Here is an 87,527-nt window from a genome sequence, read left to right as displayed (position 1 = left end):
AAAAATCGGTGTCAACAAACATGGCACACTATTGAGTTCTCAAACAACAGACCGCTAACGATTCCGAGCAAATTACGAAGTAAAGAATTCGTATTCTTTTTGCTTTTCTCTCGCTGCTACATATCTAATTTATTAGTCCGTTTGATCGTTGTCAAATCGACTTTATCGCTTTGATTTCGACCATTCGGCCTCCCCCCGCTTCCATTTCCATGTTTCAGGGCGTGCAAATGACGTCCGGAATACCTGGATATTTGAAAGGGGTTTGGTCGCTTTCCCGGGAAACTTTCGCTTCCTTTGTCCGCTGCAGGAGCGGCGGCGACAAGAGAAAACATTACACGTGCTGACCGGTGGCTGCAAATCGGCAGGTCCCTGCACGCCTTCCGCCCTCGATCACCCCCGGATCCCCGGAATTCCGGGCTTCCTTGGTGGCCGGCCCGGCAGCCGGCCCCTCTCCGGACGCGAAAAAGGCCGGTCGGCCCCGACGTGATTCACGTCTCGGGGCCGACCGGCCTCTGGTCCTTCTGGAATGGCGGCGCGTCCAGGACGCGCCGCTGCCCTGGTCTCTAGGAACCGACTTCGACTATTGCCAGGTTCTTCTTGCCACGGCGCACCAGGACATAGCGGCCATGCAACAGGGTCGATGGGTCGATGACCGCGTCGACATCTGAGAACTTGACGTTGTTGACGTAGGCACCTCCCTCGCCCACGGTCCGACGAGCCGCCGACTTGGATTCGGAGAGTCCGGTCGCCACCAGCAGCTCGACGATTCCCAAGGAATCCGGTGCCACCTTCGCACTGGGCAGTTCCGCAGTGGCTGCCACCAGGAGCTCCTCGTCCAACTCGGCGAGCGCCCCTTGGCCGAACATTGCCGCCGAGGCTGCGATGACCTTTTCGGTGACATCCACCCCGTGGACCAACGACGTGACGTCGTAGGCCAACTGGCGTTGCCCCGCCCGGGCGAAGGGGCGGTCCGCCACCTCTTGTCCGATGGCTTCGATTTCTTCGCGCGTGCGGAAGGTGAAGATCTTGAACCGATCAACCACATCGACGTCCGCGGTGTTGAGCCAAAACTGGTAAAAGGCATATGGGCTGCACATCTCGGCATCGAGCCAGATGGCGTTGCCTTCACTTTTGCCGAACTTGCTTCCGTCGGAGTTGGTGATCAGCGGGGTTCCGAAGGCATGGACCGTGGTGCCTTCGACCTTGCGGATCAGTTCCGTGCCGCTGGTCAGGTTGCCCCACTGGTCGGAACCGCCGGTCTGCAGACGGCAGCCGTAGTCGCGGTAGAGCTCCAGGTAGTCCATGCCCTGCAGGATCTGGTAGCTGAATTCCGTGTAGCTGATTCCCTCGTCACTGTTCAGGCGTGACGCAACAGTGTCCTTCTTGACCATCGTCCCCACCCGGAAGTGTTTACCCACCTCACGTAGGAAGTCGATGGCGCTGAGGGGGCCCGTCCAGTCCAGGTTGTTCACGATCTGCATCGCGTTCGTTCCCTCGGTGGACAGGAACCAGCTGACCTGGCGTTGCAGACGGCCAACCCATTCGTTGACGGTCTCCTTGGTGTTCAGAACCCGTTCGGCGCTCTGCCGGGGATCACCGATCAGGCCGGTGGAACCGCCCACCAGGCCCAGCGGGTGGTGACCCGCCAGCTGGAGACGGCGCATGTTCAACAGCTGGACCAGGTTCCCCAGGTGCAATGAGGGCGCCGTGGGATCGAATCCGCAGTAATACGTGATCGGCTCCCCCGCGAGCATTTGCTCCAGACCGGATTCCTCCGTGGAAACGTGGACCAGGCCACGCCACTTCAGCTCCTGCCAGATGTTGGGGAAGGACGGATCATTCTGCTGTCCCGCAATGGCGGGATTCAATTCACTTACTGACACGAGGTCAAATCTAGCAGCTACACCGCGGGGATCAGGCGTCCGGCTCCATTCCCGCCGGAATGTTGCCACTGGCGATGACCAGCAGACGTTGGGTGGCCCGGGTCATCGCGACATACAAGTCACCGACGGTTCCTTCGGCCTCCTCGACGATTTCCTGCGGCTCCAGCACCACCACGACGTCGAATTCCAGGCCCTTGGCCAGCTTGGCCGTGGTCACCACGATGTCCTGGTCCAGGGCGCCCGACCCGCCCCCGACGCGACGCCCGTATTCGCCTGCGACCGCGGTGCGTACCTGATCGAGTCGTTGTGCGGGGGCAATGACTGCAACCAGTCCCCCGTCGGCGATCCCGATCTCCCGCGGCAAAGCCCTCAGCATCGCTCCCAGGACCTCCCCGGGCTCGACCCGGTTGATCACCGGGGGCCAGTCCCCTTCGCGCACCGCCTTGGGCGTCGAGACCTGCAGGCCCGCTTCCTGGGCCATCCGGGCGGCAGCTTCGGCGATCTGGACCGGCGTGCGGTAGTTCACCGTCAGCTCCTCCAACTCGAAACGACGACCGACGAATGGTTTCATGGCCGCGGCCCAGCTGCCCACGCTCGCGGCCGAACTGGCCTGGGCGATATCGCCGACGACGGTGAAGGACTTCAAGGGGCAACGACGCACCAGCAAGCGCCACTGCATGGGAGAGAGCTCCTGGGCCTCGTCGATCACGACATGTCCGTAGGCCCAGTTGCGGTCGGTGGCCGCGCGTTCGGCAGCCGTCAGCCGGGGTCCGGTCTCCTCGTTCAGGTCGGCCAGCTGTTCGGCGCTGACGGACCCGTCGATGCCGATCTCCTCCAGTGAGGCGCTGACGTTCTTCAACGCCTGTTCGGCATTGGCCAGATCGCGTTTGCGGTTGGCTTCCGCCAGGGCTTGTTCACGCCCGACCGTCGCGTCGAAGGCACCGAGGAGTTCGGCGGCCTCGTCGAGCAGGGGGACATCCGCCTCGGTCCATGGCTCGTCCCGGCCACGTTGCAGGGTACGGCGTTCGGCGTAGCTCAGCTCGGGAGCCACCGCTTCGAGGACCTCTGGCTTGGCATACAGATCCGAGATCAACTGTTCGGGACCCATCGGCAGCCAGCACAGGTTCAAGGTGATGCGCACATCCCGGGAGGCCCGGACGTCTTCGATCAGATAGGAACGGTCGGCCGCATTGCCCGCACCGGAGGATTCCTCGAGCTTCTCCTTCAACTGGTCGGCCAGCTCGCGCAGCATGACCTTCACGAAGGTCGCGCGGGCCTCGTTATACGGTTTGCCCGTCGCCCGTGCCTTGTCGCCGGCCCGTTTGACCTGTCGTGGGGTGACCGTCAACGGGGTGCCTTCCACCATGACCCTGCGTGGCCCCGCGGGAACCCTCTGGCGATGCTCCACGGCCCGGGCCACCACCTCGGCCATTCCCAGCCCACCCTTGATCCGGGCGGCTTCGCGTCCGGGCTCGGGAATGGCATTGATCCCCGGCAGGAGCTGGCCCACGGAGGACGTCACGACTCCGGTCTCGCCCAGGGAGGGCAGGACGCGTTCGATATAGCGCATGAAGGCCGTGGAGGGGCCGACCAGCAGGACGCCGGCGGTCTTCAGTCGTTCCCGGTGTTCATAGAGCAGATAGGCCGCCCGGTGGAGCGCCACCGCGGTCTTTCCGGTCCCGGGACCGCCCTGGACGACCAGTACGCCGGCCAGCGGGGCACGGATGATCCGGTCCTGCTCCGCCTGGATGGTGCTGACGATATCCGTCATGTGTCCGGTGCGTCGGCTGGTCAGGGCAGCAAGCAGCGCCCCCTCCCCCTGGTGCGAGACCCCTTCGTTGAGGAGTTCCGGATCCAGCACGTCGTCTTCGAGGGCGACCACGTTGCGGCCCTTCAGGATCAGATGGCGCCGGCGGCGGACCCCCTGGCGTTCGAAGGCGGTGGCCTGGTAGAAGGCCCCGGCCTCCGGGGCACGCCAATCAACCATCAACCGGGTCTGGTCCTCATCGGTCATGCCGATGCGCCCGATGTAGTGGCTGGTGGCTTCTCCATCGTCCCCGGCGGTTTCGAGGTCCAGTCGGCCGAAGACCAACCGGTCCTCCACGGCATTCAGCTGGGCCAGCCGGTCCTCGTAGAGGTTCGCGAAGGAGTCGCGTTCGGAGATGTTCTGCAGGGAACCGACCGCTCCATCGCGGCGGACCCGGGCCAGTTGCGCGGTCTTCTCCTCACGCAGGGCATCGAGGCGACGGTACAGGCGCTCGACATATGCCCGCTCGCGCTCCAGTTCAGGTGCGGGCGAGGGTGACTGCGGCATGTACTTTCCTCCTGGTGCGAAATGGCGGACGGATCAGTCTACCGGTTTGGTGCCCGGCGGGCTCACAACCTCCGTCACACCAGTTGCAGGGCCTTCACCGGGTAATCCTGCAGTCGTTCCCGGCCACGGAGCTCCGCGAGCTCGAGGACGACCCCGATGCCGACGATCTCCGCCTGGGCCCGGCTCAACAGGGCGGCGGCGGAGGTGATGGTCCCTCCGGTGGCCAGGACATCATCCAACAGCAGGACCCGGGTTCCGGGCTTGATGTCGTCACGGTGCAACTCGAGCGTGGCCGTGCCGTATTCAAGGGTGTACTGCTCCGCGTGGACCGGCCGGGGCAGCTTGCCCTTCTTGCGGATGGTCACCATCCCGGTGCCGCTGGCGTAGGCCGCAGCCGCGGCCAGGACGAAGCCCCGTGCCTCGACTCCGGCGACGACGTCGAACGTCCCGGCGAAGGGGGCGATGATCTCATCGATCATCCGGCGCAATCCGTCGGCGTCGGCGAATGCGGGGGTCAGGTCCTTGAAGGAGACCCCCGGTTGCGGATAGTCGGGAACGATCGCACAGAGGCGATCCAGGAGCTCGGGCATGGTTTCGGTCATGGATTGCACGCATCCACTCTAGTCCCCATGTCCCGGGGTTCCTGCCGGTTTCCTCCCGTGACGGGGCTTGGCGGCACGATAGGCCGAGACGGTCGGCTCCTCCTCGAGCCAGAACCGCCAGTGGTAGGCATTGCTGCCCCCGGGTCCTGCCACCCCGACCCGGGGGCCGGAGCGCACCCCCGGGGGTGCGGTGGCGGGGAGCCGGGACAGGGTCGCGGCCAGCGCGGTCTCCTTCGCCGCCCGCTGCGGAGCGTCCGTCACGTCCACCCCGGTGATCAGTTCCAGTCCGTTGCAGCTCAGGTCCAGGCCCACGGCCTGGGCGAGTTTGGCGGGCCCGTTGGCCAGATCCCGTTCACGCCGTGGATTGCGTCGTCGCGCCCTGGCCGTGTCGGCACCCCCGATGATCTCCCCTCCCCGCAGCAGGACCGCTGAGGCCCTTCCTTCGGTTCCGCACACGACGTTCGCGCAATGGTGCATCCCATAGGTGAAGTAGCAGTACAGGGTTCCGGGGGGCCCGAAGAGCGAGTCGTTGCGTGCCGTGCGTCCCCGGTAGGCGTGGGACCCGGGGTCCTCCGCACCCTCGTAGGCTTCGACCTCGGTGATCCGCACCCCCACCTGATGGCCCTCGCGTTCGACCGTCAGGACGCATCCCAGCAGCAACGGCGCGACCTCGATCGCCGTCCGGGTGAGTTGGGGATCCGTCCCGCTCATTGCGCGACGGCCGGTCCCGAGGGCCAGGGCAGCAGCTCGGGCAGGTCCGCGCCGTCGGCCGCGGCGGTCGCCCTGACGGGGCCGGAGGGGTCGCGTCCGGCAAGCCAGCCGGCCAGATCGAATTCCATGCCGGTGACCACGTACCCGGTGGGGCCCGCGCCGAGGGTCACCGGCTGGCCCCCGGTGGGTTGCAGGACCAGCCGGTAGTCGGAGGGGACCCGCGGGGCCAGGAAGTCGAAGAGGTGGGCCGAGAATTCCGCGGGCCAGTCGGCCAGCGAAACGGTGGTGCCCAGGTCGGTGGCGTGGATGAGCACTTCCCGCCAGGCGGCCTCCACGCAATCGCCCACGGTTCCTTCACCCCGGAAGCTCGTGGTCCTGCCCCAGCCGTCGGCCGGGATGTCCGTGATCGATTCGTCCAGCAGGTCCAGTCCCTGCAGTGTGCGGGCAACCAGGGCGGATGGCTGTTGCAGGGCCCCGAGTTCGATCCGTTCGTTGCGGCCTTCCTGGCCGCCGTCGTAGAACTCGATGCGTTCACCCCGGGCGGCATGGGCCAGCTGCCGCGCCAGGGCGCGGGCGACCCCGTCGAGGTGGGCCAGCACATGGGCTTTGCTCCACCCTGGCAGGCTCGATGGTGCGGCGAATTCCCCGGGTGGTAGCGCCTCGATCGCGGCCCGGGCGCGGGCGGCGGCATCCTGGACGGCATCGGCCAGTGACGCGGTGGAAAGCTGTGTCATGGCAGCAGCCTACCGCCGTCGTCCGCGCTGGACGACGGCGGTGGGCCCTGCCGGTGCTGCGCTTCAGGCCGCGAAGTCGCGCAGGTCCCCCAGCTGCTCCTTCAGTGCGGCCAGCTGGGCGGCGACGGCGGCGGGGGCCGTGCCTCCCTGCGAGGAACGTGAGGCCAGCGACCCGGCGGTGCTGAGGACCTCGCGGACCGCGGGGGTCAGTTCCGGTGAGATCGCGGCGAATTCCTCGTCGGTCAGATCCCACAGTTCCACCCCCCGTGCTTCCGCCACCCGGACGGCCGAGCCGGAGAGCTCGTGGGCATCCCGGAAGGGAACCCCCTGGCGGACCAGCCATTCGGCGATATCGGTGGCCAGCGCGAAGCCCTGGGGGGCCAGGTCGGCCATCCGTTCGGTGTTGAAATCGAGCGTGGCGATCATTCCCGATACCGCGGGAAGCAGCAGTTCCAGGGTGTCGGTGGCATCGAACACCGGTTCCTTGTCCTCCTGGAGATCCCGGTTGTAGGCCAGCGGAAGCCCCTTGAGCGTGGCCAGCAACCCGGTCAGGTCGCCGATGAGTCGTCCCGCTTTGCCGCGGGCCAGTTCGGCGACGTCGGGGTTCTTCTTCTGCGGCATGATCGAGGAGCCCGTGGAGTAGGAATCATGCAAGGTGACGAAGGAGAATTCCTTGGTCGCCCAGAGGATGACCTCCTCGGAGATCCGGGACAGGTCCACCCCGATCATCGCGGCGACCCAAGAATACTCGGCGAAGACATCCCGGCCTGCCGTTCCGTCGATGGAGTTCCAGCTGGCCGAATCGAAGCCCAGTTCCGCGGCGACGGCGTTCGGATCCAGTCCCAGTGATGAGCCGGCCAGTGCCCCGGAACCGTACGGGGACACCGCGGCCCGGCGGTCCCAGTCGGCCAGACGCTGGAGATCACGTAGCAGTGCCCAGGCGTGGGCCAGCAGGTGGTGGCCCAGCAGCACGGGTTGGGCGTGCTGCAGATGGGTGCGCCCGGGCATCGCGGCCCCGGGGTGGGCCTCGGCCTGCTCGATCAGCGCCTCGATGGTCGCCAGCACGCCCCGGGCGATGACCCGGGCATGGTCGCGCAGGAACATCCGCCCCAGCGTGGCGATCTGGTCGTTGCGTGAGCGTCCGGCGCGCAGCTTGCCGCCCAGCGTCGGTCCGGCCCGTTCGATCAGCCCGCGTTCGAGCGAACCATGGACGTCCTCATCCGATTCCGCGGCGACGTAGCTGCCGTCGGTGACATCTGATTCCAGCTGGTCCAGGGTCTCGATCATGCCCTGCAGTTCGTTCTCGTCCAGCAGCCCCGCGGTGTGCAGGACCCGGGCATGGGCCCGGGATCCGGCGATGTCGTAGCGGGCCAGCCGCCAGTCGAAATCCGTGGATTTGCTCAGTGCGGCCAGGGCGTCCGCGGGGCCGCCGGAGAACCGGCCGCCCCACAGGGCTCCTTCGTTGGTGCCATGTGCCTGGGTCATGCCTACTTGCCCTCGGCCACGCGCTCGTCGCGCTCCGTGGCAACCTTGGCCGAGAGTCCGAAGATGTCGATGAAGCCGCGGGCGCTGGACTGGTCGAAGGTGTCCCCGGTGTCGTAGGTGGCCAGATCGAAGCGGTACAGCCCGGTCTCCGAGCGGCGTCCCTCCACGACGGCACGGCCACCATGCATGACCATGCGGATGTCTCCGTTGACGTGGCGCTGGGTGTCGGCCACGAAGGTGTCCAGCGAACGCTTCAGCGGGGAGAACCACTGGCCGTCGTAGACCAATTCGCTCCAGCGTTGGGAGACCGTCGCCTTGAAGCGTGCCTGCTCGCGTTCGAGCGTGATGTTCTCCAGGTGCTTATGTGCTTCCATCAGCGCCATCGGGCCCGGGGCCTCGTAGATCTCTCGGGATTTGATGCCCACCAGGCGGTCCTCGACGATGTCGATGCGGCCGATCCCCTGGGCGCCGGCGCGGCGGTTCATCTGCTCGATGGCCTCCAGCGGGGTCACGGCCACCCCGTCGATGGCCACCGGGATGCCCTGGCGGAAGGAGATGGTCACCTCGTCGGGTGCCGGGGGGAACTCGGGGGAATCGGTGTAGCTGTACACGTCCTTGGTCGGGGCGTTCCAGATGTCCTCGAGGAAGCCGGTTTCTACCGCGCGGCCCCAGACGTTCTGGTCGATCGAGAACGGGTTGTTCTTGGTCGTTTCGATGGGCAGGTCGTTCTTCTCCGCGTATTCGATCGCCTTGTCGCGGGTCAGCGCCAGGTCACGGACCGGGGCGATGCACTTCAGTTCGGGGCCGATGGTCTGGATGCCGACCTCGAAGCGGACCTGGTCGTTGCCCTTGCCGGTGCAGCCATGGGCCACGGTGGTGGCCCCGAACTGCTTGGCGGCGGTGACCAGGTGCTTGACGATCACCGGGCGGGAGATCGCGGAAATCAGCGGGTAGTGGTCCTGGTAGAGGGCCCCGGTCTGCAGCGTGGGCATGCAGTATTCGTTGGCGAACTCGTCGCGGGCGTCGGCCACGTAGGCCTCGACCGCGCCGCAGCCCAGGGCGCGTTCACGCACCGTTTCCAGGGATTCGCCGCCTTGGCCCACGTCGACCGCGACGGCGATGACCTCGGCACCGGTGGCTTCAGCGATCCAACCGATGGCCACGGACGTATCCAGGCCGCCGGAGTAGGCCAGGACAATGCGTTCCTTCACGGGGTTTCTCCTCTGGGAATGGGGTTCGACACGTGGTCCGCGCCGATCAAGATCTGTTCTTATTCACAAGTCTACATAATTATGCACGCGATGCAATGCAGCCCCCACCGGCTGGCGGTAGGCTGGTGGGCATGACAGAGCCCGCCAACCAGCCAGTGCCAGAACTCAGCGACGAAGAACTTGCCTTCCTTCATTCCACCTTCGACCTTGCCCGTCAAGGGGAAGCGGCGAAGCTGTTGGCCCTCATCGGGGAGGGCCTGCCCGTTGACTTGACGAACCCCAAGGGCGACACCCTGCTGATCCTTGCCGCCTACAACGGGCATAACGACCTGGTGCGCGGCCTGGTCGAACTCGGCGCCACCGTGGACCGGCTCAACGACAAGGGCCAATCGGCGTTGACCTGCGCGGTGTTCCGACAGAATGCCGACCTCACCCGCTTCCTGCTGGAGTCCGGCGCTGACCCGAAACTGGGCCCCCAGAACGCCTGGGCCGTGACCGAGATGTTCGAACTGCCCGCCATGCGCGAAGTGCTCGAGAAGCATTCGCCCTCGGGCGGGTCAGACCAGCGCTGAGGCAGCACTTCTCCTACGATGGATGACGGCGCGGCGAACCGCGCCTACCCGCATCCATTCGCACCGGAGGAAATACCTGTTGTTGAAATCCCGTAGGAACCCTGCCCTCATCGTCCCTGCCGCAGCCATCCTGCTGCTGGGGCTGTCCAGTTGCGGGAGTTCGGTCCCCGACGCGTCGGAGATCTTCCCGAAGACCACCGAGGCCGTGAAGAACGCCGAGAGCGTCGCCATCAACGGTGACGTCGTCCAGGACGGCAAGGACCTGTCCATCGACATCTCCGGCACCCGTGACGGATCCAACTCCTTGGCCAAGGCCACCCAGGACCAGGGCAAAGTGACCATCCTGACCGTCGACGAGACCGCCTACCTCAAGGCCAATAAGGACTTCTGGAACGAGAACGCCGGCGAGGGTGCCGGAGAAATGCTCTCCAGCCTGGCCGGGGACAAGTGGATTTCCGTCGCCGACCCCGAGGAGTTCAATGAGTTCTCGGTCGGGTCCATGCTCGATTCACTGCTCGAGGAAGGCCCGGAGGACAGCGACCTGGAGGAGTACACGGATAAGTCGGTCGAGGAAGTCGACGGCCAGGAGGCGTATAAGTACGCCAACGGGGACAAGGCCTTCTGGGTTGCCTCGGAAGGGGAGCCCTACCTGCTGAAGGTCGAGGGCTTCTCGGATGAGAAGGATTCCGACGACGGCGGAGCCGTGACGTTCAGCGATTGGAACGACGTCGACGAGCATGAGGCCCCGTCCAAGGACGAGACCATGAGCATCCCGGGGCTCTAGGACGTCGGAGCCTCCCCGCCCACCCCGGGCCGGTCAGCACATGACCGGCCCGGGGTGGGCGTTACTGCGTGTTGGCCAGCTCCAGGAAACGGGCGGCGATCTCCTCGCCGCCCTGGGGGTCGCGCGTTATCAACATGACGGTGTCGTCCCCCGCGATCGTGCCCAGCACATCGGGCATGATCGAATGGTCGATCGACAAGGCCAGGAAGTTCGCCGCCCCCGGAGGGGTGCGCAGGATGACGATGTTCGCCGAGGCCTCGGCGGTGACGATCAACTCGGCGGAGAGCTTCGCCAGCCGCGCATCGAGGACTTCCTGGGTGACACCGGTCTGCGGCGACCGGTCCCCTCCTTCGGAGCGCAAGGCGTAGACGAGCCCGCCTTCCACCCCGCGGACCCTGATCGCCCCCAGTTCCACCAGGTCACGGGACAAGGTGGCCTGGGTGACCTGGACGCCGTCGGCCGCCAGCAGCGCCGCCAGTTCGGCCTGGGACCTGACCGACCCCGCCCCGAGGATGGCCTTGATCCGCGCTTGACGGGCAATTTTCGTGGTGGGCTGGACCCCCGGCTGCAGGCTCATCGTCGCGCCCCCTCCTCGAGGCTCGGGGCTGCTGCCAGCCCCGAGGAGGCCATCAGCCAGGCCATCAGGGCCTTCTGCGCATGCAACCGGTTTTCCGCCTCGTCCCACACCACCGATTGGTCGCCGTCGATGACCTCGGCCGCGATCTCGTATTCGCGGTAGGCCGGCAGGCAGTGCAGCACGATCGCCTCGGGTGCCGCCAACGCCATCGCGGCCTCGTCGACCCGGTAGCGGCCGAAGAGCTTCACGCGTTCGGCCTTCTCGTCTTCCTGCCCCATGGAGACCCAGGTGTCGGTGGCCACGACGTCGACACCGGAGAGCGCCTCGGACGGGTCGCTGGTGATCGTCACCGTCCCCCCGGTTTCGGCTCCACGGTCCCGGGCCGCGGCGACCACCGCCTCGTCGGGCAGATGGCCTGCGGGCCCGGCGATGCGTACGTGCATCCCCGCGGTCACCCCGGCCAGCAGATAGGAGTTGGCCATGTTGTTCGCCGCATCACCGAGGTAGGCCATGGAGAGTCCCGCTAGCTTTCCCTTATGCTCGCGGACGGTCAGCAGATCGGCCAGCAGCTGGCAGGGGTGGTATTCGTCGGAGAGCGAGTTGATCACCGGCACCCGGCTATGGGTTGCCATCTCCTCCAGCCCCGCTTGGGCGTAGGTGCGCCAGACGATCGTGGAGACCATGCGCCCGAGCACCCGCGCCGAGTCGGCGATCGATTCCTTATGGCCCAATTGGGATTCACCGGGGTTGATGATCAGCGGCTGGCCACCGAGTTCGGCAACCCCTGCGGCAAAGGAGACCCTGGTCCGGGTGGAGGTCTTGTCGAAGAAGACGGCAACGGTTTGCGGTCCGGCATAGGGGTGGTATCCGTACCGGTCGGCCTTCATGGCCGCGGCCAGGTCCAGGACCTCGGTCTGTTCGGCCTGGGTGAGGTCGGTATCGACCAGGAAATGACGAATGGTTGCGGTGCTCACTTAGTTCTCCTGTGCGATGGCGGTGGCGTAGAGCCCGGGCAGGGCGTCGACGAAGCCCCTGAGCTGTTCCATGGTGATGATCAACGGCGGGGCCAGCCGCAGCGTGGCCGGGCCGGTGGAGTTGATGATGAACCCCGCCTCGAGTCCTGCCCGCACGACGGCGGGAGCCACCTCGGTGGCCAGATCGAAGCCCACCAGCAGACCGTGGGCTCGCACCGCGGTGACGCAGTCCAGCTCCTGCAGGGCCTCGGCCAGGGCGGCCGAGGTGTCGCGGACGTGGGCCAGCACGTCCTGGCCTTCCAGGACGTGCAAGGTCGCCAGCGCGGACGCCGTGGCTGCGGGGTTCCCGCCGAAGGTGGTGCCGTGTTGGCCCGGACCCAACAAGGAGGAAACGGGCTCGCCGAAGGTGATCAGCGCCCCGATCGGGAATCCGCCGCCCAGCCCCTTGGCCAGGGTGATCGCGTCGGGGATGATCTCCTCCGAGGCGAACCAGGCCCCGGTCCGCCCGATGCCGGTCTGGACCTCGTCGATGATGAGCAGGGCCCCGGCCTCCTCGGTGATCCTCCTGGCCGCCTGCAGGTAGCCCTCGGGGTATCCGCGGACTCCGGCCTCGCCCTGGACGGGTTCGATGAAGACCGCGGCCACGGTCTCATCCACGGCGGCCCGCAGAGCCGCCGCGTCTCCGGCCGGCACCCATTCCACCCCGCCGGGCAACGGTTCGAAGGGCTCGCGGTAAGCCTGCTTCCAGGTCAGTGCCAGCGCGCCCATGGAGCGGCCGTGGAAGGCGTTCTCCAGGGCGATGATCCGCGTCCTGGCGGTTCCGCTGCCCGCCCCGTCGTTACGCCGGGCCAGTTTGAAGGCCGCCTCGTTGGCCTCGGTCCCCGAGTTGGCGAAGAAGACCTTCGACCCGTGGGGGGCCCGGGCGAGGGAGAGTAGTTTTTCCGCCAGGGCGATCTGGGTGGGACTGGTGAAGAAGTTCGACACGTGTCCCAGGGTGGCCAGCTGGCTGGAGACCACCGAGGTGAGGAACGGGTGGGCATGGCCCAGGGCGTTGACGGCGATGCCCCCGAGCAGATCGAGGTATTCACGCCCGTCGGCATCCCAGACCACGCAACCGGATCCGCGCACCAGGACCCGCTGGGGTGTCCCGAACACCCCCATCAGCGAGGCGTTGTAGCGGTCGGTCAGTTCGGTGGAGGCCAGCCCCTGCAGGGCCTCCAGTTCACCGGTCTGCCCCAGCGGGGAGGCCGTGTGGCGCCCGGAGGTCCGCTTCGGGCTGGATTTCTGGGGGTTCTGGCTCACGGTTCCTCCTCGGGAACGACCTGGGTGCCGACGCCTGCCGAGGTGAAGACCTCCAACAGCATCGAATGGGGTTGGCGTCCATCAACGATATGGGCGCGTTCGACGCCGTCATCGACCGCCTTCAGGCAGGCCTCCATCTTGGGGATCATGCCCGATTCCAGACGCGGCATCATCCGGCGCAATTCCGCCACGGTCAGCGAGGAGACCAATGAGGACCGGTCGGGCCAGTCCGAGTAGAGGCCCTCCACGTCGGTGAGGATGACCAGCTTGGAGGCTCCCAGGGCCGAGGCCACTGCGGCGGCGGCGGTATCGGCGTTGACGTTGAGGACCTGCCCGGTGGGTTCGCCGTCGTCGTCGACCTCGGGGGCGATGGTGGAGATCACCGGGATGCGGCCGGCGCCGAGCAGGTCGACCAGGGCGCGCGGTTCGACCCCGGTCACCTCCCCGACCAGCCCCAGGTCCACCGATTCCCCGTCGATGACGGTCCCGGTCCGGACGGCCTGCAGCAGGCCGCCGTCCTCCCCGGAGAGTCCGACGGCGTAGGGGCCGTGGGAGTTGACCAGCCCGACCAGTTCGCGGCCGACCTGCCCGGTCAGCACCATGCGCACCACGTCCATGGCCTCGGGGGTGGTCACCCGCAGTCCGCCGCGGAATTCGGAGTCGATGCCCAGTCGTTCGAGCATCGAGCTGATCTGCGGCCCGCCCCCGTGGACGACGACGGGGTGGATGCCGGCATGGTGCAGGAAGACGATGTCTTCGGCGAAGGCCCGGCGCAGCTCGTCGTTGACCATGGCGTTCCCGCCGTATTTGATGACCATCGTGCTGCCGGCGAAGTGCTGGATCCAGGGCAGTGCCTCGATCAACGCCTCGGCCTTGCGGTGGGCTGTGTCCCAGGCGTCGCCGGTCAGTGTGCCCTCGGGGCCGTTCGGGGTGTCGGTGTTCATGCGCGGCGATCCTAGCTGGAGTAGGCGGAGTTCTCGTGGACGTAGTCGTGGGTGAGGTCGTTGGTCCAGATCGTCGCCTCGGCCTCGCCGGCATGCAGATCGATCTCCACCAGCACCTTCCGGCCGGTCAGGTCCACGAGCGAACGGTCTTCGCCGATGCCTCCGGCGCGGCAGACCTGGACGCCGTTGATGGCGACGTCGAGCTCGTCGGGGTCGAAGGCGGCGGCGGTGGTTCCCACGGCGGAGAGCACCCGGCCCCAGTTGGGGTCCTGGCCGAAGATCGCGGTCTTGAACAGGTTGGAGCGCGCCACGGAACGGGAGACCTCTTCGGCGTCGTCCTCGCTGGCGGCGTTGAAGGACCGGATGCTGATTTCGTGGGCGGCGCCCTCGGCGTCGGCGATGAGCTGATGGGCCAGGTCGGTGCACACCCCGGTGAGCCCGTCGGTGAATTCGGCGAGATCGGGCCGGATTCCCGAGGCCCCGGAGGCCAGCAGCAGGACCGTGTCGTTGGTGGACATGCAGCCATCGGAATCCGCCCGGTCGAAACTGACCCGGGTGGCGGCGCGCAGGGCGGCATCGAGTTCGGGGGCCTCGAGCGCGGCATCGGTGGTGATGACCACCAGCATCGTGGCCAGCCCCGGGGCCAGCATGCCGGCCCCCTTGGCCATGCCGCCGATGGCGTATCCGGCGCAGGAGAAACCCGCCTGTTTGGGGACCGAGTCGGTGGTCATGATCGCGGTGGCGGCATCGGCCCCGCCGTCGGGCCCGGATCCTGCCTCCAGGGCCGCGCAGGCGGTGCCGATGCCTGCGGTGATCTTGTCCATCGGTAGTTGTTCGCCGATCAGCCCCGTGGAGCAGACCAGCAGGTCCCCGGCGTCGACGCCGAGCGCGGCGGCGGTGGCCTCGGCGGTGGCCCGGGTGTTGGCGTGGCCTTCGGCGCCGGTGCAGGCATTGGCTCCCCCGGAGTTCAGGATCACCGCCTCGGCCCGGCCGTCGGCGATCACCTTCCGGGACCAGTGGATGGGGGCCGCCGCCACCCGGTTGGTGGTGAAGACCGCTGCGGCGTTCTTGGCCGGCCCGTCATTGACCACCAGGGCCAGGTCGGGGGTGCCCGAGGCCTTCAGGCCGGCGGTGATGCCGACGGCACGGAATCCCGCGGCGGCGGTGACCCCCTGCGGGGTGTGGTGCTCAGGGGCGTGGTTCACGGGGCTATCCCTTCCATTTCGAGTCCCCGGGTTTCGGGCAGACCCAGGGAGAGGTTCATCGATTGCACGGCCCCACCGGCGGTCCCCTTGGTGAGGTTGTCGATGGCGCAGACCACGATGACGCGGCCCGCATGGTCGTCGAAGGCCAGCTGCAGCTGGGCGTGGTTGGAGGCCTGCACGGCCTTGGTCGTGGGCCACTGGCCTTCGGGCAGCAGGTGCACGAAGGGTTCATCCGCGTAGGCGGTGGCCCAGGCGGCCCGCAGGGCGGCGGCTTCGACGCCGGGTTTGACCCGTGCGGTGGCCGTGGCCAGGATGCCGCGGGCCATCGGAGCCAGGGTCGGGGTGAAGGAGACGGTGACCGGTTCGCCGGCCGCGGCGCTGAACCCCTGTTCCATTTCCGGGGTGTGCCGGTGCATCCCGCCCACCCCGTAGGGGCTCATGCCGCCGATGACCTCGGAGCCCAGCAGGTGGGGCTTCATCGATTTGCCGGCCCCCGAGGTGCCCGAGGCCGAGATGATGACGACGTCGTCCGTCTCCAGCAGACCCGCGGTGAAACCGGGGACCAGGGCCAGTTGGGCCGAGGTCGGGTAGCACCCGGGGACGGCGATGCGGGTGGCCCCGCGCAGCTTCTCGCGGTGCCCGGGCATTTCGGGCAATCCGTAGGGCCAGTGTCCTGCGTGCTCCCCGCCGTAGTACTTCTCCCAGGCCTGGGGCGAGGAGAGCCGGTGGTCCGCCCCGGCGTCGATGACCACGGTGTCTTCGGGCAGCTCGGCGGCCAGGGCGGCGCTGGCCCCGTGCGGCAGGGCCAGGAAGACGACGTCGTGCCCGGCGAGGTTCTCCGCGGTCGTGTCCACCAGGATGCGGTCGGCGAGCGCATGCAGGTGCGGTTGCAGGCTGCCCAGTCGCTGCCCGGCATTGCTATGGGCGGTGATGGCCCCGATCGTGACGTCGGGGTGCTGCGCCAGCAGGCGCAGGACCTCTCCGCCGGCATATCCACTGGCCCCGGAAACGGCTACCGAAATACTCATGGCCCCAGCCTACAACGCTCTTATGCACCATGGCTAATAATTATTCATACATCGGGGTCATCTTCGCCCTCCGCCAAGCACCCGGCGCCCGGACCACCTAGGCTGGGCAGACCATCACGAACGAAGGAGTCTTCCCATGCCCCACGCACTACGGATCCCCCAGGCAGGCGGCCCCGAGGTCTTCGAACTGGTGGACGTCGAACGCCCCGCCCCCGGACCCGGCCAGCTGTTGGTCCGTCTGGCCGCCGTGGGAGTGAACTTCATTGAAACCTACCAGCGTTCGGGGGTCTACCCGGTCCAGTACCCGTTCGTCCCCGGCACCGAGGGCTCCGGCACCGTGGAGGCCGTCGGCGAGGGGGTCACCGACCATGCCGTCGGGGACCGGGTCGCCACCTCCGAGGGGACCGGAAGCTACGCCGAGTACATGCTGGTGGACGCCGAGAAGGCCTTCCCGGTCCCCGAGGGGGTCTCCGACGAGGTGGCCGGGGCACTCCCGCTGCAGGGCTTCACCGCCCACTACCTGATCAACAACAGCTTCAAGGTCGGCCCCGGGGACACCGTGCTGACCTATGCCGGCGCCGGCGGGGTCGGCCAACTGCTGATCCAGCTGCTCAAGCTGCGCGGAGCCACGGTCATCACCACCACGTCGACGGAGGAAAAGGCCGAATTGGCCCGGGCCGCCGGAGCCGACCACGTGCTCTCCTACGCCGAGGTCCCCGACCGCGTGCGGGAGCTCACCGACGGCCGCGGCGTCGACGTGGTCTACGACGGCATCGGCAAGGACACCTTCGAGGGTTCGCTGGCCTCCCTGCGCATCCGCGGCACCCTGGTGCTCTTCGGCGGCGCCTCCGGACAGGTCCCTCCCTTTGACCTGCAGCGGCTGAACTCCCACGGTTCGTTGACCGTCACCCGGCCCAAGCTCTCCGATTTCCTCCTGGACGGCCCCGAGCGCCGGTGGCGGGCCCAGGAGATGTTCTCCCTGGTGGCCGAGGGGACGCTGAAGGTGGCCATCGGCGCCCGGTTCCCGCTGGAGCAGGCCGGGCAGGCCCATACGGCCTTGGCCTCACGGGCCACGACCGGCAAGGTGATCCTGCTGCCGGATTCCAGCAACGCCAACGCCTGATCCACATGCGCAGGAGGAACATGACACGGCACGACGACGAGGCACCGGGCCCCCAGCGGTGGCGCCCGGTGGTGGCGGCCCTGGCCAATGCCGAGCAGCGCCTGCTGCTGGCCGAGGTCATCATCGCCGAGGCCGCCCGGGAGGGAACCGTGGTTTCGGATGCCCGGCGGAGCAAGGGCCTGGACCGGCTGGCCGGCTCCGGGGTGCTGGCCGGAACGGACGGCGATTGGAGGGTCGACGCCGCCGGACTGCGCAGCCTGCTCTCGACGCCGACGCCGACGCGTTCCGGGGCCACCGGGGACGAGGTCCTGGACCGTTTCGTGGACGACGGGCGCATCCACACCTATCCGGCCAAACCCGGACCACGCCGCCGGCTGCTGGGCTGGGCCGCACTCCGGGCACTGGCCCCCGAGGAGGTCCTCACCGAGGGTGAGCTGAACCGCCGGTTGGAGGCGTTGACCTCCGATGTGGTCACGCTGCGCCGCTACCTGGTGGACGCGGGTCTGCTCACCCGTTCCCTCGATGGATCGGCCTACCGGCGGGCCGCCGGGGAGCAGACCGGGCAGGAGCCGTCCGGGCAGGATTCTCTCAGCAGGGGCTGACACCCCCGGAGGCCGTCCCCCCCGGACGACGGCGGGGCCGGAACCCCTGCTGGGAGGTTCCGGCCCCGTCGTCATGCTGCGGGCTGGTTCAGCGCTGGACGGCACCGAACTTCTCGGCGGCCGCGGCCACGGCCGCCGCCCTCGAGGCCGAGGCCTCGTCGGCGGTCAACGTCCGGTCCTCGGCGCGGAAGCGCAAACCGAAGGCCAACGATTTCTTGCCTTCCTCGATCCCCGGGCCCTGGTATGCGTCGAACAGGGCGACGTCCTCCAGGAGTTCCCCCGCTCCCAGGCGCAGGGTTTCCAACACGTCCCCGGCGACCACGTCGCGATCCACGACCAGGGCCACGTCCTGCGTGGACAAGGGGTAGGTCGAGATGGCCCGGGCGACGACCAGGTCCGCGGCCGCCGCGAACAGCGTGTCGGCATCGAGTTCCATCGCCACCGTGCGGGCCGGTCGATCGGAGGAGTCGAGCAACCGGGGATGCAGTTCCCCGGCGATGCCGACGTATTCGCCGGTGCGCAACGACAGCCGGGCCGTACGCCCCGGGTGGAACGCCTGATGCATCCCCTGGGACACCACCAGTTCGACCCCCAGGATGTCTGCCACCAGTCGGGCCACATCCAGGGCCGAGGCCCAGTCGTGGGCCCGTGGCTCCACCCCGACGCCGGGGGCCGCATCGTTGCCGAACAACACGGCGCCGATATGCTGCGGCTGTTCGGGCAGACCGGCATCCAGTGCGTCCAGGACGTCGTCGGCGGGGCGTTCACCCAGCGGCGGGATCGTCGCGGTGCCCAGCGTTTCACCGGGCAGGTAGACCAACCCGGCCTCGTAGAGGGCCAGATCGCGGAAGCCCCTGGAGTGGTTCCGACGCGCGGTCTCCAGCAGTCCGGGCAGGATGCTGGTGCGCAGGAACCCGAACTCGGTGGAGATCGGGTTGGCCAGCTTCACCGCCGCGACCTCGGTGCCGGCCGTTGCCGCGCCGAAGGTCTGGTTCTGCGCCAGGGACACGAACGGATAGCTCAGCACCTCGGTCAGTCCGGCGTCGGCGAGGCCCTGGAGCACCCGGCGGCGTTGCTGCTGGGTCCGGGTCAGGCCGCGCCCGGGGGGAGCCACCGGAAGGGTCGAGGGGATCTCCTCGTAGCCGACCAGCCGGGCGATCTCCTCCACGAGGTCCTCGCGGATGCGCAGATCGGGCCGCCAGGACGGTGCGGTGACCCGCAGCCCCGCGGTGGTCTGCTCCACGGTTGCACCCAGATCCCTCAGCGTTCCGGTGACCTGTTCGGGGGTGTAGTCGACGCCGATCAGCTTCGAGGCGAAGTCCTCGGGCAGATCGATGATGCGTGGTTCGGGCCGGGCGCCCTCGTCGGTCGCGGTGTCCTCGGCGGTTCCGCCGGCCAGTTCAACCAGGAGTTCGACGGCGCGTTGGGCGGCTTCGTCGGCCACTTCCCAGTCGACCCCGCGCTCGAAGCGTTTGGAGGCCTCGGAGGGTAGCCTGTGCCGGCGACGGGATCTGGCCACGGCCACCGGGCTGAAGTGGGCGGCTTCGATGAGCACGTTGGCCGTGGACGTCGAGACCTCGGTCTCGGTGCCTCCCATGACCCCGGCGATGCCGATGGCTCCCCGGTCGTCGGCGATCACCACGTCCTGGGGGTCCAGCTCCCGCTGCTTGTCGTCGAGCGTCCTCAGGCGCTCCCCCGCCGTGGCACGACGCACCACGATGTCCCCGCGCAGGACGTCGGCATCATAGAAGTGCAGCGGCTGGCCCAGTTCGAGCATCACGTAGTTGGAGATGTCCACGATCAGTGAAATCGTCCGCATTCCGGCCAGGGTCAGCCGCGAGGCCATCCAGGGAGGGGTCGGCCTCGAGGCGTCCACCCCGGTGACGGTCCGGGCCACGAACCGGTCGCAGCCGGGGGCCGCGTAGGCTCCTGCATCGTCGGCGATCCGTACCGGGTATCCGGGTCCGGTCGCGGCGGGGACGGTGACCCCCGCCGCCGGGTCGGTGAAGGTGGTGTGCGTGGCGTGGGCGTATTCGCGGGCGACGCCGCGGATCGAGAAGCAGTAGCTGCGGTCCGGGGTGACGTTGATTTCCGCCGCCTGGTCGTACAGGCCCAACAGCTCCATGGCATCGGAGCCGATCTCGGGGTCCAGCCCCAGGCGCGAGAGCACGATGATCCCGTCGTGGTCATCACCGATGCCCAGTTCGCGGGAGGAGGCGATCATCCCTGCCGAGACATGACCGTAGGTCTTGCGGGCACTGATGGCGAAGTCGCCGGGCAGCACGGCCCCGGGAAGGGTGACCACGACCTTGTCGCCTTCGACGAAGTTGTGCGCACCGCAGACGATGCCCTGCACGCCCGAGGGGTCGATCCCGTCGTGGGTGAGGTCCTGGGTGGCCCCTTCGGGCACCACGCGGACCTGGCACCAGTTGATGGTCTTGCCGTTCGTCTGGGGTTCCTTGACCAACGATTCGACCCGGCCCACGACGATGGGACCCGAGATGGAGTCGGTGGGACGGTGGACGTCCTCCTCCTCCAAGCCGACCCGCACGAGGTCGGCCATGACGTCTTCGGCCGTGGCGTCGGCCGGTACCTGCGCGTATTCGCGCAACCAGGAAAGGGGTATGCGCATGATTAGATCTCCATCCCGAAGTGTTCGCTGAAGCGGATGTCGCCCTCGATCATGTCGCGCATGTCCGGGACGTCGTTACGGAACATGAGCGTGCGTTCGATGCCCATGCCGAAGGCGAAGCCCGAGTATTCCTCGGGGTCGATGCCGGCGGCGCGCAACACATTGGGGTGCACCATCCCGCAGCCACCCCATTCGATCCAGGCCGGCCCTCCCTTGGCCCCGGGGTGGAAGATGTCCAGCTCGGCGGAGGGCTCGGTGAAGGGGAAGAAGTTCGGGCGCAGCCGGATCGCGGCATCGGGGCCGAACATCTGCCGGGCGAAGTGTTCCAAGGTGCCGCGCAGATCGGCCATGGTCAGGCCCTTGTCCACGGCCAGGCCCTCGAACTGGTGGAAGACCGGGGTATGGGTGGCGTCGAGCTCGTCGGTGCGGAACGTCTTGCCCGGGCACAGCACATAGACGGGCAGATCGCGCTCGAGCATCGAGCGGATCTGCACCGGCGAGGTGTGGGTACGCATCACCAGGTGGGACTCGGCGGGTTCGATGAAGAAGGTGTCCTGCATGTCGCGGGCCGGATGGTCCGGGGCAAAGTTCAGGGCGTCGAAGTTGAACCATTCCGATTCGACCTCGGGGCCCTCGGCGATCTCCCAGCCCATGCCCACGAAGATATCGCCGACCCGTTCCTGCAGGGTGGACAGCGGGTGCCGGGCCCCGGCACGACGGCGGTGCGCCGCCGCGGTGACGTCCACGGCCTCCTCGATGAGGATCCGTGCGGCGTCCTCCTCCTCCAGGACCGTGGTGCGTGCGGCCAGGGCCTTGTTGACGCGGCCACGGGCCCCGCCCATCAGCTTGCCGGCTGTCGCCTTCTCGGTCTTGTCCAGCCGGCCGATTTCGCGGTTGGCCAGGGCCAGCGGGGACTTCTCTCCGCTATGGGCCAGCCGGGCCTGCTTGAGCATTTCGAGATCGGTGGCCGCCTCGATGGCCGACAGGGCGGCGTCGACGGCAGCCTGGACTGCCGCCTCGTCGGTGGGATGCGGAACCGACGGTGCGGTTCCTCCGGGTCCACCGTTCGGTGGCGTGGCTTCAGACATGGCAGATGTACGGCCCTTTTCACGGTTGGGGTGGTCCTGTTTCCGGATCCCAGTCTAGTAGTTCGCCCCCGGGCTCCCGAACCCGCGCGCGGACATTGCGCCCGCCGCGGCGTCGTTCCATATGTCCCGCCTTGTGATCGCGTCCACTCCCCGGCCATAATGACCACCATGCATGTAGCCCGGCGCTTGACGCTGACGACCGTCCTGTCCACGCTCGCCCTGGGAAGCCTCTCCGCATGCTCATCCCCGGTGCCCGATCCCGATCCGGTCGCCCAATCCGTGGCCCAGGCCCTGGAGACCTTCGATTTCTCTTCCGTGCCGCTGAAGAATGCCGACCCTGCCACGGTTTCCGAGGACCTGGCCACCGCCTTCGACTCCATGAAGGACCTGAAGCACCGCACCACGGTGGACTCGGTCGAGCGGCCCGAGGACGAGGACGAGGACTCCCCCACGGCGACCGCCACCTTCACGACGGTCTGGGACGTGGATGACACCAAGACCGACTGGGAATACTCCACCAGCGCACAACTGGCCTACGACCAGGAGGCGGAGGCCTGGCAGGTCGACTACGACCAGGAGGAACTCACGGGGCTGGAACCGGGCCACCATGTGGCGTTGCGGACCAAGGCCTCCGAACGCGGGCAGATCCGCAGCACCGATAAGCAGGCACTGGTCAAGGACCGCCCGGTGGTCCACCTGGGCCTCGACAAGACGCGGCTGGAGGACGGCGAGGCAGGGGGCGCGGCGAAGAAGCTCGCGAAGCTCGCCGACGTGGACGTGTCCGACTACGTCGCCCGGGTCAAGGCCGCCGGGGACCAGGCGTTCGTCGAAGCCATCACGCTGCGCGACAACTCCAAGCGCGAGGTCACCGACGCCCAGGTCGAAGCCATCCCCGGCGGCCGGGCCATCACCGGCAGCGAGCCGTTGGCCCTGACCCGGACCTTCGCCCGACCGATCCTGGGCACCGTCGGGCAGGCCACCGCCGAAATCATCAAGGAATCCGAGGGCAAGACCAAGGCCGGGGACGTCGTGGGGCTCTCGGGGCTTCAAGCCCAATACGACGATCGGCTCTCCGGCACGGCGGGCCTGACCATCGCCAGTTACGATCCCTCCGGCCAACAGGTGGAAGAGCTCTTCGAGCGCGACCCGAAGAACGGCAAGGACCTGACCGTGACGCTGGACTCGGCCCAGCAGAAGCTGGCCGAGAAGCTACTCAAACAGGTCGACCCCACCTCGGCCCTGGTCGCCATCCGCCCCTCCGACGGCTCCGTTCTGGCCGCCGCCTCCGGCCCGGCGGAGCAGGGGATGAACACGGCGATGCTCGGCAAATATGCCCCCGGGTCCACCTTCAAGGTGGTCACCGCCCTGGCCATGCTCCGCGATGGGAAGACCCCGTCCAGCAAGGTCAAATGCCCGAAGACCACCACCATCAAGGGCAAGGAGTTCAAGAACTTCGACGCCTACCCCGCCGGCAAGCTCGGGACCATCCCGCTGTCGGAGGCCATCGCCCAGTCCTGCAACACCGTCTTCATCAACGGGGCTGCGGGCCTGAAGGCCAAGGACCTGACCACTGCCGGGGCCTCCCTGGGGCTCAACCCCTCCCCGTCGACCGGCGTCTCCTCGTTCCTGGGCTCCATCCCGGATGATTCGACGGGGACGACCCTGGCGGCCAATGGCATCGGCCAGGGTGTCGTGGAGACCTCCCCGTTGGGCATGGCCACCGTCGCCGCTTCCGTGGCCGCCGGCCAGACGGTCTCCCCGCATCTGGTGGAGTCCCCGAGCCCGGATGCCGCCAAGGATCCGGCGAAGAAACTGGAGTCGAAGGAGGCCGACGAGCTGCAGAAGATGATGGCCGGAACCGTCACCCATGGCACCCTGGTGGGCCTGCAGAAGGTCCCCGGGCCGAAGGTCTACGGCAAATCCGGCACGGCCGAGTACGACGCCGACGAGAATGCCCATGCCTGGGTCATCGCCGTCCAGGGTGATCTGGCCGTGGCGGCATTCGTCTCCGAAGGCATCGGTGGGGCCCAGACCGCTGGACCCCTCGTCGCTGATTTCCTCACCGGGGTGCAGAAGTCCGGTGGCGGCAACTGACCGGGCGCGTTGGCGCAGCGCGGCGAACTGGCTGAACCTGGCTACTCCGTGCGGGCTGCTGCTGGCCCGTGCCACGGGGTGCCGGGTGCGTTCGGGGCCTCGTGGCCTCTACCTCGCCCTCGGGTATCGGCTGGACCTGCCCGACGCCGCGGCCTTCACCGTGGGCAACGTCGTCCTCTGGCGGGAGGGCCTCGACGAGCCGGAGCGTTGTCCCGGACTCATCGTCCACGAGGAACGCCACGCCAGCCAATATGCCTGGTGCCTGGGACTGCCGTTCCTACCGCTCTACGCGGTGGCCGCCGGATATTCCTGGCTCCGCACCGGCGACCCCGCCTCCCGCAATGTCTTCGAACGGCAGGCCGGGCTGGCGGCTGGCGGCTACACGCAGCGCAGGAGCCGGCCGATCGGCGCCCTCCTGCCGCCGCTCAGGCGATGGTCCCGGCCCCGAGGCTGATATCCGCCGAGCCCTCCAGCGCCTCACGCACCACCAGGACCAGCGCCGTGGCCAGGGACTCGGGATCCACCCGGGCCACCGCCGGGAAGGGGACATGGACGAAGCCGCCACGGCGGGCCTGTCCCGAGGCCGCCAGCTCATGCATCAGCGTGTAGAAGATCTGGTTGCAGACGAAGGTGCCGGCACTCTGGGACACCTGGGCGGGGATCCCCTCCCGCTGCAACGCGGCCAGGGCCCGCTTGAGGGGCAGGGTCGTGAAATAGGCCGCAGGGGCCCCGGGAACGACGGGCACATCCACGGGTTGTTCCCCCGCGTTGTCGGGGATGCGGGCGTCGATCACGTTCAGGGCGACCCGTTCGAGCATGACGGCCCCGGCAGCGGCATTGAGCCCGGTGCAGACCACCAGTTCCGGACGGTGGTCCTGCAGGGCCCTGCGCAGGACTCCCGCGGCTTCGGAAAAGACACACGGAAGTTCGACGGCGGTGGCGGGGTGGCCGGATTCGGAGAGCAGTTCCGCGGCACGGCGTGAGGCGTCCCCCGACGGGTTCAGCGGATCCCCGCCAAAAGGTTCGAAACCGGTCAGCAGGATCATGGGCGCACGATGCCCTGACCGGATACCGTCCCGGGTAGGGCACCGTGTCGGGCCACGATCGCCTCGACGATCGGCAGATCCGCGGGAATCCACGGAACAACGTCCTTCAGGTCCCCATCGAGTTCCAGCCACCGCAGTTCGTCGTGGTCTTCCAGCGGTTCGGGGGTCCCGTCGGTGACGCAGGCGAGCCAGACGCGCATGGCCGCCGGTCCCGAGAGTTTCCAGCCCTGGTCGATCGGTCCCTCGATTTCGGCTCCGAGTTCCGCCTCGATGCCCAGTTCCTCGGCCAGTTCACGAAGCAGACCGGCCTGGCAGCCCTCCCCGGCTTCGACCTTGCCCCCGGGAAATTCCCAGAGCCCGGCCAAGGCGGGCGGACTGGTCCGGCGGGCCGCCAACAGCCGGGTCGGGGCCTGGAGCGAATCAACCAGTGCCGCGCCGACGATTTGTTTCAACGCATTCATTCAGCGACTCCTTCGTTGGTCCCGGGACCCCCGATGTCCTCGGTCGTCCGTTCGATGTCAGGTTCGAGGTAGATCAGTGTTGCGGTCGGCACCGAGGCGCGGATCCGCGCCTCGGTCGCATCGATGGCCCTGGCGATGTCTTCACCGGAACTGCCCTTGCGGATGCCGAACTTGGCGGCAACGAGGATCTCCTCAGGGCCCAGGTGCAGGGTCTTCAGGTGGATGATGTCGGTGCCGTCGGCGCGGATGGCCGCTTCGATCCCGGCGATGTCTTCACCGGTCGCCGACTCCCCCAGCAGCAGGGATTTGGTTTCCACGGCCAGGATGACCGCGATGCAGACCAGCAGCACCCCGATCATCGCGGTCCCGGCGGCGTCGAAGAGCCCATTGCCCGTCAGCAGGGTCAGCCCCACCCCCAGCAGGGCGAAGAACAGGCCCACCAGTGCCCCCAGGTCCTCCAACAGGATCACCGGTAGTTCGGGGGCCTTGGCCCGGCGAACGAACTTCACCCACCCAGTGGTCCCGCGGACCTGGTTGGATTCGCGGATGGCCGTCCTGAAGGAGAGTCCTTCGGCGATGATCGCCCCGACGAGCACGGCGACCGGGACCCACCACCAGGGTCCTTCGATGCCATGGGGATCCTTGAACTTCTGGAAGGCTTCATAGAGGGCGAACAGCCCGCCGACGCTGAACAGGATGATGGAGACGATGAAGGCGTAGATATACCGCTCACGTCCGAACCCGAAGGGGTGTGCGGGGTTGGCTTCACGGGTGGACCTCTTCCCGCCAATCAGCAGCAGGACCTGGTTGCCCGAGTCCGCGACCGAGTGGATCGCCTCGGCCAGCATCGATGAGGACTGGGTGAGCAGCCAGGCGACGAACTTGAAGACGGCAATCGCCAGATTGGCTGCCAGCGCCGCGACGACGGCCTTGTTCCCACCGGATGCTGCCATGGTTACCGCCTCTGTCGGGGCGCGATGCGCGCCATTGGATATCCTTGCGTCACGGTACTACGTCGAGGGGCTCCTCCCGCCACGCCCGGACCGTGCCCTCAGGCGGATGGACCGGATCTCCGGTGCGCCCGCGCCGAGGCGTAGAGGCAGACGGTGGCCGCCGTGCCCACGTTCAATGATTCCGCGACCCCGTAGAGCGGTACCGCAACCCGGTGGCCCGCGGTCGTCAGTTCCTCCTCGTCCAGTCCCTGGGCTTCGTTGCCGAAGAGCCACGCGGTGGGTGCCTCCAGCTGAGGTCCCGCAACACTCCCGCTGCTGCCAGGTCCACCCAGGCGGCGCATCGTGCTCTGGTCCTGCAGCACGTCGAGGTCGGTATCCCCGTACCCGTCGGCGGCCAGAAGCTGCACCTGCGCCTCCTGCGCCGCAGCGGCCAGGGACGTGAACGACACCCCGGAGACGATCGGCACCTGGAAGATGGATCCGACGGTGGAGCGCACGGCCTTGGGGTTGTAGATGTCGACGCTTCCCCCGGTGAGCACGACTGCATCGGCCCCCGCTGCCACGGCGGCGCGGAGGATCGTGCCGGCGTTGCCGGGGTCCTGGACCCGGCACAATACGGCGACAAGCCGCGTCCCGGCGTCGAACACCTCATCGAGGCTGGTCTCGGCGATGCGGCAGACGGCCATGATCCCTTGCGGGGACACGGTGTCGGCCATGGCGGCCAGCACCTCGGGGCTCGCGGTGCGCAGCCTGACCCTGGTCCGCGGCCGCGCCAGATCCGGGTGTCGCTGGAGGGCTTCAGCGGTGGCGAAGACCTCCTGGACGATCCCGCGTTCGCCCCCGGCCACCATGGTGTCGTGGCGTTGCAGTGCCTCACGGACCGCTTGGGGTCCCTCGGCCAGGAAAGCAGCCTTCTTGGCACGGCCGGGCCGGGTGGCCAACCGGGCCACGTCGCGGACGCGTTCGGCCCGTGGGTTGGTCATTTCGATCTCAGCGTGGTGTTCGGCGCTCATGGGAAGAACCTTATCGGTGTCGGGCGCCGCAGCGCACAGGTGGTCCGGCCACCACTAGTGGTTAACGGCCGAGGGGACGGAATCCGCTTGGAATTCCGTCCCCTCGCACCATGCGGGCCGTGGCCCGCGGCGCAGTGTCCTACTTGGAGAACTGCTGGCGGGACTCGCCACCTGCCGGCTCGAAACCGGCGGCCTTGGCGGCCTCGACGGAGTTGAACCAGAACTCCGGCTGCGTCTGGTCGTACCAGGTCGAATCCGGCACGTGGTACTTCATCGACTGGTTGCCCTTGATGACGTAGCCCGCGGGGGCTTCCTCGCCTTCAACGGCCTTGACCATGCCTTCACCCTCGGTGGCCTTGGCGGCCTTCGGGGCGGCGGCCTTGGGGGCGGCAGCCTTCTTGGCGGCCGGAGCAGCCGGTGCCTTCGTGGCGGGCTTCTCGGCGGCCGGGGCGTTGACGTCGGCCGGGAGGGCCTCCTTGGCGACCTTGACCAGTGCGCCGAACGCGTTGGCGTCGGACACGGCGAGATCGGCGAGCATCCGGCGATCAACCTCGACCTCAGCGGCCTTCAAGCCCTGGATCAGACGGTTGTAGGTCAGGCCGTTCGCGCGGGAAGCAGCGTTGATGCGCTGGATCCAGAGGCGACGGAAGTCACCCTTGCGCTTGCGGCGGTGGCCGTAGCTGTAGACGAACGAGTGGAGCAGCTGCTCCTTGGCCTTGCGGTACAGGCGCGAACGCTGACCGCGGTAGCCCTTGGCCCGTTCGAGAACGACCCGACGCTTCTTGTGGGCGTTGACTGCCCGCTTCACACGTGCCACGTGTGTACTCCTTAATATCTTGTCCTCGGGATGCCTGCCTATCGGCGACCTGTCCGGGGGAACTCCATGGATGGATGGGAACTCGTGGTTCCCGGTGCGTGTGCTTAGAGGCCCAGCATCCGCTTGATGGTCTTGGTGTCCGCCTTGGCAACGATCCGTTCGCCCTTGAGCTGGCGCTTCAGGCTGGAAGGCTTGTGCTCCAGGTAGTGACGACGATTGGCCTGCTGGCGCATGATCTTGCCGCTACCGGTGAGCTTGAAGCGCTTCTTGGCGCCACTGTGGGTCTTGAACTTCGGCATATCCGCCGTTCTCCTTACGTGCTCCCGTTGCCCTATCGGACCGGGGATCTTTGAGGCTTCCTGTATGGGAAACCGTGGGTCAAGTGCTGCCCCCGACAGGGGCTGGCCACACCGGGCTATTTACCCGGACGAGGTTTCGGAGCCGCGGTGGGCTTCGGAGCCGCGCTGGGCTTCGGTGCCGGTTTCGGCGCAGGCTTCGGGGCCGGCTTGGCGGCCGGCTTCGGAGCTGCTGCGGGCTTCGCTGCAGCGGCCGGCTTGGCTGCCGCTGCCGGCTTCGCCGCGGTCGACGGCTTGCTGGCCGCCGCTGGCTTGGTCGCTTCCGCAGGCTTGGCGGCTTCCGCAGGCTTGGTGGCCGGTTCGGCCTCGGGGGTCTGCGGGGCTGCGGCTGCCTTGGCTTCTGCTTCCTTGGCTGCTGCGGCGTCGACCTTGGCCTTTTCGGCGTTATCCGCCTCGACCTGGGCCAGACGCGCCTGGAACTCGTCCGGAAGGTTGTCACCCAAGGACTGGGTCATGGCCGGCTGCTCGTCCGAGGTATCGACGCGGTCTTCCTTGGTCGCCTTGGACTTGGCCTTGTCGTTTTCACGCTGTGCCTGACGGCGGGCTTCGGCCTTGGCCTCTGCCTTGTTCTTCAGCGGTCCGACGACCATGACCATGTTGCGGCCGTCCTGACGCGGGCTCGACTCGACGACGCCGACTTCGGCCACGTCTTCGGCGAACTTGTTCAGCAGGCGGATGCCCAGTTCGGGACGCTGCTGCTCACGACCACGGAACTGGATCATGGCCTTGACCTTGTCGCCAGCGCCGAGGAAGCGCAGGGCATGCCCGGTCTTCGTCTCGTAATCGTGCTTGTCGATCTTGAGGCGGAAGCGGACTTCCTTGAGGACCGTGTTGGTCTGGTTCTTGCGTGCCTCGCGTGCCTTCACCGCGGCTTCGTACTTGAATTTGCCGAAGTCCATCAGTTTGCACACGGGCGGCTTGGCCGTCGGCGCCACCTCGACCAGATCAAGGTCGGACTCCGCGGCCAGACGCAACGCGTCCTCGATGCGGACAATGCCCACCTGTTCGCCGTTGGGTCCAACCAGCCGCACCTCTGGGACGCGGATTCGATCGTTAATGCGTGGATCGCTGATGTGTCGCTCCTGCTTTTCGTAGTTCGAAGCCGCCAGCAACAAGAGAAGGCCTCCAGCTGCTGGGCAGATGGAGGCCTGGAAAATCGGTTCGGCTGCTCGCGCATGCCACGGAACCCGTGGTTCCGTCCCGAAGTGACCCGGCAACCTGAAGCGGTTACTGCGGGTGGGAGTAGGCCTCCACTTGCATACTCGTTTCGTTGTTCCCGACGGATCCTTCGCCCGGTGGGGCGGAATCCGCTGAGTCAGCAAAACCAGTCGGTCTGTGAAAAGCTTAGCAGCATGAGTACCCCTGAAACCAATCCGGACGCCACCTTCGGCGAGACCAACGAGGTTCGCGACATCGCTGAAGTAGCGGCCGTGGAAGTCATTACCACCGCAGCCGTGCACCTGATGAGCGCGGCAGCCGTGAAGTGCGGACTCGCCGAAGGCGAAGACGCGGAAGACCTGCAGGACCTGGATGAAGCCCGCAAGCTCATCACCGCACTGGCGGGTCTGATCACGGCAGCAGCACCCGAAGTCGGCTCCCAGCATGCCGGCCCGCTACGCGACGGCCTGCGCTCCTTGCAGCTGGCCTTCCGTGAGGCCTCCAACTACCCGGATGCCCCGGGACAGGGTCCCGGCGAGAAACTCACCGGGCCCGTGAACTAGGGCTTCGACCACCATTCCCCGGGAGGTCGCCACCCCGGTGGCGGCCTCCTTTTCGCTGCCCGGCCCGGGGGTCCCTGCCGCCGGGTGGCGTAGCCGTTCACGCGCGGGCCGGCGGTCCCTGGAGTCCGAGTTCCAACGAATCGACCCGGGCACCGAATTCCGGGTCGGCTCCCAGCGTGCGTTGCAGTCGCTCGACGGTGTCGGTGACGTCATCACGGGCCATCCCGGAACGCAGGGAGACCTCCACGCGCAGCTCCGGGCCCGGGCCTCCCCCGGCCATGACCGTCCCATCGGCGGTGCGCGAAGCAACGCCCCGGCCCGGGGCCGCGGTGATCCCGAGGATGGCGGGATCGGCGTCGGCCGCGGCCTGCAGCAGCGGCAGCAGGGTCTCGTCGGCGTAGCTGGGGGTCCACACCTGCTGTTGGGCCAGCGCCCACATCGCGGGCCGTCGCAGGACGAAGGTGGCCTCTGCCGCGGGGTCGATCACGAGGAGCTGGGCCTTTTCGGCCACGGCGGACAAGGCGGCCCGCGGAGCGTAGACGGCCACGGGGCGTGCTTGCCCGTGCCAGGCCTGCAACCGGTCGACACTGCTGAACACCGGCAGGGCGGGGCGGCCGTCAGGGGCGGTGATGGTCACCAGCGCCATATCGGCTTCCTTGTCTTCGGTGAATCCGTGGTCCCCGAGGCCCCCTTCGGCCAGGGTCGCGACCACGGGCACGAACACCCTGGCGTGGGCCAACGCCTCGTGGACCATATGTTCGGTACCGGAGCCGGCCTTCAGCGCGGTGATGGCTTCGAGGTAGCCGGGGTCGGCCGTGCCGTCGTCATCATCGAAGTGGTGCAGCGGGTTTCCCCCGCCCGACAGATCCCGTCCGGCCCAGGATTGGCCGGCGGAGTCGGTGGCTTCTCCGGCGCGGAGCAGGGCGGCCTCGATATGTCCTGGCAGGTGGCGGCCGATCGGCTGGTCCGTGGGAGCTTTCCCGCGGGGTGTTCTGGCGGCCGCGTTGGATGCGCCGTCGGTCATCGCTACCGCCGGCCGGCGACGTCGAGGGCCTGGGGCAGGGTGAACTGCCCGGAATACAGGGCCTTGCCCACGATTGCGCCCTCGACCCCGTCGGGCACCAAGGCACGTAGTTCGCGCAGGTCATCGAGGCTGGAGATCCCGCCGGAGGCGATCACGGGTCGACTGGTTCGGGTGCACATTTCACGCAGCAGGTCCACGTTCGGACCGCGCAGTGTTCCGTCCTTGGTCACATCGGTCACGACGTAGCGGGCGCATCCGGCGTCTTCGAGCCGGGCCAGCACGTCCCAGAGGTCTCCCCCTTCGCTGGTCCACCCGCGGCCGGCCAACGTGGTTCCCCGCACATCGAGTCCGACGGCGATCTTGTCTCCGTGCCGGGCGATGGCGCGGGCCGTCCAGTCGGGGGCTTCCAGGGCAGCGGTACCCAGGTTGACCCGGGCGGCGCCGAATTCCAGCGCCCGTTCCAAGGATTCGTCGTCCCGGATTCCGCCGGAGAGTTCGATCTTGATTCCCAGTTCACGGGAAATCCGGGCGACGGCCTGGGTGTTGTTCCCCCTCCCGAATGCGGCGTCCAGGTCCACCAGGTGCACCCACTCGGCGCCGTCTTGTTGCCAGGCCAGGGCCGCTTCAAGCGGGTCACCGTACCCGGTCTCGCTGCCGGCTTCGCCCTGGACGAGGCGGACGGCTTGCCCGTCGGCGATGTCCACCGCGGGCAGGAGTTCGAGGATGCTGTTGCTGGTCACGGGGATCTTCTCCGGTCTTCGTCGAATAGGTCGTGGGGGGTGGTACGCGGCGTCTTGCCGGGAGGGGAAGACTACTTCAGGGTCATGATGTAGGCGGAAAGCAGGGCCATCGCCGCCAGGACCCAGGTCGCGATGATCCAGGAGATATGGGCCTTTTGCTGACGCAGCGACAACGCACCACCGGCGAGGATGCCGCCGACCGCCATGAGGATGAGACTCCACATCAGGACAGGGTTCCCAACCAGTTGGATAGCAGTTTCGCCCCTGCTTCGCCTGACTTCTCCGGGTGGAACTGCACGGCCGACAACGGCCCGTTCTCCACGGCGGCGATGAAGGGGCCCCCGTGATCGGACCAGGTCACTGCCGGGGGGCTCATACGCGGTTGGGCCACCGGGAAATCCCAATGCTGGACCGCATAGGAGTGTACGAAGTAGAACCGCTCGTCCTCGAGACCGGCAAAGAGCCTGGACCCTTCGGCCGCCGTGACGGTGTTCCAGCCCATATGCGGGACCACCGGCGCCTTGAGCCGCTCGACGGTTCCGGGCCATTCCCCGAAACCGGCGGTCCGGATACCGTGTTCGACCCCCTCATCGAAGAAGACCTGGTGGCCGACGCAGATCCCCAGGACCGGACGGCCCCCGGCGATCCGGCGCCCGATCAACGGTCCTGCCCCGACCTCGCCGAGGGCCTTCATCACGCTGGCGAAGGCGCCGACTCCTGGAACGACGAGACCATCGGCCCCACGAATGTCATCCGGTTTGTTGCTCAGGGTGACTTCGGCTCCGACGTGTTCGAGCGCGCGGACCGCGGAACGGATGTTGCCCGATCCGTAATCCAGCACGGTGATCCGGGGCCCGGCCATCTACAGGGCACCCTTCGTGGAGGGGATCATCCCGGCGTTGCGGGGGTCTGGTTCCACGGCCTGGCGCAAGGCGCGGGCGAAGGCCTTGAACTGCGCTTCGACGATGTGGTGCGGGTCCCTGCCGGACACCAGTCGCATGTGCAGGCAGATCTGTGCGTGCAGCGTGATCGATTCGAAGACGTGGCGGGTGAGCGAGCCGGTGAAGTGCCCGCCGATCAAGTGGTATTCCTGACCTGCCGGCTCACCCCCGTGAACCAGATAGGGCCGTCCCGAGATGTCGACGACCGCGTGGGCCAGGGCCTCATCGAGCGGGACCGAAGCTTCGCCGAAGCGGCGGATCCCCGCCTTGTCGCCCAGGGCGGTGCGCAGGACCTCGCCGATGGTGATGGCCACGTCCTCCACCGTGTGGTGGGCGTCGATGTGGGTGTCGCCGGTCGCCTGGACCGTCAGGTCGATCAGCGAGTGCTTTGCCAGCGCCGTGAGCATGTGGTCGTAGAACGGGACGCTGGTGCTGATGTTCGCGACACCCGTGCCGTCCAGGTCGAGTTCGACGGTGACGGTGGACTCGCTGGTGGCACGCTCCATGCGGGCTCGGCGACCGCCGAGCAATTCTGCAGACATGGGTATTCCTTCGGTGTGGGTGGGGCGGGCGGCGACGGTGGCGGCCCGCAGGTTAAGTCTAGCTGTCGTGCCCGGTGCCGGTATCCGCGGCGGGGCTCAGGAGGCCCTCCAAGGCCTGGAGGAATGCGGTCGTCTCGGTCTCGGTTCCAGCGGTGACCCGCAGATGACCGGCGATGCCCACATCTCGGATGAGTACCCCGGCCTCGAGCAGACCCTGCCAGATGGCACGGGAATGCTCGAGCCCGCCGAAAAAGACGAAATTGGAGTCACTGACTGCCGGTTCCAACCCCAACCGGGTGAGTTCGCGGACGATCCTGTCGCGTTGGCCCTTGATGTCCTCGACCGTGGCCAGCAGCGCATCGACCTGTTTCAAGGCGGCATTGGCGGTGGCTTGGGTGACGGCCGAGAGGTGGTAAGGCAGACGGACCAGGCGCAGCGCATCGGCGATTTCCGGGGCCGCCGCGAGATAGCCCAGCCGGGCCCCGGCCAGCGCGAAGGCCTTGCTCATGGTCCGGGTGACGATCAGTCGTTCGCGGCCGGGCAGCAGTGTCAGCGCGGATCCGGTCCCGCTGAGTGCGAATTCGGCGTAGGCCTCATCGACGATGACGATCGCCTGGCTGGCACGCCCTGCCTCGTATACCGCTTCCACGACGTCCAGTCCCAGGGCGGTACCCGTCGGGTTGTTCGGCGAACAGAGGATCACGATATCCGGCGCCGCCTCCGTGACCTGGTCCGCTGCGGATCGCGCGCTGAGTCCGAAGTCACCGCTCCGCTCTCCGGCGAGGTAGGTGGTGTCGGTCCCGCTGGCCAGCAACGGGTACATCGAATACGTGGGCGGGAAGCTCATCACGGTGCGTCCCGGCCCTCCGAAGGCCTGGAGGATCTGCTGCAGGACCTCGTTGGATCCGTTGGCGGCCCACATGTTCGCCGCATCCAGCCCGTGTCCCAAATAGTCGGCGAGGCGTTCGCGGAGTTCGGTGAATTCACGATCCGGGTAACGGTTCAGGGACGCAGCGGCGGCACTGACCTCTTCGGAGATGGCCCGGCTTACTGCCTCGGGCAACGGATGGGTGTTCTCGTTGACGTTCAACAGGATGGGCACGTCCAGTTGCGGTGCGCCGTAGGGTTCGATGCCACGCAGGTTTTCACGCAGGGGCAATTTGGCCAGTCGTTCCAGCTGATCACTCACGACCCCATTCTATTGCCCGTGCCCCGCAGTCGGGAATCGGACCGGGTGACAGGGTCATAAAGCGGGCCTAATCGCCCGTGGGGACGAAGATCTCCTGGCCCGGGACGAGGACCGATCCGTTCAGGTCGTTCATTTCCGTGATTTCCGCCATGACGTCACGGCGGTCGCGCTGCGGGGCGAACTCCTCGGCCAGCGCCCAGACCGTGTCGCCCTCCATGACGGAGACGGTCGTGGCTTCCACCGCGGTCGTATCCGATGCGTCCGAGGCCATGACCGGGGCGGTGAAGATGCCAGCGAGGACGAGCAGGGCGGTGGCTGCCAGCATGACCGGCAGGCCAATAAGGATGAAGCGCCCCCGGCGCGTCAGCTCCAGCCGGCCCCGAGGGGTGGAGGCATGGGCCGGGGCGGTGGTCGGAACGGAGTCCGCCTTGAGGGACACCGGGGCTGCGAGTGCGATCTGCGCCATGGTCTGACCTTCCTGTTGTCCGCCGAAGCGGGTTCTCGTTGCGGGTGTCGAACCCGATCTTCGAACTCATATTCGAACTTCTATCTCATTTTTAGCATCTATGTACGAAGATTGTCGAGACACGTTCGAATAAATCTTTGAATGAAGTCCGTGACTGCCCTAGAGTGGAAGACATCGGCTGGATGGATGAGAGTCCACCAGTTGCATCCGACACATTGCGCACAGCCCCGGTACGCCGGCGATTTACCAGGACGGGATGGATCATGAGCTCAGCGGAGAATCCGGCGCCGAAGAAGGCACCGAAGGGGTTGACTGTCCGGCAGAGGCGGATCCTGGAAACCATCCAGGAGGCCGTGACCGCCAAGGGGTATCCGCCGTCCATGCGCGAAATCGGCGATACGGTCGGGCTGGCGAGCTTGTCCAGCGTCACCCACCAGCTCGCCCAGCTGGAGAAGCTCGGCTACATCCGGAGGGATCCACGCCGCCCCCGGGCCATGGAGATCCTGCGCCCGCTGGCCCCCGAGGTCACCGGGACCCCGGAGGCCTCGCAGCCGGCTCCCGCCCCGCGGGAACCGGAGCAGCTTCGGCCCCGGCTGACCGTGGTGGACTCGGATGATTCCGACGAGGTGGCCCGGGTTCCGCTGGTGGGCCGCATCGCCGCCGGTGGACCAATCCTGGCGGACCAGGCGGTCGAGGATGTCATGTCATTGCCACGCCAACTCGTCGGGCACGGTGAACTGTTCATGCTCAAGGTCAGCGGGGATTCGATGGTCGAGGCAGCCATCTGTGACGGGGACTGGGTCGTCGTCCGCCGTCAGCAACATGCGGAGAACGGCGATGTCGTCGCGGCGCTGCTCGATGACGAGGCCACGGTGAAGACCTTCAGGCAGCGCGACGGCCACACGTGGCTGCTGCCACAGAACCGCCAGTACGAGCCGATCCTGGGCGATCATGCCACCGTCATGGGCAAGGTCGTTTCGGTGATGCGTTCGATCTAGGCCGCGGTGTACTTCCAGGAGGGCCCGTCCGCGGACGGGCCCTCCTTTCATGTCTAGTCCTCGCTCGCCGCCAGACGCCTCAGCGACCCCAGCACGACGTCCTTGTCCGTGGTCGACCACATCGGGGGCAGCGACGCACGCAGGTAGTTTCCATAGCGTTCGGTGGCCAGCCGTGAATCCAAGACGGCCACCACGCCACGGTCCCCCGTGGAACGGATCAACCGGCCTGCCCCCTGGGCCAGACGGACTGCTGCATGGGAGGCGGAGACGGCCATGAAACCGTTGCCCCCATGTCGGGCAACGTCGCGGCTGCGTGCCGTGGACAGCGGGTCGTCGGGGCGTGGGAAAGGGATCCTGTCGATGACCACCACCCGGCATGACTGACCCGGCACGTCGACTCCCTGCCAGAGGGTCATGGTCCCGAACAGGCAGGTATCGCGTTCATCGGCGAACTGCCGGACCAACGTGGACATGCTCGACTCGCCCTGGCAGAGGATCTCCGGGTCCACCCGTGGCCGCAGCGCTTCGGCGGCCTCCTCGGCGGCCCGCCGGGAGGAGAACAATGCCAGTACTCCCCCGCCGGAGGCCCCGATCAGGTCGGCGAGCTCATCCAGGGCCTCGGTCGATACGTTTCGCGATGGTTTGGGCAGATGCCGCGCAACATAGAGCATCCCCTGCCGGGCATAGTCAAAGGGGCTACCGACATCGATGCCCGTCCACGCGGGAGCCCCCTCGCCGAGCAGCCCCAACGATCCGGCCACCGGTTCGAAGGCAGCACCTATGGCCAGGGTCGCGGAGGTCAGGACGACCGTGCGGCCGTCGAAGAGGCCCTCACGTAATTTGCCGGCCACCGACAGTGGAGCGACATTGATCGTCGCGGGGGCCGAGTCATCCGGGGCGCTGTAACCGGCCCCCGGGGTGAAGTTGCCTTGGCGGGATATCCAGACGACCTCGCGTTCATCGGCGGGTCCATCGAGGCGTTCGCACTGTTCCTGCAGATACATCAACTGCGAGCGGGCCATCTGGCGTCCGCCGTCAGCGGTTTCGCCATTCCCCGGTTTCGAGTCGGACAGGGCCGTACGCGCCGCTTCGCGCACGGCGGCGATGGCGGCGACCTGCTCTTCGTTCAGCCCCTTGGGCAGCAGCCCGGTCGGCACTCCCTCCAGGGAGTCGGACAGGGTCTTACCCGCCTGGTTGAGGGCTTCGACAGCGACGCCTTTGCAGTTTCTGCGGGTCGCGGTGGCCGCGGCGGCAACCAGCGCTGCCGAGATGGGGCGGGTCACCGAATTGGTGACCCGGTCCTGGAGTTCATGGGCCTCGTCGATGATCACCGTGTCAAATTCCGGCAGCACCGCCAATCCCTCGAACGCCGAGACGGCCAGCAAGGCGTGGTTGGTGATCACGATGTCGGCATCGCCGGCCTTCTTGCGGGCCAGTTCGCTGAAGCATTCCTCGGCCATCGGGCACCGCTGGGCACCGAGGCAGTCCATGGCACTGACGGAGACCTGCCGCCAGGCACGTTCGCTGACCCCCGGGACGAGATCGTCCCGGTCCCCCGATTCGGTTTCCTCGGCCCATTCGCGTACGCGAACGACTTCCTGGCCCAGTGCCGAAGTGGGCCCCGTGCCGGCGGTCAACGGGCGGGCCGCCCCGTCATCGCCCAACGCGAAGAGCGCCCCTTCATCCTCGTCGGGGTAGCCGCCTCCCAGCTTGTACTTGCAGACATAGTTCGATCGCCCCTTGGCCAGGGCGACATCCAGGTGCCGCGGCAGCTCGTCATCCAGGTTCTCCAGGAGCCGGGGAACGTCCCGACCGACGATCTGGGCCTGCAGGGCCAAGGTCGCGGTGGAGACGACCACCGGTTTATCTGCTTCGAGGGCGTGGGCGATCGCCGGAACCAGATAGGCCAGCGATTTACCCGTCCCGGTGCCGGCCTGCACCAGGAGGTGCTTTCCGCTTTCGAAGGCCTCCACGACCTGTTTGGTCATCTCATGCTGTCCGGGCCTGCTTTCCCCGCCCATGCGTTCGACCGCCTGATCCAGGAGGGCGACCACCTCTTGTACTTCAGCCATGTACGACGAACTGCTCCAATTCCGCGGCGAGTGCACCGCGTACCTTCACGGACAGACGGGTCCCTTCATCCAGGTGCTCGGTCTCCAGGATCTCCGCGTCGGAGCCGTGCAGCCGGTGGACCAGATCACCACGGTCATAGGGAATCAGCAATTCCATGGCCACATCCGGACGGGGGATGGCTTCGCTGATCGCCGCAAGCAGTCCGGGGATCCCCCCGCCGGTCCGGGCAGAGACCACCACATGGTTCGGTTCGCGTTGACGAATGCGTTCGACGACGAACGGATCGGCGATATCGGCCTTGTTCAACACGATGATCTCTGCAATGTCCTGCGCGTCGACCTCGGTGAGGACCTCCCGGACCGCATGGATCTGGCCTTCGGGGTCGGGGTGGGAGGCATCGACCACGTGCAGGATCAGATCGGCGTCGGCGATTTCCTCGAGGGTCGAGCGGAAGGCCTCCACCAGTTGGGTGGGCAACGACCTGACGAATCCCACGGTATCGGCAATGGTGTACCCTAAGCCATCTTCGGTTTCCGTGCGCCGGACCGTGGGATCCAGCGTGGCGAACAGTGCGTTCTCCACCAGCGCCCCGGCGTCGGTCAAGCGGTTCAGCAGCGAGGACTTTCCCGCGTTCGTGTACCCGGCAATGGCCACCGCCGGAACGGCATTGCGTTTCCGGTTCGAGCGTTTGGCATCACGTGCCGGTTTCATGCCCTTGATCTCGCGACGGAGTTTGGCCATGCGGTCACGGATCCGTCGACGGTCCAATTCGATCTTGGTCTCGCCGGGGCCGCGTGATCCGATGCCACCGCCCGCGGTCCCGACCCGGCCACCGGCTTGGCGTGACATGGATTCGCCCCAGCCACGGAGGCGGGGAAGAAGGTATTCAAGCTGGGCCAGTTCGACCTGGGCCTTGCCCTCACGGCTCTGCGCATGTTGGGCGAAGATGTCCAGGATCAGCGAGGTCCTGTCGATGACCTTCACCCGGACGATGTCCTCCAACGCCCTGCGCTGGGATGGAGCCAGTTCGGAATCGACGACCACGGTATCGGCCCCGGTGCTGGCCACGACATCGCGCAGCTCCTGGGCCTTGCCCGAGCCCAGGAACGTGGCTGGATCCGGTTTCAAGCGGCGCTGGACCATGCCATCCAGGACTTCCGATCCCGCTGTTTCGGCCAAGGCGGCCAGTTCCCGCAGGGAGTTTTCCGCTTCCTGGGACGTTCCTTCGGTCCAGATTCCGGCGAGTACCACCCGTTCCAGCCGAAGCTGCCGGTTTTCGACCTCGGTGACGTCTTCCAGCTCGGTGGACAATCCGGCGACGCGGCGCAGCGCATGGCGTTCGGACAGATCGCGCTGGTCGCCATCGCTTGATGAGTGTCCGTCACCCTTGCCGTCCAAGGCCAGGGCTTTGCCGCCCAGCGGCGCCTGGGCGCGCCTGTCGTCAGCACGCTGGGGCGTGGCACGGTCGGTGGCATCGTCCGTGGCCAGAATACGGTCGATGACGGATTGGATCTCGTCCTCCGGGAGGTTTCGATCGTCCGGGTTGGGCTCGTTATGAGTGGTCATGTTCCCCTTTGAAAGGATTCGTACACCAATTCTAGTCCGGGTCACCGACAGGTGGCTGGTTTCCTCCACAGGCCGAAACCCGAGAGTGCCCGAACCGTGAGTGATTGGGATAACTCTATCACTGAAACCGTCGGGCCGGGAAGACCGGGATTCGCTTTGGCGTCACCCTGACGGTTAATCTTCAACCCATGGGTTCGGACCACTACTTCAGCGCACAACCGTCGACGCCATTCACCCGCAGGAGCGTCCGCGTGATGCTCGGCGGCACGGAACACGCCGTCAACACCGCCGGAGGCATCTTCAGCCCGGATGGAATCGACAAGGGAACCGCGGTCCTGCTGTCCGGGGTGCCCGCCCCGGCGGCGGAAGGCCACCTGCTCGACATCGGCTGCGGCTGGGGTCCGATCGCCTTGAGCATGGCTCTGGCTTCCCCCTCCGCCACCGTCCATGCCGTGGACGTCAACCAGCGCAGCCTGGAACTCACCCGCGAAAACGCGCAGGCCCTGTCCCTGGACAACGTGGTGGCCACGGCCCCCGAAGCCGTCGATGACGACCTGAGGTTCCAGACCATCTGGTCCAATCCCCCGATCCGGGTGGGCAAGGAAATCCTGCATGGGATCCTGCTCCACTGGTTGCCCCGGCTGGCTGTCGGCGGAACTGCCTGGTTGGTCGTCCAGAAGAACCTGGGCTCGGATTCACTGCAACAGTGGCTGGTTCGGGAACTCCCCACCGGGTTCATCGTCGATCGATACTCCAGCGCCAAGACCTTCCGCATCCTGAGGGTGCGCAACACCACGGATGCCTCCGGCGTGGGCACGACTCCCTCGAAGGACTAGACCAGGGTCCCCTCGGCCACCAGTACCGCAGGTCCCTCCAGGACCACATGCTCGCGGCCCTCGGGAGCCGTCACGAACCGTACGGAGACGGTCCCGCCGGGAACGTGCACGTCCCAGCGGCGTGCCGAGGCCCCACCGGCCCAGTGTCGGGTCGCCACGACGGCGGCGCAGGCGCCGGTGCCACACGAAAGGGTCTCGCCCACACCGCGTTCATGGACGCGCATGCGGATGGTTCCGACACCGTCGTTGACCAGCGGATCCGACGGCAACACGAACTCCACATTCGTCCCGTGCTCGGGGACGGGGTCGACCACCGGCATCCGGTGCAGATCCAGCTGGTCCAGCTCGGTCGCCTCGGAGAGCGCGACGACCGTATGCGGGTTGCCCATGTCCACGCTCAGGCCCGGGCGCGGGACCTCCAACGAGGCGTCCACGATGCTGTCCAGGGCCCGTTCATGGGCCTGGTCGGGGAAGAGGAACTCCCACGGGCCCATGTCCACCGAGTACCCGGCGGCAGAGCGGGAGACCACCTTCACCCCGGCCCGGGTGCCGATCGTCAGGGAATCGCCGTCGGCCAGGGAAACCAGAGCACGGGAGACCAGGAAATGCACGAAGACGCGCACCCCATTCCCGCACATCTCGGAGACCGAGCCGTCGCCGTTGCGGTAATCCATGAACCATTCGGCCTCCGGGTGCCGGGCCAGCAACTCCCGCCCCTCGGCCAGGGTCTCTGAACGGATGGCACGGATCACTCCGTCGGCTCCGAGGCCGAGATGACGGTCGCAGAGGGAAGCCACCTGCGCGGGAAGGATGTCCTGTCTGTTGTCCGGGTCTGAGAACAGGATGAAGTCATTGCCCGTTCCATGGCCCTTGGTGAAGTCCAGGCCCGAGAGGGCCGACAGGGTTCCGCTGGGGTGATCGGATTCCGTAAAGCTCATGGTCCCAGCCTACGTGCCCGGGGATACTTCGAATTCCCGCACGGATGCTTCCAGCGCTGCCCACAGATCCGGGTCCGCGGCATCGAACCAGTGGACCCGGGGATCGGCTCTGAACCAGGTGATTTGGCGGCGGGCGAAGCGGCGGGTGGCCACGGTGGTTGATTCGATGGCCTGCTCGATCGTCGCGGTGCCTTCCAGCACCTGAAGGAACTGGGCGTAGCCGATGGCCCGGGAGGCGGTCCTGGTCTCGCGCAGACCGAGGGCCGCCAACGACTCCACTTCGTCCAGCAGCCCGGTTTCATGCATGGTGCGCACCCGGTGTGCCACCTTGGCGTGCAGCAGTTCGCGGTCGATGTCGAGTCCGAGTTGGAGGGTGGGTTGCCGGTAGTCGCGGCGCGGCATGTAGGAGCTGAAGGGCCGCCCGGTCAGCTCGTGGACCTCCAGGGCCCGGACCAGTCGGCGCTCGTCCAGATCCCGGGCCGATGACACCGGGTCCGCCACGGCCAGACGACGGCGCATCCCGGCCACACCGTCCTCGGCCGCTTCGGCTTCCAGCCGCCGTCGAATCGTCGGATCGGTGGGCGGGAACTCGAGTTCGTCGATGACGGCCCGGACGTAGAGTCCGGAGCCGCCGACCAGGATCGGCAGCCGGCCACGGTCCTGGATGCCGGCGATCGCTTCCCGGGCCTGCTGTTGGAACGTGGCCACGCTGGCTTCATCGTCGATGTCCATGATGTCCAGCAGGTGGTGCGGGACCCCACCCCGCTCGGCCGGGGCCAGTTTGGCCGTGCCGATGTCCATGCCGCGGTAGAACTGCAGGGCATCGGCGTTGACGATTTCCCCGTCGAGGCGCCGGGCGAGGGCGATGGCGGCGTCGGATTTGCCGGTGGCCGTTGGCCCGACGATCGCGATCAGTGGCCTCATGCCGGGCTAAGCGCGCGGGGGCAGGGCGGGCATGCCCAGCGAGACGCCCTGGCCCGCTGCCCCCTGGCCGGTGCCGCAGGAGTCGGCCTGCGAGCGGTCCCAGGCGTCCCCGGCGCGTGAACGACGCAGGTGGTATTGGGCCGTGGTCGGTGGATCGGCGATCAGGTGGAAGGCTGCGGCTTCAGTGATCGTGACGTTGACCAGGTCACCCGGACGGGGGGCTTCGGCGCCGTCGGGCACGGAGAAGTGGACCAGCCGCTGGTCGCGGGCACGGCCCGTCAGCCGGTGGGTCTGCTCGGCCTTGCGTCCCGGCTGTGCGGTGACCATGACTTCGACTTCACGGCCGAGTTGCCGGGCATTCTCTTCGGCGCAGATCCTGTCCTGGAGCGCGGTCAGCCGTTCGTAGCGTTCCTGGACGACTTCCTTGGGCAGCTGATCGGCCAGTTCGGCCGCCGGGGTCCCGGGGCGCTTGGAATATTGGAAGGTGAAGGCGCTGGCGAACCGGGATTGCTCGACGACATCCAGGGTCGCCTGGAAGTCCTCTTCGGTTTCCCCGGGGAAGCCAACGATGATGTCGGTGGTGATGGCCGCCTCGGGCATGCGCTGACGTACCCGGTCCAGGATCCCCAGGAACTTCTTGGAACGATAGGAGCGGCGCATGTCCTTGAGCACCCGGTCGGACCCGGACTGCAGGGGCATATGCAGTTGCGGCATCACATTATCGGTTTCGGCCATCGCCTCGATGACGTCGTCGGTGAAGGCCGCGGGGTGTGGGCTGGTGAATCTGACGCGTTCGAGTCCGGGGATCCGTCCGCAGGCCCGGAGCAGTTTGCCAAAGGCCAGCCGATCCCCGAATTCAACACCGTAGGAGTTCACGTTCTGGCCCAGCAGGGTGACCTCGATGGCCCCGTCGTCGACCAGGGCCTGGACTTCGGCCAGGATGTCACCGGGGCGGCGGTCCCGCTCCTTGCCACGCAGCGAGGGCACGATGCAGAAGGTACAGGTGTTGTTGCAGCCCACCGAGATCGAGACCCAGCCGGCGTAGACCGAATCGCGTTTGGTGGGAAGGGTCGAGGGGAAGACGTCGAGGGATTCGAGGATCTCCAGCTGGGCTTCGTTGTTGTGGCGGGCACGTTCGAGCAGCGTGGGCAGGGAACCGACGTTATGGGTTCCGAAGACGACGTCGACCCACGGGGCCCTGCGCTGGATCTTCTCGCGGTCCTTCTGTGCCAGGCACCCACCGACGGCGATCTGCATGCCTGGGTGCTGCTCCTTGACGTGCGCCAAACGCCCCAGGTTTCCGTAGAGCTTGTTATCGGCGTTCTCCCGGACGGCGCAGGTGTTGAACACGACGACGTCGGCTTCCGTGTCCGGATCGCGTCTGGGCACCATGCCGGCTTGCTCCAGCAGTCCTGCCAGTCTCTCGGAGTCGTGGACGTTCATCTGGCAGCCGTAGGTGCGCACCTCGTAGCTGCGTTGCGCTTCGTCGAGGGGCGGGGCTGTATCGGGGCTGGGCATGGTCGAACTCACTCCCCCAGAGTACCGAACGCATCATCGGTGAAGGAACCTGGGCGTTTTGGCAGGGCAGGGCTCAGTCGCGGTCGGCGGTCCAGATCTCGTTGACGACACGAAAGGCGGTCCCCGACCCGTACCCCTTGCGGCCGAGCATCGCCACCAGCCGCCGGACCCCCTTGTCGTGGTCCAGTCCCGCCGGCATCGACCTGACCTTCTTCTCCACGAGTTCGCGGGCCATCTCCAACTCATCGGCCCCGCTGAGCTGTTCCAGCGCCTCATCGGAGAGCTCGTCGGCAATGCCCTTCTCCCGCAGCTCGCGGCGCAAGGCGCTGCGAGACAGTCCCCGGCTGCGGGCACGGCTACGCACCCAGGCCTCGGCGAAGGCGGCATCGTCGATGAGTTGAAGTTCCTCGAATCGATCCAGGATGCCCTCGGCCGCGTCCCGCGGGATCCCCCGCTCCGAGAGCTTGTCGGCCAACTGCCGACGACTCTTGGGCGAGCCGGTGAGCTGTCGCAGGACGATCGCCCGTGCCGCCGCCTCGGGGTCCTTCTCCGGGTCAGGACCGGGAGACCGGTGTCCGCGCCCACCGCCTCGACCACCAGGCTCCTGCTCGGCCCGGTGGTCCTCCGCCGCGTCCAGCGGTGCGGTGTCTTCGCGGGGGAACAGGGTCTCCCGGTTCAGGTCACCGGCCTCCATGGCAGCGCTGTCTCCCTCCACCGACGCCCCCTCCCGGCCTGTACTTCGTTGCGTTCGAACGCCTAGGAGTCCTTGCCCACGGCGCGTAGCTGCGCATCGCCCGGCTCCTCCGGCGGCAGGGCGCCGATACCCAGCTTCTCCTTGATGCGACGCTCCAGTTCATCGGCTAGATCCGGGTTGTCCCGCAGGAACTTACGCGCATTTTCCTTGCCCTGGCCGAGCTGGTCACCGTCGTAGGTGAACCATGCCCCCGACTTCTTCACGAAGCCTTCTTCGACGCCCATGTCGATCAGGCCACCCTCACGGGAGATCCCGACGCCGTAGAGGATGTCGAATTCAGCTTGTTTGAAGGGCGGGGCCATCTTGTTCTTGACGATCTTGGCCCGGGTCCGGTTCCCGACCGGGTTGGTTCCCTCCTTGAGCGTCTCGATGCGACGGACGTCGATCCGCACGGAGGCGTAGAACTTCAGCGCCTTGCCACCGGTGGTGGTTTCGGGGCTGCCGAAGAAGACGCCGATCTTCTCGCGCAACTGGTTGATGAAGATCGCAGTGGTCTTCGTCTGGCTCAGCCGTCCGGCGATCTTACGTAGCGCCTGGCTCATCAGGCGGGCCTGCAAGCCGACGTGGCTATCGCCCATCTCGCCTTCGATTTCGGCGCGCGGCACCAGGGCGGCCACCGAGTCGATGACCACGACGTCCAGGGAGCCGGAACCAACGAGCATGTCCATGATCTCCAGCGCCTGCTCACCGGTGTCCGGCTGGGACACCAGCAGGGCGTCGGTGTCGACGCCGAGCTTCTTGGCGTACTCGGGATCCAGTGCGTGCTCGGCATCGATGAAGGCGGCAATGCCGCCGTTGGCCTGGGCGTTGGCGACTGCGTGCAGCGCCAACGTGGTCTTACCGGATGATTCCGGTCCGTAGATCTCCACGACACGGCCACGCGGCAGCCCGCCGATGCCCAGGGCGATGTCCATGGCGATCGAGCCGGTCGGGATGACTTCGATCCTGGCTCGGGTATCGTCCCCCAGACGCATCACCGAACCCTTGCCATATTGCTTGTCGATCTGTGCCAGCGCTGATTCGAGAGCCTTTTCGCGGTCCATTGCTGCGGCCATCATTCACCTCGGTTGTCTTGCGGCCCTACGGCCTGTTGTCGTCCTGTTTCACACGGTATGCGCCGCACCGGATAATTTGGTGCGGGCCGTCGTCCCTTGTGGAGAACCGCGGTCCGCCACCCGTGCCATGTCTCTGTGGACAGCTTACAGCTGTTCCGAACACATGTTCGAACGAGTGTTCGGCGTGTCATGGCCGATTACTGCTTCGGGGCGACATCGCGTCCGAGCCGCCGTGCGGGGGGAACGTCCTGTTTCTCACAGATGGCCCACCAGACGCGGCGGGGGTCGACGCCCGAGGACAGGGCCGCCTGGGCGCTGAGGCCGCCCAGTTCGGACAGGACCAGCTCGGAGGCCAGCACACGGGAGTAGCCCGCACCGAACTCGTCGTCCATCAGGCGCCAGAAATCACTGAGTCTCACGTTGTCCATTCTTCCACGGGTTGGTCCCTCCGACCCTAAGATGGTGCCATGAATGCACCCGATCCCGCAGATGAGGCAGTGGCCCAGCGCACCCGAGCCATCCATGACATGGAGGAGCAGCTCAGTTTCCTCTGGCGTCGGGCCCGGGCCAATGGCAATAAGGTCGCCAAGCAGGTCCACCCCGATATGGAGCCGGGAGCCTACGGCCTGTTGGCGGCGCTGCAACGTCGTGGGACCCTGAGGTTGACCGAGTTGGCTGCGGAGATCGGCGTCGGCAAACCCTCGGTGAGCCGCCAGGTCAAGATGCTCGAGGAGCTGGGGGTGCTGGCCAAGGTCGCCGATCCCTCGGATGGCCGGGCCCAGTCGATCACCCTGACCCCGGCCGGGGCACGGCAACTGGCTGCGGCGCAGACCTCCCGCCAGCATGTCTTCCAAGACCTGCTCGCCGACTGGCCCGACGAGGAGTTGTTGTCGTTGGCCGCCTTGCTGACCAAGCTGAACGGCTCCTATTTGAATGATCGGGGCTGAAGCACGTCGTTAACGGAAAGCAGGACAGCCGTGTGAACGGCTGCCCTGCTGTCATGGCGTGAGGGGATGTTCCCGGCGTTAGTGGGTCGGGGCCATGCCCTGGGCCAGGCCTTCGGTCCATTCCTCGGGAAGGACCGTGGCGAACTCGTTGGTGAGGTCCGACGGGACGGTGTCGGGGATGTCGACGCCCTCGGCCATCGCGACCCGGTCGCTGACCTCGCGAAGCATCAAGGACAACGGAACGTCCAATGCCCCGCAAATCGATGAGAGCAGTTCGGACGACGCTTCCTTCTGTCCACGCTCCACCTCGGAGAGGTAACCAAGGGAAACACGGGCATTATGCGAGACCTCGCGTAGGGTCCTGCCCTGACGCTGGCGGACATCCCTCAGGACGTCCCCGATCTCGTGGCGGAGTACTACCATTTTGGGCTCCTTATGCTCGCGATGGGCATCTTCTGTCAGTCCCACATCGCGCCAACGGACGACGCCGTTTACGGATACGGGTTGCTTGACCATGTGTATCGCCTTACTCCTTTTGATCCTGTGCCAGGTGTCCCTGGCCGATGGGTCCTGTCATGGACCCTGTAGTTTTTTCAACTAACGGGACCTCGATTTTGTTCCCCAGCCCCCAGCCTAGTCACAAAACTGCCCCCACAGCCAGTATTCCGCGCCGGTGGTGGAGGCTCATTCCGCCTCGATGAGTTCCAGCAGTCGTTCCAGTGCCCTCTCACAGGCCTGGGCGCGGATGGCTTGCCGTCCTCCGGTGAACCGGAATTCGACCGCGCCGCTACCGTGGGGCCCGGCATGGCCGATGAAGACCGTCCCGACTTCCTTGCCGTCGTGGGCATCCGGGCCGGCCACCCCGGTACTGGCAACGGCGACGTCGCTGGTGCAGATCCGGCGGGCCCCGACCGCCATCCGACGGGCCACTTCCGCATCGACGGACCCCCTGCTCTCCAGCAGGGACGCGTCGACGCCCAGCACCTCCTGCTTGACCTGGTTGTGGTAGCTGACCACTCCCCCGCGCAGCACGGCCGAGGCTCCGGGGACATCGGCCAACGCGGCGGAGATCCAACCTGCCGTCAGCGACTCGGCGGTCGCCACGGTGATCCCCCGCCGGGTCGCCTCGGAGATGATCCGTGCGGCCAGCGCCGGGGTGCCACCGCCGGTCACGGGGTCTCGGTCCCTTGGCCGGCCGGGGCCATCCGCGCGGCCTGGATGATGTAGTCGATCCCCGTGTAGACGGTGATCAGTGCGGCCAGCAGGATCACGATCAGGGCCACGATGGACAGCCAGGTGATCGCCGGGGTGAACGGCAGCAACAGCAGGAACAGGCCTGCCGTCTGGGTGACGGTCTTCAGCTTCCCGCCGCGCGAGGCGGCGATGACCCCGCGGCGCAGCACGGCGAAGCGCAGCAGCGTGATCCCGAGCTCGCGCACCAGGATGACGATGGTGATCCACCACCAGAGTTCGCCCAGCCACGACAGGGTCACCAGGGCGGCCCCCAGCAGGAGCTTATCGGCGATCGGGTCGGCAATCTTCCCGAAGTTGGTGATCAGCCCGCGGCTGCGGGCCAGGTCCCCGTCGAGTTTGTCCGTATACATGGCCACGACGAAGAGGCCGACGGCCACCCATCTCAAGGCCGCGTGCTGTTGGTCATCGGCCACCAGCGCCCAGACGAAGAAGGGGACCATGATGATCCGCAGGGTCGTCAGGACGTTGGCGATGTTCAGGGTCGGGACATGGCCGGGGGCCGGTCCTGCAGGTGTATCAGTCACCCTTTCAGGTTACCGTCCAGTGAGGTTCCAGGCGTCTTCCGAACCGGAGTCGCCGTCGTCTTCATCGTGGTAGTCGGTGCTTTGGGCCCGTGAGGCGAGGTCCTCGGCCACCAGATCGGCGCCCTGGTGGTTCGCGTTGGCGTTCTCGACGAGGGCGGCCTCGGCCGGGGCCACCTCCTCGGGAGCAGCCGGAGCGGTGTCCCCGCGCATGGCGGCGAGCACGGCCGGCAGGTCGTCGGGCTGGACCAGGACGTCTCGGGCCTTGGATCCCTCGGAGGCACCGACGACGCCGCGTGATTCCAACAGGTCCATCAGTCGTCCGGCCTTGGCGAAGCCGACCCGGAGTTTGCGTTGGAGCATCGAGGTGGAACCGAACTGGGTGGTGACCACCAGTTCGGTGGCCTGCAGCAGCACCTCGAGATCATCGCCGATGTCGTCGTCGATGTCCTTCTTGGGCGCCGCCTCCACCGCGACATCCTCGCGGTAGACGGCCGTGAGCTGGCCCTTGACGTGCTCCACGACCCGGTGGATCTCGGATTCGGTGACCCAGGAGCCCTGCACACGCATCGGCTTGGAGACCCCCATGGGCAGGAACAAGGCATCGCCCTGTCCCAGCAGCTTCTCGGCTCCCGGCTGGTCCAGCACCACGCGGGAATCGGTGACCGAGGAGGTGGCGAACGCCATGCGGGAGGGCACGTTGGCCTTGATCAACCCGGTGACCACATCCACGGAGGGGCGCTGGGTGGCCAGGACCAGGTGGATGCCTGCGGCCCGGGCGAGCTGGGTGATGCGCACGATCGAGTCCTCGACGTCACGCGGGGCGACCATCATCAGATCGGCCAGCTCATCGACGATCACCAGCAGGTACGGGTAGGGCTTCAGCACCCGCTTGGAGCCCTCGGGCGGAACCACCTTGCCGTTGCGCACCCCCTTGTTGAAGTCGTCGATGTGCTTATATCCGAAGTTCGCCAGGTCGTCGTAGCGGGTGTCCATCTCGCGCACGACCCATTGCAGGGCTTCTGCCGCCTTCTTCGGGCTCGTGATGATCGGGGTGATCAGGTGCGGAACGCCCTCGTAGGCGGTCAGTTCCACCCTCTTGGGGTCGACCATGACCATGCGCACATCGTCGGGGGTGGCCCGCATCAGGATCGAGGTGATCATCGAGTTCACGAAGGCGGACTTACCGGCACCAGTGGCACCGGCGACGAGCATATGCGGCATCTTGGCCAGGTTCGCGACCACGAACCCGCCTTCGACGTCCTTGCCGATGCCCATGACCATGGGGTGTTCGGTCTTGCGGGCCGCGTTCGAACGCAGCACGTCGCCGAGGGCAACCACTTCCTTGTCGGTGTTGGGGATCTCGATGCCGATGGCACTCTTGCCGGGGATCGGCGAGAGGATGCGCACGTCAGAGGAGGCCACCGCATAGGAGATGTTCTTGGACAAGGCGGTCACGCGTTCGACCTTGGTCCCCGGGGAGAGCTCGATCTCGTACCGGGTGACCGTAGGCCCACGGCTGAAACCGGTGACGTGGGCCTCGACCTTGAACTGGTCCAGGGTGTCGGTGAGTGCCTTCACGACGGCGTCGTTGGCCTCGGAACGTTCCTTCGCGGGAGGACCTGCCGGCAGGAACTCCGAGGAAGGCAGGGTGTAGGCGACGTCGCCGGAGAGCTGGAGCTGTTCGGTGCGCTGCGGGATCGGTGACAAGGGGGCCGGCTGGGCCACCGGGTTGGAGGCCACGGTGGCGGGGGCCGCCGCGCTCCCGGAGCCGGCCAGCATGCCGTTGATCGCGGTGGTATCCAGCGCCTCGGTGGCCGGTTCCCCATCCTGCCCCGCAGCGGGGGTGCCCAGTCCGACGTCGTTCTTGACCTTTTCCATGGCCTTTTCGGATGCCGTGGGCCGGCGTACACCCGGGGGGATCTGCGGTTCCGGAACCGGTTTGGTCTGGGCATCACGGTCGTTGATGACGGCATTGTCATAGGCTTCATCGCCGGTGAGGCCTTCGCTTGCTGCTGCGGCGGCCTCCTCTTCCTCGCGTTGGCGGGCCCTGGCTGCCTTGCCGGCGCGGCGGCTGCGCTTGGGCCTGGGGGCCGCGGCACCGCGGTCGGCATAGAGGTAGCTCTGATCGTGTTCTGGATCGTTCGGGTCCTCGGGTTCACGGGGTTCGGAACCGGGCTCCGGCTGGCCCATGATCCATTCGTAGCCTTGGCGCAGACGGGCCGGGATATGGCGGAACGGGGTGGCGGTCATGATCATCACGCTGAGCACGGCGCCGGCGATCATGATCGCCAGGGCACCCCACTGGGTCAGCAGTCCGGCCAACGGAACGGTGATGAGGAACCCGACGACGCCGCCACCGGCTCGGAGCGCGTCGAGCGGTTCGTCCAGGGTCGGCAATCCGGCGGCGACATGGGCGATCCCGGCGATGGAGAATGTCGCCAGGGTCAGGCCGATGCCGATGCGGTTGTTGGCGCGGTTTTCGGCGGGGCGGCGGAAGAGACGGTAGGCGCCGATGAACAGCACCAGCGGCAGCAGCGAGGCCATGAAGCCCAGGGATCCGCCGAAGACGTTGTGCACGGTGGTTCCGTACCAACCGACCCCGCGCAGTCCCCACCACTCGACGCTGCCGACGATGACGGCGATGACGACCAGAAAGAGTCCGGTGCCGTCGCGACGAATGTCACGGTCCGGGCGCACGTCCTGGCCGATCTTGCGGAAGGCGCCGCCGATCACCCGGGCCAGGCCCATCCAGAGGCCACGGATGGCGCGTAGCGGCAGGGCGATGTCCTGGTCGGCCTCGGCGGTGTTTCCCACCGGCTTCGTCCCGCCCTGGCGCGTGGAACCGGAAGCCGGTTTTCCGCGCGCTGGAGTCTTGCCCGCCGGTTTGCGGCCGGAGGCCTTCGTCGGGGTGGGGGAAGTACGGGTCGCCATATGCGCAACCGTACAGGATCCAGGGGTCAAAACCCCGGATTCACACGCCTTCAGGCCTCCAGGACAACCGGCATGATCAGTGGTTTGCGGCGCAGGGTCCGTCCGAGCCAGGACCCGATGCTCCGGCGCACGACCTGCTGCAATTGGTGGGTGGTCGCCTCCGGGTTCTTCGCCAGCGCCTCCTGCAGGGCCGTGAGGATCGCCGGTTTAATGGATTCGAGCACGTCGGCATCCTCGGCCACCCCGCGGGAGTGGATGTCGGGTCCGGAGAGCACGGTTCCGCGCTGTCGGTTGATGACCGAGATCACGGAGATGAATCCTTCCTCGCCCAGGACGATGCGGTCCTTGAGGTCCTCCTCGGTGATGCTTCCCACTGCTGATCCGTCGACATAGACCAGCTCGCAGTCCACGGTGCCGACCCGTCGGGCCACCCCGTCTTTCAGGTCGACCACGGCCCCGTCCTCGGTGACCAGGATGTTCTGCGCGGGAACGCCGGTTTGTTCGGCAATACGGGCGTTGGCCAGCAGGTGCCGGGTTTCGCCGTGCACAGGCATGGCATGGCCCGGCCGCAGGATGTTGTAGCAGTAGAGCAGTTCCCCGGCGGAGGCGTGCCCCGAGACGTGGACCTTGGCCGTGCCCTTGTGCACGACGTCGGCCCCCAGGGCCATCAGGGAGTTGATCACCCGGAAGACGGCGTTCTCATTGCCGGGGATCAGGGAGGAAGCCAGGATGATGGTGTCCCCGCGGCCGACGGTGACCCGGTGGTCGCCGGTGGCCATCCGGGAGAGTGCCGCCATGGATTCGCCCTGGGAGCCGGTGGACATCAAGACCACCCGCTCCTCGGGAAGCCGGTCCGCTTCCTTGAGGTCGATCAGGATGCCCTCGGGCACCTCCAGGTACCCCAGCCGGGCGGCGATGCCCATGTTCCTGACCATGGAACGCCCGACGAAGGCGACCTGGCGCCCGTGCGTGGCGGCGGAGTTGAGCACTTGTTGGACCCGGTGGACGTGGGAGGAGAAGGAGGCGACGATGATGCGTCGGGTGGCCCGGGAGAACAAATCGTCCAGGACCGGCCCGATCTCCTGTTCGGCCGTCGTGAAGCCCGGGACGTCCGCGTTGGTGGAGTCGGACATGAACAGGTCCACGCCTTCTTCGCCCAGGCGGGCGAAGGCCCGTAGGTCGGTAATGCGTCCGTCCAACGGCAACTGGTCCATCTTGAAGTCGCCGGTATGCAGCACCGTACCGGCGCTCGTGCGGATGAATACGGCCAGCGCGTCGGGGATCGAGTGGTTCACTGCCACGAATTCGGTTTCGAAGCCGGCGAACGTGTGGCGTTGGCCTTCCTCGACGGTGACCAGCACCGGGGTGATCCGGTGTTCGAGAAGTTTGGCTTCGACCAGGGCCAGCGTCAGCTGCGATCCGATCAGCGGGATGTCCCCGCGCAACCGCAGCAGGTAGGGCACGGCCCCGATATGGTCCTCGTGCCCGTGGGTCAGTACGACGCCGACCACGTCGTCGATGCGCTCGCGGATGTAGTCGAAGTCCGGCAGGATGACGTCCACCCCGGGCTGGTGTTCCTCGGGGAAGAGGAGCCCGCAGTCCACGATGAGCAGTTTGCCGTCGATCTCGAAGACGGCCATGTTCCGCCCGATTTCCCCGATGCCGCCGAGGGGGACGATCCGCAGGACGTCATGGGCCAATGGCGGTGGCGGGTTCGGGTACGTTTCCTGCTCCGGCACGACGCTGGTTTCGCTCATCGGGGCCCCTTTCCTAGAGGTTGATTCCCGCCTCGGCCAGATTCGCACGAATGGGGGCCGCTTCGGCATCGGTCGGTTCCACCAGGGGCAGACGGACGATCGCGTTGGAGAGGACCCCCTGCCACTTCAGGACCGTCTTGGCGGCCACGGCTCCTTGGATATGCGACATGACGGCACGCTGGATGGGGTCCAGTTCGAAGTGCAGGGCCCGGGCGGTGGCCAGGTCGCCGGCCAGCAGGGCGTCCACCAGGCGGCGGTATGCGGCGGTGGCGACGTGGGCGGTCACGGAGATGACCCCCTGGGCGCCGGCGGCCATCAGCGGCAGCGTCAGCCCGTCGTCCCCGGAGTACACATCCAGGTCGGTGCTGGCCAGCACGCGGGTGGTGGCCTGGTAGTCGGCCTTCGCATCCTTCAACGCCACCACGTTGGGGTGTTCGGCCAGACGGATCAGGGTTTCGGTGCTGATGGAGATGCCGGTGCGGCCGGGAATGTCATAGACCATGACGGGCAGATCGGTGCAGGAAGCGAGCGTCTCGACGTGGGCCCGGACGCCGGCCTGGCTGGGCTTGTTGTAATACGGTGCGGTGACCAGCAGCCCGTGCACGCCGACCTTCGCGGCGGCCTGGGAGAGCTGGATGGAGTGGGCAGTGTCGTTGGTGGTGGACCCGGCGATGATCTTCGCACGGTCGCCCACGGCTTCGACGACCGTGCGGAACATGCCCACGTTCTCCTCGTCGGTCAGCGTCGAGGTCTCCCCCGTGGTCCCGGTGACCACCAGGTTGTCGCAGCCCTCATCGACTAGTTTGGTCGCCAAGGCCGCTGCCTGGTCGTAGTCGACCTCGCCGGCGGGCGTGAACGGGGTGACCATGGCGGTCCCCAGGTTCCCGAAGATGGCATCATGACGCGGGGTATTGGATTCCGGGGTAGGCATGGCACCACGTTACCCCGCACGGACCCCGAAACCGCCGAGTCCACGCGCCACGTGACCAAGATGACGCGCACCCGGCCGACGATGACGACGCGGGCCCGATTCCGCCGTCGTCCCCCCTCCGGCCGGTGGCCCGCCTTGATATATTCGACCGTGTGTCCCCGGCACCCCCGCCGCCCGATCCGATCCTCCAGGAGCCCATGCCCAGTCAGAGCGCCTCCGCCCCCGCTGGTCGGATCGCGGGGGTCGATGTGGCCCGCGGCCTCGCCCTGCTGGGCATGATGGCCACCCACATCCTGCCGTTGACCCGGGCCGATGATTCCGGCGCCGTCCATGCCACCTGGACGGCCACCTTGTTCGCCGGGACGTCCTCGGCACTGTTCGCGATCCTGGCCGGTGTCGGCTTGGCGCTGCTGACCGGGGGAAGCCGCCCACATACCGGGACCCGACTCAGGTCCGGGCGGCGCTCGGTCCTGATCCGGGCCGTGTTGATCACCGTCATCGGGTTGGGCTGTGGAGCGTTGAACACCAATGTCGCCGTCATCCTGGTGCACTACGGGGTGCTGTTCCTGATCGCCAGTGTGTTCCTCGGCTTGCGGTGGCGCACCCTCTGGTTCTCGGCGATCGGCTGGCTGCTGCTCTCCCCCGTCCTGTGGTACCTGCTCTTCCCGCTGGCGACGTCCCGCATCTCCCCGGCCACCGTAGGCCCCTCCCCCGGTCTGACGGACCTGCTGCGCCCGGCCTCGTTGGCCGCCGATCTGTTCATCACCGGCTACTACCCGGTCCTGGTCTGGACGGGATTCATCGTGCTGGGTCTGGCCCTGGGGCGCTGCCGGATCTCGCTGCCTCCGGTCGCCCTGGCGTTCACCGTCGGTGGTGCGTCCCTGGCGTGGGCGGCCCGGGAGCTCTCGGACCGGGTGATCGGAGCCAACGACGAGGCGCTGCGGACCTTGACGGCGATCACCGAGGGGAACGGTCTGCCCCTGGATGCTGCGTTGCTCTCCGGGCACGGCCTGGCAGGGGTCGAAGGGACCCCCTGGTGGTTCGTCCTCTCCGCACCGCATAGCAGCGCCCCCTTGGATCTGCTGCATGTGGCGGGGACCGCGATCGCCGTCCTGGGCGCCTGCCAGTTGCTGGCCATGGCACTGTCGGCGCTGCTCGGCCTGGCCGGAGAAGCACTGCTCTGGCCACTCTCTGGCGCCGGGTCCGCGACGCTGACCCTCTATGCCGGCCACCTGGTGGCCTTGGACGCGTTGAGCACCGTCACCGCCGGAATGCCGCGGTTGGGGTTGTACCTGTACTTCGTCGTCGGTTCCCTGCTGGTGGGCATCGGACTGAAGTGGGCCGGCCGGAGGGGCCCGCTGGAAGCCGGGGTGCATGCGCTCGCCCGCAGCGGCACCGGCTGATCCGGCTTAGAGCCCACCGACGGCGAAGCGCAGCAGCAGGAACCCGCCGACTCCCATGATCCACAACACCGCTTCGGCGGAGGCCTTGCCCAACCACTGGCCCAGCCGGTGCAGGGGTCCGTTGATGCGGTGGGCCAACAGCAGCCGGGCGGTCAGCAGCAACCCAGCCGGTAGCAACATGACTACGCAGTAGCCCGCCAGCAGCAGGAACGATCCCGCCCCGGCAGGACCTGAGACGGTCAGCACGCCGATCGCCGCTACATAGGGCAGCATGGTCGGCAGCTCGAGCAAACCGGCCACCAGCGCCAAAGTAAGCAGGCCGGCCGGGGTGCCCAGGGCCCTGCCGATGCGGGTCTTCCACCGTTCCTCGGCCGCTTCCTGACGGCCCTGCGGACCGGATGGCCCCGGTTGATCCGGTGCCGTCGCGGTTGCCCCGGTCGCGGTCGTGGCGTGCTGCGGTTTCGCCGTCCGGCGCACCGTCTTGCCGTCCTTGAGCGCGAACCACAGAAGCCCGGCGCCGCCGGCAAGCGCCACCCAATGGGCCGGGCGTGAGTCGATGAACATCCGGGCTCCGTCACCCCATACCTGGAGCACCGTGGTGGCCGAGGTCAGCATCAGCACGCCGATGAGGAAGTAGAAGACCCCGATCGTCACCAGGTAGATGCCGATCCGTCCGGCGATGCGCCCGACGTCGCGGCGCAACAGCAACCACACGGGGATCACCAGGGTGCCGATGCTGGTGCTGTCCACCAGGGCCAGGACGAGGAGTTTGAGCAGATTCTCAGAGGTCATGACCCCACACTCGTCGGATCCCGGCTGCCGCGCGTCCTGCCATCGATGCACCGGAGGTCATCCCTTCGTCCCATCAGGTGGCCTCCCGCCTTGGAACCACGGGCGGGGACGGGCACGATGAAACCATGAACGATACCGAACGGCCCGTTCTCCGGGTGCTGAGTGCCATCCGGCGCGAGGACATCCTGCTGGCCCTGGGCTATCCGGCGATGATGTGGTTGCTGTTCACCGTGAACAACGATGGCGACTGGGCCTGGTTCCCACCAGCTTTCTCGGCCTGGTGGCCCGCAGTGGCAGCCGTGGGGTCTGTGGGCATCCTCTTCCGGCGTGGGACGACGTTCCTGATGGCCTCCATGACCGGGACGGCGGTACTGGTGCTGTTGCTGATGGGCCAGACGACGGCGCTGTTCCTGCTCTGGGAAACCGTCTTCTCGCTGGTGCTCTTTGCCGGCGACCGGGTCTCCCGAATGACCGAAATCGCCTCCCTGGTCCTCACGGCCGTCGCCACTCTTTCCGTCCTGGCGGTCACGGCCGAGCTGCCTGCTGCCGTTCTGACGGCACTGATTGCCGGAATGTCGTTGCTGCTGCCGGCCGAATGGGCCAGCAATGTGCGCAAGGAACGCAAGCTGTCCGCGGCGGAGGCCACCCGTGCTCAGGCTGCGGAGGATGCCGTCAGGCAACAAGCCACCCTGGAAGCAGCCCGTCACGAATTGGCGGTGGCCTCCGAGCGCCAACGCATGGCCCACGAACTCCACGATGTCCTCTCGGCCCGCCTCTCGGCGATCGCCCTGCAGACCGGCGCTGCGCTGAGCACCGGGACCCGTGAACTCGCCGCCGAGGTCCTGTCCCATGTCCGGAAGGAAAGCGTCGCGGGGCTGAACGAGCTGACTTCGATGATCCGGATCCTGTCTTCGGGTGATGCCCAGGAAGCTGCGGGGTTCCTCGCGGACCTTGATTCGCTGGTCGCCGCCCATGCTGCTTCGGGGACCCGGATCACCCTGTCCAGCACGGTGTCGGGAACCGCGTCGATCCCCTCGGCACAACAGACTGCCGTCTACCGGGTCGTGGCCGAGTCGCTGGTCAACGCGCTGAGACATGCCCCCGGTGCCAATATCGCCGTCGTCGGGCAGGGTGGTCCCGCCGCCGGGCTGCTCCACGTCCGCGTCACCAACAGCCCACCACCGGCCGGACCTGGGTCCGCGGCAGATGCCGGGGAACCCGGGACCGGCACCGGGTTGCGGAGTCTTCGCCTGCGGGTGGAGCAGCTCGGCGGGGAACTGACGGCAGCAGTGCACGACGGCGGCTGGCAGGTCTCGGTTCGGCTGCCGGTTCGCGCCTCGGAGGAAGATTTGGAGCACTCTGGCGCTGGGCTCGCCGGCCGGGCCTCGGTTCCGCCGGCTGAGGGCCCGGCATGAGCGATATCACGGTGTTGTTGGCTGATGACCATGCGGCCATCCGTCTGGGCATGCGCATGGTCTTGGAAACGCAGCCCGGTCTCACCGTCGTGGGCGAAGCGGCCGACGGCGGCCGGGCGGTTCAGATGGCGCGGGCGCTGCGCCCCGACGTCGTCCTGATGGATCTGCGCATGCCGGTCGTCGACGGGATCCAGGCGACCCGGGAAATCACCGCCGAGGCCTTGTCCAAGGTCCTGGTGCTGACGACCTTCGACCAGGATGCCTACCTCTTCGGGGCGTTGGAGGCCGGGGCCGACGGGTTCCTGCTCAAATCGGCCGAACCGGCGGATATCACCGCCGCGTTGCAGCGGGTCCACGCCGGGGATTCGGTGATTTCCCCCGAGGTCACGGCACGAATCGTCAGTGCAGCGGTGGCCGCCCGGACGGCGCCACCCATCGCTGACGCCGCTTCCCTGGATGCCGCTGCCGCGGTGGAGACGCTGACCGCCCGCGAGCGTGAAGTGCTGAAGTGCCTGGGTGAGGGGTTGTCCAATCAACTGATCGGACGTCGGTTGGATATTTCGGAGACGACCGTGAAAACCCACGTTTCGCGGGTCCTGGCCAAGCTCGGCCTGCAGTCCCGCGTGCAGGCTGCCTTGTTTTCACGTCGGAGCTGATCGGCCCCGGGCCGGGAAGGTCAGCTTCCGGTGGACGCCTTCGCGTCGGGTGAGGCCCGGAACAGGTCGATGGCCCGGCGCATCATCTCGCGGGCCCGACGGCGGTCCCCCGACGCATCGTAGGCCAACGCCAGCCGGTGCATGCTGCGCCAGGACCCGGGGTGTTCCTCGGCTTCCTCCTGGTACTGCACGAAGTCCTCATCGGCCGATGCCTTGATGATCCGTCCGGAAGGGGTGCGCGGCAGGTTGTCCTCGGGCAGCAGCCCCTCCGATTGGAGGATCCCTGCCATGCGCTGGCTACGGGCCCCGAAAAGGACTTCACGGATGAGGATCCAGACCCCCAGCAGGGGGATCAGCAGGGCCGCGATGCCGATGCCCTTGGCCAGCGGTTCAGGTGAGCCGATGAGGGTCACCGCGCTGGAGAAGGCGGCGAAGAGGTAGAGGACGAACAGCAGCAGGATCCCGCCGACCCAGAGTTTGGTCTTCACTTAGGCGTTGCCTCCCAGATCGAGGTAGGAGTCCAGTCCGTAGGCCAGCCCGGGGCGTGAGCCGACGGTCCGTAGCCCCAACAGCACCCCGGGCATGAACGAGGCCCGGTCGAAGGAGTCATGGCGCAGCGTCAGCTGTTCGCCTTCGGAACCGAGCAGGACCTCCTGGTGGGCGACGAGTCCGCGGAGCCGGACCGAATGCACGTGCACCCCCTCGACATCGGCGCCACGGGCCCCGTCCAGCAGGGTCTCGGTGGCATCGGGGCTGGCCGGGATCCCCGCCGCACGACGCTTCGCCGAGATCAGTTCGGCGGTGCGCACCGCGGTCCCCGAGGGGGCGTCGACCTTATTCGGGTGGTGCAGTTCGATGATTTCGACGGATTCGAAGTATTTGGCGGCCTGGGCGGCAAAAGCGGAGGCCAGGACGGAACCCAACGCGAAATTCGGGGCGATCAGCACCCCGGTCTGCGGGTGCGCGGCCAGTAGTTCGGCGAGTTGGGACCGGCGGTCGTCGGTCCATCCGGTGGTCCCCACCACGGCGTGCAGCCCGTGGTCGACGGCGAAACGCACATTGGTTTCAGTGCTGCCCGGAACGGTGAGATCCACGAGGTGCGTGGCCCCGGCGTCGAGCACTTCCTGCAATGGATCGTGCCGGCCCAGGGCCGCCACCAGTTCCATGTCGGTGGCGTTCTCCACGGCCTGGACGGCCTCGGAACCCATGCGCCCGGAGGCGCCGAGGATGGCAACACGAATTTGAGCACTCATGCACCCAAGGATATCGCCTCAGGCCATGCCCACCCATTCGGTGTCGCCGTCCGTGAAGTGTTGTTCCTTCCAGACCGGCACCCCGGCCTTGACTGCCTCGACCAGATCCCGGCAGGCTTCGAAGGCCTCCCCGCGGTGGGCGGAGGCGGCGGCTGCCACCAGGGCCGGATCCCCGATGGCCAACGCCCCGGTCCGGTGGGCGGCCCAGAGCCGGGTTCCGGGGTGGCGGCTCGCGACCTCGGCGGCCAGGGCGGCCATGGTGGCCTCGGCGCTGGGATGGGCGCTGTAGTCCAGCTTGTCGACCGCTCGGCCGCCGTCGTGGTTGCGCACCACCCCGCCGAAGGTGACGACGGCGCCGGTGGCGTCGGTCTCGACGGCATCCCACGCGGTCGAGACGTCGATGGGTGCCTCCGCCATACCGGCGAAAACCACGATTCCCGGGGTATCAGGCATGTCCATGTCCTCCTTCAATCTGTTCGCAGAGATGGGTGATGAGCGGGTCCAGGACGCCCAGGGCATCGCGGACCCCGGAGGGCGATCCCGGAAGATTCACCACCAGCGTCCTGCCGACGGTTCCGGCATGGCCGCGGCTGAGGGCGGCATGCGGGGTCTTCGTGCGCCCGACGGCGCGGATGGCCTCCATGATCCCGGGGATCTCCCGGTCCAACAACGGGGCCGTCATCTCGGGGGTCAGGTCATCGGGGGCCAGGCCCGTCCCCCCGCTGGTGATCAGCAGCGACGGGCTCGAGGCCAGCAGTTCGCGCAAGGCGGCACCGACCGGTTCCCCATCGGGGACGATGACCGGTTCGGTCAGCTCGAAGCCGTGCCCTTGCAACCATTCGCCGATGATCGGGGCGCTGCGGTCGGCATACCCGCCGGAGGCGGCCCGGGTGGAGGCGATGATGATTCCCGCCCGGCGGGTCGATGCGGGTCTCACCGGTCCTCCCCGACGGTCCAGTCCCCGCTTTTTCCCCCGGATTTGGCCAGCACCTTGATGTCGTCGATGGAGGCGTGCTTATCGACCGCCTTGGTCATGTCGTAGAGCGTCAATGCGGTGATCGACACGGCCGTCAGGGCCTCCATCTCCACGCCGGTCACCCCCCGGGTGGTCACGGCGGCCTCGATGCGGATGCTTCCGGCGTCGGCATCGGGGAAGAAATCGACGGTCAGTTTCGACAGCGGCAGCGGATGGCACAGCGGAATCAGTTCCGGGGTCTTCTTCGCGCCCATGATCCCGGCGACGCGGGCCACCGCCAGGGCATCGCCCTTGGGAAGCTCCCCCGCGACGATCATCGCCAGGACGTCGGGGCGGGTGTGCAGCACTGCCTGGGCGACGGCCCGGCGCGAGGTCTCGGCCTTGGCGGAGACATCGACCATATGCGCGGATCCGTCGGCCCGGACATGGCTCAGGGCTGGTGCTTCGGGGTCGTTCATATCTGCGCTCCGTAAATGAGGGTGTCGATCATTTCTCCAGCCCGGGGTGCCGCGCTTCCGGCAGGGAGCACCAGCAGGGCATTGGACCTGGCCAGGGCATGGACCAGATGGGAACCGGGCCCGCCCACCGGGGTCGCGGTCGGCGCGCCGTCGTCCCCGAGGACGACGGCGGCCCGCCGGACCTGGAGCTTTCCCGCCGGAGGTGCCGCAAGATCGGTGGCCAGGCGGGTCGCCACCCGGGGTCGCGGCGGCGTGGCGAAGAGTTCCTCCCAGACGGGCCGGGCCAGCAGCTCGAAGCTGACGACCCCGCTGACCGGGTTTCCCGGGAAGGCCAGCAAGGGGGTCGGCGCCGCCCCCGGCAGCCGCAGCATGCCGGCGCCCTGGGGCCCTCCGGGTTGCATGGCGACGGAGCCGAACTCGATCCCGTGGCCGGCCAGGGCCAGCCGGACGACCTCGAAGGCGCCCTTGCTGATGCCCCCGCTGGTCACCACGAGATCGGCGGCCGGAGCGCCGGGCGGTCCCAGGGCGGGGGCCAGTTCGGCCATGAAGGCCTCCGGCGCGTCGGTGCTGATGCCTGCGGCGGCGACCTCGGCCCCCGCCTCGGCGAAGAGGCCCAGCAACAAGGTGGTGTTGGCATCGTGGATCTGTCCCGGAGCGAGGTCGGAGCCGGGCGCGCGCACCTCGTCCCCGGTGGCCAGGACCAGGACCCGGGGGCGCCCGGTCACGGTGAGCCGGTCCAACCCCAAGGCCGCGGCCAGTCCGAGCTGGGCCGGGCCGAGCCGGGTTCCTGCAGGCAGGGCGATGGCCCCGCGGGCGATATCGCTTCCGGCCGCGCGGATGAACTGGCCGTCGGGGGTGTCGGCGGGCAGGCGTACCGTCCAGGCCCCTGCCGGGGGGCCCGGCTGGCTGAGGGCCTCCGGGAATTCCGGGGGGTCCGCCCTTTCGATGGGTACCACGGCGTCCGCGCCGGGCGGGAGCATGGCCCCGGTCATGATGGGGGCCGCCGTTCCGGCCGGCAGGGCTTCCGCGGCATCGCCGGCGGCGATCACGGCACCGACCCGGAGTTCCTGCCCGTCAAGCAGGTCGGCTCGGCGTACGGCGAATCCGTCCATCTGCGAATTATCGAACGCCGGCAGGTTCCGGGGTGCCGGCAGATCCGCGGCCAGGATCCGTCCGCGGGCTTCGCCCAGCACCAGCTCCTGGGACCCCAGCCGTGACGGCAGTTCGGACAGCAGGGCCTTCAGCACGCCACGGTGCTCGTCGACGCTGCGTCGGAAGGGTTGCTTCATGGCGTCCATCCTACGGGTGGCTACCGCCTGAAGATCCTGCCGACCCCGGCCCCGGCCACGACGAGCACGATCAGGTAGAGCCCGATCAGCATCAGGCTGATCCCCAGGGCTGCCTGCGGGTCGTTGGAGTTCAGCGCCAATTCGATCTGCAGCGGCAAGGTCCGGGTGCGTCCTGCCACGGAACCGGCGAAGGTGATGGTCGCCCCGTATTCGCCCAGGGACCGGGCGAAGGCCAGCAGCGTGCCCACGATGATCCCGGGGGCTGCCAGCGGCAGGGTGATGTGGGCCAGGATCTGTCCGGAGGAGGCCCCGGCGTTGGCCCCGGAGAATTCCAGGTCGGTGTCCACCGCTTCGATGCTGCTCAGCGCCGAGACGACGAAGAAGGGCAGCGAGACGAACACCTGGACCAGCACGACCGCCGCCGGGCTGAAGCCCACGCCCAGGCCGATCGAGTCCAGCCAGCCCCCCACCGGTGTCTGGCGGCCCCAGAAGTAGAGCAGGGCCAGTCCCGAGACCACCGGTGAGAGCACCAGCGGCACGACCAGCAGGCCGCGCAGCACCTGCAGGACGACTCCGTGCAGGCGCGAAAGCAGCACCGCCAGGGGCAGCCCGAGCAGGAAGCACACGATGGTCGAGGCCGTCGCCGTGCCCAGGGAGAGACCCAACGCCGTGCGGGCCTCGTCGCGGGCCAGCAACTCGGGCAGGTCCTGCCAGCGGGCCGCGACGAAGAGCGCCACCAGGGGCCCGGCCAGGGCAGCGAGCCCAATGAGCGCCGGAACCCACAGCCATCCGGGGGTGGTCGCCCGCCGCATGCGGGGCGAGAGGACGGTGCGGGTCACGGCGCCGAGAAACCGGCGTCGTTCAGCAGCTTCATGGCCGCATCCCCCTGGAGCCAGCGGGCGAAGTCCTGCGCAGGTTCGGCGGCATCGGTGGCGACCAGCAACGGATAGATGTTGGCGTCCAGCCCCGTCAGGTCGATGGCCCGGACCTGGTCCCCGGCTGCTGCGACGTCGGTGGCATAGACGAAGCCGGCGTCGACTTGTCCCGCGGTGACCTTGGTCAGCACGGCCCGCACGTTGTCTTCCTCGCTGACCGTGTTCAGGGAGAAACCCTGGTGGTCGAGATAGGTGTTGGCGGCCCGGCCACAAGGCACCGCCGGGGCGCATAACGCCACCGCACCGGCCTCGGGCAACTGGTCCGCGGCGGTGATCTTCGACGTGGCGGGAACCGCGAGCACCAGGGTGTTCGAAACCAGGTCGATCGGGGGTTCGAAGGCCGTTGGATCCTCCAGCGCCTCGGGGGCCTGGGTGTCGGCGGTGATCAGCACATCGGGCTGCTGGCCGGAGTTCGCTTGCTGGACGAGCTTGGAGGAGGCGCCGAGGTTGATGTCGATCCGGGTCGTGTCCCCGGTTTCCTCGGCGTAGGCCCGGGTCAGTTCCGGGGCGACGTCGGTCAGGGAGGCTGCCGCCGCGAAGTGGATCGCCGCCCCGTCCTGCCCGCCCGGTGTCGAGGGAGTCGGGTCCGTGCCGGCGGCCGGTGTCCCGCACGCCGAGAGCAGCAACGCGGCCGCGGCCATGACGGTGATGAGGGGGTTGCGCATGATCAGGCCTTTGTTTCGATGATGACGTTGGTTGATTTCACCACTGCCGTGGCAATGCGTCCCGGTTCCAGCCCCAGGTCCTTCACGGCTTCGCTGCTCATCAAGGACACGACGCGGAAGGGGCCGCATTGCATTTCCACCTGCGCCATGACCCGGTCGGCGGTCACCGCGGTCACCAGGCCGACGAAGCGGTTCCGGGCCGAGGAGGCCACGTGGGCCGGGTCGCTCGGCGTCTCGGCCAGACCGCGGATGTAGCCCGCCAGTTCCACCCCGTCGACGGTGATCCGCCCGGAGGCGTCCTTGCCTGCGGTCAGTTGTCCGGAGTCCAGCAGTCGGCGGACCGTATCGTCACTGACCGCCAGAAACCGAGCCGCCTCGGATACTCTCATTTGCGTCATTACTAGACCCTACTCGACGCAAATGCGGATATCCATACCGGTTGTTGTGGCGCGCACGGAAATCCCGGCGGTCCACGGGGCATCCTCGGGCGCCGATCACCCGGCCACTGCCCCTGTTTTCGCCCCGGATCTGGACTACGCTCGAGGCATGACGTGCAGCACCAGCTCCCAGTCCGCAGCCGACCCGGCCACCGGGGGCAAGGCTGCGGTATCCCTGGGCATGCCCGGCATCCCCGAACCGGGTGCCTCCGGCCCCCAGGACTCCGGGGATTTCGTTCCCCCACCGGCGCCGGGCGACGATCCGCGCCTGCTGGACCGGTTCGGACGGGTGGCCACCGATCTACGCATCTCCCTGATCGACAAATGCAATCTGCGCTGCACCTACTGCATGCCCGCCGACGGCATGGCCTGGCTGCCGGCGGAACGCCTGCTGACCGCCGGGGAGATCCGGCGGCTGGTCCGGATCGCCGTGGACATCCACGGGGTGCGCGAACTGCGCCTGACCGGCGGGGAGCCGTTGATGCGCAAGGACCTGGTGGACATCATCGCCGGGCTGCGCGCCGACCACCCCGACCTGCCGATTTCAATGACCACCAACGGGGTCGGCCTCACGGCCAGGGCCCGGGCCCTGGCCGAAGCCGGACTGACCCGGATCAACGTCTCGCTGGATACCATCCATGCCGAGTCCTTTAAGAAACTCGCGCGGCGCAACTTCCTGCACAAGGTCATCGAAGGCATCGACGCCGCGGCGGACGCGGGCTTGTCCCCGATCAAGATCAACGCGGTCCTGATGCGCGGCATCAACGACCTGGAAGCCCCTTCGTTGCTGGCCTGGGCGCTCGAGCGCGGATTCGAGCTGCGCTTCATCGAGCAGATGCCCCTGGATGCCGATCACGGATGGACCCGGGACGACATGGTCACCGCCACCGACACCCGCGAACTGCTCGGCGTCGATTACGACATCACCGTGGCCCCCGAGTCCCGGGACGGGGCACCCGCCGAACGCTACGAGGTCCGGGCCAAGGGCGAACCGGATACGCTGCTGGGCACCGTCGGGATCATCGCCTCGGTCACCGAACCCTTCTGCGCTGATTGCCGGCGCACCCGGATCACGGCCGAAGGCAGGATCATGAGCTGCCTGTTCTCCCGGGAGGAAACCGATCTGACCGCCCTGCTGCGCTCGGAGGCCACCGATCAGGACATCGCCGACCGCTGGCGGGCCGCCATGTGGGCCAAACCGCGCGCCCACGGCATGGACCACACCGGTCTGGGGGCCGAGGACTTCGTCCAGCCCGACCGTTCCATGAGCGCCATTGGAGGATAAGTGAAGGTCAGGTTCTTTGCCGCTGCCGCCGCCGCTGCCGGGGTGAAGGAGTTGGATGTCCCGCTGCAGGACATCGAGCACGACGGCGGGACGCTGGCGGCCTTGCTGGGCCACCTCCCGCACGCGGTCCCCGCCACCGGTGCGTCGGGACCCCCGTTGCATCGCGTGCTCTCCCGCTCCAGCTTCCTGGTCAACGAGATCGGCGCCAGGGACGAGTCGCGTCCCTTGGCCGACGCGGATGTCATCGACGTCCTCCCGCCCTTCGCCGGCGGCTAGGGACCGCTTTCACCCCGCCACCACCCATGCACGGCCGGCGCCGTCGTGCCCCAATTCGCCGGCATCACCCGAAAAGGCGGGCCGGTCCCGGGGTGTCCTCCCGGTGACCGGCCCGCCTTCTCGGGTCGGGGTGCGGCGGCCCGCAGGCTGCCGCACCATCCGCTACTGGCGCATGCCATCCCTCTTACTGGACCCGCCGTAGTTCTGCGAGGAACCGACGATGTCGCCGGACTTCCACTGGTCCCAGCCGGGCTGGTCCTTCATGAAGGCCTCGATCTCGTCCTTGGTGGCCTCGAGCTTGGGGTCATGCTTGAGGTACCAACGGGTCTCGCGCACGATCAGCCCGGAGAGGACGATCAGACCGATGAGGTTCGGCAGAGCCATCAGTCCGTTCATGACATCCGAGAACGCCCAGACGACCTCGAGCTGCACCGTGGCACCGATGAAGACGACCAGGGACCAGACGACACGGAACGGCATGACCGTTCGGCGCCCGAAGAGCTTTTCCATATTGCGTTCGCCGTAGTAGGACCATCCCAACAGGGTGGAGAAGGCGAAGAGCACCAGACCGATCGTCACGACCCAGTGGCCCCATTCCCCCGGCAGCCCGTGGCTGAAGGCCTCGCCGGTCATCAGTGCCGCGGAGATCTGTTCCCCGGATTCCGGATCGGTTTCGCTCCAGGCACCCGTGGTCACGATGACCAGGCCGGTGAAGCTGACCACGATGATGGTGTCGATGAAGGTCTGGGTCATGGAGACCAGGCCCTGGCGGACCGGGTGCGAGGTCTGCGCTGCGGCAGCGGCAATCGGCGCCGAACCCAGGCCGGACTCGTTGGAGAACAGGCCGCGGGCCACACCGAACTGGATCACGATGATGATCGCCGAACCGGTGAAACCGCCCACCGCTGACGTGCCGGTGAAGGCGTCGGTGAAGATCAGGCCCAGGGCCGCGGGAACCTGGCCCAGGTTGGCCAGCAGGATGTAGATGGCACCCAGGATGTAGAAGACGATCATCACCGGGACCAGACCGGCAGTAACGCGGCCAATGGATTTGATGCCGCCGACCAGGACGATCATGGTCAACACGGTCAAGGTCAAGCCGGTGAGCCACAGCGGGGCACCCCAGCTGCTCTCGACGTTGGCGGCAATGGCGTTGCCCTGGGTCATGTTGCCGATGCCGAAGCTGGCCAGGACGGCGAAGATGGCGAAGGAGAGCGCCAGGATCTTGCCGAACGGCCCCTTGATGCCGCGTTCCAGGTAGTTCTGCGGGCCACCTGACTTTTCACCCGCGGCATCGGTGCCGCGGAAGCGGACGGCCAGGAAGGCCTCCGAGTATTTCGTGGCCATGCCCAGCAACCCGGTAATCCACATCCAGAACAGGGCGCCCGGGCCGCCGATGCCGATGGCCGTGGCGACACCGACGATGTTACCGGTACCCACGGTGGCCGCCAGAGCGGTGGTCAGCGCCTGGAACTGGGAGATATCCCCCTCGGTGCCGGGATCCTTGCGCTTCAGGATCCCCAGCCGCAAGGCGGCACCCAGTTTCAGGAACTGCAGGCCCCCCAACCTGATGGTTAAGTACAACCCTGCCCCCAGAAGTAAGGGGATCAGCAGGAACGGGCCCCAGACGATACCGCTGATATCGTCCAGCACCTCCGTCACGCCATTCAAATTCATGGTGGATCTTACCTTTCAACAACTATGCGAGTGTTGGGTGCGAGTGATGTGTTTCACACATATGCCACAGCATAGTTTGTCGAACCTGTTTCCGGGCAACAGGTGGCGGCGTGGCGGCCTAGTAGCCGAAGTCCCCGGGCGTGTCGAAGGGGCCGACGACCGTGACCGTTCGAGCTCTGGAGGCCAGTTCGCGGGCCAGCGCCTGGACGTCCTCGACGGTGACGGCCCTGACCCGGGCCAGCGATTCGTCCAGGTCCTGGAAGACGCCGGTCACCAGTTCGGCTCGACCCAGACGGCCCATGCGTGAGCCCGGATCCTCCAGCGCCAGGACCATGCCGCCGGAGAGCTGGCCGACGGCCTTGCGCAGTTCCTCCGGGCTGATCCCCTCGGCGGCCAACCGGTCCAGTTCCTCCCCGAGCAGCCCGATCACCTGCCCGGTCTTGACCGGGGCGCAGCCGGCATACATGCCGAAGTATCCGACGTCGGAATAGGCGGCGGAGAAGGAGTAGGTCGAATACACCAGGCCGCGCTTCTCGCGGATCTCCTGGAACAGGCGCGAGGACATGCCCCCGCCGAGCACTGCGTTGAGCACGCTCATCACGTGGCGTCGCTCGTCGGTGGCGACGATGCCCGGGCAGCCCATGATGATGTTGGTTTGTTCCACGGGACGGCGGATGACGTCGATGGTGTGTTGTCCGCTGACGGGCACCGGTTCCGTGCTGCGCCGGGGTTCGGGGGCGGCCCCCTCCTCGAGCGTCCAGCCGGAGGCACGCAATGCCTCGATGACTTGGTCGCAGACTTCGTCGTGGTCCAGGGACCCGGCGACGGTGATGACCAGTTCGCTGGGTTTGTAGAAACGACGGTAGTGGTCCAGTACGGCCTCGCGGCCGATCCCCAGGATCGCTTCGGGGGTCCCTCCGATGGGGCGGGCCAGCGGGTGCTCCCCCAACACTGCGGAGACGAAATGTTCATGGGCGACGTCGCCGGGGTCGTCGCCGTCCATGGCGATCTCCTCGAGGATGACGTCGCGTTCCTGCTCGAGTTCGCCGGGATCGAGGACGGCGGAGGTAATCATGTCCGCGATGATGTCGATGGCCAGCGGCAGATCCGCGTCCAGGACGCGGGCGAAGTAGCAGGTGCTTTCCTTGGCGGTGGCGGCATTGGATTCGCCGCCGACCTCGTCGAAGGCCGTGGCGATGTCCATCGCGCCACGGCGTGAGGTGCCCTTGAAGAGCAGGTGTTCCAGGAAGTGGGTCGAACCGTGTTGGCCCTCGACCTCGTCCCGTGAACCGACACCGACCCAGAAGCCGATGGTGGCGGAGCGCTGTCCGGGCATGGCCTCAGTCAGCACCCGCACCCCGCCGGGGAGGACGGAGCGGCGCACCAGCGCCCCTCCGGCCTCCCCGGCCAGGATGGTTGGATCCCCGTACTCGATCGGCGAGCCGGCCTCTGAAGCGCCCTGCTCAGCGGTGTACGGGAACATTCCCGAGCCGTGAAGCGGCAAAGGAATCAAAGCCATGGGTGGTACTCGTCCTTACGCGTCGACGGCCGAGGCTTCGGCCTCTTCAGCCACGACGGGCGCCAGGGAGAGCTTTCCGCGGTCATCGACCTTGGTGATCTCCACCTGGAGCTTCTGGCCCACGGAGACGACGTCCTCGACGTCCTCGACGCGCTTGCCACCGGAGAGCTTGCGCAGCTCCGAGATGTGCAGCAGGCCGTCCTTGCCCGGGGTCAGGGACACGAAGGCGCCGAACGTGGTCAGCTTCACCACGGTCCCGAGGTAGCGTTCGCCGACCTCCGGAACCATCGGGTTGGCGATCGCGTTGATGGCGGAACGGGCGGACTCGGCGGACTCGCCGTTGGTCGCACCGATCAGCACGGTGCCGTCATCCTCGATGGAGATGTCGGCCCCGGTGTCCTCCTGGATGGTGTTGATCATCTTGCCCTTCGGGCCGATGACCTCGCCGATCTTATCCACGGGGATCTTCACCGAGATGATGCGCGGAGCGAATTCGCTCATCTCATCCGGGGCGTCGATCGCGGAGTTGATCACCGAGAGGATGTGCAGGCGTGCTTCACGGGCCTGTTTCAGCGCGGCGCCGAGCACGGAGGCCGGCAGGCCGTCGAGCTTGGTGTCCAGCTGGATGGCGGTGACGAACTCCGAGGTACCGGCGACCTTGAAGTCCATATCGCCCATGGCGTCCTCGGCACCGAGGATGTCGGTCATCGCCGCGTAGCGGGTCTGGCCGTCAACCTGGTCGGACACCAGGCCCATGGCGATGCCGGCCACCGGGGCGCGCAGCGGCACACCGGCGTTGAGCAGCGACAGGGTCGAGGCGCAGACCGAGCCCATAGAGGTGGACCCGTTGGAGCTCAAGGCCTCGGAGACCTGGCGGATCGCGTAGGGGAATTCCTCACGCGTGGGCAGCACCGGCACGATGGCGCGCTCGGCGAGGGCCCCGTGGCCGATTTCGCGGCGCTTGGGCGAACCCACGCGGCCGGTCTCGCCGGTGGAGTACGGCGGGAAGTTGTAGTTGTGCATGTAGCGCTTGCGCGTCACCGGCGACAACGAGTCGATCTGCTGCTCCATCTTGAGCATGTTCAGCGTGGTGACACCCATGATCTGGGTTTCGCCGCGCTCGAAGATCGCCGAACCGTGCACGCGGGGCAGGACCTCGACCTCGGCGGTGAGCTGGCGGATGTCCGTCAGTCCACGGCCGTCGATGCGGACCTGTTCGGTGAGGATGCGCTGGCGCACGACGTGCTTGGTCACCGCGGCGAAGGCCTTGGAGACCTCCTTCTCGCGGCCTTCGAACTGCTTGCCTTCGGCGGCGAGCTGCTCGACGACCTCGTCGCGGTAGGCGCTGGAGGCGGTGTCGCGCTCCTGCTTATCGGCGATCGCGAAGATCTCGGTGAGCTTGGCCGATGCGGCGGACTCGACGGCGGCGTAGGCGTCGTCCTCGAAGTCGCGGAAGACCGGGAACTCGACGGTCGGCTTCGCGGCGCGGGCGGCCAGATCGGCCTGCGCGTCGCAGAGGACCTTGATGAACGGCTTGGACGCCTCGAGGCCCTCGGCCACGACCTCTTCGGTCGGGGCGGTGGCGCCGTTTTCCTTGATCAGGTTCCAGGCGTGGTCGGTGGCTTCGGCCTCGACCATCATGATGGCGACGTCGTCACCGCTCACGCGACCGGCAACCACCATCGAGAACACGGCGTTCTCCAGCTGTGAGTGCTTCGGGAAGGCGACCCACTGGGCGCCGTTTCCTTCGTCGACCAGGGCAACGCGGACGCCGCCGATGGGGCCGGAGAACGGCAGGCCCGAGAGCTGCGTGGACATCGAGGAGGCGTTGATGGCCACCACGTCGTACAGGTCGTCCGGGTTCATGGACAGGATGGTGACGACCACCTGGACCTCGTTGCGCAGGCCCTTGACGAAGGCCGGACGCAGCGGGCGGTCCATGAGGCGGCAGGCCAGGATGGCCTCGGTCGAGGGGCGGCCCTCGCGGCGGAAGAAGCTGCCGGGAATGCGGCCGGCTGCGTACATGCGCTCCTCGACGTCCACCGTCAGCGGGAAGAAGTCGAAGCCCTCGCGGGGGTGCTTGCCGGCCGAGGTGGCCGAGAGCATGGACGTGTCGTCGTCGATGTAGACCATGGCAGCGCCTGCTGCCTGCTGGGCCAGACGGCCGGTCTCAAAGCGGATCGTGCGCGTTCCGAACCGGCCATTGTCGATGACCGCTTCTGCGAACTGAATTTCGGGACCCTCCATGGAGAGTCACCTCCGTTTCTGTTGTGGCGCAGGCCCAGCCGATCCTCTCCTCCGGTTCCACCGGAGGGGGCACCCGGTCTTCGATCGAGGCCCACGGGGTTGCCGGCGTCGTGCCGGATTCCCGTAAACCACTACCGAGGACCGCGAATGTCCTTGATGGCTGGCTTCCTGCGGTTTTCATTGGTGTTGGCGGCGTGGGGCCTCCGGCCCCGTGCCCGGAAGCGGCCCTCCGTCGGGAGGACCGCTTCCGTGGAACCGACTAGCGGCGCAGGCCGAGGCGCTCGATGAGCGTACGGTAGCGGACGATGTCGGTGTTCTTGAGGTAACCGAGCATGCGGCGACGACGTCCGACCATGCCCATGAGGCCACGGCGGGTGTGGTGGTCGTGCTGATGCGTCTTGAGGTGTTCCGTCAGGTCCAGAATGCGACGTGAGAGAACAGCAACCTGCACCTCCGGGGAACCCGTGTCGCCTTCGTGGGTGGCGTAGGCCTTCATGATTTCGGTCTTGACAGTAGCGTCGAGGGCCACATTAACTCCTGGAGTTGTACCGCGAACAGTTGATTTGCCGTCTCCGGCGTGATGACACGCAACCGCGGACTGCAGCGCACACCGCCAACCAGTCTATCATCACCGGTCACTACCGACGATGGGCCCTCCAGGCGTGGGTGAAGTAGGGCAGCCCCAGCTCTTCGCCCGGCTCGTGCCCCAGATGCTCATGGAGGTACCAGTCCAGGTTCCCCTCGACCCGGGCCCGGATGGGTGCCTTCGCCCGCAGGTAGTAGCTGCGTGATTTGGCCAGTTCAATCAACAGTTCCGGGGTCACCGTCTGCTCCCAGTGCAGGCCCCTCGACTCCCACCCGGTGAATTCCGGCCCGATCTCCGGAACGAACCCGGGACGGTGCACGTCACCGGCATGCATGATGCGACTGAGCCGGTGCACCCAGGGCACGGTGACGTCCAGCTGGTTCCAAACCAGCGCCAACCGGCCTCCAGGGCGCAGGATCCGGGCGGTCTCGGCGGAGGCGGCCGGAACGTCCACCCAATGCCAGGACTGCGCCGCGGTGGCCACGTCGAAGGATCCCGCCGGAAGGCAGGTCTGCTCGGCGGTGGCCAGCACGGTGGTGATCGATGAGGATTTCAGCCGCAATTGGGCGAGCATGTCCTCCGAGGGGTCCACCGCGGTCGTACGCAGTCCCCGGGCGGCCAGTTCCCTGCTGAGGATGCCGGTCCCCGCCCCCAGGTCCACTGCGTCGCGGGCCCCGGCGGGGAGCAGGAAGTCAACGACCTCCGCGGGGTAACCCGGGCGAACGGCATCATAGAGCCCTCCCCCGTGGGCGAAGGCGGCGCCGAAGGACCGGCGGCGGGAGGCTTCGATGGCCGGCCCGCCGGCAGGAAGATTGGGAAGCGGGGCGTCCGGTGCGGGCCGGGTCACCGGTTCGACGGGCTCGCGCTCAGGCGCCGGCCCGGTCATGTTCCAGGACCCCGCGGGCCAACTCGACGTCCTCGTTCATCTGCTCGATCAACGCCTCGATGCCGTGGTAGGCGACCATCGGTCGCAACCGGGCCACGAATTCGACGACGGATTGCTGGCCGTAGAGATCGAAGTCCCCGACCTCTTCATCGGGACGGTCGATGACATGGGCCTCGACCTGCCGGCTCACCCCTTCGAAGGTCGGGTTCGACCCGACGGAAATGGCGGCAGGCCACCGCATGCCCGCCTCGTCGACGAGCCAGCCGGCATAGACCCCGTCGGCGGGGATGATCCCCGAGGCGTCGGTGGACAGGTTCGCCGTCGGAATCCCGAGTTCACGCCCCCGGGCGGCCCCGTGGACGATTTCCCCGCGCATCCGGTGGGCGCGACCGAGGATCTCGTTGGCGGTGGCCACGTCCCCGTCGGTGAGGGCCTCGCGGATCCAGGTGGAGGACCAGCGGCGGGTCTCACCGACATCGTCGATGCCGATGACGTCGAATCCGTGGATCCTTCCCAGCTCGACCATGGTGTCGAAGTCCCCCGCGTTCCCGCGCCCGAACCGCACGTCATGACCGACGACGACGGCGCAGGCGTGCAGCCGGTCGACGATGACATCCTGGACGAATTCCTCGGCGGTGGCCTGGGAGAAGGCCAGCGTGTAGTTCACCATCAGGACCGCGTCCAGACCGGTCTCGGCCAGTGAGTCCACCCGGTCGGCCAACCCCATGATCAGGGGCAGGTAGCTATCGGGACGGTGCACCTTCGCCGGATGCGGATCGAAACTGATGGCCACGGCGGCAGCACTGCGTTCGCCGGCCAGACGGGTCAGCGTGGACAGGACCTCGCGGTGGCCGCGGTGGACACCATCGAAGTTGCCGATGGTCACGACGGATGGCCCGAAGTCCGGGGGGACGGATTCGAGGCCTTTCCAGTAGTGCACTGTGCTCCTTGGGAATGCGGCGGTTGTTCGGTGGCCGGGCTGACGCCTTTCCATTATTCACGATCGGCCCCCTGAAGCTGAATTCGGCTAGCTGTCGGCTTCCGCTTCACGATGCCGGTTCAGCCACCACAGGCCGATCAGTGGCAGCACCAACGGGATGTATCCGTACCCCTGCCCGAAGTGCGACCAGACCGCCGGGTGGGCGAAGTCCTGCGGCAGCGCGAAGGACAGGATGCCCACCACGATGACCCCGATCAGCTCGATGAGCACCGCCAGGAAGGACACCTTCCAGCTGCCGGGCTTCTTCGAGGCCAGGGCGATGGTCGCGATGATGTAGATGATGGCGGCCACGGCACTGAGGGCATAGGCCAGGGGCGCTTCACCGAACTTCGTCAGGACCTGGTAGCCGGCGCGGGCCGTGGAGGAGATCGCGAAGATCCCGTAGACGGCGATGATGATCCGCCCCAGCCCGGCTTGGCGGCTGTTCGGGCGCTGGGTGGCTGGTGCATTCATACGAGGGTGGCTCCATCCCAAATCTGTTCCATGCGATACAACATGACGAATACGGTGAGGCCGACGGCGGCCAGGACGGCGTTGGACCAGCGGGTCTTGTCGGTGATGGCCCAGGCGAAGGCCACGACCGGGACGAACAACGCGGTGGCCACGTACCCCCAGAACTCCCAGGCTTCACCGGAGATCGTCTCCCCGCCCGCCTGGCGGACCGCCGCGGCGATGCCATAGACGATGAGGAAGACCTCCACGGCGGCCACGGAGATGATGGCGTAGTCGTCCGGGTGGTCCCGCAGGATCGTGGCGACGACGCTGAGCACGACGGAGAGCGCACAGATGATCACCCCGGCAATGAAGAATCCATCGACGATCACGGTGGGTTGCTACCTTTCGGCTGGCGGGCGGGGTCGGGTGTGCGGGCTCAGGCGGTGACGAAGACGATCTCGGGCTTCGCGGCGCCGCCCTTGTTCTTCAGCAGGGCCACGCAGGTCCCGTCCGGGGAGAAGGCGGCAGTGACGGCATCGTCCTGGGCATTGGGCCCGATCCGGCGTCCGAAGGACAGTTCGGTGGCTTCCTCGGCACTGAGTTCGCGGTTTTCGAACAGGGCCCGGGCCGCTGCATCCAGGGAAAGCATCCCGAATTCCTCGGCCAGCTGCTCCATGGTCCGGGCGCCGTCGATGCCGTAGGGGCCCACTCGGGTCCTCCGCAGTGCGGTCAGGTGTCCCCCGACGCCCAGGTCCTCGCCGAGGTCACGGGCCAGGGCCCGGATGTAGGTGCCCGAGGAGCATTCGACGGTGACGTCGACGTCCTGGATCTTGCCCCCGCGCAGGCGGCGCACCTCGTGGACCTCGAAGCGGCTGACCGTGACCGGCCGCGAGGGAAGATCCACTTCCTGACCGCTGCGCACCCTGGCATAGGAGCGTTCCCCGTTGACCTTGATGGCGCTGACGGAGGAGGGGACCTGCTCGATGTCACCGGTCAGTCCGGCCACCTCGCGGTGGATCTGTTCCTCGGTGACCGCTGCGGCGATGCGCGCCTGGAGCAGCTCGCCTTCGGCATCGTCGGTGACGGTGTTCTCGCCGAGGCGGATGGTGGCTTCGTACGTCTTGGTGGCCCCGACGATGTAGGTCAGCAGACGGGTGGCCTTATTCACCCCGACCACCAATACCCCGGTCGCCATGGGATCCAGGGTCCCGGCGTGGCCGACCTTGCGGGTCCCTGCGAGACGGCGGGTCCGGCCGACGACGTCGTGGCTCGTCCAGCCCTGGGGCTTGTCGACGATCACCAGTCCCGATCCGACGTCGTCCTGAGCTGTGCTGGCACCTTTTTTCACGCACCCTAGTATAGGCGGCCCGAAGTCCCCGTGTTCACCGCCGCCTCCGAGGGCGGTACAAGAGGCGGCTCCCCTCCCCGGGCTTTGCCGGTCAGATCCCGTCGGAGGAGACCTCTCCCCCGCGGGCGGCTGCTTCTTCGACGATCTGCTGGACTTCGCCGGTGTTGAAACCGGATCTGACGGCCCAGACATAGGTGACGATGCCCACCAGGAGTTCCACGCCCATGCCCCAGGGGAAATGCAGCACCGGTGATTCCAAGGGGCCGTAGACGCCGAGGTAGCCCACCAGCAGCGAAGCCAACAACAGCCAGATCAGCCACCAGGTCGCGTTCACGTGGCACCGCCCGGTTTTGTTGCTGAAGAACCACAGGGCCGCGCAGAAGGCGATCACCAGGACACAGAACACCGCGTAGTACACCGGGAACGGCCAGCCTCCGGGGCGCTGGGCCTGGGCCCCGCTGAGGACCCATCCGCCAACGGTGGCCACCCAGATCCACAAGACGAAGAAGATGATGCTGATCGCAAATGCCGGGACCGCCGAGATCCACTTGCTCTTCCACGCATAGTAGGCGGTAAAGAAGGGCAGCCCGATGAATGTGGCCGTGAAGACGTTGGCCAGGGTGGAGAAGCCGCTCCAGTACAGGATCAGCACCGCGGCCAGGAAGGAGATCGGGGACCAGAACCGGTAGGCCCTCAGCCGGAAGGGCCGCTTCAGTGACCCGGCGGTCCTGCGCAGGACCGGTAGCCCCACCCCGCCCATGATGTAGGTCAGCACCGCCGCCGAACTGATGAACCCCACCAGTTGGTACCAACTCGGTGCCGGGACGAAGAACACGCATCCGACCACGGCCGAGACGACCAGGGCCACCCAGGGGATCCCGAAGCGGTTGCTCTCGGTGAACTTCTTGGGGATGTTCCGGTACACCCCGAGCCCGTATCCGGTGCGGGCGCCGGTCCCCAGATACACCCACCCGGTGGCCAACGGGGACACGGCCGCATCGATGAGCAGGAAGGTACCCAGGGCCGCCAGCGCCGCGATGTTGGCCGAGCCGAGTGCATGGAACAGCGGCCCGTCCGCCCAGCCTCCGGCCACCAACTGGTCCCATTGACCGCCCTTGAGGCCCATGTCCTTCCAGTTGATGGCCCCGATGAACGCCACTTGCAGCAGGGTGTAGATCACTGCCGGGATCGCGATGGAACCAATGGTCGCCAAAGGGACGTTGCGCTGCGGATTCCTGACCTCCCCGCCGAAGTCCAGTGCCTGCCTGAAACCCAAGAGGGAGAAGATGATGCCCGTGGTGGCGATGGCGTGGAAGATCGGGGGAACACCCAACGGGGCGAAACCGCCATAGGTGGTGAAGTTGCTGCCGTCGAGGATGAAGAAGAGGAAGATGAAGGTCAACGTCGGCAAGGCGATCTTCCAGATGGTCACCCACCGGTTGGATTCGGCCAGGAACCGGGCCCCGAAGAAGTTCAACACGAAGAAGAGGAACATCAGGACGAATCCGCTGAGGATCCCGGTGGGCCAGCTGAGCAGTTGCACCCCGTCCACGGTGGTCAGGAAATGGGTGTCGGGGAACCGTCCACCGATGTACGTCAGTGTCGCTTCGGCCTCGATCGGCGGGATGGAGACCACGGACAGCCAATAGGCCCAGCCGATGATCCAGCCGGAGAAGGCACCGTGGCTCAGGAACGTGTATCTGACGATGGCCCCGGAGCGGGGAAGCATGGCCCCGAGTTCGAGATAGGTCAGGGCGATCAGGAACACCAGGACCGAGGCGATGATCCAGGACAGGATGGCTGCCGGCCCGGCGACTCCGGCGGCCGCCAACACCCCGAAGAGCCACCCGGACCCGATTTGGGCGCTGACGCCCAGGAACAACAGTTGCGTAAAGGACAGATTTCGTTTCAGGGCCTTATCGGTCGATTCGAATGATCCGCGCTCAGTCTCGTGTGCGAGGCCCATGGTCAACACTTCCTTGTGTTTGACTTGAATCCTTGTTTATTCAGAATAAACCCCTCCTAATGCGCACGAAAAGACAAGTTCACCGAAATTTTTGGAAGTCTTTTTTGTGCTCGAGGTCTCCTCGCGATCAGGCTTACATGCCGGGGAAATCCGGCCCCTCCGGGACGACTCGGTCGTGGCATGCCGCCATCGCTTCGGGTGGGACGGGCCTGCCGCTGGCGTTTTGTGCGTTGCTGATGCCCAGCGCCGAGACGACACCCGCCGCGATCATCAGCAGCGCCGCCACCAGAAGTACCCGGTGGAAGGCCGCGAAGTCCAGGACCGGACCGGCGAACCAGCCCACGGCAGCAACGGCGAGGAGACCGGCCACCCGTGACACCGCGTTGTTGATAGCCGATCCGATACCGCTCTGGGCCGGGTCGATGGCCCCAAGGACTGCCGCGGTCAGCGGGGCGACTGTCACCGCCAGGCCCAGCCCGAAGAGCACGACACCCGGCAGAATGTGCTGCCAGTAGTCCAGCGGTTCCGTTGCCGAGAGCATCAGCAGGAAGCCGGCAGCTCCGATCACGGGTCCCACGGACATGAATAGCCTGGGCCCGTATCGACCAGCAAAGGTCCCGAAGAGTGCGGAGAGTGCCAAGGACATCAAGGTCAACGGGATGGTGGCCATACCCGCTGAAAATGCGGTGAACCCTGCCGTCTCCTGCAAGAAGATCGGGATGATGAACGTCCCCAGCGTGATCCCCGCGTAGAACGCCGCGGTGGCCAAGTTTCCGATGCCGAAGTTCCGCTCCCGAAACAAGTGAAGGGGCATCATCGGGTGCCGTGCCGTTTTCTGCCTCCACATGTAGGCGCCCAGACAGGCCAATCCCCCAGCAAGCGGCAGGGAAACCAACGGAGCTGCCCACCCCCGCCCGTCCTGGAAGATCAAGGCAAAGACCGTTCCCCCCAGCCCCAGAGCCGCCAGCAACGCGCCGAGAACATCGATCGGCGTCCGCGCCGAGGGTTTCGCCGGCTCGTGGAGCTTGAGTAGTAGGACCAGGGTGACGGCGATCGGGAGCACGTTGATGGCGAAAACCAGCCGCCATGAAACAGCATCCACCAACAGTCCGCCCAACAGGGGCCCTGCGACGAAAGCGGTCCCCGTCCAGGCCGTCCATTGTCCGATGGCCCGCGCCCTGGGTTCTTCAGCGAAAGTGGAAGTGATCAGCGCCAACGAGCTGGGTACCAGCAGTGCGGCCGCAGCTCCCTGAAGTAGACGTGCGGTCAACAGGACGCCGGTGCTGGGGGCCACGGCACAGAGGAGTGACGCAGCGCCGAAGAAGATGAGTGCGAAGCGGAGCATCCGCACCCGCCCGAAGATATCGGATAAACTGCCCGCCACCATGATCAACGAACCCAGGGTGAGCAGATAGCCGTCGAGCACCCACTGCTGGGTGGTGATTCCCCCGCCCAGTTCACTGGCGATCGCCGGGAGGGCGACATTGACGATGGAGCCGTCGAGAAAGGCCACGAACGAGGCAAGAATTGCCACCCACAACACGGAACGTTCTGACCCGCTCATGGTTTCAGTCCCCTCCGCTGGATACTGCTGAACCGAAGATAGGACCGTGCCCCGGGGAAGTCAATGCCCGCTTCAAGGTGCCTGGAGGTGCTAATTGACCTGCCGGTATCGGCCCCGAAAAGCGACGGCGGCCGTCGTGCAGGTGATCTCCTGCACGGCAGCCGCCGTCGATGGTGAAAGACGCGGGACCTAGACTTCTGTCTCGTCGTCCTCGTCGTCATGCTTATAGGGATCGGCGTCCCCGGCGTGCGTCGCCTCGGAAGCCAGCGCGGCCACCTCGGCGTCACGCTCCTTGGCCTCACGCAGCAATTCCTCCAGGTTGGAGGCGTTCACTGGGATTTCGTCGGCGACGAATTCCAGGGTCGGGGTCAACCGGACGGTCAGGTTGCGCCCGACCTCCTTGCGCAGGATCCCCTTGGCCTTGGCCAGCCCTGCGGCGGCTGCGGCCTTTTCTGCGTCCTCGCCGAGGACTGTGTAGTAGACGGTCGCGTTCTGCAGGTCGTTGGTGACACGGGTGTCGGTGATCGTCACGTTTTCAACGCGGGGATCCTTCACCACCTTGCCGAGCGACTGCGCGACCAGGACCTTGATGCGTTGCGCGAGCCGTGCCGCGCGAGCCGGATCGGCCATGATGCCCTCCTGGGGATACCTTGTGCTGGTTCTTGCTGCTGTGTGGAAAAGAAGACGCCGGGCGCCCGCCCGTCAGGCGAGCGTCCGGCGTCGTACTGCCTTGGCGTCTAGACGCGCGGCTTCTCGCGCATCTCGAAGGTCTCGATGATGTCGCCTTCCTTGATGTCGTTGAAGGAGCCCAATCCGATACCACATTCGAAGTCCGTGCGGACCTCGGTGGCGTCGTCCTTGAAGCGCTTCAGCGAATCCACCGTCAGCTTGTCCCCGATGACCTTGCCATCGCGGGTGACACGCGCCTTGCTGTTGCGTCGGATCGTCCCGCTGCGGACGATCGAGCCGGCGATGTTGCCGAACTTGGAGGAACGGAAGACCTCGCGGACCTCCGCCGTACCCAGCTGGGCTTCCTCGTACTCCGGCTTCAGCATGCCCTTCAAGGCCAGCTCGATGTCATCGATGGCCGCGTAGATGACCGAGTAGAAGCGCATGTCAACGCCTTCCTTATCGGCCAGATCGGAAACGCGCTCGGCAGGCTTGACGTTGAAGCCGATGATGATCGCGTTGTCCACGGTTGCCAGGTTGACGTCGTTCTGCGTGATGGCACCGACGCCGCGGTGGATGACGCGCAACTGCACGCCTTCGCCCACGTCGATCTTGAGCAGTGAATCCTCGAGGGCTTCCACGGCACCGGACACGTCACCCTTGAGGATGAGGTTGAGGGTGTCGATCTTGCCATCGGCAACGGCCTGGTCGAAGTCCTCCAGGGTGATGCGCTTGCGACGCTTCGCCAGCTGGGCGTTGCGGTCGGCCGCCTCACGCTTCTCGGCGATCTGACGGGCGGTCCGCTCATCCGAGGTGACCAGGAACGTGTCGCCGGCCCGGGGGACGGTCGACAGACCCAGCACCTGGACCGGACGCGACGGGGTCGCCGTTTCCAGGTTCTCGCCATTCTCGTTGAACATGGCACGGACGCGTCCGTGGGCCTGACCGGCGACGATCGTGTCGCCGACCTTCAGCGTGCCGGACTGCACCAGCACGGTGGCCACTGCACCACGACCCTTATCGAGGTTGGCCTCGATGGCGATGCCGCGAGCATCCTTATTCGGGTTGGCGCGCATGTCCAGTGCGGCGTCCGCGGTCAGCAGCACCGCCTCGAGCAGTTCCTCGATGCCCAGGTTCTTCAGCGCCGAGACCTCGACGAACATGGTGTCGCCACCGTATTCCTCGGGTACGACGCCGTATTCGGCGAGCTGGCCCTTGACCTTGTCGGGGTTCGCCGCGTCCTTATCGATCTTGTTCACTGCCACGACGATCGGCACGTCGGCCGACTGGGCGTGGTTGAGCGCCTCAACGGTCTGCGGCATGACGCCGTCGTCCGCGGCGACCACGAGCACGGCGATGTCGGTGACCTTCGCACCACGGGCACGCATGGCCGTGAAGGCCTCGTGACCGGGGGTATCGATGAACGTGACGGCACGTTCGTTGCCCTCGTGTTCGTGGCTGATCTGGTAGGCACCGATGTGCTGGGTGATGCCGCCGGCTTCGCCCTCGATAACGTTGGACTTGCGCAGCGCATCGAGCAGTCGGGTCTTGCCGTGGTCGACGTGACCCATGACGGTGACCACCGGGGGCCGTGCCATGAGGTCCTCGTCGCCTTCGTCCTCGAGCTCCTGATCCAGGTCGATGGAGAAGGATTCGAGCAGCTCGCGCTCCTCGTCCTCCGGGGAAACGATCTGGACTTTATAGCCCAGCTCGTCGCCCAGGACGTCGAAGGTCCCCTCATCCAGCGACTGGGTGGCCGTGGCCATCTCGCCGAGGTGGAACAGCACCGTGACCAGTGCCGCCGGGTTGGCTTCGATCTTGTCGGCGAAGTCGGTGATGGAGGCACCACGACGCAGGCGCACGATGGTCTCGCCGTTGCCACGGGGAATGCTCACGCCGCCCAGCGACGGTGCACTCATCTGCTCCAGTTCCTGGCGCTTCGCCCGCTTCGACTTGCGCTGCTTGCCGCGACCGGCGCCTCCCTTGCCGAAGGCACCCTGGGTGCCACCGCGACCGCGGCCACCACCCTTGCCGCCGAAGCCGCCACCGGGACGGCCGGGGCCGCCTGCGCGTCCTGGAGCGCCGGGACGGCCTCCACCGGCCGGGGCCGGACGCTCGGTGCGGTTGGGCATCATGCCCGGGGTCGGGCGGGGCCCACCCGGACGAGTGCTCGGGGCACCGGCACCGGGGCGCGGGGCTCCCGGACGAGGCGCACCCGGACGAGGACCACCGGCACCGGCCGGCGGACGCGGTCCACCCTGGCCTGCCGGGGATCCGGTCCGCATGCCCTGCTGGGACGCGAACGGGTTGTTCCCCGGACGCGGCCCACCGGGACGCGGGGCGCCCGATCGTGCACCGGGACGCGGCCCGCCGGGACCGGAGTCCTTGCCGCGCATCCCCTGCTGGGATGAGAACGGGTTGTTGCCGGGGCGCGGGGCACCGGGCTTGGCGGTCGTCGGACGCGGTGCGGCCGGCTTCGCCGCCGAGGAATCCTCGGCAGCCGGCGCTTCGGCAGCCGCCGGCTTCTCTGCCACGGGTTCCGGAGTCGCCGGGGCAGCGGGTGCTGCCGGGGTCACGCCGGGCTTCGGGGCCGGACGGGCGCCGGGACGCGGCGCGTTGGACGCAGGGCTTGCCGGAGCAGCAGGGGCCGCAGGGGCCTCCTTGGCCGGAGCCGCCGGGGTGGCCGGCTTGGCTGCTTCCGGTGCCTTGGCGGCCGGCTTCGCCGGTGCCTCGGACTGGGGGAATGCGCTCCGTAGTTTCTTGACTACGGGCGCTTCAATGGTCGACGAAGCGGAACGGACGAATTCGCCCAGTTCCTGCAGTTTTGCCACTGCATCCTTCGAAGTGATGCCGAGCTCTTTGGCGAGCTCGTGTACGCGGACCTTGGCCACATTTCTCCTGTCTCGGTCCGCCCCTGCACTCACTTCTTACCGGGTGCGAACCGTCTGTTTCGGGCTTGGTCGGTAGCCGCCCAGAGGCAGCATGCCGATCGTTGCGCATAACTGATTGGTCATCGTTAGGCGCTCATCGCTTGACACTCATCGGGTTTCCATCAGATTTCTGACCCGCTTTCACGTTTGACGGTTGATTCGGTGCTACCACCCGGCGGGGGCGCACCCAGTGCGGCCAATGCAATTTCCACTTGCGAGTCGTCCACGGGGGCCCTGAAGGCCCTGCGGAACGCCCGCCGCTTCACGGCACGGGCTGCACATACCGGTGCGGGGTGCAACCAGGCACCCCTACCGGACTTGCATCGACTGGGGTCGGGAACGACCAATGAGCCTGTTCCTTCGACCACCCAACGCAACAACTGATCCTGATCCGTCGATTCCCGACACCCGACACACGTACGCTGCGGCTGATGCTGCGAGCTCACGCGAGGGAGTCAACTCCTGGGTTGGGGTCGGCGGACCTGAACGGACCACTGACTAGTCTACCGCTTTTCCCACCGCCCATGGGGCATCGGTGCCGACGGTCACTCGGGACGAACCGCCTCGACACGCCCGTTCGGGTTGGCATCGGAGGAAATATCGATCCGCCAGCCGGTGAGCTTGGCCGCCAGACGGGCGTTCTGCCCTTCCTTGCCGATGGCCAGCGACAACTGGTAGTCCGGAACGACCACATGGGCCTGGCGGATGGCCTCATCGACGATGGTGACCGACTTGACCTTCGACGGGGAGAGGGCATTGGCGATGAACCGGGCCGGATCCTCGTTGTAGTCCACAAGGTCGATCTTCTCGTCGTAGAGCTCGTTCATGACCGCACGCACACGCGAGCCCATCTCGCCGATGCAAGCACCCTTGGCGTTGATTCCGGGCTTCGTGGGGCGCACGGCGATCTTGGTCCGGTGCCCCGCTTCGCGGGCCAGGGAGACGATCTCGACGGTTCCGTCCGCGATTTCCGGGACCTCGAGCTCGAAGAGCCGGCGCACCAGGTTGGGGTGCGAACGCGACAGGGTGATGGCGGGGCCCTTCAGGCCCTTGCGCACGTCGGTGACGTAGGCCCTGATGCGCGCACCATGGATATATTTTTCGCCCGGCACCTGTTCCGGTGGTGGCAGGAGGGCCTCGATGGTTCCCAGGTTGACCTGGATCATGATCGGGTTGTTGCCCTGCTGGATCTGGCCGGAGATCAGTTCGCCTTCCTTGCCCTTGAACTGTCCCAGGATGTTGTCGTCCTCCACGTCGCGCAGACGCTGGAGGATGATTTGCCGGGCCGTGCTGGCGGCGATGCGGCCGAAGCCTTCAGGGGTGTCGTCGAATTCGGCGAGTTCGTTGCCGTCCTCGTCGGTGTCGGTGGCCCAGATCGTGACTCGGCCGCTCTTCTGGTCCAGTTCGGCCCGGGCGCGATCAATGGCTCCCGGGGACTTGTGATAGGCCATGACCAACGCCTGCTCGATGGTCGGGATGATCAGGTGCAGTGGAATCTCGCGTTCCGATTCCAGGAGTCGCAGTGCGCTCATATCGATATCCATGTCAGGCCTCCTGCGCCTCGTCGATTTCCGGTACTTCGTCGTCCAGGGGCCCTGGAGTGGTGAACTCGACGTCCACGGTGCCTCGACGGATGTCGCCATAGGCGATCACACGGGGCTCGCCCTGCTTGGGTTTCATGCCCTTCTTCACCGGGACGTCGGGGACGACGGTCACGGTCTCGTCGTCGGCTTCCATCAACCGTCCGGTGATGTTGTCTTCGCCGATCAGGTTGATCTTGACCAGACGACCGATGTTCCGGCGCCAGTGGCGCGGCAACGTCAGCGGACGGCCGATTCCGGGCGAGGAGACCTCGAGTTCATAGGCCGGCCCCGGCTCGGCGGGCGCCTGGTCCATGGCCGTTGATACGGCTTGGGAGACCTCGGCCAGTGTGTCGAGATCGACGCTTCCGGTTCCTTCGAACAGATCCACGATGACGTTCACCGTGCGGTGGTCGGCACTGGAGCGGACCTCGACCTCTTCAAGGAGGAGGTTGTGGGCGGAAACGGTGGGTTCCAGATACTCCTTGAGCCGCTGCCCTTCGGACGGGGTTCCTGCCGGCTGTTCGGACATGACTTCCTCCCACATATTCGATGTTGTGCGTACAAGAGTATCGACAATTTCGCGGCTCCGCCGACGTCGCACCCCGTGGCAGGGCCCGCCGGGCGGTTCACTGGTCCGTCCCCTCGGAAGATCGAGCCCGCCACGGGTGGCATCGAGCCCCTGGTTCAGCGGGGCCCATGGGATGATCGTGTCGATGGTTACACGCTCCCCCTCCCCCCGTGGTCCCCGCCGTTCACCACGGCGCGGGTTCTCCGCAGTGGCCAGGTTCCTGCTGCGCACCTTGGGCCTGCTGCTGGTGGCTGCCATCGTGATCGGTATCGGCACGACGGTCGAAAGCCGTTGGGGCCCGGATTCCCGGGGCGGTGGGCAACAGATGAGCCCACAGGAAAAGGCTTCCCGGACCATGCTCGCCCTGGCAGGAACCGCTGAGGAACTGGCCACCGGAACCTCCGGGCAGGACGCGGGAAGTGCCTCCCCATCCGCCTCGGCTCCTGCCTCGCCCCCGTCGGAGAAGGCCCCGACGGTCGACAAGGCGTCGGCCACCGAGCTGGAACGGATCTCCACCATGTTGCGTCGGCATGTGGAACTTCTCACACCGGGGCTGGCTGCCCACGTACAGCAGGAGGCCGACCAGAGCGCGTCGGCACCTGCCTCACCAAGCGCCAAAACCACGGATCCGGCGACTCCTTCCGCTACTGCGGCATCCACCACCACCTCCGTCACCGAAGTGGCCGTGGAACTGGCCGATACGGCCAACTGGCTGCTGGAGGCCGCCACCGACGCCGCTTCCAGTGAGGTCCCGGCAGTTCTGGGTTCGGGCATCGAACAACGCCTGGCCGCCCAGCGGCTGGCAGGAAAGATCCCCGGGGACGGTGCCTCGAAGAAATTGCCGAAGTTCGTGATCCCCGAGGCAACTCATGCCTGGCAAGATGCCGAGAGCCACCAGTTGCCCGAGGGCTCCTGCGCGGCCGAGCCAACGGATGGCGCCACCGGTAGTCCGGCGGCACCGGGGACGAATGCCGGTTCCTCGGTTTCTGCCACCCCTCTTCCGGCGAGCAGTACCGAGGGTATCTCCGCGCAGGACCAGGCTTCGGCCGGCGCCCTGGAGCAGGCCTCCGATGCTGCTTTCCGGCTTGCGTATGGATACCAGATGGCCGCCGTCAAACAGCCCGGGGATTCGACCCGGAAGGGCTGGGAGCTCTCGGAGGCCTCCGCCGAGCTGGGTCACCGGCTGGAGGATCTGCTGCCTGCCGGATGCACCCCCGTCCGGGAACCGGCCTACCAGCTCCCCCGGGATTTCTCGTCGAAGCCCATCGCGTCGGTCGCCGAGGCGGAGGGCCAGTTGGCGGGCCTGCTTCGTGATGCCGCTGCGGCCTCCGAACAGCCGGTCCGTCCGGCGCTGATCGCGGAAACCTGGCTGTCGGCCGAGCGTTCATTCACCTTGGCGAACACCATTCCCGACCTCACCTGAGGAAGTCATGGACACCGATCGTGCCCGCGATGCCTTTCGCGCTCAGTTCCAGGATCTTCCGGCACCGCTCCGCCACCAGGCGTTGCGGTCGTCGGCGGGAAGGCCCTGGCTGGACACCCTGTGTGAACGCGTCCTGGCCCGATGCGGGAGCTGGCATCTGGTCCCGGATCCTTCAGCGCCGCATCCATTCCTTGCCGGTCACGCGGGGCTCGTGGTTCCCGTCATCGACGCAGCGGGAGCCCGCCTGGCGCTCAAATGCCAGATCCCCGATCCCGTCCTGGCCACCGAGGCCACGGCACTGCATTGGTGGTCCGGGCAAGGCGCGGTCACGTTGTTCGCGGAAGAGGACGGGTTCCTGCTGTTGGAACGTCTGGACCCGGATCACGATCTGGGCTCCATGGCCCTGCCGGAGGCCGTCGAGATCTGGGGGCAGTTGATGTCCCGGCTGAGCCTGCCGGCCCGGGAGCTTACGCCGACGACGGCGGGCGCTGGGATGGTGGAGAGAACCGATGCCCTCGCCGAACGCTGGAACGATGAGCTTCCCGCCCGGTGGGCCGAGCTTCCGCCGGTGCTCCCCCGGCGTCTGCTTGAGGCCGCACTGGAACTCTGCCAGGTTCGCGGTGCCGTCGGCCGACGTGACGACCGGGACTTCCTGGTGCACTCCGAGCTGCACTACTTCAGCGCGCTCCGGCGGCCGCCCACCGGGGAATTCGTGGCCATCAACCCCCACCCAGTGATCGGCGACCGGGAATTCGGCGTCCTGCCGATGCTCGAGAATCGTTTGGCCGACCTGCCCTCCCGAAACTCCGGCCCCGCCTTGCGACGTCGTCTCCGCCATCTCAGTGAAGCGGCCGGACTCGACGAGGAATCGGCGGTGGGATGGGCGGTGGCCCGGGCGGTGGAGGACGTCCTGACCCATGCCGAGGAAGGCCTCTTCGACGAGGCCGAAAGATCCCTCTGGGTGGCGACGGCGCTCAGCGGCGGGGATGTCTCCTCCTTACCGGACGTCCACCGGCTCAACCCTCTGAACTGATTCCCTTTGCTGGCCGGTGGGTCTCAGCTGGTGTCTCCGGGCAGCGGTGGTGCCTGGGACCGGTAGTGGTGGCCGGTCGGGGTGGTGACCACCGTGGTATGCCGGGCCCCGGC

86 protein-coding genes are annotated in these 87,527 nt (G+C 67.2%); 17 read left to right on the top strand and 69 right to left on the bottom strand.

Annotated elements, in window-relative coordinates; all coding sequences use genetic code 11:
- Window positions 1–563 precede the first annotated feature (563 nt).
- From tyrS to ACT3UE_RS10530, 7 genes are all read right to left on the bottom strand, one after another.
- Window positions 564–1,883: a tyrosine--tRNA ligase gene (tyrS, locus tag ACT3UE_RS10560; RefSeq protein ID WP_444566670.1), complete on the bottom strand. Its 1,320-nt coding sequence runs from the start codon at window positions 1,881–1,883 to the stop codon at window positions 564–566.
- 31 nt (window positions 1,884–1,914) lie between these two features.
- Window positions 1,915–4,197 carry an ATP-binding domain-containing protein gene (locus ACT3UE_RS10555; RefSeq protein WP_444566669.1) on the bottom strand — a complete coding sequence of 761 codons (2,283 nt, stop codon included), beginning with the start codon at window positions 4,195–4,197 and terminating at the stop codon, window positions 1,915–1,917.
- Between the two features lie 74 nt (window positions 4,198–4,271).
- On the bottom strand, window positions 4,272–4,799 hold the full coding sequence (locus tag ACT3UE_RS10550) for an adenine phosphoribosyltransferase (protein WP_444554644.1): 528 nt from the start codon (window positions 4,797–4,799) through the stop codon (window positions 4,272–4,274).
- A gap of 18 nt (window positions 4,800–4,817) precedes the next feature.
- The gene (locus ACT3UE_RS10545) at window positions 4,818–5,510 is read right to left on the bottom strand and encodes a DNA-3-methyladenine glycosylase (RefSeq protein WP_444561859.1); all 693 of its coding nucleotides are present in this window, start codon (window positions 5,508–5,510) and stop codon (window positions 4,818–4,820) included.
- Window positions 5,507–6,244: a maleylpyruvate isomerase family mycothiol-dependent enzyme gene (locus tag ACT3UE_RS10540; RefSeq protein ID WP_444561860.1), complete on the bottom strand. Its 738-nt coding sequence runs from the start codon at window positions 6,242–6,244 to the stop codon at window positions 5,507–5,509. The genes ACT3UE_RS10545 and ACT3UE_RS10540 overlap by 4 nt, the downstream gene beginning before the upstream one ends.
- A 63-nt stretch (window positions 6,245–6,307) precedes the next feature.
- Window positions 6,308–7,729 (bottom strand): argininosuccinate lyase, encoded by a 1,422-nt coding sequence (gene argH, locus ACT3UE_RS10535; RefSeq protein WP_444566668.1) that lies wholly within the window; start codon window positions 7,727–7,729, stop codon window positions 6,308–6,310.
- 2 nt (window positions 7,730–7,731) lie between these two features.
- Window positions 7,732–8,940: an argininosuccinate synthase gene (locus ACT3UE_RS10530; RefSeq protein ID WP_444554569.1), complete on the bottom strand. Its 1,209-nt coding sequence runs from the start codon at window positions 8,938–8,940 to the stop codon at window positions 7,732–7,734.
- A gap of 131 nt (window positions 8,941–9,071) precedes the next feature.
- Between ACT3UE_RS10530 and ACT3UE_RS10525 the strand changes: the two genes are divergently transcribed.
- Both ACT3UE_RS10525 and ACT3UE_RS10520 read left to right on the top strand, forming a co-directional pair.
- On the top strand, window positions 9,072–9,512 hold the full coding sequence (locus ACT3UE_RS10525; RefSeq protein ID WP_444554570.1) for an ankyrin repeat domain-containing protein: 441 nt from the start codon (window positions 9,072–9,074) through the stop codon (window positions 9,510–9,512).
- A gap of 79 nt (window positions 9,513–9,591) precedes the next feature.
- The gene (locus ACT3UE_RS10520) at window positions 9,592–10,296 is read left to right on the top strand and encodes a hypothetical protein (RefSeq protein ID WP_444554571.1); all 705 of its coding nucleotides are present in this window, start codon (window positions 9,592–9,594) and stop codon (window positions 10,294–10,296) included.
- Window positions 10,297–10,357: 61 nt separating this feature from the next.
- Here the strand turns inward: ACT3UE_RS10520 and ACT3UE_RS10515 are convergent, their stop codons facing one another.
- From ACT3UE_RS10515 to argC, 6 genes are read right to left on the bottom strand one after another with little or no spacing between them, the layout of a single operon-like run.
- On the bottom strand, window positions 10,358–10,873 hold the full coding sequence (locus tag ACT3UE_RS10515) for an arginine repressor (protein WP_444554572.1): 516 nt from the start codon (window positions 10,871–10,873) through the stop codon (window positions 10,358–10,360).
- The gene (gene argF / locus ACT3UE_RS10510; protein WP_444554573.1) at window positions 10,870–11,847 is read right to left on the bottom strand and encodes an ornithine carbamoyltransferase; all 978 of its coding nucleotides are present in this window, start codon (window positions 11,845–11,847) and stop codon (window positions 10,870–10,872) included. Before argF ends, ACT3UE_RS10515 begins: the two co-directional genes overlap by 4 nt.
- Window positions 11,848–13,086 (bottom strand): acetylornithine transaminase, encoded by a 1,239-nt coding sequence (locus tag ACT3UE_RS10505; RefSeq protein ID WP_444561863.1) that lies wholly within the window; start codon window positions 13,084–13,086, stop codon window positions 11,848–11,850.
- 59 nt (window positions 13,087–13,145) lie between these two features.
- Entirely contained in the window at window positions 13,146–14,093 is a 948-nt protein-coding gene (argB, locus tag ACT3UE_RS10500) for an acetylglutamate kinase (protein WP_444554574.1), read from the bottom strand.
- A gap of 11 nt (window positions 14,094–14,104) precedes the next feature.
- A complete protein-coding gene (gene argJ / locus ACT3UE_RS10495; RefSeq protein ID WP_444561861.1) occupies window positions 14,105–15,298 on the bottom strand; it encodes a bifunctional glutamate N-acetyltransferase/amino-acid acetyltransferase ArgJ in 1,194 nt (397 codons plus the stop codon).
- Window positions 15,295–16,326: an N-acetyl-gamma-glutamyl-phosphate reductase gene (gene argC, locus ACT3UE_RS10490; protein WP_444561862.1), complete on the bottom strand. Its 1,032-nt coding sequence runs from the start codon at window positions 16,324–16,326 to the stop codon at window positions 15,295–15,297. Before argC ends, argJ begins: the two co-directional genes overlap by 4 nt.
- Before the next feature lie 136 nt (window positions 16,327–16,462).
- Between argC and ACT3UE_RS10485 the strand changes: the two genes are divergently transcribed.
- Both ACT3UE_RS10485 and ACT3UE_RS10480 read left to right on the top strand, forming a co-directional pair.
- Window positions 16,463–17,449, top strand: coding sequence for a quinone oxidoreductase family protein (locus ACT3UE_RS10485; RefSeq protein ID WP_444554577.1), 987 nt, complete (start codon window positions 16,463–16,465; stop codon window positions 17,447–17,449).
- A gap of 20 nt (window positions 17,450–17,469) precedes the next feature.
- A complete protein-coding gene (locus ACT3UE_RS10480) occupies window positions 17,470–18,051 on the top strand; it encodes a DUF2087 domain-containing protein (RefSeq protein WP_444554578.1) in 582 nt (193 codons plus the stop codon).
- A gap of 88 nt (window positions 18,052–18,139) precedes the next feature.
- On the opposite strand, the gene pheT is transcribed toward ACT3UE_RS10480, so the two are convergent.
- Both pheT and pheS read right to left on the bottom strand, forming a co-directional pair.
- Complete coding sequence (gene pheT, locus ACT3UE_RS10475) at window positions 18,140–20,683, bottom strand: phenylalanine--tRNA ligase subunit beta (protein ID WP_444566667.1); 2,544 nt, start codon at window positions 20,681–20,683, stop codon at window positions 18,140–18,142.
- Window positions 20,684–20,685: 2 nt separating this feature from the next.
- Entirely contained in the window at window positions 20,686–21,771 is a 1,086-nt protein-coding gene (gene pheS, locus ACT3UE_RS10470) for a phenylalanine--tRNA ligase subunit alpha (RefSeq protein WP_444554580.1), read from the bottom strand.
- A gap of 168 nt (window positions 21,772–21,939) precedes the next feature.
- Between pheS and ACT3UE_RS10465 the strand changes: the two genes are divergently transcribed.
- Together ACT3UE_RS10465 and ACT3UE_RS10460 are read left to right on the top strand one after the other, a co-directional pair.
- The gene (locus ACT3UE_RS10465) at window positions 21,940–23,865 is read left to right on the top strand and encodes a penicillin-binding transpeptidase domain-containing protein (RefSeq protein ID WP_444554581.1); all 1,926 of its coding nucleotides are present in this window, start codon (window positions 21,940–21,942) and stop codon (window positions 23,863–23,865) included.
- Complete coding sequence (locus ACT3UE_RS10460; RefSeq protein ID WP_444554582.1) at window positions 23,852–24,319, top strand: hypothetical protein; 468 nt, start codon at window positions 23,852–23,854, stop codon at window positions 24,317–24,319. The genes ACT3UE_RS10465 and ACT3UE_RS10460 overlap by 14 nt, the downstream gene beginning before the upstream one ends.
- On the opposite strand, the gene pcp is transcribed toward ACT3UE_RS10460, so the two are convergent.
- From pcp to infC, 7 genes are all read right to left on the bottom strand, one after another.
- Window positions 24,291–24,911 carry a pyroglutamyl-peptidase I gene (gene pcp, locus ACT3UE_RS10455; protein WP_444554583.1) on the bottom strand — a complete coding sequence of 207 codons (621 nt, stop codon included), beginning with the start codon at window positions 24,909–24,911 and terminating at the stop codon, window positions 24,291–24,293. The two genes, ACT3UE_RS10460 and pcp, sit on opposite strands and share 29 nt — an antisense overlap.
- The gene (locus ACT3UE_RS10450) at window positions 24,908–25,372 is read right to left on the bottom strand and encodes a (deoxy)nucleoside triphosphate pyrophosphohydrolase (protein ID WP_444554584.1); all 465 of its coding nucleotides are present in this window, start codon (window positions 25,370–25,372) and stop codon (window positions 24,908–24,910) included. Before ACT3UE_RS10450 ends, pcp begins: the two co-directional genes overlap by 4 nt.
- Entirely contained in the window at window positions 25,369–26,325 is a 957-nt protein-coding gene (locus ACT3UE_RS10445; RefSeq protein ID WP_444561777.1) for a cation diffusion facilitator family transporter, read from the bottom strand. The genes ACT3UE_RS10450 and ACT3UE_RS10445 overlap by 4 nt, the downstream gene beginning before the upstream one ends.
- 98 nt (window positions 26,326–26,423) lie before the next feature.
- Entirely contained in the window at window positions 26,424–27,338 is a 915-nt protein-coding gene (locus ACT3UE_RS10440; protein ID WP_444554586.1) for a TrmH family RNA methyltransferase, read from the bottom strand.
- A gap of 139 nt (window positions 27,339–27,477) precedes the next feature.
- Entirely contained in the window at window positions 27,478–28,155 is a 678-nt protein-coding gene (gene rplT, locus ACT3UE_RS10435; RefSeq protein ID WP_444554587.1) for a 50S ribosomal protein L20, sunset domain variant, read from the bottom strand.
- Between the two features lie 104 nt (window positions 28,156–28,259).
- Entirely contained in the window at window positions 28,260–28,454 is a 195-nt protein-coding gene (gene rpmI, locus ACT3UE_RS10430; RefSeq protein WP_444554588.1) for a 50S ribosomal protein L35, read from the bottom strand.
- A 116-nt stretch (window positions 28,455–28,570) separates the two neighbouring features.
- Entirely contained in the window at window positions 28,571–29,626 is a 1,056-nt protein-coding gene (gene infC, locus ACT3UE_RS10425) for a translation initiation factor IF-3 (protein WP_444566666.1), read from the bottom strand.
- A 237-nt stretch (window positions 29,627–29,863) separates the two neighbouring features.
- On the opposite strand from infC, the gene ACT3UE_RS10420 reads away from it, so the two are divergent.
- Window positions 29,864–30,232 (top strand): DUF1844 domain-containing protein, encoded by a 369-nt coding sequence (locus ACT3UE_RS10420; protein ID WP_444554589.1) that lies wholly within the window; start codon window positions 29,864–29,866, stop codon window positions 30,230–30,232.
- 97 nt (window positions 30,233–30,329) lie between these two features.
- Here ACT3UE_RS10420 and ACT3UE_RS10415 read toward each other — a convergent pair whose 3' ends face one another.
- The 7 genes from ACT3UE_RS10415 to ACT3UE_RS10385 all read right to left on the bottom strand — a co-directional run bounded on the left by ACT3UE_RS10415 (window position 30,330) and on the right by ACT3UE_RS10385 (window position 35,134).
- Entirely contained in the window at window positions 30,330–31,256 is a 927-nt protein-coding gene (locus ACT3UE_RS10415) for an SseB family protein (protein WP_444566665.1), read from the bottom strand.
- A 2-nt stretch (window positions 31,257–31,258) separates the two neighbouring features.
- Window positions 31,259–32,002, bottom strand: coding sequence for a bifunctional 1-(5-phosphoribosyl)-5-((5-phosphoribosylamino)methylideneamino)imidazole-4-carboxamide isomerase/phosphoribosylanthranilate isomerase PriA (priA, locus tag ACT3UE_RS10410; protein ID WP_444554647.1), 744 nt, complete (start codon window positions 32,000–32,002; stop codon window positions 31,259–31,261).
- A gap of 65 nt (window positions 32,003–32,067) precedes the next feature.
- A complete protein-coding gene (locus ACT3UE_RS10405) occupies window positions 32,068–32,220 on the bottom strand; it encodes a hypothetical protein (protein ID WP_444554591.1) in 153 nt (50 codons plus the stop codon).
- Window positions 32,220–32,858, bottom strand: coding sequence for an imidazole glycerol phosphate synthase subunit HisH (gene hisH, locus ACT3UE_RS10400; protein ID WP_444554592.1), 639 nt, complete (start codon window positions 32,856–32,858; stop codon window positions 32,220–32,222). The genes ACT3UE_RS10405 and hisH overlap by 1 nt, the downstream gene beginning before the upstream one ends.
- A complete protein-coding gene (hisB, locus tag ACT3UE_RS10395) occupies window positions 32,859–33,479 on the bottom strand; it encodes an imidazoleglycerol-phosphate dehydratase HisB (RefSeq protein WP_444566664.1) in 621 nt (206 codons plus the stop codon).
- 58 nt (window positions 33,480–33,537) lie between these two features.
- Window positions 33,538–34,668 (bottom strand): histidinol-phosphate transaminase, encoded by a 1,131-nt coding sequence (locus ACT3UE_RS10390; protein WP_444566663.1) that lies wholly within the window; start codon window positions 34,666–34,668, stop codon window positions 33,538–33,540.
- 67 nt (window positions 34,669–34,735) lie between these two features.
- Window positions 34,736–35,134 (bottom strand): LysM peptidoglycan-binding domain-containing protein, encoded by a 399-nt coding sequence (locus ACT3UE_RS10385; RefSeq protein WP_444566662.1) that lies wholly within the window; start codon window positions 35,132–35,134, stop codon window positions 34,736–34,738.
- Window positions 35,135–35,397: 263 nt separating this feature from the next.
- Between ACT3UE_RS10385 and lexA the strand changes: the two genes are divergently transcribed.
- The gene (gene lexA / locus ACT3UE_RS10380; RefSeq protein ID WP_444554596.1) at window positions 35,398–36,132 is read left to right on the top strand and encodes a transcriptional repressor LexA; all 735 of its coding nucleotides are present in this window, start codon (window positions 35,398–35,400) and stop codon (window positions 36,130–36,132) included.
- A 53-nt stretch (window positions 36,133–36,185) separates the two neighbouring features.
- Here lexA and ACT3UE_RS10375 read toward each other — a convergent pair whose 3' ends face one another.
- Window positions 36,186–38,204 (bottom strand): ATP-dependent DNA helicase, encoded by a 2,019-nt coding sequence (locus ACT3UE_RS10375; RefSeq protein WP_444561781.1) that lies wholly within the window; start codon window positions 38,202–38,204, stop codon window positions 36,186–36,188.
- On the bottom strand, window positions 38,197–39,771 hold the full coding sequence (hflX, locus tag ACT3UE_RS10370) for a GTPase HflX (protein WP_444566661.1): 1,575 nt from the start codon (window positions 39,769–39,771) through the stop codon (window positions 38,197–38,199). Before hflX ends, ACT3UE_RS10375 begins: the two co-directional genes overlap by 8 nt.
- 188 nt (window positions 39,772–39,959) lie before the next feature.
- Here hflX and ACT3UE_RS10365 point away from each other — a divergent pair, with 188 nt between their 5' ends.
- Window positions 39,960–40,607 (top strand): class I SAM-dependent methyltransferase, encoded by a 648-nt coding sequence (locus tag ACT3UE_RS10365; RefSeq protein WP_444554599.1) that lies wholly within the window; start codon window positions 39,960–39,962, stop codon window positions 40,605–40,607.
- Here the strand turns inward: ACT3UE_RS10365 and dapF are convergent.
- The 6 genes from dapF to ACT3UE_RS10335 all read right to left on the bottom strand — a co-directional run bounded on the left by dapF (window position 40,604) and on the right by ACT3UE_RS10335 (window position 46,215).
- Window positions 40,604–41,545, bottom strand: coding sequence for a diaminopimelate epimerase (gene dapF / locus ACT3UE_RS10360; protein ID WP_444561782.1), 942 nt, complete (start codon window positions 41,543–41,545; stop codon window positions 40,604–40,606). The genes ACT3UE_RS10365 and dapF overlap by 4 nt on opposite strands.
- A 9-nt stretch (window positions 41,546–41,554) precedes the next feature.
- Window positions 41,555–42,469 carry a tRNA (adenosine(37)-N6)-dimethylallyltransferase MiaA gene (gene miaA, locus ACT3UE_RS10355; protein WP_444554601.1) on the bottom strand — a complete coding sequence of 305 codons (915 nt, stop codon included), beginning with the start codon at window positions 42,467–42,469 and terminating at the stop codon, window positions 41,555–41,557.
- 6 nt (window positions 42,470–42,475) lie between these two features.
- Complete coding sequence (gene miaB, locus ACT3UE_RS10350) at window positions 42,476–43,999, bottom strand: tRNA (N6-isopentenyl adenosine(37)-C2)-methylthiotransferase MiaB (RefSeq protein WP_444566660.1); 1,524 nt, start codon at window positions 43,997–43,999, stop codon at window positions 42,476–42,478.
- A 61-nt stretch (window positions 44,000–44,060) separates the two neighbouring features.
- Entirely contained in the window at window positions 44,061–44,702 is a 642-nt protein-coding gene (locus tag ACT3UE_RS10345) for a regulatory protein RecX (RefSeq protein WP_444554603.1), read from the bottom strand.
- A 41-nt stretch (window positions 44,703–44,743) separates the two neighbouring features.
- Window positions 44,744–45,796, bottom strand: coding sequence for a recombinase RecA (recA, locus tag ACT3UE_RS10340; RefSeq protein WP_444554648.1), 1,053 nt, complete (start codon window positions 45,794–45,796; stop codon window positions 44,744–44,746).
- Between the two features lie 197 nt (window positions 45,797–45,993).
- The gene (locus tag ACT3UE_RS10335) at window positions 45,994–46,215 is read right to left on the bottom strand and encodes a DUF3046 domain-containing protein (RefSeq protein ID WP_444561785.1); all 222 of its coding nucleotides are present in this window, start codon (window positions 46,213–46,215) and stop codon (window positions 45,994–45,996) included.
- A gap of 48 nt (window positions 46,216–46,263) precedes the next feature.
- Between ACT3UE_RS10335 and ACT3UE_RS10330 the strand changes: the two genes are divergently transcribed.
- Complete coding sequence (locus ACT3UE_RS10330) at window positions 46,264–46,743, top strand: MarR family winged helix-turn-helix transcriptional regulator (protein WP_444561786.1); 480 nt, start codon at window positions 46,264–46,266, stop codon at window positions 46,741–46,743.
- Window positions 46,744–46,821: 78 nt separating this feature from the next.
- On the opposite strand, the gene ACT3UE_RS10325 is transcribed toward ACT3UE_RS10330, so the two are convergent.
- From ACT3UE_RS10325 to dapA, 6 genes are all read right to left on the bottom strand, one after another.
- Window positions 46,822–47,259 carry a helix-turn-helix domain-containing protein gene (locus ACT3UE_RS10325; RefSeq protein WP_444554606.1) on the bottom strand — a complete coding sequence of 146 codons (438 nt, stop codon included), beginning with the start codon at window positions 47,257–47,259 and terminating at the stop codon, window positions 46,822–46,824.
- A gap of 168 nt (window positions 47,260–47,427) precedes the next feature.
- Complete coding sequence (locus ACT3UE_RS10320; RefSeq protein WP_444554607.1) at window positions 47,428–47,916, bottom strand: CinA family protein; 489 nt, start codon at window positions 47,914–47,916, stop codon at window positions 47,428–47,430.
- A complete protein-coding gene (gene pgsA, locus ACT3UE_RS10315) occupies window positions 47,913–48,521 on the bottom strand; it encodes a CDP-diacylglycerol--glycerol-3-phosphate 3-phosphatidyltransferase (RefSeq protein WP_444561787.1) in 609 nt (202 codons plus the stop codon). Before pgsA ends, ACT3UE_RS10320 begins: the two co-directional genes overlap by 4 nt.
- Before the next feature lie 9 nt (window positions 48,522–48,530).
- Entirely contained in the window at window positions 48,531–51,452 is a 2,922-nt protein-coding gene (locus ACT3UE_RS10310; RefSeq protein WP_444561788.1) for a DNA translocase FtsK 4TM domain-containing protein, read from the bottom strand.
- A 50-nt stretch (window positions 51,453–51,502) separates the two neighbouring features.
- Window positions 51,503–53,209, bottom strand: coding sequence for a ribonuclease J (locus ACT3UE_RS10305; RefSeq protein WP_444561789.1), 1,707 nt, complete (start codon window positions 53,207–53,209; stop codon window positions 51,503–51,505).
- Window positions 53,210–53,222: 13 nt separating this feature from the next.
- Complete coding sequence (gene dapA / locus ACT3UE_RS10300) at window positions 53,223–54,140, bottom strand: 4-hydroxy-tetrahydrodipicolinate synthase (protein WP_444561790.1); 918 nt, start codon at window positions 54,138–54,140, stop codon at window positions 53,223–53,225.
- A 197-nt stretch (window positions 54,141–54,337) separates the two neighbouring features.
- Here dapA and ACT3UE_RS10295 point away from each other — a divergent pair, with 197 nt between their 5' ends.
- Window positions 54,338–55,543 (top strand): heparan-alpha-glucosaminide N-acetyltransferase domain-containing protein, encoded by a 1,206-nt coding sequence (locus ACT3UE_RS10295; protein WP_444554612.1) that lies wholly within the window; start codon window positions 54,338–54,340, stop codon window positions 55,541–55,543.
- Window positions 55,544–55,549: 6 nt separating this feature from the next.
- Here ACT3UE_RS10295 and ACT3UE_RS10290 read toward each other — a convergent pair whose 3' ends face one another.
- A complete protein-coding gene (locus ACT3UE_RS10290; protein ID WP_444554613.1) occupies window positions 55,550–56,335 on the bottom strand; it encodes a GAP family protein in 786 nt (261 codons plus the stop codon).
- Window positions 56,336–56,460: 125 nt separating this feature from the next.
- Here ACT3UE_RS10290 and ACT3UE_RS10285 point away from each other — a divergent pair, with 125 nt between their 5' ends.
- Both ACT3UE_RS10285 and ACT3UE_RS10280 read left to right on the top strand, forming a co-directional pair.
- On the top strand, window positions 56,461–57,750 hold the full coding sequence (locus ACT3UE_RS10285; RefSeq protein ID WP_444566659.1) for a sensor histidine kinase: 1,290 nt from the start codon (window positions 56,461–56,463) through the stop codon (window positions 57,748–57,750).
- Window positions 57,747–58,406 (top strand): response regulator, encoded by a 660-nt coding sequence (locus ACT3UE_RS10280; RefSeq protein WP_444566658.1) that lies wholly within the window; start codon window positions 57,747–57,749, stop codon window positions 58,404–58,406. The genes ACT3UE_RS10285 and ACT3UE_RS10280 overlap by 4 nt, the downstream gene beginning before the upstream one ends.
- Before the next feature lie 20 nt (window positions 58,407–58,426).
- Here the strand turns inward: ACT3UE_RS10280 and ACT3UE_RS10275 are convergent, their stop codons facing one another.
- From ACT3UE_RS10275 to ACT3UE_RS10235, 9 genes are read right to left on the bottom strand one after another with little or no spacing between them, the layout of a single operon-like run.
- The gene (locus ACT3UE_RS10275; protein WP_444554616.1) at window positions 58,427–58,894 is read right to left on the bottom strand and encodes a hypothetical protein; all 468 of its coding nucleotides are present in this window, start codon (window positions 58,892–58,894) and stop codon (window positions 58,427–58,429) included.
- Window positions 58,895–59,659, bottom strand: a complete 765-nt coding sequence (gene dapB / locus ACT3UE_RS10270; protein ID WP_444566657.1) for a 4-hydroxy-tetrahydrodipicolinate reductase — start codon at window positions 59,657–59,659, stop codon at window positions 58,895–58,897.
- Window positions 59,660–59,677: 18 nt separating this feature from the next.
- Complete coding sequence (locus ACT3UE_RS10265) at window positions 59,678–60,118, bottom strand: molybdenum cofactor biosynthesis protein MoaE (RefSeq protein WP_444561794.1); 441 nt, start codon at window positions 60,116–60,118, stop codon at window positions 59,678–59,680.
- The gene (locus tag ACT3UE_RS10260) at window positions 60,105–60,596 is read right to left on the bottom strand and encodes a MogA/MoaB family molybdenum cofactor biosynthesis protein (RefSeq protein WP_444554619.1); all 492 of its coding nucleotides are present in this window, start codon (window positions 60,594–60,596) and stop codon (window positions 60,105–60,107) included. Before ACT3UE_RS10260 ends, ACT3UE_RS10265 begins: the two co-directional genes overlap by 14 nt.
- Window positions 60,593–61,093, bottom strand: a complete 501-nt coding sequence (moaC, locus tag ACT3UE_RS10255) for a cyclic pyranopterin monophosphate synthase MoaC (RefSeq protein WP_444554620.1) — start codon at window positions 61,091–61,093, stop codon at window positions 60,593–60,595. The genes ACT3UE_RS10260 and moaC overlap by 4 nt, the downstream gene beginning before the upstream one ends.
- Window positions 61,090–62,382, bottom strand: coding sequence for a molybdopterin molybdotransferase MoeA (locus ACT3UE_RS10250; RefSeq protein ID WP_444554621.1), 1,293 nt, complete (start codon window positions 62,380–62,382; stop codon window positions 61,090–61,092). Before ACT3UE_RS10250 ends, moaC begins: the two co-directional genes overlap by 4 nt.
- Before the next feature lie 20 nt (window positions 62,383–62,402).
- The gene (locus tag ACT3UE_RS10245; RefSeq protein ID WP_444554622.1) at window positions 62,403–63,221 is read right to left on the bottom strand and encodes a molybdate ABC transporter permease subunit; all 819 of its coding nucleotides are present in this window, start codon (window positions 63,219–63,221) and stop codon (window positions 62,403–62,405) included.
- Window positions 63,218–63,982, bottom strand: a complete 765-nt coding sequence (modA, locus tag ACT3UE_RS10240) for a molybdate ABC transporter substrate-binding protein (RefSeq protein WP_444566656.1) — start codon at window positions 63,980–63,982, stop codon at window positions 63,218–63,220. The genes ACT3UE_RS10245 and modA overlap by 4 nt, the downstream gene beginning before the upstream one ends.
- Window positions 63,983–63,984: 2 nt before the next feature.
- The gene (locus ACT3UE_RS10235) at window positions 63,985–64,380 is read right to left on the bottom strand and encodes a TOBE domain-containing protein (protein ID WP_444554624.1); all 396 of its coding nucleotides are present in this window, start codon (window positions 64,378–64,380) and stop codon (window positions 63,985–63,987) included.
- Between the two features lie 220 nt (window positions 64,381–64,600).
- Between ACT3UE_RS10235 and moaA the strand changes: the two genes are divergently transcribed.
- A complete protein-coding gene (gene moaA / locus ACT3UE_RS10230; RefSeq protein WP_444554649.1) occupies window positions 64,601–65,704 on the top strand; it encodes a GTP 3',8-cyclase MoaA in 1,104 nt (367 codons plus the stop codon).
- Complete coding sequence (locus tag ACT3UE_RS10225; RefSeq protein ID WP_444554625.1) at window positions 65,705–65,980, top strand: MoaD/ThiS family protein; 276 nt, start codon at window positions 65,705–65,707, stop codon at window positions 65,978–65,980.
- 162 nt (window positions 65,981–66,142) lie between these two features.
- Here the strand turns inward: ACT3UE_RS10225 and ACT3UE_RS10220 are convergent, their stop codons facing one another.
- From ACT3UE_RS10220 to rimP, 16 genes are all read right to left on the bottom strand, one after another.
- Window positions 66,143–67,657, bottom strand: a complete 1,515-nt coding sequence (locus ACT3UE_RS10220) for an alanine/glycine:cation symporter family protein (RefSeq protein WP_444554626.1) — start codon at window positions 67,655–67,657, stop codon at window positions 66,143–66,145.
- Between the two features lie 118 nt (window positions 67,658–67,775).
- Complete coding sequence (locus ACT3UE_RS10215) at window positions 67,776–69,176, bottom strand: M16 family metallopeptidase (protein WP_444554627.1); 1,401 nt, start codon at window positions 69,174–69,176, stop codon at window positions 67,776–67,778.
- 15 nt (window positions 69,177–69,191) lie between these two features.
- Window positions 69,192–71,423 (bottom strand): polyribonucleotide nucleotidyltransferase, encoded by a 2,232-nt coding sequence (locus ACT3UE_RS10210; RefSeq protein ID WP_444554628.1) that lies wholly within the window; start codon window positions 71,421–71,423, stop codon window positions 69,192–69,194.
- 259 nt (window positions 71,424–71,682) lie between these two features.
- Complete coding sequence (gene rpsO / locus ACT3UE_RS10205) at window positions 71,683–71,952, bottom strand: 30S ribosomal protein S15 (RefSeq protein ID WP_444554629.1); 270 nt, start codon at window positions 71,950–71,952, stop codon at window positions 71,683–71,685.
- A 109-nt stretch (window positions 71,953–72,061) separates the two neighbouring features.
- Window positions 72,062–72,895, bottom strand: a complete 834-nt coding sequence (locus tag ACT3UE_RS10200; RefSeq protein ID WP_444554630.1) for a class I SAM-dependent methyltransferase — start codon at window positions 72,893–72,895, stop codon at window positions 72,062–72,064.
- Window positions 72,876–73,835 (bottom strand): bifunctional riboflavin kinase/FAD synthetase, encoded by a 960-nt coding sequence (locus tag ACT3UE_RS10195; RefSeq protein WP_444566655.1) that lies wholly within the window; start codon window positions 73,833–73,835, stop codon window positions 72,876–72,878. The genes ACT3UE_RS10200 and ACT3UE_RS10195 overlap by 20 nt, the downstream gene beginning before the upstream one ends.
- A gap of 87 nt (window positions 73,836–73,922) precedes the next feature.
- On the bottom strand, window positions 73,923–74,348 hold the full coding sequence (locus ACT3UE_RS10190; RefSeq protein ID WP_444554632.1) for a hypothetical protein: 426 nt from the start codon (window positions 74,346–74,348) through the stop codon (window positions 73,923–73,925).
- Window positions 74,345–74,719, bottom strand: coding sequence for a hypothetical protein (locus tag ACT3UE_RS10185; protein ID WP_444554633.1), 375 nt, complete (start codon window positions 74,717–74,719; stop codon window positions 74,345–74,347). Before ACT3UE_RS10185 ends, ACT3UE_RS10190 begins: the two co-directional genes overlap by 4 nt.
- Before the next feature lie 47 nt (window positions 74,720–74,766).
- Window positions 74,767–75,678 (bottom strand): tRNA pseudouridine(55) synthase TruB, encoded by a 912-nt coding sequence (gene truB, locus ACT3UE_RS10180; RefSeq protein WP_444561726.1) that lies wholly within the window; start codon window positions 75,676–75,678, stop codon window positions 74,767–74,769.
- 91 nt (window positions 75,679–75,769) lie between these two features.
- Window positions 75,770–77,644, bottom strand: a complete 1,875-nt coding sequence (locus ACT3UE_RS10175) for an APC family permease (RefSeq protein ID WP_444554635.1) — start codon at window positions 77,642–77,644, stop codon at window positions 75,770–75,772.
- A gap of 133 nt (window positions 77,645–77,777) precedes the next feature.
- A complete protein-coding gene (locus ACT3UE_RS10170) occupies window positions 77,778–79,208 on the bottom strand; it encodes an MFS transporter (RefSeq protein ID WP_444554636.1) in 1,431 nt (476 codons plus the stop codon).
- A gap of 189 nt (window positions 79,209–79,397) precedes the next feature.
- Window positions 79,398–79,838, bottom strand: coding sequence for a 30S ribosome-binding factor RbfA (rbfA, locus tag ACT3UE_RS10165; protein ID WP_444554637.1), 441 nt, complete (start codon window positions 79,836–79,838; stop codon window positions 79,398–79,400).
- Window positions 79,839–79,945: 107 nt separating this feature from the next.
- A complete protein-coding gene (gene infB / locus ACT3UE_RS10160; protein ID WP_444554638.1) occupies window positions 79,946–82,768 on the bottom strand; it encodes a translation initiation factor IF-2 in 2,823 nt (940 codons plus the stop codon).
- A 161-nt stretch (window positions 82,769–82,929) separates the two neighbouring features.
- A complete protein-coding gene (locus ACT3UE_RS10155; protein ID WP_444554639.1) occupies window positions 82,930–83,253 on the bottom strand; it encodes a YlxR family protein in 324 nt (107 codons plus the stop codon).
- 99 nt (window positions 83,254–83,352) lie between these two features.
- Window positions 83,353–84,351, bottom strand: a complete 999-nt coding sequence (gene nusA / locus ACT3UE_RS10150; RefSeq protein ID WP_444554640.1) for a transcription termination factor NusA — start codon at window positions 84,349–84,351, stop codon at window positions 83,353–83,355.
- Between the two features lies 1 nt (window position 84,352).
- The gene (gene rimP / locus ACT3UE_RS10145; protein WP_444554641.1) at window positions 84,353–84,919 is read right to left on the bottom strand and encodes a ribosome maturation factor RimP; all 567 of its coding nucleotides are present in this window, start codon (window positions 84,917–84,919) and stop codon (window positions 84,353–84,355) included.
- 184 nt (window positions 84,920–85,103) lie between these two features.
- On the opposite strand from rimP, the gene ACT3UE_RS10140 reads away from it, so the two are divergent.
- Together ACT3UE_RS10140 and ACT3UE_RS10135 are read left to right on the top strand one after the other, a co-directional pair.
- Entirely contained in the window at window positions 85,104–86,381 is a 1,278-nt protein-coding gene (locus ACT3UE_RS10140; protein ID WP_444554642.1) for a hypothetical protein, read from the top strand.
- Between the two features lie 7 nt (window positions 86,382–86,388).
- A complete protein-coding gene (locus ACT3UE_RS10135; protein ID WP_444554643.1) occupies window positions 86,389–87,414 on the top strand; it encodes an aminoglycoside phosphotransferase family protein in 1,026 nt (341 codons plus the stop codon).
- Window positions 87,415–87,527: the final 113 nt, after the last annotated feature.

Origin of the sequence: Arthrobacter sp. 179 (assembly GCF_052379645.1) — a bacterium.
Classification (GTDB): Bacteria; Actinomycetota; Actinomycetes; order Actinomycetales; family Micrococcaceae; genus Arthrobacter_H.
Note: the sequence above shows the minus strand (reverse complement) of the source record. Positions and strands in the feature narration are given on the sequence as shown.

Excerpts from the sequence above, each read along its gene's own strand:
- ACT3UE_RS10555 (WP_444566669.1), bottom strand. The coding sequence starts at position 4,197 with ATGCCGCAGTCACCCTCGCCCGCACCTGAACTGGAGCGCGAGCGGGCA.
- ACT3UE_RS10550 (WP_444554644.1), bottom strand. The coding sequence starts at position 4,799 with ATGACCGAAACCATGCCCGAGCTCCTGGATCGCCTCTGTGCGATCGTT.
- ACT3UE_RS10545 (WP_444561859.1), bottom strand. The coding sequence starts at position 5,510 with ATGAGCGGGACGGATCCCCAACTCACCCGGACGGCGATCGAGGTCGCG.
- ACT3UE_RS10540 (WP_444561860.1), bottom strand. The coding sequence starts at position 6,244 with ATGACACAGCTTTCCACCGCGTCACTGGCCGATGCCGTCCAGGATGCC.
- argH (WP_444566668.1), bottom strand. The coding sequence starts at position 7,729 with ATGACCCAGGCACATGGCACCAACGAAGGAGCCCTGTGGGGCGGCCGG.
- ACT3UE_RS10525 (WP_444554570.1), top strand. The coding sequence starts at position 9,072 with ATGACAGAGCCCGCCAACCAGCCAGTGCCAGAACTCAGCGACGAAGAA.
- ACT3UE_RS10515 (WP_444554572.1), bottom strand. The coding sequence starts at position 10,873 with ATGAGCCTGCAGCCGGGGGTCCAGCCCACCACGAAAATTGCCCGTCAA.
- argB (WP_444554574.1), bottom strand. The coding sequence starts at position 14,093 with ATGAACACCGACACCCCGAACGGCCCCGAGGGCACACTGACCGGCGAC.
- argC (WP_444561862.1), bottom strand. The coding sequence starts at position 16,326 with ATGAGTATTTCGGTAGCCGTTTCCGGGGCCAGTGGATATGCCGGCGGA.
- ACT3UE_RS10485 (WP_444554577.1), top strand. The coding sequence starts at position 16,463 with ATGCCCCACGCACTACGGATCCCCCAGGCAGGCGGCCCCGAGGTCTTC.
- ACT3UE_RS10480 (WP_444554578.1), top strand. The coding sequence starts at position 17,470 with ATGACACGGCACGACGACGAGGCACCGGGCCCCCAGCGGTGGCGCCCG.
- pheT (WP_444566667.1), bottom strand. The coding sequence starts at position 20,683 with ATGCGCATACCCCTTTCCTGGTTGCGCGAATACGCGCAGGTACCGGCC.
- pheS (WP_444554580.1), bottom strand. The coding sequence starts at position 21,771 with ATGTCTGAAGCCACGCCACCGAACGGTGGACCCGGAGGAACCGCACCG.
- ACT3UE_RS10465 (WP_444554581.1), top strand. The coding sequence starts at position 21,940 with ATGCATGTAGCCCGGCGCTTGACGCTGACGACCGTCCTGTCCACGCTC.
- pcp (WP_444554583.1), bottom strand. The coding sequence starts at position 24,911 with ATGATCCTGCTGACCGGTTTCGAACCTTTTGGCGGGGATCCGCTGAAC.
- ACT3UE_RS10450 (WP_444554584.1), bottom strand. The coding sequence starts at position 25,372 with ATGAATGCGTTGAAACAAATCGTCGGCGCGGCACTGGTTGATTCGCTC.
- ACT3UE_RS10445 (WP_444561777.1), bottom strand. The coding sequence starts at position 26,325 with ATGGCAGCATCCGGTGGGAACAAGGCCGTCGTCGCGGCGCTGGCAGCC.
- ACT3UE_RS10440 (WP_444554586.1), bottom strand. The coding sequence starts at position 27,338 with ATGAGCGCCGAACACCACGCTGAGATCGAAATGACCAACCCACGGGCC.
- rpmI (WP_444554588.1), bottom strand. The coding sequence starts at position 28,454 with ATGCCGAAGTTCAAGACCCACAGTGGCGCCAAGAAGCGCTTCAAGCTC.
- ACT3UE_RS10420 (WP_444554589.1), top strand. The coding sequence starts at position 29,864 with ATGAGTACCCCTGAAACCAATCCGGACGCCACCTTCGGCGAGACCAAC.
- ACT3UE_RS10415 (WP_444566665.1), bottom strand. The coding sequence starts at position 31,256 with ATGACCGACGGCGCATCCAACGCGGCCGCCAGAACACCCCGCGGGAAA.
- ACT3UE_RS10405 (WP_444554591.1), bottom strand. The coding sequence starts at position 32,220 with ATGTGGAGTCTCATCCTCATGGCGGTCGGCGGCATCCTCGCCGGTGGT.
- hisH (WP_444554592.1), bottom strand. The coding sequence starts at position 32,858 with ATGGCCGGGCCCCGGATCACCGTGCTGGATTACGGATCGGGCAACATC.
- hisB (WP_444566664.1), bottom strand. The coding sequence starts at position 33,479 with ATGTCTGCAGAATTGCTCGGCGGTCGCCGAGCCCGCATGGAGCGTGCC.
- ACT3UE_RS10385 (WP_444566662.1), bottom strand. The coding sequence starts at position 35,134 with ATGGCGCAGATCGCACTCGCAGCCCCGGTGTCCCTCAAGGCGGACTCC.
- lexA (WP_444554596.1), top strand. The coding sequence starts at position 35,398 with ATGAGCTCAGCGGAGAATCCGGCGCCGAAGAAGGCACCGAAGGGGTTG.
- ACT3UE_RS10375 (WP_444561781.1), bottom strand. The coding sequence starts at position 38,204 with ATGGCTGAAGTACAAGAGGTGGTCGCCCTCCTGGATCAGGCGGTCGAA.
- hflX (WP_444566661.1), bottom strand. The coding sequence starts at position 39,771 with ATGACCACTCATAACGAGCCCAACCCGGACGATCGAAACCTCCCGGAG.
- ACT3UE_RS10365 (WP_444554599.1), top strand. The coding sequence starts at position 39,960 with ATGGGTTCGGACCACTACTTCAGCGCACAACCGTCGACGCCATTCACC.
- dapF (WP_444561782.1), bottom strand. The coding sequence starts at position 41,545 with ATGAGCTTTACGGAATCCGATCACCCCAGCGGAACCCTGTCGGCCCTC.
- miaA (WP_444554601.1), bottom strand. The coding sequence starts at position 42,469 with ATGAGGCCACTGATCGCGATCGTCGGGCCAACGGCCACCGGCAAATCC.
- recA (WP_444554648.1), bottom strand. The coding sequence starts at position 45,796 with ATGGCCGCAGCAATGGACCGCGAAAAGGCTCTCGAATCAGCGCTGGCA.
- ACT3UE_RS10330 (WP_444561786.1), top strand. The coding sequence starts at position 46,264 with ATGAATGCACCCGATCCCGCAGATGAGGCAGTGGCCCAGCGCACCCGA.
- ACT3UE_RS10325 (WP_444554606.1), bottom strand. The coding sequence starts at position 47,259 with ATGGTCAAGCAACCCGTATCCGTAAACGGCGTCGTCCGTTGGCGCGAT.
- ACT3UE_RS10310 (WP_444561788.1), bottom strand. The coding sequence starts at position 51,452 with ATGGCGACCCGTACTTCCCCCACCCCGACGAAGGCCTCCGGCCGCAAA.
- ACT3UE_RS10305 (WP_444561789.1), bottom strand. The coding sequence starts at position 53,209 with ATGAGCGAAACCAGCGTCGTGCCGGAGCAGGAAACGTACCCGAACCCG.
- dapA (WP_444561790.1), bottom strand. The coding sequence starts at position 54,140 with ATGCCTACCCCGGAATCCAATACCCCGCGTCATGATGCCATCTTCGGG.
- ACT3UE_RS10295 (WP_444554612.1), top strand. The coding sequence starts at position 54,338 with ATGCCCAGTCAGAGCGCCTCCGCCCCCGCTGGTCGGATCGCGGGGGTC.
- ACT3UE_RS10290 (WP_444554613.1), bottom strand. The coding sequence starts at position 56,335 with ATGACCTCTGAGAATCTGCTCAAACTCCTCGTCCTGGCCCTGGTGGAC.
- ACT3UE_RS10285 (WP_444566659.1), top strand. The coding sequence starts at position 56,461 with ATGAACGATACCGAACGGCCCGTTCTCCGGGTGCTGAGTGCCATCCGG.
- ACT3UE_RS10280 (WP_444566658.1), top strand. The coding sequence starts at position 57,747 with ATGAGCGATATCACGGTGTTGTTGGCTGATGACCATGCGGCCATCCGT.
- dapB (WP_444566657.1), bottom strand. The coding sequence starts at position 59,659 with ATGAGTGCTCAAATTCGTGTTGCCATCCTCGGCGCCTCCGGGCGCATG.
- ACT3UE_RS10265 (WP_444561794.1), bottom strand. The coding sequence starts at position 60,118 with ATGGACATGCCTGATACCCCGGGAATCGTGGTTTTCGCCGGTATGGCG.
- moaC (WP_444554620.1), bottom strand. The coding sequence starts at position 61,093 with ATGAACGACCCCGAAGCACCAGCCCTGAGCCATGTCCGGGCCGACGGA.
- ACT3UE_RS10250 (WP_444554621.1), bottom strand. The coding sequence starts at position 62,382 with ATGAAGCAACCCTTCCGACGCAGCGTCGACGAGCACCGTGGCGTGCTG.
- modA (WP_444566656.1), bottom strand. The coding sequence starts at position 63,982 with ATGCGCAACCCCCTCATCACCGTCATGGCCGCGGCCGCGTTGCTGCTC.
- ACT3UE_RS10235 (WP_444554624.1), bottom strand. The coding sequence starts at position 64,380 with ATGACGCAAATGAGAGTATCCGAGGCGGCTCGGTTTCTGGCGGTCAGT.
- moaA (WP_444554649.1), top strand. The coding sequence starts at position 64,601 with ATGCCCGGCATCCCCGAACCGGGTGCCTCCGGCCCCCAGGACTCCGGG.
- ACT3UE_RS10220 (WP_444554626.1), bottom strand. The coding sequence starts at position 67,657 with ATGAATTTGAATGGCGTGACGGAGGTGCTGGACGATATCAGCGGTATC.
- ACT3UE_RS10215 (WP_444554627.1), bottom strand. The coding sequence starts at position 69,176 with ATGGCTTTGATTCCTTTGCCGCTTCACGGCTCGGGAATGTTCCCGTAC.
- ACT3UE_RS10210 (WP_444554628.1), bottom strand. The coding sequence starts at position 71,423 with ATGGAGGGTCCCGAAATTCAGTTCGCAGAAGCGGTCATCGACAATGGC.
- ACT3UE_RS10200 (WP_444554630.1), bottom strand. The coding sequence starts at position 72,895 with ATGACCGGGCCGGCGCCTGAGCGCGAGCCCGTCGAACCGGTGACCCGG.
- ACT3UE_RS10190 (WP_444554632.1), bottom strand. The coding sequence starts at position 74,348 with ATGAATGCACCAGCCACCCAGCGCCCGAACAGCCGCCAAGCCGGGCTG.
- ACT3UE_RS10175 (WP_444554635.1), bottom strand. The coding sequence starts at position 77,644 with ATGGGCCTCGCACACGAGACTGAGCGCGGATCATTCGAATCGACCGAT.
- ACT3UE_RS10170 (WP_444554636.1), bottom strand. The coding sequence starts at position 79,208 with ATGAGCGGGTCAGAACGTTCCGTGTTGTGGGTGGCAATTCTTGCCTCG.
- rbfA (WP_444554637.1), bottom strand. The coding sequence starts at position 79,838 with ATGGCCGATCCGGCTCGCGCGGCACGGCTCGCGCAACGCATCAAGGTC.
- nusA (WP_444554640.1), bottom strand. The coding sequence starts at position 84,351 with ATGGATATCGATATGAGCGCACTGCGACTCCTGGAATCGGAACGCGAG.
- rimP (WP_444554641.1), bottom strand. The coding sequence starts at position 84,919 with ATGTCCGAACAGCCGGCAGGAACCCCGTCCGAAGGGCAGCGGCTCAAG.
- ACT3UE_RS10140 (WP_444554642.1), top strand. The coding sequence starts at position 85,104 with ATGGTTACACGCTCCCCCTCCCCCCGTGGTCCCCGCCGTTCACCACGG.
- ACT3UE_RS10135 (WP_444554643.1), top strand. The coding sequence starts at position 86,389 with ATGGACACCGATCGTGCCCGCGATGCCTTTCGCGCTCAGTTCCAGGAT.